General features: G+C 55.2%; 106 protein-coding genes and 2 pseudogenes (2 of these 108 running past the window's edge). 48 read left to right on the forward strand and 60 right to left on the reverse strand.

Features of this window, described 5'->3' with window-relative positions; all coding sequences use genetic code 11:
* The 5 genes from B0D71_RS13375 to B0D71_RS13395 form a co-directional block, all read right to left on the reverse strand.
* A protein-coding gene (locus B0D71_RS13375; RefSeq protein WP_069557621.1) for a JAB domain-containing protein crosses the window boundary here: on the reverse strand, positions 1-419 show its 5' portion. The gene continues 76 nt to the left of window position 1, outside the view; only the first 419 of its 495 coding nucleotides appear in the window; its start codon is at positions 417-419; the stop codon falls past the left edge of the window.
* A 66-nt stretch (positions 420-485) separates the two neighbouring features.
* Positions 486-743, reverse strand: coding sequence for a hypothetical protein (locus B0D71_RS13380; RefSeq protein ID WP_069557622.1), 258 nt, complete (start codon positions 741-743; stop codon positions 486-488).
* A gap of 67 nt (positions 744-810) precedes the next feature.
* Complete coding sequence (locus tag B0D71_RS13385; RefSeq protein WP_069557623.1) at positions 811-1,338, reverse strand: STY4534 family ICE replication protein; 528 nt, start codon at positions 1,336-1,338, stop codon at positions 811-813.
* A gap of 759 nt (positions 1,339-2,097) precedes the next feature.
* Positions 2,098-4,074: a DNA topoisomerase III gene (locus B0D71_RS13390; RefSeq protein WP_103395161.1), complete on the reverse strand. Its 1,977-nt coding sequence runs from the start codon at positions 4,072-4,074 to the stop codon at positions 2,098-2,100.
* Between the two features lie 109 nt (positions 4,075-4,183).
* Entirely contained in the window at positions 4,184-4,528 is a 345-nt protein-coding gene (locus B0D71_RS13395; protein ID WP_069557625.1) for a helix-turn-helix domain-containing protein, read from the reverse strand.
* 141 nt (positions 4,529-4,669) lie between these two features.
* On the opposite strand from B0D71_RS13395, the gene B0D71_RS13400 reads away from it, so the two are divergent.
* Positions 4,670-4,897, forward strand: a complete 228-nt coding sequence (locus B0D71_RS13400; protein ID WP_069557626.1) for a hypothetical protein — start codon at positions 4,670-4,672, stop codon at positions 4,895-4,897.
* A 93-nt stretch (positions 4,898-4,990) separates the two neighbouring features.
* On the opposite strand, the gene B0D71_RS13405 is transcribed toward B0D71_RS13400, so the two are convergent.
* From B0D71_RS13405 to B0D71_RS13445, 9 genes are all read right to left on the reverse strand, one after another.
* The gene (locus B0D71_RS13405) at positions 4,991-5,419 is read right to left on the reverse strand and encodes a single-stranded DNA-binding protein (RefSeq protein WP_069557627.1); all 429 of its coding nucleotides are present in this window, start codon (positions 5,417-5,419) and stop codon (positions 4,991-4,993) included.
* A 5-nt stretch (positions 5,420-5,424) separates the two neighbouring features.
* Complete coding sequence (locus tag B0D71_RS13410) at positions 5,425-5,925, reverse strand: DUF3158 family protein (RefSeq protein ID WP_103395162.1); 501 nt, start codon at positions 5,923-5,925, stop codon at positions 5,425-5,427.
* Entirely contained in the window at positions 5,922-6,671 is a 750-nt protein-coding gene (locus B0D71_RS13415) for a PFL_4669 family integrating conjugative element protein (protein WP_069557629.1), read from the reverse strand. Before B0D71_RS13415 ends, B0D71_RS13410 begins: the two co-directional genes overlap by 4 nt.
* Before the next feature lie 150 nt (positions 6,672-6,821).
* Positions 6,822-8,027, reverse strand: coding sequence for an STY4528 family pathogenicity island replication protein (locus B0D71_RS13420; RefSeq protein WP_103395163.1), 1,206 nt, complete (start codon positions 8,025-8,027; stop codon positions 6,822-6,824).
* On the reverse strand, positions 8,021-8,572 hold the full coding sequence (locus B0D71_RS13425; protein WP_103395164.1) for a DUF2857 domain-containing protein: 552 nt from the start codon (positions 8,570-8,572) through the stop codon (positions 8,021-8,023). Before B0D71_RS13425 ends, B0D71_RS13420 begins: the two co-directional genes overlap by 7 nt.
* Before the next feature lie 16 nt (positions 8,573-8,588).
* A complete protein-coding gene (locus tag B0D71_RS13430) occupies positions 8,589-10,127 on the reverse strand; it encodes a ParB family protein (protein ID WP_103395165.1) in 1,539 nt (512 codons plus the stop codon).
* Between the two features lie 14 nt (positions 10,128-10,141).
* Positions 10,142-11,020 carry a ParA family protein gene (locus B0D71_RS13435; protein WP_103395166.1) on the reverse strand — a complete coding sequence of 293 codons (879 nt, stop codon included), beginning with the start codon at positions 11,018-11,020 and terminating at the stop codon, positions 10,142-10,144.
* Between the two features lie 4 nt (positions 11,021-11,024).
* A complete protein-coding gene (locus tag B0D71_RS13440) occupies positions 11,025-11,195 on the reverse strand; it encodes an AlpA family phage regulatory protein (protein ID WP_177434459.1) in 171 nt (56 codons plus the stop codon).
* Between the two features lie 146 nt (positions 11,196-11,341).
* Positions 11,342-12,079 carry a hypothetical protein gene (locus B0D71_RS13445; RefSeq protein WP_103395168.1) on the reverse strand — a complete coding sequence of 246 codons (738 nt, stop codon included), beginning with the start codon at positions 12,077-12,079 and terminating at the stop codon, positions 11,342-11,344.
* Positions 12,080-12,791: 712 nt separating this feature from the next.
* On the opposite strand from B0D71_RS13445, the gene B0D71_RS13450 reads away from it, so the two are divergent.
* Both B0D71_RS13450 and B0D71_RS13455 read left to right on the forward strand, forming a co-directional pair.
* Positions 12,792-13,082, forward strand: coding sequence for an XRE family transcriptional regulator (locus B0D71_RS13450; protein WP_240635697.1), 291 nt, complete (start codon positions 12,792-12,794; stop codon positions 13,080-13,082).
* Between the two features lie 123 nt (positions 13,083-13,205).
* Positions 13,206-14,082: pseudogene (locus B0D71_RS13455) on the forward strand (efflux RND transporter permease subunit); the annotation flags it as partial.
* 169 nt (positions 14,083-14,251) lie between these two features.
* Here the strand turns inward: B0D71_RS13455 and B0D71_RS13460 are convergent.
* The 4 genes from B0D71_RS13460 to B0D71_RS13475 all read right to left on the reverse strand — a co-directional run bounded on the left by B0D71_RS13460 (position 14,252) and on the right by B0D71_RS13475 (position 18,411).
* Positions 14,252-15,295, reverse strand: a complete 1,044-nt coding sequence (locus B0D71_RS13460) for a flavin reductase family protein (protein ID WP_103395170.1) — start codon at positions 15,293-15,295, stop codon at positions 14,252-14,254.
* Positions 15,296-15,606: 311 nt separating this feature from the next.
* Positions 15,607-16,641 carry a 4-hydroxy-2-oxovalerate aldolase gene (gene dmpG / locus B0D71_RS13465; protein WP_103395171.1) on the reverse strand — a complete coding sequence of 345 codons (1,035 nt, stop codon included), beginning with the start codon at positions 16,639-16,641 and terminating at the stop codon, positions 15,607-15,609.
* Positions 16,642-16,663: 22 nt separating this feature from the next.
* The gene (locus tag B0D71_RS13470; protein WP_103395172.1) at positions 16,664-17,551 is read right to left on the reverse strand and encodes an acetaldehyde dehydrogenase (acetylating); all 888 of its coding nucleotides are present in this window, start codon (positions 17,549-17,551) and stop codon (positions 16,664-16,666) included.
* A gap of 32 nt (positions 17,552-17,583) precedes the next feature.
* Positions 17,584-18,411, reverse strand: a complete 828-nt coding sequence (locus tag B0D71_RS13475) for a fumarylacetoacetate hydrolase family protein (protein ID WP_103395173.1) — start codon at positions 18,409-18,411, stop codon at positions 17,584-17,586.
* Between the two features lie 223 nt (positions 18,412-18,634).
* On the opposite strand from B0D71_RS13475, the gene B0D71_RS13480 reads away from it, so the two are divergent.
* On the forward strand, positions 18,635-20,014 hold the full coding sequence (locus tag B0D71_RS13480; RefSeq protein WP_165798711.1) for an MFS transporter: 1,380 nt from the start codon (positions 18,635-18,637) through the stop codon (positions 20,012-20,014).
* A gap of 117 nt (positions 20,015-20,131) precedes the next feature.
* On the opposite strand, the gene B0D71_RS13485 is transcribed toward B0D71_RS13480, so the two are convergent.
* The 14 genes from B0D71_RS13485 to B0D71_RS13550 all read right to left on the reverse strand — a co-directional run bounded on the left by B0D71_RS13485 (position 20,132) and on the right by B0D71_RS13550 (position 33,810).
* On the reverse strand, positions 20,132-20,518 hold the full coding sequence (locus B0D71_RS13485) for a nuclear transport factor 2 family protein (protein ID WP_103395175.1): 387 nt from the start codon (positions 20,516-20,518) through the stop codon (positions 20,132-20,134).
* Positions 20,519-20,531: 13 nt separating this feature from the next.
* Positions 20,532-21,491: an SDR family oxidoreductase gene (locus B0D71_RS13490; protein ID WP_205885997.1), complete on the reverse strand. Its 960-nt coding sequence runs from the start codon at positions 21,489-21,491 to the stop codon at positions 20,532-20,534.
* 16 nt (positions 21,492-21,507) lie between these two features.
* The gene (locus tag B0D71_RS13495; RefSeq protein WP_165798712.1) at positions 21,508-22,719 is read right to left on the reverse strand and encodes an MFS transporter; all 1,212 of its coding nucleotides are present in this window, start codon (positions 22,717-22,719) and stop codon (positions 21,508-21,510) included.
* Between the two features lies 1 nt (position 22,720).
* Positions 22,721-23,530, reverse strand: coding sequence for an enoyl-CoA hydratase/isomerase family protein (locus B0D71_RS13500; RefSeq protein ID WP_103395178.1), 810 nt, complete (start codon positions 23,528-23,530; stop codon positions 22,721-22,723).
* A gap of 31 nt (positions 23,531-23,561) precedes the next feature.
* Positions 23,562-24,320: an enoyl-CoA hydratase/isomerase family protein gene (locus B0D71_RS13505; RefSeq protein WP_103395179.1), complete on the reverse strand. Its 759-nt coding sequence runs from the start codon at positions 24,318-24,320 to the stop codon at positions 23,562-23,564.
* Positions 24,317-25,489 (reverse strand): acetyl-CoA acetyltransferase, encoded by a 1,173-nt coding sequence (locus B0D71_RS13510; protein ID WP_103395180.1) that lies wholly within the window; start codon positions 25,487-25,489, stop codon positions 24,317-24,319. The genes B0D71_RS13505 and B0D71_RS13510 overlap by 4 nt, the downstream gene beginning before the upstream one ends.
* Positions 25,486-25,866, reverse strand: coding sequence for a Zn-ribbon domain-containing OB-fold protein (locus B0D71_RS13515; RefSeq protein ID WP_103395181.1), 381 nt, complete (start codon positions 25,864-25,866; stop codon positions 25,486-25,488). The genes B0D71_RS13510 and B0D71_RS13515 overlap by 4 nt, the downstream gene beginning before the upstream one ends.
* Positions 25,859-26,326, reverse strand: a complete 468-nt coding sequence (locus B0D71_RS13520; RefSeq protein WP_103395182.1) for a MaoC/PaaZ C-terminal domain-containing protein — start codon at positions 26,324-26,326, stop codon at positions 25,859-25,861. The genes B0D71_RS13515 and B0D71_RS13520 overlap by 8 nt, the downstream gene beginning before the upstream one ends.
* Positions 26,323-26,802: an FAS1-like dehydratase domain-containing protein gene (locus B0D71_RS13525; RefSeq protein WP_103395183.1), complete on the reverse strand. Its 480-nt coding sequence runs from the start codon at positions 26,800-26,802 to the stop codon at positions 26,323-26,325. Before B0D71_RS13525 ends, B0D71_RS13520 begins: the two co-directional genes overlap by 4 nt.
* Positions 26,803-26,815: 13 nt before the next feature.
* Entirely contained in the window at positions 26,816-28,933 is a 2,118-nt protein-coding gene (locus tag B0D71_RS13530) for an acetate--CoA ligase family protein (protein WP_103395184.1), read from the reverse strand.
* 39 nt (positions 28,934-28,972) lie between these two features.
* Complete coding sequence (locus tag B0D71_RS13535; protein ID WP_103395185.1) at positions 28,973-29,731, reverse strand: SDR family NAD(P)-dependent oxidoreductase; 759 nt, start codon at positions 29,729-29,731, stop codon at positions 28,973-28,975.
* Positions 29,732-29,750: 19 nt separating this feature from the next.
* Positions 29,751-30,881 carry an acyl-CoA dehydrogenase family protein gene (locus B0D71_RS13540; protein WP_103395186.1) on the reverse strand — a complete coding sequence of 377 codons (1,131 nt, stop codon included), beginning with the start codon at positions 30,879-30,881 and terminating at the stop codon, positions 29,751-29,753.
* The gene (locus tag B0D71_RS13545) at positions 30,882-31,910 is read right to left on the reverse strand and encodes an acyl-CoA dehydrogenase family protein (RefSeq protein WP_103395187.1); all 1,029 of its coding nucleotides are present in this window, start codon (positions 31,908-31,910) and stop codon (positions 30,882-30,884) included.
* Between the two features lie 142 nt (positions 31,911-32,052).
* Complete coding sequence (locus B0D71_RS13550; protein WP_103395188.1) at positions 32,053-33,810, reverse strand: FAD-binding protein; 1,758 nt, start codon at positions 33,808-33,810, stop codon at positions 32,053-32,055.
* 342 nt (positions 33,811-34,152) lie between these two features.
* On the opposite strand from B0D71_RS13550, the gene B0D71_RS13555 reads away from it, so the two are divergent.
* From B0D71_RS13555 to B0D71_RS13640, 18 genes are all read left to right on the forward strand, one after another.
* On the forward strand, positions 34,153-35,799 hold the full coding sequence (locus B0D71_RS13555; RefSeq protein ID WP_165798713.1) for a DUF1302 domain-containing protein: 1,647 nt from the start codon (positions 34,153-34,155) through the stop codon (positions 35,797-35,799).
* A gap of 81 nt (positions 35,800-35,880) precedes the next feature.
* A complete protein-coding gene (locus B0D71_RS13560; protein WP_103395190.1) occupies positions 35,881-37,230 on the forward strand; it encodes a DUF1329 domain-containing protein in 1,350 nt (449 codons plus the stop codon).
* Between the two features lie 199 nt (positions 37,231-37,429).
* Positions 37,430-38,650, forward strand: a complete 1,221-nt coding sequence (locus B0D71_RS13565; RefSeq protein ID WP_103395191.1) for a WD40/YVTN/BNR-like repeat-containing protein — start codon at positions 37,430-37,432, stop codon at positions 38,648-38,650.
* A gap of 58 nt (positions 38,651-38,708) precedes the next feature.
* Complete coding sequence (locus tag B0D71_RS13570) at positions 38,709-41,246, forward strand: efflux RND transporter permease subunit (RefSeq protein ID WP_103395192.1); 2,538 nt, start codon at positions 38,709-38,711, stop codon at positions 41,244-41,246.
* 102 nt (positions 41,247-41,348) lie between these two features.
* Positions 41,349-42,125 (forward strand): SDR family NAD(P)-dependent oxidoreductase, encoded by a 777-nt coding sequence (locus B0D71_RS13575; protein WP_103395193.1) that lies wholly within the window; start codon positions 41,349-41,351, stop codon positions 42,123-42,125.
* A 13-nt stretch (positions 42,126-42,138) separates the two neighbouring features.
* Entirely contained in the window at positions 42,139-43,374 is a 1,236-nt protein-coding gene (locus B0D71_RS13580) for an NADH:flavin oxidoreductase (RefSeq protein WP_103395268.1), read from the forward strand.
* Between the two features lie 63 nt (positions 43,375-43,437).
* Positions 43,438-44,682, forward strand: coding sequence for a helix-turn-helix transcriptional regulator (locus tag B0D71_RS13585; protein ID WP_103395194.1), 1,245 nt, complete (start codon positions 43,438-43,440; stop codon positions 44,680-44,682).
* A 400-nt stretch (positions 44,683-45,082) separates the two neighbouring features.
* Complete coding sequence (locus B0D71_RS13590; RefSeq protein ID WP_103395195.1) at positions 45,083-45,934, forward strand: alpha/beta fold hydrolase; 852 nt, start codon at positions 45,083-45,085, stop codon at positions 45,932-45,934.
* Between the two features lie 83 nt (positions 45,935-46,017).
* On the forward strand, positions 46,018-47,052 hold the full coding sequence (locus B0D71_RS13595; RefSeq protein ID WP_103395196.1) for a ferredoxin--NADP reductase: 1,035 nt from the start codon (positions 46,018-46,020) through the stop codon (positions 47,050-47,052).
* A 57-nt stretch (positions 47,053-47,109) separates the two neighbouring features.
* A complete protein-coding gene (locus tag B0D71_RS13600; RefSeq protein ID WP_103395197.1) occupies positions 47,110-47,997 on the forward strand; it encodes a VOC family protein in 888 nt (295 codons plus the stop codon).
* A gap of 82 nt (positions 47,998-48,079) precedes the next feature.
* Positions 48,080-49,282 carry a flavin-dependent monooxygenase gene (locus B0D71_RS13605; protein ID WP_103395198.1) on the forward strand — a complete coding sequence of 401 codons (1,203 nt, stop codon included), beginning with the start codon at positions 48,080-48,082 and terminating at the stop codon, positions 49,280-49,282.
* A 59-nt stretch (positions 49,283-49,341) separates the two neighbouring features.
* A complete protein-coding gene (locus tag B0D71_RS13610; RefSeq protein ID WP_103395199.1) occupies positions 49,342-49,893 on the forward strand; it encodes a hypothetical protein in 552 nt (183 codons plus the stop codon).
* A gap of 69 nt (positions 49,894-49,962) precedes the next feature.
* On the forward strand, positions 49,963-51,162 hold the full coding sequence (locus B0D71_RS13615) for a 3-ketosteroid-9-alpha-monooxygenase, oxygenase component (protein WP_103395200.1): 1,200 nt from the start codon (positions 49,963-49,965) through the stop codon (positions 51,160-51,162).
* A gap of 90 nt (positions 51,163-51,252) precedes the next feature.
* Positions 51,253-52,962 (forward strand): FAD-binding protein, encoded by a 1,710-nt coding sequence (locus B0D71_RS13620; protein WP_103395201.1) that lies wholly within the window; start codon positions 51,253-51,255, stop codon positions 52,960-52,962.
* A 141-nt stretch (positions 52,963-53,103) separates the two neighbouring features.
* Positions 53,104-53,853: an electron transfer flavoprotein subunit beta/FixA family protein gene (locus B0D71_RS13625; protein WP_103395202.1), complete on the forward strand. Its 750-nt coding sequence runs from the start codon at positions 53,104-53,106 to the stop codon at positions 53,851-53,853.
* Between the two features lie 2 nt (positions 53,854-53,855).
* The gene (locus tag B0D71_RS13630) at positions 53,856-54,800 is read left to right on the forward strand and encodes an electron transfer flavoprotein subunit alpha/FixB family protein (RefSeq protein ID WP_103395203.1); all 945 of its coding nucleotides are present in this window, start codon (positions 53,856-53,858) and stop codon (positions 54,798-54,800) included.
* Positions 54,801-55,350: 550 nt separating this feature from the next.
* Positions 55,351-55,716: a histone-like nucleoid-structuring protein, MvaT/MvaU family gene (locus tag B0D71_RS13635; RefSeq protein WP_103395204.1), complete on the forward strand. Its 366-nt coding sequence runs from the start codon at positions 55,351-55,353 to the stop codon at positions 55,714-55,716.
* A 110-nt stretch (positions 55,717-55,826) separates the two neighbouring features.
* Positions 55,827-56,762 (forward strand): transposase, encoded by a 936-nt coding sequence (locus B0D71_RS13640; protein ID WP_165798714.1) that lies wholly within the window; start codon positions 55,827-55,829, stop codon positions 56,760-56,762.
* A 421-nt stretch (positions 56,763-57,183) separates the two neighbouring features.
* On the opposite strand, the gene B0D71_RS13645 is transcribed toward B0D71_RS13640, so the two are convergent.
* From B0D71_RS13645 to glcD, 5 genes are read right to left on the reverse strand one after another with little or no spacing between them, the layout of a single operon-like run.
* A complete protein-coding gene (locus B0D71_RS13645) occupies positions 57,184-59,382 on the reverse strand; it encodes a malate synthase G (protein ID WP_420825133.1) in 2,199 nt (732 codons plus the stop codon).
* A gap of 22 nt (positions 59,383-59,404) precedes the next feature.
* Complete coding sequence (locus tag B0D71_RS13650) at positions 59,405-59,806, reverse strand: heme-binding protein (protein WP_103395206.1); 402 nt, start codon at positions 59,804-59,806, stop codon at positions 59,405-59,407.
* A 16-nt stretch (positions 59,807-59,822) separates the two neighbouring features.
* Positions 59,823-61,040: a glycolate oxidase subunit GlcF gene (glcF, locus tag B0D71_RS13655; protein ID WP_103395207.1), complete on the reverse strand. Its 1,218-nt coding sequence runs from the start codon at positions 61,038-61,040 to the stop codon at positions 59,823-59,825.
* Positions 61,041-61,043: 3 nt separating this feature from the next.
* Positions 61,044-62,108 (reverse strand): glycolate oxidase subunit GlcE, encoded by a 1,065-nt coding sequence (gene glcE / locus B0D71_RS13660; protein ID WP_103395208.1) that lies wholly within the window; start codon positions 62,106-62,108, stop codon positions 61,044-61,046.
* Positions 62,108-63,607: a glycolate oxidase subunit GlcD gene (gene glcD, locus B0D71_RS13665; RefSeq protein WP_103395209.1), complete on the reverse strand. Its 1,500-nt coding sequence runs from the start codon at positions 63,605-63,607 to the stop codon at positions 62,108-62,110. Before glcD ends, glcE begins: the two co-directional genes overlap by 1 nt.
* A gap of 234 nt (positions 63,608-63,841) precedes the next feature.
* Between glcD and glcC the strand changes: the two genes are divergently transcribed.
* Entirely contained in the window at positions 63,842-64,609 is a 768-nt protein-coding gene (gene glcC / locus B0D71_RS13670) for a transcriptional regulator GlcC (protein ID WP_103395270.1), read from the forward strand.
* 240 nt (positions 64,610-64,849) lie between these two features.
* Here glcC and B0D71_RS31230 read toward each other — a convergent pair whose 3' ends face one another.
* Positions 64,850-65,068 carry a hypothetical protein gene (locus B0D71_RS31230; protein ID WP_133160935.1) on the reverse strand — a complete coding sequence of 73 codons (219 nt, stop codon included), beginning with the start codon at positions 65,066-65,068 and terminating at the stop codon, positions 64,850-64,852.
* A 205-nt stretch (positions 65,069-65,273) separates the two neighbouring features.
* Here B0D71_RS31230 and B0D71_RS13675 point away from each other — a divergent pair, with 205 nt between their 5' ends.
* From B0D71_RS13675 to B0D71_RS13685, 3 genes are all read left to right on the forward strand, one after another.
* On the forward strand, positions 65,274-66,425 hold the full coding sequence (locus tag B0D71_RS13675; RefSeq protein ID WP_103395210.1) for an MFS transporter: 1,152 nt from the start codon (positions 65,274-65,276) through the stop codon (positions 66,423-66,425).
* 154 nt (positions 66,426-66,579) lie between these two features.
* Positions 66,580-66,849 carry a hypothetical protein gene (locus B0D71_RS13680; RefSeq protein WP_103395211.1) on the forward strand — a complete coding sequence of 90 codons (270 nt, stop codon included), beginning with the start codon at positions 66,580-66,582 and terminating at the stop codon, positions 66,847-66,849.
* Positions 66,850-66,898: 49 nt separating this feature from the next.
* Complete coding sequence (locus tag B0D71_RS13685) at positions 66,899-68,050, forward strand: MFS transporter (RefSeq protein WP_103395212.1); 1,152 nt, start codon at positions 66,899-66,901, stop codon at positions 68,048-68,050.
* Positions 68,051-68,667: 617 nt separating this feature from the next.
* Here the strand turns inward: B0D71_RS13685 and B0D71_RS32350 are convergent.
* Positions 68,668-69,159, reverse strand: coding sequence for an MFS transporter (locus B0D71_RS32350; protein ID WP_103395213.1), 492 nt, complete (start codon positions 69,157-69,159; stop codon positions 68,668-68,670).
* 768 nt (positions 69,160-69,927) lie between these two features.
* On the opposite strand from B0D71_RS32350, the gene B0D71_RS13695 reads away from it, so the two are divergent.
* The 4 genes from B0D71_RS13695 (at position 69,928) to B0D71_RS13710 (ending at position 74,852) form a co-directional block, all read left to right on the forward strand.
* A complete protein-coding gene (locus B0D71_RS13695) occupies positions 69,928-71,301 on the forward strand; it encodes a purine-cytosine permease family protein (protein WP_240635698.1) in 1,374 nt (457 codons plus the stop codon).
* Positions 71,302-71,519: 218 nt separating this feature from the next.
* A complete protein-coding gene (locus B0D71_RS13700; RefSeq protein ID WP_103395214.1) occupies positions 71,520-72,272 on the forward strand; it encodes an SDR family oxidoreductase in 753 nt (250 codons plus the stop codon).
* Between the two features lie 405 nt (positions 72,273-72,677).
* Positions 72,678-73,874 carry an MFS transporter gene (locus B0D71_RS13705; RefSeq protein ID WP_103395215.1) on the forward strand — a complete coding sequence of 399 codons (1,197 nt, stop codon included), beginning with the start codon at positions 72,678-72,680 and terminating at the stop codon, positions 73,872-73,874.
* A gap of 69 nt (positions 73,875-73,943) precedes the next feature.
* Complete coding sequence (locus B0D71_RS13710; RefSeq protein WP_103395271.1) at positions 73,944-74,852, forward strand: LysR family transcriptional regulator; 909 nt, start codon at positions 73,944-73,946, stop codon at positions 74,850-74,852.
* Between the two features lie 37 nt (positions 74,853-74,889).
* Here the strand turns inward: B0D71_RS13710 and B0D71_RS13715 are convergent, their stop codons facing one another.
* The 3 genes from B0D71_RS13715 to B0D71_RS13725 all read right to left on the reverse strand — a co-directional run bounded on the left by B0D71_RS13715 (position 74,890) and on the right by B0D71_RS13725 (position 78,347).
* Positions 74,890-75,831, reverse strand: a complete 942-nt coding sequence (locus B0D71_RS13715; RefSeq protein WP_103395216.1) for a cupin domain-containing protein — start codon at positions 75,829-75,831, stop codon at positions 74,890-74,892.
* Positions 75,832-76,205: 374 nt separating this feature from the next.
* A complete protein-coding gene (locus B0D71_RS13720) occupies positions 76,206-77,009 on the reverse strand; it encodes an alpha/beta fold hydrolase (protein WP_103395217.1) in 804 nt (267 codons plus the stop codon).
* A 309-nt stretch (positions 77,010-77,318) separates the two neighbouring features.
* A complete protein-coding gene (locus B0D71_RS13725) occupies positions 77,319-78,347 on the reverse strand; it encodes a LacI family DNA-binding transcriptional regulator (protein ID WP_103395218.1) in 1,029 nt (342 codons plus the stop codon).
* Between the two features lie 259 nt (positions 78,348-78,606).
* On the opposite strand from B0D71_RS13725, the gene treS reads away from it, so the two are divergent.
* From treS to B0D71_RS13760, 7 genes are all read left to right on the forward strand, one after another.
* Complete coding sequence (gene treS, locus B0D71_RS13730) at positions 78,607-80,673, forward strand: maltose alpha-D-glucosyltransferase (RefSeq protein WP_103395219.1); 2,067 nt, start codon at positions 78,607-78,609, stop codon at positions 80,671-80,673.
* 284 nt (positions 80,674-80,957) lie between these two features.
* Complete coding sequence (locus tag B0D71_RS13735; RefSeq protein WP_103395220.1) at positions 80,958-82,613, forward strand: choline dehydrogenase; 1,656 nt, start codon at positions 80,958-80,960, stop codon at positions 82,611-82,613.
* Positions 82,614-82,678: 65 nt separating this feature from the next.
* The gene (locus tag B0D71_RS13740; RefSeq protein ID WP_103395221.1) at positions 82,679-83,431 is read left to right on the forward strand and encodes an SDR family oxidoreductase; all 753 of its coding nucleotides are present in this window, start codon (positions 82,679-82,681) and stop codon (positions 83,429-83,431) included.
* A 10-nt stretch (positions 83,432-83,441) separates the two neighbouring features.
* On the forward strand, positions 83,442-84,008 hold the full coding sequence (locus B0D71_RS13745) for an NIPSNAP family protein (RefSeq protein ID WP_103395272.1): 567 nt from the start codon (positions 83,442-83,444) through the stop codon (positions 84,006-84,008).
* 92 nt (positions 84,009-84,100) lie between these two features.
* Positions 84,101-85,588: an aldehyde dehydrogenase family protein gene (locus B0D71_RS13750; protein WP_103395222.1), complete on the forward strand. Its 1,488-nt coding sequence runs from the start codon at positions 84,101-84,103 to the stop codon at positions 85,586-85,588.
* A gap of 82 nt (positions 85,589-85,670) precedes the next feature.
* The gene (locus B0D71_RS13755; RefSeq protein ID WP_103395223.1) at positions 85,671-86,705 is read left to right on the forward strand and encodes a proline racemase family protein; all 1,035 of its coding nucleotides are present in this window, start codon (positions 85,671-85,673) and stop codon (positions 86,703-86,705) included.
* Between the two features lie 161 nt (positions 86,706-86,866).
* Positions 86,867-88,150 carry an MFS transporter gene (locus B0D71_RS13760; protein ID WP_103395224.1) on the forward strand — a complete coding sequence of 428 codons (1,284 nt, stop codon included), beginning with the start codon at positions 86,867-86,869 and terminating at the stop codon, positions 88,148-88,150.
* Between the two features lie 187 nt (positions 88,151-88,337).
* On the opposite strand, the gene B0D71_RS32355 is transcribed toward B0D71_RS13760, so the two are convergent.
* The gene (locus tag B0D71_RS32355; protein WP_420825136.1) at positions 88,338-89,093 is read right to left on the reverse strand and encodes a methyl-accepting chemotaxis protein; all 756 of its coding nucleotides are present in this window, start codon (positions 89,091-89,093) and stop codon (positions 88,338-88,340) included.
* Between the two features lie 102 nt (positions 89,094-89,195).
* A pseudogene (locus tag B0D71_RS32360) lies at positions 89,196-90,473 on the reverse strand (methyl-accepting chemotaxis protein); the annotation flags it as partial.
* A gap of 428 nt (positions 90,474-90,901) precedes the next feature.
* Here B0D71_RS32360 and B0D71_RS13770 point away from each other — a divergent pair.
* The 8 genes from B0D71_RS13770 (at position 90,902) to B0D71_RS13805 (ending at position 98,846) form a co-directional block, all read left to right on the forward strand.
* The gene (locus tag B0D71_RS13770; protein WP_240635705.1) at positions 90,902-91,582 is read left to right on the forward strand and encodes a dienelactone hydrolase family protein; all 681 of its coding nucleotides are present in this window, start codon (positions 90,902-90,904) and stop codon (positions 91,580-91,582) included.
* 3 nt (positions 91,583-91,585) lie between these two features.
* Positions 91,586-92,464, forward strand: coding sequence for a DMT family transporter (locus B0D71_RS13775; RefSeq protein WP_103395226.1), 879 nt, complete (start codon positions 91,586-91,588; stop codon positions 92,462-92,464).
* A gap of 334 nt (positions 92,465-92,798) precedes the next feature.
* Entirely contained in the window at positions 92,799-93,320 is a 522-nt protein-coding gene (locus B0D71_RS13780; RefSeq protein ID WP_103395227.1) for a cupin domain-containing protein, read from the forward strand.
* Between the two features lie 10 nt (positions 93,321-93,330).
* Positions 93,331-94,098, forward strand: coding sequence for an alpha/beta fold hydrolase (locus tag B0D71_RS13785; RefSeq protein WP_103395228.1), 768 nt, complete (start codon positions 93,331-93,333; stop codon positions 94,096-94,098).
* A complete protein-coding gene (locus B0D71_RS13790; RefSeq protein WP_103395229.1) occupies positions 94,095-94,907 on the forward strand; it encodes an aspartate dehydrogenase in 813 nt (270 codons plus the stop codon). Before B0D71_RS13785 ends, B0D71_RS13790 begins: the two co-directional genes overlap by 4 nt.
* A 373-nt stretch (positions 94,908-95,280) precedes the next feature.
* Positions 95,281-96,858, forward strand: coding sequence for a phosphoenolpyruvate carboxykinase (locus B0D71_RS13795; protein WP_103395230.1), 1,578 nt, complete (start codon positions 95,281-95,283; stop codon positions 96,856-96,858).
* Positions 96,851-98,062, forward strand: coding sequence for an amino acid aminotransferase (locus B0D71_RS13800; protein WP_103395231.1), 1,212 nt, complete (start codon positions 96,851-96,853; stop codon positions 98,060-98,062). The genes B0D71_RS13795 and B0D71_RS13800 overlap by 8 nt, the downstream gene beginning before the upstream one ends.
* 208 nt (positions 98,063-98,270) lie before the next feature.
* Complete coding sequence (locus tag B0D71_RS13805) at positions 98,271-98,846, forward strand: DUF1349 domain-containing protein (protein ID WP_103395232.1); 576 nt, start codon at positions 98,271-98,273, stop codon at positions 98,844-98,846.
* Positions 98,847-98,891: 45 nt separating this feature from the next.
* Here the strand turns inward: B0D71_RS13805 and B0D71_RS13810 are convergent, their stop codons facing one another.
* The 6 genes from B0D71_RS13810 to B0D71_RS13835 form a co-directional block, all read right to left on the reverse strand.
* Positions 98,892-99,617: an amino acid ABC transporter ATP-binding protein gene (locus B0D71_RS13810; protein ID WP_103395233.1), complete on the reverse strand. Its 726-nt coding sequence runs from the start codon at positions 99,615-99,617 to the stop codon at positions 98,892-98,894.
* Positions 99,614-100,270, reverse strand: coding sequence for an amino acid ABC transporter permease (locus B0D71_RS13815; protein WP_103395234.1), 657 nt, complete (start codon positions 100,268-100,270; stop codon positions 99,614-99,616). Before B0D71_RS13815 ends, B0D71_RS13810 begins: the two co-directional genes overlap by 4 nt.
* On the reverse strand, positions 100,267-100,941 hold the full coding sequence (locus B0D71_RS13820; protein ID WP_103395235.1) for an amino acid ABC transporter permease: 675 nt from the start codon (positions 100,939-100,941) through the stop codon (positions 100,267-100,269). Before B0D71_RS13820 ends, B0D71_RS13815 begins: the two co-directional genes overlap by 4 nt.
* A gap of 55 nt (positions 100,942-100,996) precedes the next feature.
* A complete protein-coding gene (locus tag B0D71_RS13825; RefSeq protein WP_103395236.1) occupies positions 100,997-101,806 on the reverse strand; it encodes a transporter substrate-binding domain-containing protein in 810 nt (269 codons plus the stop codon).
* A gap of 757 nt (positions 101,807-102,563) precedes the next feature.
* The gene (locus B0D71_RS13830; RefSeq protein WP_103395237.1) at positions 102,564-103,361 is read right to left on the reverse strand and encodes an SIR2 family protein; all 798 of its coding nucleotides are present in this window, start codon (positions 103,359-103,361) and stop codon (positions 102,564-102,566) included.
* Entirely contained in the window at positions 103,358-103,918 is a 561-nt protein-coding gene (locus B0D71_RS13835) for a non-canonical purine NTP pyrophosphatase (protein ID WP_103395238.1), read from the reverse strand. Before B0D71_RS13835 ends, B0D71_RS13830 begins: the two co-directional genes overlap by 4 nt.
* Positions 103,919-104,272: 354 nt before the next feature.
* On the opposite strand from B0D71_RS13835, the gene B0D71_RS13840 reads away from it, so the two are divergent.
* Together B0D71_RS13840 and B0D71_RS13845 are read left to right on the forward strand one after the other, a co-directional pair.
* Positions 104,273-104,488: a hypothetical protein gene (locus B0D71_RS13840; protein WP_103395239.1), complete on the forward strand. Its 216-nt coding sequence runs from the start codon at positions 104,273-104,275 to the stop codon at positions 104,486-104,488.
* A gap of 219 nt (positions 104,489-104,707) precedes the next feature.
* Positions 104,708-105,349: a LysE family translocator gene (locus tag B0D71_RS13845; protein WP_103395240.1), complete on the forward strand. Its 642-nt coding sequence runs from the start codon at positions 104,708-104,710 to the stop codon at positions 105,347-105,349.
* Positions 105,350-105,416: 67 nt separating this feature from the next.
* On the opposite strand, the gene B0D71_RS13850 is transcribed toward B0D71_RS13845, so the two are convergent.
* From B0D71_RS13850 to B0D71_RS32365, 4 genes are all read right to left on the reverse strand, one after another.
* Entirely contained in the window at positions 105,417-105,626 is a 210-nt protein-coding gene (locus B0D71_RS13850; protein WP_103395274.1) for a hypothetical protein, read from the reverse strand.
* Positions 105,627-105,880: 254 nt separating this feature from the next.
* Positions 105,881-106,747, reverse strand: a complete 867-nt coding sequence (locus B0D71_RS13855) for a patatin-like phospholipase family protein (RefSeq protein WP_103395241.1) — start codon at positions 106,745-106,747, stop codon at positions 105,881-105,883.
* 384 nt (positions 106,748-107,131) lie between these two features.
* Positions 107,132-107,926, reverse strand: coding sequence for an NYN domain-containing protein (locus B0D71_RS13865; protein WP_103395243.1), 795 nt, complete (start codon positions 107,924-107,926; stop codon positions 107,132-107,134).
* 22 nt (positions 107,927-107,948) lie between these two features.
* Positions 107,949-108,116, reverse strand: coding sequence for a DUF7693 family protein (locus tag B0D71_RS32365; protein WP_420825134.1), 168 nt, complete (start codon positions 108,114-108,116; stop codon positions 107,949-107,951).
* Between the two features lie 216 nt (positions 108,117-108,332).
* Between B0D71_RS32365 and B0D71_RS13875 the strand changes: the two genes are divergently transcribed.
* Positions 108,333-108,626: a hypothetical protein gene (locus tag B0D71_RS13875; protein ID WP_103395244.1), complete on the forward strand. Its 294-nt coding sequence runs from the start codon at positions 108,333-108,335 to the stop codon at positions 108,624-108,626.
* On the opposite strand, the gene B0D71_RS13880 is transcribed toward B0D71_RS13875, so the two are convergent.
* The 6 genes from B0D71_RS13880 to B0D71_RS13905 all read right to left on the reverse strand — a co-directional run.
* Positions 108,627-110,042, reverse strand: coding sequence for a tyrosine-type recombinase/integrase (locus tag B0D71_RS13880; RefSeq protein ID WP_103395275.1), 1,416 nt, complete (start codon positions 110,040-110,042; stop codon positions 108,627-108,629). It abuts the gene before it with no gap.
* Positions 110,043-110,708: 666 nt separating this feature from the next.
* Entirely contained in the window at positions 110,709-111,932 is a 1,224-nt protein-coding gene (locus tag B0D71_RS13885) for a GTP-binding protein (RefSeq protein WP_103395245.1), read from the reverse strand.
* Positions 111,929-112,591, reverse strand: a complete 663-nt coding sequence (nthB, locus tag B0D71_RS13890; RefSeq protein WP_015095811.1) for a nitrile hydratase subunit beta — start codon at positions 112,589-112,591, stop codon at positions 111,929-111,931. The genes B0D71_RS13885 and nthB overlap by 4 nt, the downstream gene beginning before the upstream one ends.
* Positions 112,592-112,633: 42 nt before the next feature.
* The gene (gene nthA, locus B0D71_RS13895) at positions 112,634-113,233 is read right to left on the reverse strand and encodes a nitrile hydratase subunit alpha (RefSeq protein ID WP_007975717.1); all 600 of its coding nucleotides are present in this window, start codon (positions 113,231-113,233) and stop codon (positions 112,634-112,636) included.
* Between the two features lie 93 nt (positions 113,234-113,326).
* Entirely contained in the window at positions 113,327-114,841 is a 1,515-nt protein-coding gene (locus B0D71_RS13900) for an amidase (protein WP_103395246.1), read from the reverse strand.
* A 210-nt stretch (positions 114,842-115,051) separates the two neighbouring features.
* Positions 115,052-115,343: the 3' portion of a transporter gene (locus tag B0D71_RS13905; RefSeq protein ID WP_103395247.1), read on the reverse strand. 578 nt of this gene lie beyond the right edge of the window; the window shows 292 of its 870 coding nt (coding positions 579-870); the start codon falls outside the window, past its right edge; it ends in the stop codon at positions 115,052-115,054.

Genomic DNA, 115,343 nt, shown 5'->3' on the forward strand with positions numbered 1-115,343 from the left:
ACCAGGGCCAGGGCCTCGGTCAGGCGTTTGGTGAGTACCCGGTCGGCGGGGCTCGGTTCCGGGCAACCGGAAGGGTGGTTATGACAGAAGATCACGGCGGCGGCGTTGTGCTCCAGCGCCTTGATCACGACCTCGCGTGGATAGACGGAGGCGCCGTCGATGCTGCCGGTGAACAGTTCGTCAAAGCTGAGCACGCGATGGCGTGAGTCCAGGCAAAGCAGCGCGAACACCTCGTGTTGGTAAGGGGCGAGCCGCAGTTTCAGGTAGGCTGCAGCGTCGGAGGGGGTCAACAGCAGTTCGCCGCGCTGGAAGTAACGTTGATCCAGCAACTGCAGGGCTTCGGTGATCAGTGCATCCTCATGGGCGCGTTGGGCCAATGCCGGGTCGAGCGCGTCGACCAGGTTCAGGGCAATGTTCATGGGCAATTCCTCGTAGGAGATGGAGCGCCCCCTGGGGGAGTGCCCCAGGCTGGTGAAGTGCAGGATTCACAGACGCGTGAAGCGATGACGCGCACCGTGTAGCGGGCTTTGGCATCCCTCGCACGCTCGGGTGGAAAAGGACTCGATGCCGGCGCCGTTCTGCAGATCGAAATCGGCGCTCAGTGGCATCAGGGCCTGCAGTTCGGTGCGCAGGTGCGCGATGCGTTGCTCGATTTCAGCCTCGCTGTAGTACAGCGAAAGCGCGCTGAAATCGTCATGCGCGACCGCTTGCAGGCATTCCTCGCAGAGCCAGAAACTTTCCATGACGGCCTCCGACGTGAGTGGATAACAGGCGCTCGTGGGAGCGCCTGTTGGTGGCGGTCAATGTGCCTCAGGCAGACTGACGTGCTGCGGTGGAATTGCGCGCGGGGGCAGAGGCGGGTTGGTGCTGTTCGGCGACGGTGTCGGCTTGGTCCGATTCCGCTGCAGCGTCGATAGCGGCGGGGGAGTCGGTGCGAGCAGGTGCTCGGTAGCTGAACTGGCCATCGACCTTGATCCACTCGATGAAGATCAGCCGGCCTTTGAGGCTGGCACCGGGTTGGCCTTTACGCTCGCCTTTTTCGTAAAGAAAGGGGTCAACCCAAAGGTCGCCAATGCGAAACGCGATCAGGACCTTACGTTCAGCACGGACGTCTTCCAGGTGTTCACGAATCAGCCGTTCGGCTTCACCGCTGGAGACCTTGCAGTCGAAGCGCGTGTACTCGACGTCGTCCGAGGCACCGTGTAAGGCGGCAATGTCACAGGCCATGAACGGTTGCCCGCGACGTACAGGGACTTCGCGAACGCGGTTTAAGTAACCAATGCCTTGGGTGTGCAGGTTGAAGTAGGTGGTGGGAGCATTATTGCTTGCAGTGGTCATGGTGGATCTCCTGTTCAGCAGAAACGCGGATATCCACCGGCCCTGGCGGCTGGTGAGTTCCGCAAGGTGGAGGTGCAAAGAAAGCGTGATCGGTAGAAGGGCGCTCATCACCGAAAGTTCGGTGACCGTGCGAGCTGCCGAGCGCTGATCGCACTGGGGGAGAACCACCCGAAACGGGCGTAGCCTTAAAGGTTCCAGCTACCTGGACGCTGTCAACGACAGCGGTGTGCAGTTCATCTATAAAACGGCGCCAACGACTCGTCAACAGTCGATTGGGGGAGGCTTGGACGGGCGGAAGTGGGTGGCACTCAATGGATTCTGGGTGACGAAAAAATAGCCCGACGGTCATCAGGCTAGGAAGAGCTAGACCACCCTTGACCCGGTAACGTGACACCGGAGTCCATCGCAAAACCTCCGCTGTCGATCCACCTGGATCAACCGACCCTTGTCGTGGCCTGGGCCGAAATCAACTGGCGCGCATCCGCGCACAAAAGGTGCCCAGTGTTTCGCCGGCGGGCACCGGTGCTGAGCATCGTCGCCGAAGCGGATGACCCCTGAGACCTGACACAAGCCGCACGGGTCATCCACCTTGGGGACCTGAAACGCTGGGGAGAAATCCGAAGAAAAAGTGAAATGCGGCTCCGAACTCTTCGAGTCTGACCGAGCTGCCCGGAGCGAATCGGTCTGGGGTCGCCAAGCGGCGACGGACCTGATCACTACACCAGTGCTGCCGTACGCCGTCAAGTCACACATGCCCGCTCAGAAGGCGCCTGGCTGCTTGGTGCGCTTGGGTTTGGCGACCGGCTTGGTGCCCTTGCACTCCGGATAGCGGGTGCACGACCAGAAGCTGCCGGTGCGGCCTTTGCGCTGGCGCATGGCGCTGCGGCACACGGGGCAGCGCGGGCCTTTGGTAGCCGGTGGCTGCAAGGTGAGCGAGGCGTGGCCACGCACCAGCCGGGTCAGCCATTCCGCCTGCCTGGCGAGGAAGGTTTCGACGCTCAGCTGTCCCGTCTCAATACGATCAAGCGCCTGCTCCCAGAGTGCGGTCAACGCCGGATCGGCGACCTCCGCTGGCACGGCCTCGATCAAGGTGTGTGCTGCCGCCGAGGCGACCAGGCTGCGTTTTCTCTTGGTCAGGTACCCGTGATCGATCAGGCCCTGGATGATCGCCGCTCGGGTGGCCTCGGTCCCGAGGCCGCAGCTGTCCTTGAGTTTCTGTTTGAGTCGTGAGTCATCCACCTGGTTGGCGATGGTTTTCATGGCCTTGACCAGTGTGCCTTCTGTGTAGGGCTTGGGGGGCTGTGTGCGCTGCGCGTTGACCGTGGTGTCGGTCAATGCCACCGCTGCCGACTCGCGCAATGTGGGCAAGTGTTGGGTTTGCTCTACAGGTTCGTTGCCATCGGCCTCGTCGATCACCGCCTTCCAGCCGCGTGCCAGGATTTGCTTGCCGCGCGCCAGTAACTGATCTTCGTCACTGTGCAACACCACCTGGGTTTTCAGGTACTCATGGTCGGGCAGAAATTGTGCGAGGTAACGGGCGCGAATCAGTGTGTAAACCGCTCGCTCGCGCTCAGAGAGCTGAGTCAGATCTAGCGTCACAGCCGTGGGGATGATGCCGTGGTGGGCGGTGATCTTGCTGCTGTTCCAAGCCCGGGAGCGTCGGCTGGGGTCAGCCTCCGTCAGCCATTGTCCGAGTGATGGAGCGGCCGCCGCCAGGGCGTGGAGTACGCGCGGCACCTCATCCAGCATGCTTTCCGGCAGGTAGCCGCAGTCGGTGCGTGGGTAGGTCGTTGCCTTATGGGTTTCATACAGGGCTTGGGCCACCGCCAAGGTTTCCTGGGCTCCGAGGCCAAGCTTAGCCGAGCAGATCTCCTGCAGCGTGCCCAGATCGAACGACAGCGGCGGGCCTTCGCGCACGTGCTCGACCTCGATGCGGCGGATCTGGGCAGTCCCGAGTTGGCTCAAGCGCCGCGCCGCGCTCTGTGCGACCGCTTCGTGAATGCAGTGACCGGCTTCGTCACAGGCTGCGGTCGGTGGCTGCCAGCGCGCCTGAAAGAGCGTCCCGTCCGCCTCCAGCTGCGCATCGACGGTCCAGAACGACTGAGGCTCAAAGCCCGCTATCGCTCGATCGCGCTGGACCACCAGGCGTAGCGTCGGCGTTTGCACACGCCCCACCGGCAGCAGGCCGTCGAAGCCGGCGCGGCGCCCGAGCAGGGTGAAGAGCCGGCTCAGGTTGATACCCACCAGCCAGTCCGCGCGTGAGCGTGCCAAGGCGCAGTGGTACAGCGGCAAGGTCTGCTCACCTGGGCGCAGCTTGCCCAGTGCGCGGCGAATCGAGGCATCGTCGAGGGCGGAGAGCCACAGGCGCAGAGTCGGTCCCTGGTACTGGCAGCGCTCAAGGATTTCCCGGGCGATCATCTCGCCTTCACGGTCGGCGTCCGTGGCGATGACCACCTCGGAGCAGGAACGCAGCAGTTGCTGGATGACCTTCAGCTGGCTGGCGACCTTGGGTTTGACCACCAACTGCCAATGGGCGGGGATGATCGGCAGGTCCTCCAGCGACCAACGTTTGTAATTACCATAAGCCTCAGGTGGTGCTGTTTCTAGCAGATGGCCCACGCACCAGGTGACGGTGGCCCCCTGGCCTTGCAAACAGCCATCGCCACGCCGGGTGGCCTGCAGCACACGGGCGATGTCGCGGGCTTGAGATGGTTTTTCGCAAATAAACAGGCGCATACATCGGCCCTCTCGGTGAGGTACCGATAGGGTGGCGGTGTGGCGTGAGAGAACCAGCGAAAACCTGAATGCGCCGAGATCATATCGGCGGTTCAATGGCGGTGAAAGGTTACTTCCTTCGCGCGAGGTGAGCGGCCAGCGTTTGCAGAAACTCCAAGGCAAACTTTTTATCTGCTTCGCCAAGCTCGTTGATCAGGGACGCAATTCTCTGGCCTTGGTCCTGGGGGCGAGGACTGATGGCTAGCAGCAGCTCATCGGCGGGACAGCCGTACATATCGGCCAATTGCAGCAGCTTGTTGACGGTCAGTTCGACCACGCCGCGTTCAAAGCGCGATACGGCTTCGGCGCCGATTTCCAGACACTCGCCGACTTGCTCTTGGGTCAAACCACGTGCGCGGCGATATTTCGCCAACTGGCGACCGATGTGTTGTGGGCTAGGCTCTTTGACTGGCAACGGGGGCGCTCTCCAATTCGACCCGTATGGTTGACCAGCAACCCGAATATATGAACGCCTTGTAAGGTTGACTAGCAACCCTATGAGGCGTATCACTCAAATTGAGTGTGATAACCCACCTGTCAAAACGGAGGTTACGGCTTGGACGGATCTAACGAGCGTGAGGCAGATGCGTTAGCGCTCAAGGCCTACGAGTTGTTCATGGCAACCCACCTGGAACCGGACAATCCGAAGGCGCGCGCGAGGTTGATCGCATGGGTTCAGGAAAGCCAGGCGCACTGGCGGGCATTTCTTGCTCTGGACCAGTACCTGGCTGAGGTGACGCAGCTGCTGGATGCTGATCAGCGGGGAGAGCCCCGGCGGCATTGAACCACCTGCAGTATCCAGCGTTGCGCGCCGAGCGGGCAGCGAGTCCTCAGGGGTATCTCGCTGCAGGCCGTGATTCCTCTGAGGACCACCCGCTTAGCCGGTCTTGCGTGGGGTCTTCTTGCTAGCCCCCTTGCGTCCGGAGCCGCTGCTTTCATTGGCCTTTTCGCGCATGGACACCGAGGCCAGACGGTGGGGCAGGATGCCGATGCGTCGGGCCTCCACCTTGAACGTCACCCGCGCGTTGTCCTCGCTGTCCTCCCATTCATCCTTGACCGTCCGGCCCTCGACCAGGATGCGCATGCCTTTCTGGTACAGGGTGCTCCAGTGCTCGGCGTCCCGGTGCCAGAGCTCGACGGGGGCCCAGTAGCCGCCGCGATCCTCGTAGCCGCCTTCGCGCGGTACCGGATTGTCGAAATAGACATTCAGCCGCAACAGGCGTCGCGGTTCATCCGGGGGGTTGTTGAACTCCTGAAACTCCGGGGCGCTGCCGATGTTGCCTTCACCAACAAAAAACGTGCTCATGCTTGCTACTCCTCGGTGGGGGAACGGGATAGATCGAAGAGGGTCTCGGCGGCGTGCAGCTTGCTGACGCCGGTTTCGGCCTGGCGATACAGTGACTGCAGGCTACTCATCTGCAGGTTCAGGGTGACGCGGTTGACCTCCAGTTGGTACAGCGCCTCCCGCAGCGAAGGCGCCAGATGCGGAAGCGCCATCGCTTGCTGCCACACCTGTACCCCCATGCGCTGGAAGTCCGAGCTGCGCCAGCGCAGGAAATCGGTTCCGGAGGCGCTGTGCTGGACGACCAATCGCAGGTCCAGCAGCGAGAAGGGAGACTGCGCCATGATGGTCAGCATCACCCCCATCAGTCCGGCGACCCGGGCGCGCAGGCGCAGGATCGTCTCGGCGAACTGCTGCAGATCCCCCTTACCCTTAAAAGGCTTTAAAAGGCCTTTTAGGGAGGCACCTTGTTCGAACTCGCGATAGGCATCCGCTGACAAACGCCGGGCGATTGCCTCGGCCAAGGTCATGCTTCACCCCCTTCAGACGGAACGTCCTGTGCGGGCTGAGCCTCTGCCTGATCCGGCTCATCGCGAATCGAGGCCGTGGAGCCGCGCGCGATGGGTGGGGCAAATTGGGAGCGGCGGCTGCCCTCGAGAATGTTTCGCGGTGGCGTGCCGAACTTGTCAATGGCCTCGCGGGCGCGGGCGTTGTTCGCGGCCATGTCATCCCGGCTGACCCCGGCCAGGCGGTAACGCTGCGCTAAACCGAACAGGCTGCGCAGCAGATGGGCGCCACGATCGATCCAGACCTCCATGTCGCTGCGGCCGATCAAGGCGGTGTGATGGGCGAGCAGCACGCGGCGCACCAAGGTGTCGTAGTCGGTCAGCAGGTAGACCGCGAGAAAGCCGAGCTGGCTGCCGATGAACAGCGGCAGAGTGACTGGATGGATGTTGAGGTTGTCGCCGACATCGACTTGGGTGGGCAGGTCGCGTTCCACCTGGCTGATCTGGCTGGTCAATGTAAGCATTTCGGCCTTGGCCTGCAGCAGCTTGTCTTCCAGCTGGAGCATGAACCAGTCAGCGAATGGGTCGTCCTGGCTGCTCGCGTGCTTGAGCAGGTTGGTGACGCTGATGTAGCCGGCCATGCCCATGATGGGGTGCACACCTTCGCGGGCCATGCGGCCTTGCCACAACCGCGCGGCATGATGGGTGTGCAGCGTGAGGGTGATGCTGCTGCGCAGGGAGCCCAGGTTGAGCTGATAGTGATCGACCATCGCCAGTACCTCGCCGTCGGAATGACGCAGACAATGGGCTGTTCAGTGAGGCACGGCGCGGATCAACGCGAAGGTGGTTCACTCGCATTTACAGGCAGTGGATTTCCCTGGATTTGATGGCACCGGCATTGATTCCGCTGACGTCCAGTCTTAAGGCGCTGCGCCTATGCCGCGACAACGTTGCTTCAGTTCCTCCAGGCAGGCCAAGGCGAGTGGAGAGGCCGTGCGTTCGCCGCTACGCCGTGGACGCTCGCAGGGCGGTTCCACCTTCGGATCGCGGTGGGACGTGGTCACTGGTGTAGTCGTCTCGGCACGGGCCGCCCACAAGGTAAATTCCCCTTGGCATGCGCGCTTGATCAAGCCCATCAGGTAGGCAACCGGTTTGCGGATCTCGCCGCGGGCGCACCGCACCGACGCTTCGTTGATCACTGCTTGTTGCTGTTCAGGTTCGAGCTGGCGCATCGCCTGGATGGCCATGCGTCGCTCGGTTGGGCTTAATGGTAGGTCTTCTGGCCATCGGGCGTGGCCGAACTCCACCTGCGCCAGTACCGTACTTGTTTTGCTTTTCTCTTTTTGTACTGTACGGCCGGCGTCGGCATTCCGAATCACAGTCGAAATCGGCGCGTTGCTGCAGGGTTCGGAATCCGCTGGCGATGCGCCTGCAGTTTGAACCTGGTGGCTTTTTCCAGGTTCGGAATTTTCCGCACCTTCGCTGATTAGGGGTAGCGATTGCTGCTGAGCTGGCATAGCAGGTGAGGCGAGTTTCTCCTTATCGACCGCCGCCACTTGTGGGTCTGCGTAAATTTCCTCAATCACATGCTGCGCCACGTCACGCACGCCTTTCGTGGCGTGGGTGAGGTTCTGCTGGAGCAGCAATGTGTAGCCGCCGTCGAGCTCAAGCTGTTCGGCGGGAGTCAACGGGTCACCGTGCAGCACGTAAATGCAGCCCCGCAGGCAGCCTTGCGCATCGCGGGAGCGGTCGACCAAGCTGAGCCAGCGGGTAGTACGGAGTACGTTGAGCGCTCGGGCGATGGTTTCACGTGATGCCTGGGAACCGCAGGGGCTGGTGGCCAGGTAGGGCTGCAGGTCCTGGTAGCGAGGCGTTTTCACCCGGCGTTCGGTGATCAGCCAGCGCAACACCTGCCAGGTGTTGCGCTCCAGCGGCGTCAGCCGGCGATCAAGCAGCAACGCTTGGGGCAACGGATCATTGTCGCCATAGTAGATGGTCCGTAGCGGTGCCTCCGCAGTGGAGGCAGCCATTTGGGCCTGTGACGCCTGCCACTCCAAGCGTCGCCGGAGCGCGTCGTAGCACTGGCGCACCACATCCTGCCAGTCGACCTGGTAGAAGTTCAGCATGGCGCACCTCCGTACAGTTCAATCTGCTGCCAGATCAGGGTCAGGCTGATGTGTTGTTCCTCCGCCAGCATCATCATCGCGTCCAGTGGATCGTTGTCCGGATCGTCTCCCCGCAGTTGGCTCCAGCGGTTCCACACGGCATGTTCTTGCGCTTCGCTGAGCTGAACCGGCCGACCGCGGTGGGTCTCGATTTTAAGCACGCGACGACGCAGCGCGGTTTCCGAATGATCCAGGCCAAAGCAGCGGTACATGATGCTGGAACTCGCGCCCAACTTGAGCGCACGGTTGATCAGCCGCTCGTTTTGTTCGTCCCGTTCGGCCTGGGCGATGAGGCGTCGCAGCACCGTCGTGTCGACTTTGACCTCCACCCAGGCTATGGACGAGTGCGCCAGATGGGACAAGGTGGTGGGTGGCAGCGACTGCAGTACCTCGATGTCTTCATCGGCCAGCCCCAAGGCCCTGCACCGCTGCAGGCGTCCATGGCGCAGTTCATACAACACCTGGTTCAACATGGCATGGTTCAATAGGTTAAAAGTCGTGGTCATGAGGCAGTTCCTCACGTTAACGAGTGGGCGACAGCGTCATATCGATCAGCCGCCGGGTGTGGCGGATCAACATAAATAGTTGCTCCAGCTGGGCATCGGGGAGCCGCTCGAGGCCAACTGTCAGAGAGGGGCGTTCGGCAAATGGCAGGTCGTAGGCCCCGATCAGCAGCTGACCAAACAACGCGGCCGGCAACTGCTGACGTTGTTCCCAGGCCACGTCATCTTGCAAACGCAGCAGGGCTGAGAGCAGAAGCTGAATGCCGGTGTATCGCGGGCTGAGCCGCTCGCGGTGCTCGAGTGACAGGGTGAAGCCCAGGCCGTCAGCTTGCGGCCTGACCAATGCACTGGCGTCGGCATATTTGGCTAGATCGGTCGCCAGTGCAGCGCAGGTCTCGCGCAAGCCACGGATGCCATCCAGCACGGTGGTGTGTGGTGTAGCTGAGCTCACCGGTGACTGAACGTCATGAACACCGCCGGGCTGCTTCACAGCCGGCAGCTCGTCACTCAGCGCCTGTCGGATATGGGAAAGGCGGGGTTCTTTCGCCGAGGAAGGGTCACCGCCACTTCGCCGTTGCTCGGGACTAGACGACTCGATTGATGTTTCGGAGGCGTCCACGTTTTCTGGTGACGGGTGTGGAGGATCGTCTTCCACGCTTTGAGGCAGAGGGTGAGCGTTGTTTGCTGCGTGAGGCGGCACACGCTGTTCCTGGTGCATTTCCAGGGCCAGCAGGCGGGGTGTCTGGTTCAGGATCACTGCCATTTTGGCGATCAGCTCGTCCTGCAGCTCACTCGCATCCAGTTCGGATTTTTCACCGTCGAATGTCGACAACACCTCTAGCCACAGCAGAGCGAATTGTTGAGCATCACCAAAATACTGGTTCCAGGTCGACTCCGCTCGGCGCCGCAGTGTGATGAGCCGCTCGATGGCGGGCTTGCCGAGACCTGCATAGAGGACCTGTGGAATTGCAGGTAGCAGATGCTCGAGCGCATCGAACATTCGGCTGATATGAGATTGCGAGACAGGGTACCCACCTTGGTTCAAGCGTGCGGAGAGCTCACGTTGGCTCAGGGGGGCGCCAGGCTCTTGAAACATTTCCTCGAGCTTCGCCACAGCTAGTGCTCGCTCGATGAACGTGAGCTGGCCATGCAAATCGCTCTCGGCCAAGTGCCCAAGCAAGGCATGTGATTCGGATTGCCAGGGACGGAACAGGCAATGGATACGAAAGAAACGCTCTTCTCGGGTTTCCTGCCATAGCTCACCGAGGATGCTCAATCGGGTGTTGCCGCCGTTGCGGATGATGAAATGCTGCTCATTTGGGCGACGCGTTATGGAAGGCGGCTGGTCCAGGCCGCGTTCGCGTATCGAGGCTTTGAGCTCTGCATAAAGCGGGTTGCGGATGACACGCGGATTGAGCTCGTAGGGATGCAGTTGCTCGAGGCTGACGACCATCGGCGTGTCGCCGACAGGAGCGGCCGTGACCTCACGGTCCGGCTTCCGCGGGAAATGGACTTGCTGCAGTTGACGCGTGATTTCTTCGGAGGTCGGCGGCTTCATCACAGATCCTCGGATCAACTGCGACGGATAAGTCGGCTGTCAGTTGTTGACGTTAGGCTAGGCTCGCTCCTAGGCGATGAGCTCAGCTGGTCGGTCCACTCTGGAAACAACTCGACCGCCAAAGCGCGCATTACGTCAGCTGCGCAAGGGCTATTGCTACCGGATGGTGGGGCGAAGTCGACGCGGTGCACGGGGAGCCCCAGTGAGGCCGCATTGAGATAGGCCACTCGATCGGGAATCACCGTGGCGCAGACGCTGACATGAGGATCGGTATTGAAGGATGCTTTCAGGCTCTCCATGATCAAGCGGGTATCGCGGCGATTGGTATTGACCTGGTTCATCAACAGCTTCACTGACGGCAATGCTACCCCCAGGTAGCGGTACGGCTCCAATTCCTCAAACAGCCCAAGCGTGCCGCGCCTCAGCTCGCGCGCTGCAAGCATTTCCGGCGGGACTGGGCAAAGTGCACAATCGGAGGCGAGGATGGCCATCTCCACCACGACGCTGCGCGCGCCTTGGGTATCGACGATGAGCACATCGTAGCGATCCTGGAAGGCTGGCAGCAGGTTGCGCAGTCGAAGGCGGCCATCGTCCGCTTGCATCAGCAGGGCGTTAATATGCCCGGCACGGTCGTTGGACACGATCAATTCAAGGTGTTGAATGACGGTGGTAGTGATCACCTGCTCGGGAGCAGTGAGCCGTTGCGAGATAAGTTCGTAACTGCCGGCCTCTCGGGGCTTGCACAAGGCGAAGTAGCTGGACAGCGTCGGTTGGCTGTCCAGGTCCAGCAGCAACACCCGCAAGCCTGAGTCGGCGAGCAATCCACCAATATTGGCGGCGACGGTGGTCTTGCCGGCGCCACCCTTGGTCGAGATCAACGAAAGAACTTTCATGCCGCTAGGCTCCTGTCGACAAGCGATCCTGAACCCACTGCTCAATCTCTAGTGAGTCCCAACCGACGGCACGCGTGCCGATGCGGCGGCATTGCGGGAACAGTCCGGCTTTCATCAGGTTGTAGATGTGTGAGCGTTTGAATCCGGTTTTTTGTTCGACCTCATCACGACGCATGATGTGGCGATCGGCAGGGTTGATAGGTTGCACGGTGTCACTCCTTAGCGCCGGATGGCGCGTGGTGGGATGTGACACTCAGTGAAGGCCGGCAGAGGAGAGAAATCATTGCCAGGCAATGGCACCCATTGCCTGGCAATTCGCTCTTAGACCTGTAGGGCTTGGACCAAATGACGGCGACCTTCGGCAAATTTCCGATCAAGGGTGCGTTTGCTCAGACCAGGAAGACCAGGGAACTGCTCGGTAATGGCCTCGACAACTGCAGCCTGATTCTTGTAAATCGACCGCGGTTGGCCGCTTCTGGATTTGCCCAGCATGACCGCCAGTAGGGCGCCAATGATCGTGTAGTGCACGAATGCGGACGCTTCGGAGGGAACCTCAAATGCGCCAAGCTGCGCGGACAGCCCCTGGTGGTCGAGGGCGAGAGCCGCCGCCTCGTCGGCGATTGCCGTGTGCGCTTGGCGTAGTTTTTCAATTTCGCGGGCGCCGGCGTCTCGCTCCGCTTGCAAGGCCAGATGCGCAGTCAGGCTTACGCATTCGGAATGGTCGATATTCTGGGAAAATAGGAACGCTGGCTTTTCTTCTGGGTAATTGCGTGCAAACCAAACCCGGAGATCAGAATGGCGAATGGACCAATAGACACGTTCAGCCTTGTCATTAGAAGTGATTGGGCGTCCAAGGTAGGTCGCGGACAACTCGCCACAGAAGATAGCGTCGTAGATACATTCGGCGTAGGCGTGAAGAAAGGGCCATTGCGGGAAATGCTTGAGCAGACTACCGGGGTGAGAGAGATCTACCTGCAAAATTTCGCCTTGGTGGTCGGCGAGGTCGCACCAGAGGATCGCGGCATCGATAGGGTGGTAGGAGTTTCTGATCGAGACCATGGTAAACAGCCTCCTGCTGAATTTGTCATAAATTCGCTGGCGGGGGCTATAGCTCTAGGCCTCTGTCGAGCGAACCAGATTCCTAAAATCAATTTTGGATCCAATTATGGTGACAGCTCTACATGGGGATAGTTCGCTCACAATAGACGCGTTAGCGATAGTTTTTGGAGTAAGGCAGGAGGACAGCGCTAAACATTGAACACGCAGTTGCCTTAGAGGCATTGCAAACTCCGGCTTGAGCGCCTCGATCGCATTGCGACGCGGATGAGTCAAAATGACTGCGTAGCGACGATTTCGTACTGCACTACGGCCTGCGTTACTACAGCTGTACAACGTGGTTGTTCGGCTGGTGAAGTCAGCGATTTAACATGTGTGAGAAACCAAGATTCTCAAACCTTATCGGCGTTTGCGGGCAAAGCAAGCCAATAGGCGGTACGCCAAGCGCCCACAGGGCGATTTGCAGCTTCTTAATGTCAGCCACTTGAGCGTAGGCGATGAGCCTCACGATGCAGGTCAGTCATGTGGCCGCGGTCTGCGGGACTCAGCAGCAGCGGAGAGCAGGTGGTTGTTTCTCTCCTATACTGTCTAGAATTACTGACGTAAAGTGCGAGCATGCCAGTTAATGTCTAGGAAAGCAGACGCTATGCGACTTCGCGTCCAATCGGATCAAGTTCTTGGAGCCACAATAGGGGCACACCTTCAAACGCTCCGATTGAAGAGGAACATCAGCCTCGAAACGGTGGCGGAGAACGCGGGGATCAGCCGTCAGACCCTGCACCTGTTGCTCAATCAGGGTAAAGGCACCTTGATCAACCTAATCGCTGTTTTGCGGGCCCTTGGCGAGCTGGAGCGTCTGAGTTCGTTGTTGGAAGATGTGATGCCCAGCCCCCTACAAATCGTGCGCATGGAAGGCAAAAAGCGTCGACGTGCCTCCGGTCGACGCGGTGCCTCCGACGAAGCCGGGGCCGCTCGCTCCAGCAAAAAACCAAGCAGCGATTGGTGATGATAAAACCGGCATCACCAGTGCCTGCCGGCGAAGTCATATTGAACGACAGACCCAACACCAGGTCGGCTTCGGCAACACCAAGCAGAAGAGGGAGGCAAAAATTTGCCACGCGGTTTCGGCGACCAGTACAAGGCTCGTAGGGCCGGCGTCAGTACCCAGGATATCGCTCGGGCCCTGCAGATACGAAATGACGGCTTGTAAGCATCCTCCATGCAGGATGGAGAAACGGCGGTTGCGATTATTGTTCGTGAGCCGGCAACGTCCAATACGCCGATCAACGATCTTGAAAGCACTCTCATCTATCCTTCGGGCGGTGGCGCAGCTTTACCTCTTTCTGCAGTCGCAACGCTGAGACCGGAGGTGGAAGCATCCAGAATTCAGCGGCGCAATCTTGAGCGTGCAATCACTGTGACGGGGCATAACCTATCGTTGACCGCCAGTTCGATTGTGGAACGGTTAACGTCTCAAGTGGGGGGCGATTGAATTACCGAGTGGCTACAGAATTGAGTTAGGCGGTGAGATCGAGGATTCGGCTTCGGCCAATCAAGCCCTTCTTCAATATTTACCCCATGCGCTAGTGACGATGTTGCTGTTTGTCTGGCGGTTCAACTCGTTCCGAAAACTGCTGATTGTCATATCAAGCGTGACGTTTGTACTGATAGGTGTCGCTGTCGCCCTGATGCTTACAGGATATCCGTTCGGCTTCATGGCAACGTTTGGGCTGCTTTCGCTTGCGGGCATCATTGTCAACAACGCGGTACTCTTGCTTGAACGCATTGATGTCGAGCGAGCTGAGGGCTTATCCGTTCATGACGCCGTGGTGAGGGCCGCTGTTATGCGCCTAAGACCAATTGTGATGACTAAATTGACCTGCATCATTGGTCTTGTCCCGCTAATGCTGTTCGCCGGTCCGCTGTGGAAAGGAATGGCGATTACCATCATGGGTGGCCCGGCGCTGGGGACGCTGGTTACACTGGGTTTAATCCCTGTGCTGTAATGGCTGATTTTCGAAAAAGTACCACGGTTTGTGGAAGTCAAATCAAGTTAACGATTATGCGTTCGCGATGACAACCCTTGACGTGGTTGTCATCGCTACGACACGTTGAAGCACGTGGATTCGCCATCCCATTTGGTATCCAACCCACAGAACTTTTGCACGGTTAACTCTAGAACCACCGGTACGGAATCAAGGGGCTGTGTATTCGAACGAAACGGCTGAGCAGCGTACGTAACGCGATGGTTTCGGGCACCCCCAACTGACGCATCATCTCCTCTTCTACCAGAACGCTTTCCTTCAGCATCTGCTCGACCATTTTTTGGCCTTCCTGAGTCAGATAAATACGGGTGTGATCTCCGTTGAGGCCGGTGTCGGCTTCTTCCACAGTATCGTCCTCAATACGGATCAGGGCTCTGGCCGCCAGGTCATCAATCGATTCAGGGCCAACAGACCGACCGGAGTAGGCTGCCAATGTGCTCAGCTCGCGGTAGGTGCGGCCCTCGCGGGCACCCAGGGCGTTCACGATGAGGTGTTCGATATCGTTCAATTCCATCGAGCTCGCTTGCTCACGCATTTTTGCGTAGAAGTGCAGGTAGGCACTGGCTAGCAGATAGCCCAGCGAACTTGTTTCGCTGACATTACGAGGGTCCTCTCCTGGCGGCGGCTGGATGGTCTGCGCAGTGCTCGTTGCAATGGCATAGTTACCACTTTGAAACACGAGGGGTGGTGTGTCGCACTGTTCGAATTTTATAACTTCACCCAACAGGATTATGTGGTCACCGCCATCGAAGATATTGGCGGTACGGCACTCAAGCCTTGTCGTGCATCCTGAAAGCAAGGGGGCCGCGCCATGACCGTCCTCGCAAATGACCCCGTCGAATTTTTCTGCCCCACTGGTGCTTCGGGCAAATCTTGCGGACAGCTCACCTTGATCGTGCGCGAGAATATGTACAGCCCAATGACTTGCTTCTTCAAAGACAGGCAAGCTCTGCGATTTACGCGCCAGGCTCCACAGTACCATCGGGGGGTCCAGGGATACTGAGTTGAAACTGTTAGCCGTTACACCCACTGGAGAACCGTCCTTCCCCCGAGCCGTTACAATCGTCACCCCCGTGGTGAATGTCCCGAGAGCCTGGCGGAACGCCGTGATGTCCAGAGGGGGGGCGGTGCGCGACTGCTGGTTCGGTTCATTGCGCTTTGCATTTTCAATCATGTCGCTGTTCCTCTGGTGGTATAAGCAAATTCTGTAGGGTGAATTGTGTTACGCCTGAGGGGCGCTTGCATGATCTGAATGGACGATAACTGACGTCGAAGATGCATTAAGTTTCGTACTTTCAAGGTTTATCGGTTGTCGCGCAGCTATAGAAATGGTCACAAGTTAATTGACCGTTGCTTGCTTTAGGCCTGGCCGCATAAGTGGATGAATCCTTCCGAAAAAAAGTATCCCTTAGCGTGAAATAGAGGGTAAAAAAAGCCCCCAAATAGGAGGCAAGGTGAAGTGGATTACCCAAAACTGTCTGCTGCTCAGGCAGTGAGACCTCGCTCTCGCGCCATATCCAGGGCAAGGTCTTCAATCATGTCTTCTTGTCCGCCGACGGTTTTGCGGCGGCCCAGCTCGAGCAGAATTTCATGGGACGGTACGCCATACTTGCTCTCAGCCCGCTTTGCAAACAACAGGAATGAGGAGTAAACGCCTGCATACCCCAGCATGAGTGAGTCGCGGTCGACCCTCACAATGTGCTCCATCATTGGGAAGACTCGTTCTTCCGCAACATCGGCGAGTCTGAACACGTCGACGCCCGTAATGATGCCCATGCGATCGCACACGGCATTGAACACTTCTAAAGGCGTGTTACCGGCGCCAGCGCCGAGACCGGCAGCAGAGCCATCGATGCGGTTGGCGCCAGCTTCAATCGCTGCTAGCGAGTTGGCGATTGCCATGCCCAGGTTGTGATGGCCATGGAAGCCTAATTCAGTTTCCGGATTGAGCGCCTGGCGGACCGAGTCGATGCGAACTCGCACATCCTCGGGCAGCATGTAGCCGGCTGAGTCGGTAACGTATAGGCAATTGGCTCCGTAGCTCTCCATCAGTTTGGCCTGTTTGACCAGACTCTCAGCGTCGAGCATGTGCGCCATCATCAGGAAACCAACGGTATCCATGCCTAACTTTCGGCCATACTGAATGTGCTGTTCAGACACATCGGCTTCGCTGCAGTGGGTCGCGACACGAATCGTATGGACACCACAGTCGTACGCCATCTGCAGGTGATCGACGGTGCCGATGCCAGGTAGCAGTAAAGCTGAGACCTTGGCTTGCTTCATCTTTGGAATAACGGCTCGCAGGTATTGCTCGTCGCTGTGGGCGGGAAAGCCATAGTTGACGGAAGTGCCCCCTAGGCCGTCGCCATGGGTAACTTCGATCAGTTGAACGCCGGCAGCGTCCAGCCCCGTGGCGACATTGACCATTTCCTCCAGGGTGATCTGATGCCGCTTCGGATGCATGCCGTCGCGCAATGACATGTCGTGTAGTTTAATTTGTTTGCCGCGTAGGTCGGTCATGGCATTTTCTCCTCTGGAGTGTTTAAGACTTGAGCATGTCTTCGGCAAACATTTCCGCTGTGCGGGCCGCCGCTGCCGTCATGATGTCGAGATTGCCTGCGTACTTGGGTAGGTAGTCGCCAAGGCCTTCAACTTCCATGAAAATCGATACGCGGTTACCGTCAAACACAGGGCCATTCTTCAGGGTGTATCCGGGCACATACTTTTGTACTTCTTTGATCATGTCGTGCACCGACTTTGTAATCGCGTCACGATCTGGCTCGGTTTCGGTCAGGCAATGGATGGTGTCGCGCATGATCAGCGGCGGTTCTGCAGGGTTGATCACGATGATTGCCTTGCCTTCTTTTGCGCCACCGACCTTGACCACTGCACCTGCGGTCGTTCGTGTAAATTCGTCGATGTTCTTGCGTGTACCTGGGCCGACCGAACGTGAGGACACGGTCGCGACGATCTCACCGTAGGCCACTGGTTGTACCCGAGACACTGCGTTGACCATGGGAATGGTCGCCTGTCCACCACAGGTCACCATGTTGACGTTCATGACTTGTTTACCCAGGTGCTCGACCAGGTTGACTGCCGGTACGCAGTAGGGCCCGATGGCCGCTGGCGTGAGGTCAATCATCAGAACGCCCAACTCATTGAGCTTGCGCGAGTTCTCGGCGTGAACGTAGGCCGAGGTGGCATCGAAAGCAATTTGGATGTTGTCGGCTTTTACGTGTTGTAGCAGCCCATCAACGCCATCGGCGGTGGTTTTGAGCCCCATCTCTTGTGCGCGTTTCAAGCCATCGGAATTGGGGTCGATGCCCACCATCCAAACCGGTTCGAGTACTTCGCTGCGTTGGAGCTTGTAAAGCAGGTCGGTGCCGATGTTGCCCGGACCGATCAAGGCGCATCTGATTTTGCGTGTCATGGTCAGTTATCTCGCTTGAGTGAAGGGAAGGCTCATTCAATGAAACGAATCGAGGCAGTGCCGATGCCGCTGATACTCAGGTCAAAGCGATCACCAGCCTGAACCGGCACGAGTGGGACCAACGATCCGGAGAGGATGATTTCACCGGCGCGCAAAGGCATGCCGAATGCGCCAAGCGTATTGGCCAACCAAGCAACGGCCTCTGCCGGATGGCCCTGCACAGCCGAGCCCAGACCGCTGGAGTGCAGTTCACCATTACGGTTCATATCCAGGCGCACATTGGCGAGGTCGAGGTCGCTAGGATCGATCCGGTTTTGCCCCAGTACAAAGACACCGCAGGATGCGTTGTCCGCGATGGTGTCCTGGATGGCTATCTTCCAGTCCTTGATGCGTGAATCGACTATCTCGAAACACGCCACCACTGATTCAGTGGCGCGCAACACGTCCTGCTGGGTGATACCAGGGCCGAGAAGTTCATCTTTTAGGATGAAGGCAATCTCGCCTTCCGCGCGTGGCTGAATCAGGTTTGCCTGTTTAATGCTGATGCACGCGTCATCTGCAAACTGCATCCGATCGGTCAGGAAACCGAAATCGGGCTGATGAACACCGAGCATTTCCTGGACCGGCTTGCTGGTAACACCAATCTTTTTGCCGATGACGATCTCGCCGTTCGCCTGGCGCATCTTCAATATCTGAAGCGAGATGCCATAGGCTTCTTCAATGCTCAGCGAGGCGCTGCTGGTCAGGGGCGCGATCGTCGAGCCTTCGCGCAGAGCTTGGTACAGGCGCTCGGCAAGTGGATGCGGCTCAGTGGTGTCTTGAGGGTGGGCATTCTCTATAGGTTCAATTTCAGGTGGCATTCGACTGTCCTCTTGTCAGGCCTGGTCGAATCATGACGCAAGCGCATCAGGCCGCCCTGATCAGCTTGGATTACATTTTGAATTTTTTAGGCCTAAAACTCACTCTGTCGATGTGCAAGGCCGTGGTGATTTTTCCAAGGTTTCCCTGGTTTTAATCTGAATTGACGAGGCGCGGCAGGAGAGGGCGCGTTCAATATCAATTTAAATTAACGGGGAGATGCGGGTGAACAGCCTTTCTGAAACTGATTCACCACTTGAGCTATCGACGCAGCAGCGAGCCCGGGCCATGTTGGGCGTGTATGCCGTGCTGTTCTTGCTCGGACTGGAAACCACCATCGGTGGCAGCATCCTTCCACTGGCAGCGAATGAGCTGCATGGCCTTGAGCGTTTCCCGCTGACGGGCACTTTGCAGATGCTCGCGTCCGCGTGTGCTACGCCCATCACTGCACGGCTGGGTGATATGTATGGCCGCAAGCGACTGCTGCGGGGATCAATCGCATTGCTTTGCCTTGCCGGTATCGGCAGTGCCATGGCGTTGTCGATGGATCAATTGTTGGCGATGCGCGTGCTCAATGGCATCGCTCTTGGCATGATGGCAGCCACGGCCTTTGCTGTGCCGGCGGATGTCTTTCCAGATCCTGCGCAACGAGTCCGTTGGCAGAGCGTCAGCGGTATCATGTTCGCCTTGTCGAGCAGCATCGGGCCTTTACTCGGCGCCACGCTTAGTGATGCGTTCGGTTGGCGCTCGTCGCTGTTTGTGGTGCCCGTGGTAGGCATTCCGGTGCTGATGGTGCTGTGTTTTATTCCACCTAACAGAACAGTGCATATTCAGCCTCAGCGGTTTGATGTGCTCGGCGGCGGCTTGCTGTGTGTCTTCATCGTTTCTTCACTCATGGCTTTGCAAGAACGTTTGGGAGATGTCCGGTCCATAGCATCCTTTGTGGGGTGGTGGCTGCTGTGCGGTCTTGTACTGACGAGTCTTTGGCGACACCAGTTGCGGGTAGCGCAGCCAATTCTGGCGCTTGATATTTTGCTCAACAGAGGCGCCCGACAGATCATATTTTCGACGTTGCTCAGTGGGGCGGTGCTGTTCATTCTGTTCTTCTACAGTCCGACCCTGCTGCATACTGTCGGTGGGCTGAGCATGGTCGAAGCCGGCGTGGCGATGATTCCAATGCTGGTAGGCATGCCCGTTGGCAGCGTACTCAACGGCCTGCTATTCCGTCGCCAGCGTCGACCACAGCGGTTGATGGCATTGGGCGCATTGTTGCTGTTCTCAGGATGCGGGCTTCTATCACTATTGGCGCCGGGAAGTTCGTCGGGCTACATTTTTACCAGTTTTGGTTTATGTGGCCTGGGATTGGGTGTCATTAATCAAAATCAAATGCTGTTCATGCAGATGGCCGCGCCTGCGCAGCATGTTGGTAGTGCCACAGGCCTGATTTCAACGGCGCGCACTTACGGCGGGGCGCTTGGCAGTGCGCTACTGGGATTGGCGCTGGGGGTAAGCGCCATTGATCATGCACTGAGTGTGGGCCTGCTTTTTTCGGTGATAGCGTCGGCATTGCTGATCCCTCTCAGCCTGAGATTGCATCTGCATTGAGGCATCAACGCTGCGTTAGCATTACGCGTTACTGCAGTGAGCAATGCCGTTCGACGCATCGACGTTGTACGGCATTGAGAACCTACGACGTTCTGGGAATTTCCTACAGGGTCTGGATCAAGTGAGCTCGGGCATTTCGATGTCTCCTGGCCCAAAGTAGGCACGCATCGAGTTGATTAGGCCTTCTTCGGTAAAGGTCATGACGTCGATGACCTTAACTCGTCCTTCCCCTTGAGGGGTCGTCACTACGGCATCGAACGCCATGGCCGCAGCATCGCCGTGGGAGGCACGGATGGGGGCAGATAGCCTCAGGACTGAACCATAGGCCATAGAGGCACGGTAGAACGCCTCGATCTGCACCTTGCCGCTTTTGGCAGGCGTGCCGTAGGGGTCTTCGACGGTTGCGTCGTCGCTGTACAATGCGACAACGGCGTCCAGGTCGTTACGATTGAAGGCGTCGATGTAGGACTGCATGGCGTTCTTCATCTGTGCTTCGGTAGGCATATCAGCTTCCTTGTTAACCGGCTTCTGGGGCGGGTAATTTCTGCATGTTTGGGGTGAGTTGCTCGAAGTCCACTCCAGTCAGCAGGACCGAAGTCTCCCACAGCCACGTGCTCATTTCAGCGGCCAAGGCGCTGGCAGCGATTTTGGCCGGAGCGGGGGAACCTTTCATTTCGCCGAACCCGCGCGGGCCGTAAAACCCGCCGGGGTCAATGGGGGCCACGGTAGCGCCATACAAGAGGGGCAGGGTGCCCTGTTGGGCGTCCTGACCGAGCAGCGGCATGACGACGGAAAGGGCCAGATTCACCAAGCGATCCTTCCAGCGCAGAGTGCCCTGGCGGTTACGGTTGGCGCCGATGTTGGTACGAGCCACACCCGGGTGAGCGGCAACGCTGGTCAAGGTGACTCCCGCCTGATTGGCACGACGTTGCAATTCACGGGCAAACATCAGGTTAGCCAGTTTCGTCTGGCTGTAGGCGCGTTGCGCTTCGTAGTTGCGCTCTATTTGCAGGTCACTGCGGTCGAACCAACCTTGCTTGTGAACCAAGCTGGAGGTCGTGACGATGCGTGCAGAGGGGGTAGCGAGCAATAGCGGAAGCAAGCGACCGGTCAGGGCAAAGTGACCAAGGTGGCCAATGCCAAAGGTCAACTCAAAACCATCCACGGTAGTTCGTCGTGTACTTAGCGGATGGATACCCGCGTTGTTGAACAGTATGTTCAAGGGTTGGCGCTGTGCAAGCAACTGGTCGCTGAAATGCTCGATTGATCTTAGGTTACCCAGGTCTAGGACCTTGAAATCGACCTTGGCGCCTGCGCGCAGGTATCGGATACGTTTGACTGCGGCGGCGCCTCCCACTTCATCACGGTCGACCATCAGCACCTGCGCACCTGCCAATGCCAAGGCACGTGCTGCCTCGTAACCAATACCACTGGCCGCGCCTGTCACAAGTGCGCGTTTGCCGGCGAGGTTGGGCATCTTTGACTCCCCCCAATCATCCATTGGTACTCTCCTCATTTTTTTTGTGTGGCATGGCGAAGGACATCAGGCCGGCCAGTGCGAGTAACCCGGCGGTGCAGCCCAGTGCAAGTGCGTAGGAGCCGTGCTCGGCAATCAGGCCAATGAGGATTGGCCCAATGACCATCCCCAGGTCAGCGGACATTTGATAGCTGGCGATTACGGTACCTCCGCGACCATCAGCGACGTCACCGGCGATAGCCGCAGCCGATGTTGCGCAGAAGGCTGTGCCTAGCCCCATGAGCGCCATTCCCGTCAGATAAGTCGACAGCGACTCTCCGATCAGGATTGTCAGAAAGCTGCACAGGACCAGCGCCAAGCCCAGCATCAGAGTCGGTTTTCTGCCCCACGTATCGACAAGTTGCCCGGAATTGGGCAAGAGAATTGTCTGTGCCAGCGCGCCTATTGTCAGACCTATGCCAATCCATTTGGCTGGTTGTTGTAGTACCACCAGCAGAAACAGCGGAAGAATTGAGACCCTGACACCGTACACGGCGAAGCCGATGGCAAAGTTGCCGGCGATGGCGGCACGGTAGGTTGGCAAGCGCAGCGCTTGAGCAACACTGACAGGCCGCTTGCCGGTCGTCAGTTGCGCTGACCTTTGATGACGTAGGTGCCGAAGCAGAATCAGCGCAACGACACAGGCGGCGCCCGCGCCAGCACCATAAATAAAGAACGGCAGGCGTACCGACATGCCTACGAACAGGCTGCCAATCGCCGGCCCAGTAACAGTCCCGACGTAGTACGCGCCCATGAACAGCCCCGAAGCACGCCCCCGGTGACTTGCGTCAGTAGTACGCAACATCAGGCTCATCGCAGATATGCTATAGAGGATCGAGCCGACTCCGCAAAAGCCGCGAAACACCAGCAGTTCGCTGGCCGAGGTAGCCATCCCGGCACCGACACTACTCAGTGCCAGTACCGCCAATCCTCCGCAGAGTAGGCGGTACTCGCCCAGCCGATTCACGAGGCGTCCTCCTGGCCAGGCCATCAGCAGTCGGGCGAAGGGGAAGGACGCGATGATCATGCCGATCATTGTGCTGCCCACGCCGAGTGACTGGCCGAAGACGGGAATCGCAGGTGACTGTATGCCAAAGCCCACGGCGGAAATAAAACTGATGACACACAGGCAACGCACTTCCCCGGAAATGCCACTCAGCCAGCCCGAGCTTGTAGGGCTGCGACTCATATCAACGGCCATGAAAGGTGGCGGAGCGTTTCTCCACGAATGCGCTAGCCGCTTCGATGTGGTCGTTGCTGAGAAAGGTGGCCGCCTCTAGATGCAATCCAGTCTCCATAACGAGTTCGCTACGATGCTTGAGAATTTTGTTCAGGGTGCGTTTGGTGCCCTGCAGGGCAAGCGGTGGTAGCGCGGCCATGCGCTGGGCAATGGCGATGGCTTGCTCCTGAAGCTCAGCGCAAGGTACCGCACGTAACGCCAGTCCCAGGCGAGCAGCTTCGACACCGTTGAGGCGATCACCGGTCATCAAGTAGTACTTGGCGGCGCCTAAGGGCATTGCCAATGGCCAGATGAGCGCACCACCGTCTCCGGCGACCAGACCGATGGGGACGTGAGTGTCGGCGATCTGTGCGTCTTCGGCCATGATCACCACATCGCACATCAGTGCGAGTGTTGCGCCGAGCCCCATCGCGTAGCCGTGTACCGCTGCCACGATGGGTTGTGGAACCGCCACAAACAACTCAATCAGGCGCGCCGCGCTCTCGGTGACCAAGGCAATGTCTTCGTAGGGTGTGCGCTCTACCTTCGGAGCGTCAGCGAATGCTTTGACATCCCCCCCGACACAGAAGGCGCGACCGGCGCCACAGAGTACCACGGCTCGAACGCTGACGTCATGGCGCAGGTCTGCGAGTATCGTTTCCAGTCCTTCGTGCATGTCATCGCCAATCGCATTAAGGCGGTCGGGGCGGTTGAGGGTCAGGGTCAGTACCCCCTCTTGTTGTTCAGCGAGGATGCTGCGAAAACGTCCGTAATCGGGCATGAGAGACTCCTTGGAATGAGAGGAACCGGGGTTAACGACGTTTGAGTTTTTCCTGCATCGCGGCTCGGGCTTGAGCGCGTTCAGGGCAGAGCAGGGCCAGGTTCTGCATCGTGACTTCGGCCTCCAGTTGCTCTGCGAGGCTGTGCTGTGTGGCTTGCGCCAAGAGTCGTTTGGTCAGGCCGACGGCGCGTCCGGGTTTGGCTGACAGTTCGGCGGCCATGTACAGGGCGCGGGCCAGCAGTTGGTCAGGTTCCAGGATTTCGCATACCAGCCCCCAGGCCAGTGCTTCATCCACGTTGAGTCGGTGATTACTACTCAGCCAGGAGAACGCTTTGGTATAGCCGAGCAGGCGGGTGATATACCAACTGCCGCCCGCATCGGGCACCAGACCGATGTCGACGAACGCCGGAACGAATTTGGCGTTTGTTGAGGCTATACGGATATCGGCGGCACAGGCCAACGAAAGTCCCGCACCTGCGGCTGCACCGTTGATAGCGGCAATCACAGGCTTGTCTAGCGCCGCCATGGCTAACGTGTGGGCGTTGAAGGTATGCCTTAGCGTGTTATGCCCCGCATCCTCGGTTTTATGTACGGCATTGAGATCGGCGCCGGCGCAGAAGCCGCGGCCATTACCGGTGAGTACGACCGCACGAATGTCCGGGTAACTTGCTTCGTGCCAGGCGTCGGAGAGCTCGCGGTGCAGCTCGCTGTTGAAGGCATTCAAAGAGTCAGGGCGATTGAGCGTGATCAAAAGAACCGGGCCATGCCGCTCGCGCAGAACCACATTCATAACGTGGCCTGCGTGCCGAGGATGGCGGTGACCTGGCTGGAGAATTGACCACCATTGCCGTGCGCGAGTGCGAGTTCAACGTTGTTTTGTTGCCTTAGCCCGGCTTCTCCGCGCACCTGGCGCACCGCTTCGATGATCGCAAAAATCCCGTACATGCCCGGGTGGCAATAGGACAGGCCACCCCCGTTGGTATTGACTGCCAGTTCACCGCCAGGAGCGATCCGACCATTGCTGACGAACGCACCACCTTCGCCCTTGGCGCAAAAGCCCAGGTCCTCAAGAAACATGATGGTATTGATTGTGAAGGCATCGTAGAGCTGCAGTACGTCTACATCGCGGGGTCTGACACCGGCCATCGCATAAGCGCGAGCAGAGGATTGGGTGGCTATCGTTGTGGTCAAGTCCGGCATCTGCGAGATGGCTCGATGCGAATGGGCTTCGCCGGCACCGAGCAAATACACCGGCGGCTTGGATAGATCACGCGCGCGATCGGCACGTGTCATCACCACGGCACCGCCTCCGTCGGTCACCAAGCAGCAATCTCGCACGCTCAAGGGGCTGCAAACCTGCTTGCTGTTTAGTACATCTTCAATGCTTAGCGCGCCCTTGTCATGACAGAAGGCGACTGGGTTGAGCAATGCCCAGGCACGCGCAGCGACGGCAACTTCTGCCAATTGCTCGCGTGTTGTGCCGTATTGGTGCATATGGCGCGCAGTGGCCAGCGCGTAGCCGGATACCGGATGACGAGGCTTGTAAGGGGCTTCGTAGTTTGGCCTTTCTATCAGTCCACCGGGGGAGAGTTTGCGATGACCGTCCGCGCGCGGTGTACTGCCGTAAACGATCAGTGCGGTGTCACATAACCCCGCTTGTAGTGCGACGGAGGCGTGCAGCAAGTAAGACACGAACGAGCTGCCGCCGATATTGCCGCTGTCGCTATAACGGGGGCGGATTCCCAGGTATTCGCCCAAGTCAAGGTTGGACATGAACCGTCCGGTTACACAGCCGAAAAGTCCGTCGACGTCTTGCATGCCAAGACCAGCGTCTGCCAGGGCGCGGACGGCGGCTTGTCCGGCGAGCTCGATCGAGTAGCGTTCTGGCCCGACATCACCCAGGTCGGACTCGGCGATTCCAACGACTGCGGCAGCGCCGCGAAGATGATGCGCACTCATGCGACGACTCCTTCGATCAGTTCGAACACCACGCGAGGTTCTTGCCCTGCCAGTTGCTCAACCCGTCCCTTGACTCGTGCACCGATGGCGGGTGCTTCGCAGTCTACGACTGTACTCATCATGCGAAACCCCTCATCCAGGTCGACCAGCACGATGTTGTAGTTATGCTCTTTGTCGTAGATGACACTGGACGAATAGAGCGTGCCCAGTCGTTGGCTGTCGCGCAGTACCAATTGCACCGAGCCACATGCAGGACAGCAGGGGCGCAGGTAGAACACTGCCCGTTGGCAGCCTTTACAGTGTTGATAAACCAAGGCGCCGCGAGCCAAACCTTCCAGGTAACGTTGGTATGGTGCTCTCTCGTGAATATCAGTCATGGGTGATCTTCCAGGTATCCCGGTAGGTCGCCAATGCCTTGGCAGCTAGCACATCCTGGCGTTGCCCATTGGCGGCTTCGCGCTGTACCAGCAACTCGCAGTTCACTTGCGTGCCACCTGTGGCTATCTGCTCAATGGCGATGACACGTCCGCTGAGGATCAGGGTGTCGCCAGGCCACACCTGGGATACATAGCGCACCGAGTACTTGCTCAAGGCGGCCAGGCTCAGCCACGACGCCGTGTAAGCTGAGAGAATGCCGGCAGTGAGCAAACCATGAGCAAACACGCTGGTATAACCAGCTTTTTGCGCGAATTTTTCGTCATGGTGGATAGGGTTGAAGTCACCGCCTGCGCCGGCGTAGCGGACGATGTCGGTACGCGTGATCGGGCCGACGCGGCGTTCGGGGGCCGCGTCACCGAGTTGAAAACGTGGGGAAACACGATTGGCGATGCTGTTCATGTGGGCAAGACCTCGTATTCATTCAATGTAGGAACAGGTGGCATCTCGATAATGGTGCTGCGCGCGATCAGTGCAAGTTGCTCGTGCTGGTCAAAAAAACTCATCTCCCGCACGATCAACGTCATCAAGCCTTTTTTGCCCTGTTTCTGGCTGACGTCGGCGATGACAGTACGAACGACGAACTCCTCTCCAGCCAGCATCGGGCGCAAGTATTCCCACTCGTTGCCGCCCGCCAAGACACGTGAAAGGTCGAGGTTCAGGGGATTGCCTTCTGCTTCGGGTTGCCAGTGCAGACTCACCGTGCTGAATGTGGGCGGTGCCGGTCGTTCGGAGAACCCCTGTTGCAGGGCTGCATTGGGATCGAAATAACAGGCATCTGTGCAGTGCGTAGCCTTTGCAAATTCAACGAGTTTGCCTTCTTCGACCTTGAAGCGAAAAGGCGGAAACTGGTAGCCGATAAGCGATTGGTCTGCCATCGCGTGTACTCCGTCAGTGGTCTGTTGATGACGTGCTGGCTAGCACTACCAGTGCGTCAGCGGCAAATGCGAGGCCGGCATCGACCCTGATCGGGTTGACGTCGACTTCCACGACTTCCTCCAGTTCAAGGGCCAGGTTGCCAACGCCGATCATGATTGCCGCGACCTGGTCCTGCTCCTGATCTGACAGGCCGCGACGGCCCTGAATCAACCGCCCTTGCAGGAGTTGAGCGAGCGCCGAGCGTGCCGTTTCCCTGTCGAAAGGGGGACGCAGCAACGCTGTTTCCGCCAGTTGCTCCACCAACACCCCCCCCAAGCCAACAGCCACCATTGGCCCGAACACCGGGTCGCGCTGCAGGCCGCACGTTAGCTCCATGCGCGCAGGTACCATTTGTTGTACCAACACGCCGTCCAGAGTGGCGTGCGGAGCGCGCTGCCCGACCTCGGCAAGCATCTCCCGGTAACCCTCGCGCACGACAGCATCACCCTGCAGTCCCAGTCGGATGGCGCCCACATCGGATTTGTGAGGAAGCTGATAAGACATAACCTTGAGTACTACTTTTCCTCCAATTCGCTGAGCAGCGGCCACCGCTTCGTCTTCGCTGTGCACCCATTCTTCACGGGTTAGCGGGATACCGTATTCAGCGAACAGCCGTTTACCCTGAGCCTCCATCAGCACATGTTCACCGGTAGGCAGTTGCAGATGACGGCGTGCACGCTCCGCGCGAGTAGAGTCCAGTTGCAGAGTGCTTGGGGCACTCAACGGCAGGCGCGTAGAGTGGCGATAGAGCGCTGCCAGTGACTTCGCGACACGTTGTGGGTCGGTGTAGGTTGGGACACCTGCCTGCTTCAGCTGCTCTACCAGATCAGTGGAGAGCACTGCCAACGGCTTGTCGATACGTTGGTAGAACGCTGCCAATTCCTCTGCTGCGCCGGTTGCACGCGCCCAGGTGACGGAGGTGATCATATCGACCGAGGGGCTGTCGGCGATCAGGTTCTGCAGCATGCCGATGGCGTCAGGGCGTACGGCGGCGGTGGTGTCAACGGGATTTGCCACGCTGCCGAAGAATGGCGTGTGCAGGACGTTGAGCATGTTGGCTTGCTCGTTTTCGGGAAAGGTCGGTACGGCCAGCCCGCTCATTCCGGCTTCATCCGCTAACAGCACTCCGGCGCCTCCGGACGTTGTCATGATGGCCAGGCGATTACCCCTGGCACGGCGACCGTCCTGGAAAATCATCCCAAGATCGAGCATCTCTTCCATGCTGCTGGCGACGATCACACCGTATTGCCGACAGACAGCGTCAAACACATCGACGGCACCGACCACTGACGCGGTGTGGCTCATTGCGGCCTTGGCGGCAGCTTCCGAACGGCCTGCTTTTAGAATCACCATGGGTTTGTCGAGCGCGTGAGCGCGACGGGCCGCTGCGATGAATACGTGCGGGTCTCGCAGTGTTTCACTGAAGGCCAGCAGAACGCGAACCTCCGGGCGCTCCACCAGATAGCGCAACACCCCAGCAATGTTGACATCCAGTTCGTTGCCTGTGCTGACGAACCAACCCAGGCGCAACCCAGTCAGCAAACCTTTGGTAGTCAAGTAGGAACCGAAGCCGCCGCTCTGAGACACTAGGGCCACACCGCCACCCGGCGGGAGGGGTTCATCGGGCGTCAGCGCAAAGTTTGCCATCACACCGCCGCCAATATTTAGGTAACCGATGCAATTCGGACCGATCACTCGGATACCCGCCGCCTTGGCCATATCAGCCACACGTTGCTGTAAGGCAATGCCTTCGGCGCCGGCCTCAGCAAAACCTGAGGAGAGCAAGACGACACCACCGACGCCTTTGCTTGCTGCCTGCTCCATGATCCCTTCAACGGCATGACTGGCAACTGCGATGACAACGAGGTCGACCGTTTGTGGCATATCGTGAAGGCTGGCGTAAGCCCGGGAACCCTGCACATCGGCATCCTTGGGATGGATCGGATACAGCGTACCGGTGAAACTTCGTTTGAGATTGGCGAAAACCAGCCCACCAATGCTGTTCAAATTGTTGGAAGCACCCACCATGGCGATCGATCGAGGAGACAGTAAGCGATCGAGATCTGGTGTAGTCGTGTCGAGACTGGTCATTTTTATTATCCTGTTTTTTCGAGTCAAACCGGCTGGTGCTCAACGCACCATCATTGAGCCGCCATCCACCGACAGCACTTGGCCGGTGATGTACGAAGACTCGTCACTAACCAGATAGAGGAAGGCCGGGGCGATCTCGGCCGGTTCAGCCGAGCGGCGTAGCGGGTGCTGTTTGAGTGCGGCTTCGCGGGCATCGGCGAACTTCGGATCAGTCATGACTGCCTTGGTCATTTCTGTGGCCGCCGCGGGAGCGATGGCATTGACCAGGATGTTGTGCTTGCCCAGTTCGCGAGCAGCCGTGCGCATCATGCCAAGCATTGCGGACTTGGCCGCGGCATAGTTGATTTGGCCGATCGAGCCGTTCTGGGCGGTGGAAGAGCTAGCGAAGACGATGCGACCCCACTGGCGCTCGATCATGTCGTGGACGACTGCTTGCAGCCAGTAAAACGAGCCGTGAAGGTGCACGTCGATAACCTGGTTCCATTCGCTGTCGGTCATCTTGTGCAACATCGCCGGCCGGGTAATGCCGGCGTTGTTTACCAGAATATCGATGGGGCCGAGACTGGACTTGATCTTGGCAGCTGCGGCATCGACTTCGCTCCGCCGCGCGATATCACAGCTGACGAATAGGGCAGTGCCACCCTCGGCGTTGATTTGCGCTGCGGCTTCCTCGCCTGCGGCGACATTGATATCGACAATGGCGACCTTGGCGCCTTCTTTGGCGTAGAGGTTAGCGATGCTCCGGCCAATGCCCTGTGAGGCACCAGTGACGACGGCGACACGATTTTTCAAGCGCATGATGTTGCTCCGTGGTGGGTCAACGTGGCATGTCGAGCATGCGGGCGAGGATGTTTTTTTGTATTTGCGAGGAGCCGCCGTAGACACTGACCGGGCGCGAGGTGAAGTACTCGGCCAGCCAACGCGGGGCATTGCCGGTCAACGCGTCTGCACCGAGAACATCAAGCGCAACATGCATCGTGTACTGCGCAGCTTTGGACCACAGCAGCTTGCCGACCGAACCTTCTGGGCCCGGGTCGCGGCCGGCCAGGCGGGACGACAATTGCTGGGCAACGTTGAGGCTGAGCGCCTCGATGTCGACATGAGCGCGGGCCAGTTTCATCCGTGTATTCAAATCGTTGAGCAATCCTTTTTGATGAGCGATCTGTTCGAGTTCGCGCAACTGGCGACGTAGTACTGAAATGGAACCTGTGTCGGATGCACCGCGCTCGTACGACACAGTGGTCATCGCGATTCGCCAGCCTGCACCGGGTTCTCCAATACGCTGCGTCACCGGGATGTGCACGTCGTCGAAGAACACCTCAGCTGTTTCCGGTTCGCCGCTGTGCAAAACGATCGGATTAACGGTGATGCCGGGGGCATCGAGTGGGGTGAGCAGGCAGGAAATTCCTTTGTGTTTGGCCGCGCCACTGTCAGTCCGGGCCAGCAGTAGACACCAGTCGGCTTGCAGCGCGCCGCTGGTCCACATTTTCTGACCATTGACAACGTAGTGATCACCCTGCAGATCAGCGCGAGTACGAAGCGAGGCCAGGTCGGAGCCAGCACCTGGTTCGCTGAACCCTTGGCACCATTGCACTTCACCGCTCAATAGAGTGGGCAGGAAAAGTAATTTCTGCTCTTCAGTGCCGTAGGTGAAAATCGCTCGTCCCAGGTAGTTCACCATGCCTGGCAGTCGTGGCGCCTCGGCACGTCCAGCCTCATCATTGAGAATGGCGTCGAAGCTAGGCGAGAGTCCTTGTCCGCCATACTCCTTGGGCCAGTTCAGCCCCATGTAGCCATCGGCATAGAGCGCTTTGTGCCAGCTCTTGGCCAACGCCCGCAGACCTTCACCATCAGTGATGTCGCGCCAGTTGGCAGGAATATTGTGTTTGAACCATTCGCGCAGCTCGAGGCGGAACTTGGCTTCTTCCGGCGTATCTCGGTAATCCATTTACTGTGCTCCCAGGCGTGCGTCGGCAATCCGTTGCAGTTGATAGGTTTCATCGCCAAACAGGCGGGCGTTGACCATGGCGCGACGGGTGTAGACGTGAGCGATGTGTTCCCAGGTCTGGCCGATACCGCCGTAGACCTGCATGACGGCTTCGGTCACAGGCAGTGCGACCGAGGCCGCATAGGCCTTTGCGGTGCGTGCAGCGAGCAACGCTTCGTCCGCGTCCAATTGATCCACACCCCAGGCGGCGTAGCAGTTAATGCTATGGGCTGCCTGTGCCTGAACCAGCATCTCTGCGCACAAGTGCTGGATTGCCTGAAAACTGCCGATCAGCGCGCCGTACTGAACGCGTTCCCGGGTGTACGCCACCGCACCTGCCTGTGCAGCCGTGATGGCACCCACGATGTCGGCGGACACTGTCACCAGAGTCAGGGCGAGCCAACGCTTGATTTTTTCCGCACTTAGAGGTTCGCCGATGGTTTCTGCGGGTGTGGTATTCGCACGGCGATGGAGCAGGCCTCGAGTGAGATCAGCGACTTCCCGAGCAGGCTCAAACCCCTGAGCGAGGCTGATCCGTACCACTTGGTTCTGGATCAGGCCGAGGGCGTAATGTGCGCCATCGGTGTCCCAGGCGATGCAGTCTGCGTCATCGGGCGCGGCGAGGTTTTCGAATGATCGATCAAGCAGCAGGCCGTAGCGGGTTTCTCCTGCAACCAACTCTTCGATCAGTTCATCAGGAGCATTCGCCAAGGCGAGCAACTCGCCGGCCAGTACCGCCGAGATGAAGGGCTGTGGCGTGAGAGTTTCACCCAAGGCTTGGGCGGCGATCATCACTTCCACACCTGATGCAAGGGGAACTCCATTGTCACGCATGCGCAGACCAAGCAGGCCGACATCTGTCAGCATCTGCCAGCCATGTGCCCGGTCGTTCGTGTTCAGGTCGTGAGGGTTGGTGATACCGATGGATTCCGCCAGGCGCTTGGCCGTGCTTTCAAACATTTGTTGTTCTTCGTTGAATAATGCGAGCACAGGTAGGCTCCTCCAATGGTTAGGTGTTGGAACGACTGCTGGGACGCAGGTTTTCACTTAGCGGGCCCGGCCCGGTGCTGCAGCCAATTATCTTGACCGCAGGCTCGATCGGCATGCCGCAAACTGATTACAAAATCAGTTTTCAGGCATGAATAGTCGGGGAGGCCGCAAGCACTGTTTTGTGTTGGGCGCTCTGAGCGATGTGGTTGGCAGCGCGGTAGCCAAAGGTCAGGGCAGGGCCGAGTGTTCCACCTGCTCCTGGGTATGAGTCGGCAGTCACCGCGCCTGACGCGTTGCCGATCGCATAAAGCCCGGGAATAGGATTCCCCGCCAGATCCAAGACGTTGGCATCGCTATCGACCTTCAGACCGCCTTTGGTGCCAAGATCGCCCAAGTCGACCCTGATGGCGTAGTAGGGTGGCCGGTCGAGTGCGCCCAGGCTGGGGTTGGGCTTGTGGCGAGGGTCGCAGTAGAATCGGTCGAAACTGTAATGTCCGCGATTGAAGTCCAGGTCGATGCCCGTTTTGGCGTATTCGTTGAAGACCTGGATAGTGTCGTTGAGCGTGCCAGGTGAAACGCCAATCTTGTTGGCCAATGTACTGATCGAGTCCGCGCGATAAAGTACGGTATCCCACCACTCTGGGGGCAGGCTGGAGTCCGGCATGATCGAACCGGGCATGATGCGTCCGAGTATGTTCTTCTTGCGATAACTGGCGTCAAAGATAAACCAGCAGGGCGCATTGGCTCCGGTGACGGAGTTATCCTTGAGCATCTCGTGGCCGAAATCGTTGTAGGACATCGCTTCGTTGGAAAATCGTTTGCCGAGTCTGTTGACGCACAGGCTATGGGCGTAACTGCGCTCGATAAAAAGAGCGCTGCGCATGTTCACGTTGGGTGTGTCTGCAGCAGGAATACGCACCGTAGGCGCCCACCAGGCTTCATGCATAAACTCGGTATCAGCACCAATGCTCTCGCCTGCGAGCAGCGCATCACCGGTGTTGTTGTGCATGGGGGTGACGCTCCACTCCGCCTGAGTCGGTAGCGGCAGGTGGGTGGATCGAAGAGTCTGGTTCTGCTCAAAGCCACCGGAGCCGACGATGACTGCATGGTTGGCATGGATGGAGAACTCGTTGCTGTCCCGGCTCACAATCGCGCCGGTGACCATGCCATTCTCAACAATAAAACGTTCCAGACGCGTATTCAGCAGGATCGGAACTTTACGCTCCTTGAGGCCTATACGCAGGCCGGCAACCAGTGCGTTACCCATGGTCACGCGACGATCACGACGAGTCTTGACGCGCCAGGCCAGGTCCGACCAGTAGTTCCAAATCAGTGAAAAAATCTTGCGCTTCCAGCCCTTGGCTCGAGCGCCGAGCAGTTGTCCGTCGTAATAATCCAGCGCAATGCGACCAAACAATTTGGCGCCCATGTCGGCTTCGCGCAATGCGAAGAAATCTTCGCCAAGAATGCCCGCATCCACCGGCTCCACAAACATGGTGCGCCCCGTGTCCAGAGCACCGGGAAGTTGCTGGCAGTAATCGGAGTAATTTTGAACCGCATTGTATTTGACGCCCACTTGATTGCGCATGTACTCGACCATTTCCGGGGCCGAATCAAGGTAAGCGCGCAGCTTGTCTTCCGAAACAAGACCGTGGGTGCAAGCTTTGAAATAGGTCAACGCATTGTCGAAATTGTCCTGGTTGCGGATGTCCCTGTTGTTGGGGATCCAGATGCCTCCGCCAGACAATGCCGAGGTGCCTCCATAGCGATCACTCTTTTCGATAACGATGACATGCAGGCCCAAGTCATGAGCTCGGTTCGCCGCGAGCAATGCACCGGCACCAGAGCCAACAACCAGCACAGCGCATTTCTTGTTTTCGATAGACACTTTCATGGACATGCGAGCTCCGTAATCAAGCACAGCCGTTGAGGCCGTGATTTTTTTGTTTTCGGAAATGAAAAGCCAAGCAGGTCTGCTCTGTCAGGCTCTCTTGTCGCATAGCTTCACCGCGAACGAGCGAGTCCAGCATGCTCAGAATTGATTAGGCGGCTGCCAGTCTTGGTGGCGGGATAGACGATTGTGCGAGTGCTTCAGGTTGGCTAATCAATATAGGGCATGCTGGCGCTGTGCTTTGCGCTGAAACTAGCCGTGACGTCGAGGAGTGGGGGTCGGCCAGCCCTAGCCTGTCACCAAGACAAGCTGAACAACAACAAAACCAGACTTGGACTTGCGGAGCGCAACATGCACAAGAAAAAGAGTACTGCAGCCAATAGCGGTTACAGGTTTCTGGCGCCGGTGTTGCTGGCCGGTGCGATTGTTAGTCCTTTGGCTCATGCCATTTCTATCAATACCGGCAACCCTGATTTGCAGATCAACTGGACCACCGACTTCCGTCTAGGAATGGGCTGGCGTACCGAGGGGATTGCCTCGGCTATTGGTAATGATCCTACGAACCATCAGTCTGACTATTCAGCTGAGCGCGGCGATATGTGGAAACGTCGTCTTGATGTCTTGACCGAAATGGACCTGGTCTACAAGGATGACTACGGTGCGCGGATCAGTGCCACAGGATGGTATGACAATGCCTATGACGATCATGATCTGAAAAGTAATCCCGATTTGCGGGGCATATCTGCCTACCCCGACGGCAAGTTATCGCGAACAGCGCAGCGCTACTACAACGGGCCGTCCGGTGAGATTCTCGACGCATTTGTCTTTGGCACGTTCAACTTGGGCGATACCCCGGTTTCGGCCAAGCTTGGGCAACACTCGCTCATCTGGGGCGTTTCTCAAATCGACTCAACCGATGCGATTTCCTGGAATCAGCAGCCGAGCAACTTGCAAAAAGGCGCGGAAACGCCAGGTGCGTCGCCGAAAGAGTTGGCCATGCCTCTGCCGCAAATTTCCTTCCAGAGCCAACTGAACGAGATGTTTTCCGTGGCGGGCTATTACCACTTCGACTGGAAGCCTAACCGGCCGAGTGAAGGCGGAACTTTTCTCGGGGGGCCGGACTTTCTCTACGCTGGTGACGGGCGCATTTTCGTAGGTTCTGCGCCAGGGTTGGGTAACTTCTATATCAATCAAGGAGAGGTTATCGAACCGAGGGACAAGCAGAAGGGCAACTTTGGCTTGCAGCTCAATATAACGCCGCAGTGGTATTCCGGGACCATAGGTCTGGTGTATCGGCGTCTGGACGAAATGCAGCCTTGGCCCGTCAATTTCGAGGCCGATCCTAGTGATCCAATTACGGGATTGCGTTTCCACCAGGTCTATAACCGCGGCGTCGATCTGTTCGGTGCATTTACGAACTTCAACTGGAAAGATGTCAGTTGGGGAGCTGAGATTTCTTATCGCCGCGGTACGGCGTTGGACAGTACAGGCGGCCCGCTTCTCAATGGCAACCTCGATGGAGCGACCGGTAATACCTGGCACGGTTTGTTGAATGCCCAGGCTTCTATGCCGAAATTGCCGCTGTATGACACTGGGGTTGTGATTGCTGAGCTGGGTTATACCTACCTGGACAAGGTCACCCACAACGAGCAGGTCTACAGCAATTGTGAAGACGCAACGGATGGCCCAGGTTGTGGAACTCGTAACTCCAGCAGTTTCTCGCTGGTGGTCTTGCCAACTTGGCTCCAGGTACTGCCCGGAGTTGATTTGACCGGAAACCTGACCGTCGCCGGTTACGGGATTCACGGTAATTCGCCTGTCTTGATGGGCTCGGCAGAACGCGCGTTCGCCTGGGCGACAGGCGTCACGGCCGACATCGACATGAAGTACAAGGTCGGGTTGCTCTACTCAGATGCCGTCGACGTTGAAGACCGCGTTGGTGCGATGGGCAGCACGGATCGTGGACGCGTCACCCTGACTTTCCAAACCAGTCTTTAAGGGCTCCTTCAGGTCCCGCTTTTGCGGGGTCGTAGAGGGGGTGCACTTGCCTGCCAGCAGTGCTCCAAACGGAGAAAGAAGATGAAAAAGACTCAACTTGCAGTGATTTTCACCCTTACCTTTTCGATATCGGCATCAGTTCTTGCAGCGGTTTCAGTCGATGAGGCTGCACAGCTTGGAGGTGAAAAATTGACCGAGTTCGGTGCTCAAAAGGCCGGTAATGCCGATGGCAGTATTCCCGCCTGGAAGCCGGGCTGGAAGGGCCCGGCCATGCCGGAAAATGGCGGGATTTACCCTGATCCGTTCCCGGACGAAAAGCCGATGTTCACCATTACAGCAGCGAATGTCGAGCAGTATGGCGACAAGGTCAGTACGGGCACTCGAGAGTTGTTAAAACGCTGGCCTGACTACAAAGTTGAAGTTTATCAAAGCCATCGTGTTGTGGATTTTCCGGACTGGCTAAAGGCGGACACCATCAAGAATGCTACTCGAGCCAAGAGTACATTCGATGGGGAGGATCTAGAGGGAGCAATGGGTGGCTACCCGTTTCCGATTCCTAAAACGGGCAGTGAAGTCATCTGGAATCACAACTTGCGTTATTACGGTCCTGCGTACCGTTCGCGATTTGCGGGTTACATGATCGACTCCGCCGGTAACCGCATCATGACCCATGACCTTGATAACTACACTGACTCGCCTTACCACGACAATCCGGACGAGGAGCAGCAGTTTTACCAGCGTCGTCTAGCCGCCTATGTTGGGCCAGCACGAAACGTAGGAGATAAGTCGCTTACCTACATGGTGATGCATGCAAAAAAAGATGGTAACAGCAAACAGTGGGTCTATACGCAAGGGCAGCGCCGGGTTCGCCAGGCCCCAGAGTTCGGCTACGACAGCCCGATGACAATCGCGGGCGGTGCATACTTCAACGACGAGTTGGGTATGTGGGAAGGGCAGTTGGACCGTTACAACTTCAAACTGGTCGGCAAAAAAGAGTTCTATATTCCTTACAACAATTACAAATTTCTGATGCATACGTCGGCTGATGACGCGTTTGGCAAACAGTTTGCTAACCCGGACAAAATGCGTTGGGAATTGCACCGCACTTGGGTGGTGGAGGCGACTTTGAAAACCGGCATGCGCCACGCGCAAAGCAAGAAGGTGTTCTATGTCGATGAAGACAGCTGGTCTATCGTGCTCTATGAGGGATATGACCAAGCCGGTAAATTGATGCGTACCGCACAGGGCCTCTTCACCTATGACTGGAATACAAAGTCTGTCCCTAATACGCCGATGATCATTTATGACCTGGTGAAGGGGCAGTACTGCAGCTCCATGCACATGACTGATGGCACTGGCTATGTGCGAGTTGCTCGCTGGCCTAACGGTAAGCTCTCTCCGGACTCTATGGCTGGTAGTGGCATTCGCTAAATAAGTTCACCCCTTCAGACAAGCCGCAAACCCAACGGTGCATGCATCGTTGGTTTGCGGCTATCCAAAATGACGCAGGACAGAACCTGCGCCCGCTTTTTCTGTTGGCAAACAAGGCCGTCTGCACCGCCCATGATAGGCAAGCGTGCTGCTTGAGAAGCTCATGGGCTGTTCGTAGCGTTTCTAATCAAGATGAGGCATGCCAACGATTCGCGAGCAGCGGAAACTGGTTTGGCGTCCAGTGCATGTTCCCAATCATGACCAGGACCGCAATTGCAACTCTCTGAACAAGAACAACAGCAGACTCGATCTTGCGGAGAAAGAAAGTGACAAGGGAGCCCTCATGCCTAGCCTGATATTAATGAAAAAGTCGTGTGCATTACTGCTCGGGGCGGCGTTACTCACGTCACCTTTTGTAGTCAATGCCGGTTCCTTTATTGATCCGCTTGATCAGCCCGTCGCCGGTGTGCGCCAAGCCGACAAGAAGCCCATGCGCGATATCGCAAAAGCAGGCAAGCGCCTGGTCGCGGTTGGGGATAACGGGATCATCATTTTCTCTGATGACCAAGGTTTGAATTGGACCCAAGCGAGTGTCCCCGTCGGCGTTGATTTGAACGCCGTGTTTTTTGCTGACGATCAACGTGGTTGGGCTGTCGGTCACGGCGCCGTTATTTTGCGCAGCACAGACGCGGGGGCTAGTTGGACAAAGCAGCTCGACGGGCGCGGCCTGGAAGCGATCATTGTCGAGTACTTCAAGGGGAATTCCGGGCTCGATGAGCAAAGCGCCTCGAGTTATCTGTCTGCCATTCTCAATATGACCCGGCCCGGACCTGCTCAATTTTTCATGGGCGTCTGGTTCGATTCCGCGGGCAACGGCTTCGCTGTCGGCCCCTTTGGTTTGATCATGGCCAGTCGCGACGGCGGGGAAACCTGGCAGCCTTGGAATACGCAAATCGACAATAACGACTTGCTTCACCTGACGTCGATTCGTGAGGTGGATGGGGCTCTGTTTATTACCGGCGAGCGTGGCCGGGTATGGCGCCAGGATTCACGAACAAAACGCTTTGTGGCGAGCGAGACGGGTTATGAAGGAACTCTTTTTGGACTGACCGGCGGCAGCGGAAACCTGCTGGCATACGGATTGCGAGGTCATGTGTTTCGCAGCGTGAATGGCGGGCATTCCTGGAGCGCGGTGACGAGTGACTTCAAAGGTAGTGTCACCGCTGGTGCTGCACTGGAGCGTGGCGGCTTTGTACTGGTGAGCCAGTCGGCCCAGGCCGCTATAAGCAGTAATGGCGGCGCAACATTCAGGCCGCTTGCCGTCAAGAGTGCGACTTTGTTCACCGGTGTGATTGGGCTGACGGCCAATCGACTGGCGCTGGTTGGTCTGAACGGCGTGACGATTATGGATACCCCATAGCGCATTGGTTGTACTGGTGGGTTGAGCACTACTGAGCCTGGGTGAGAGGAATAATAAGATGGCCACCTCCGTGGAAAACAACGCAACACCTGTTCTCGAAGATCGGCAGCAATTCGACGTCCGTTCTGGAAGTTTTATCGAACGTCTGATTTTCAACAACAGACTTCTCTTTATTCTGTTGTGTACCGTTTTGACAGTGTTGCTGGGATACAAGGCGACGCAACTACAAGTGAACGCAAGCTTTGAACGAATGATGCCGAGCTCTCATGAGTTCATCCGCAACTACCTGAACAACAAAACAGATCTCGCGGCATTGGGTAACTCTGTGCGGGTAATGGTTGAAAACCCGCGCGGCACTATCTATGACCCAGCCTATCTGCAGGCGTTGCAGGAGATCAACGACAAAATCAATCTGGCGCCTGGCGTTGATCGGGCATGGATGCGCTCATTGTGGATGCCTTCTGTACGGTGGAGTGAAATCAACGAAGTCGGCATGGAAGGTGGGCCGGTCATGCCCAATGGCTACGATGGTTCCCCGGCCAAATTGCAAGAGCTGCAGCTGAATGTTCTGCGTGCAAATCTCGTCGGTGACCTTGTCTCTTTGGATATGCGCTCTTCGGTAATCCTGGTGCCACTGCTGGATAAGGATCCGGCGACTGGCGCCCCTTTGGTTTACCAACAATTCGCAGACTTTCTGGAAAAAGATATTCGTGGTCAGTACGAAGTACCCGGACCGGACGGCCAGTTGAAAGTACGCGTACACATCATTGGGTTCGCGAAGCTGATCGGTGATTTGATTTCCGGCTTGACACAGGTCATGGGTTTTTTCGCCATCTCAGCCCTCATCGCCGCCGTGATTATCTTCGGTTACACGCGTTGTATCCGCAGCACCTTGTTACTGTTGGTGGCTTCATTAAGTAGCGTGGTCTGGTTGCTCGGTTTGATGCAACTGCTGGGTTACGATATCGATCCGTACTCCATTCTGGTGCCGTTCCTCATCTTCGCGATTGGCATGTCCCATGGCGCGCAAAAGATGAATGGAATCATGCAGGATATCGGCCGCGGCACTCACAAATATGTGGCTGCGCGCTATACCTTTCGCCGGTTGTTCGTCGCCGGGCTCTCGGCACTGTTGGCGAATGTTTTTGGCTTTGCCGTACTGATGGTGATTGATATTCCGGTGATTCGCGACTTGGCGATTACTACCAGCATCGGTGTTTGCGTACTTATCTTCACACAGCTGATTATGGTGCCGGTGATGTTGTCCTATTTAGGGGTCAGCCGATCGGCTGCACGTCGAAGTGTGCGCAACGAATCCGAGCTTGCGGCGGGGAGCAAAAGCAACCCGTTCTACAAGGCTGTTGGCACGTTCCTTATTAAGTGCACCAGCCCGTCCTATGCTCGGGTGCTGGTGGTGTTGGCATTGGCGGTCGGCGTTGGCGCATTTATGGTGCGTAGTGGCTTGCAGATCGGAGATCTGGATGCCGGCGCGCCGGAGCTGCGCCCGGGATCGCGCTACAACCAGGACGTGGTGTTTTTCAATCAGAGCTTTGGTCGCTCCACCGATCAGTTCGCCGTGATCGTCAAGACCAAGCCGGGTGCCTGTTCCACTTTCGAAACCCTGACCGAGATTGATCGCTTAACACAGATGCTCCGGGATGTACCAGGAGTGCAAACGGTCGCGAGCCTGTCCAGTTCGGTACGATTTATCAACTCAAGTTACGGTGAGGCGAATCCCAAGTGGATGAGTATCCCACGTCAAGATGAAGTCTCTGCACAGGCTTCTCAGTACGCCGCCTTGCAATCGCCTGAACTCAGCAATTTCAGCTGCTCCGTTTCTCCGGTAATCGCATACCTTGCAGACCATCGTGCCGGCACGTTAAACGGTGTTGTCAGCGCCGTTCAGGCGTTTGCTGCGCAACATAATACCGAAGACCGACAGTTCCTCCTGGCGGCAGGCCCAGCGGGGATTGAGGCAGCTACAAACCTAGTGGTTGCCGACGCAAACCTGACGGTCCTGCTGTTGCTCTATGCATCGGTCGTAGTGTTGTGCCTGATCTCATTCCGTAGCTGGCGTGCTGTGTTAGTGGCTCTGATCCCGTTGGTTATAACCTCGCTGTTGTGCGAGGCACTGATGGTGTTCATGGGCATTGGTGTCAAAGTCGCCACGCTGCCAGTCATTGCGTTGGGCGTTGGTGCAGGCGTCGACTACGCGTTGTACTTACTCAGTGTCCAGTTAACACTGCAACGTCGCGGTGCCAGCCTGGAAGAGGCTTACAGCGGTGCGTTGATGTTTACCGGCAAAGTGGTTGCCTTGGTCGGCCTGACACTGGCCACCGGCGTGTTGACATGGGTATTTTCACCCATCAAGTTCCAGGCCGACATGGGGATCCTGCTGACCTTCATGTTCCTCTGGAACATGCTCGGCTCGCTTGTGTTAATCCCGGCACTGTCCCACTTCTTGCTGCGTGGAGAAACACGCGTCCGGACACCTGTGCAAGAGCAGGCTGTGGCCGATTACAGCGATGAACAGACCGCAAGCTCAAACAGGGCTGCCAAGCGCACTGATGCACCGGCCTCAGCAACTAACATTTAGCGATTAGGCGACTGGAGCGTGGCGAGTGCACCTGCGTTCCTTTGCACCCTGGGCACTGAATTACCTGATAACGACTTAACTCAAATAATAAGGACTTCAATCATGACTTTTGCATCTCGCTTTCAGAACAAAAAAATCATTGTCACAGGTGGGGCATCCGGCATTGGACGAGCAGCGGTCATTCGCCTGGTCTGTGAAGGCGGCACCGTGCTTGCAGTCGACCGTAATGCTGAAGGGCTCGCAGAGACTCTGGACGAGGCTAATGCCCTGGCTGGTTATGGTGGTGTAGCGTTATCGGCACAGGTTTCGGTGACCGATGAGCAAGAGGTTCGTGAGGCAGTTCAGGGTTTTGTACGAGAGCAGGGGCGGTTGGATGCATTGGTCAATATGGCTGGCATCCTGCGCTCCACCCATACCACCGACACCTCCTTTGAAGCGTTTATGCAGATTGTCCAAATCAACCTGGGCGGTACGTTCCTGTGCTGCCGAGAAGCTCTGCCTTATCTGTTGCAGAGCAGGGGCAACATCGTCAACGCCGCTTCTACATCGGCATTCTTCGGGCATGCGTATATGGCGGCCTATTCGGCAAGCAAGGGCGGTGTGGCCGCGCTGACACAGGCACTTTCGCGCGAGTACATCAACCGTGGTGTACGAGTGAACGCCATTGCCCCAGGAGGAATTGGAACGCCGATGGTCGCCGCCCAGGCCAATGGTTTTCCCGAGGGAACGGATTTCACTTTGTACGGGCACCTTACCCGTCCTGACCGGCAGTTGGGCGAGCCTCAAGAAGTCGCAGCGGTGATCGCGATGTTGGCATCTGAGGATGGTGCGTTCGTAAATGGCGCGATACTGCGAATTGATGGTGGCACCCACGGCTGAGGGAGCGTTCAGTATGACGATTTCCGATATCGGGAAGACCTCTCCATTCTCACCACTTAAGGTTGGCCCGATTACTTTGCGTAATCGATTTATCAAGGCCGGGGCCAACGAGGGAATGACACCGGACGGAGTGCCGACCAAGGCACTGGTCAAGCACCACAGAGAGGTTGCTGCTGGAGGCGTGGGCATGACAACCGTCGCTTATGGGGCGGTGTCGCCAGAGGGGCGAACATTCCGGCATCAGTTTCATATGTCTCGAGAGGTGTTACCGCATCTGCGGGTGTTGACCGACGCCGTGCATGCCGAGGGCGCCGCTGCTTGTCTGCAGATCACCCATGGTGGCTCTTTCACCATGCTGCGCGCTGAGAGCGGCTATCCGCGGACAGCGTCATCAGGTTTCAATGCCTTTGGCTTTCTGAATGGCATTTGGTTCCAGCGCGCTATGCGCGAATCGGATATGAACAAGGTCGCTGCGGAGTTTGCACAAGCGGCGCTCCTGGCCAGGGAGGCAGGATTCGATGCGGTTGAAATTCACATGGGCCACGGCTACCTGCTGAACCAGTTCTTGTCGCCATTGAGCAATCGCCGCCGTGATCAATACGGTGGCAGTACGGAGAGTCGCAGCCGTTTTCCTGCCCTGGTACTTCATCGAGTCAAAGATGCAGTAGGTGGTCGGATGGCGGTGGGGTGCAAGCTCAATCAGACCGATGCTGCGCGCGGCGGCATCGATGCCGGGCAAGCCGCAGTTACAGCGAAGATTCTGGAGTATGAGGGGGCGGACATCCTCACCTTGAGCGGCGGGCACAACATGTATAGCCCGTGGGCTCTGTTTGGCAGCCCCATGCCAATTGACGATATGAAAATTCATGCCAAGGGGATGGCACGTTTAGGGCCCTGGGCTTTGAGTTTTAAACAACCCAAGGACCTGAAATTTCGTGAACTTTACTTCCTGGAGCATGCGCGCCAAGTGCGTCGAGCGGTACGCATGCCTCTGGCCCTGGTCGGCGGCGTAAAGTCATTGGCGACGGCGCAACAGGTTATCGATGAGGGTTTTGAAGGCATAGCGCTGGCAAGAGCCCTTATTTACGATCCGTCGTTCGTCAACAAGCTGGCAAGTGGGATGCTCACCCAGTCAGGCTGTAACAGCTGCAACCGATGCGTAATGGGGATCTATGACCCCAACGGAGTGCGTTGCGTGTTCAATGGACCTAATGATCCGCTGCTCAGCAAGGCGTTCGCGGCAGATTGACCAACTGATGAGATAGGCGTAATTAAACACCTGCTGATAATGAGAAGAATAAGAGGTGATTTCATGCATGCAATGAAGAAGTCGTGCGCGGGAAACTTACTGAAATCTGGTTTGGCCGCTGTTCTGAACACACAACCTGCTACTGTTTCGCGGCCTGGTCTACCGGAACTTTTCGCGCGAGACAAAGCCCAGGAGGCCGCTTTGGGGTGTGTTGACCAGAACAGAGTGACGCTTTCGATCTATCAGAGTCTGCTCTCCAGTGAGCCATGGCGGGACACCTCTTGTCACCTGGCCGCGTACATGCGCGCATCAGCAATCATCGTTATTCGACCATCGACCAGTACGGACTTGGGATTCCTGGTCTGTCACCCGCGTAATCCCGAAATCGAGCATGCGTACCGGGCGCATTATTGGACCCTGGATCCGTTTCTTGAATTACCCATTGATCAGGTCCTGACAATCGATGAGTACCTGGGGGCGAGCACTTGGCTGAACTCTGAATTCTACAAACGCTTTATCGGGGAAGGCGGTGTTCGTCATGGGCTAGGCGTCAATATAGTGTCCAAGAATGGTACGGTCTGTCGCCTCCGCTTGTATCGCTTGCCCGATCAGCCGGCATTCACCGAGGAAGACAAATTGCGCTTGCGTGCACTGATTCCGCATTTCGCGCAAGCGCTCAGTCTGGCGGCTCATCTGGAGCGTCATGAGACTCAAAGCGAGCTTTATGAAGGGGCGCTCAATCGGCTTCACATCGGTGCGATTGTTCTGGATGAGCGCCAGCATCTGCTGCGTTGTAATCAGGTTGCCCAAACCATGCTTGATGAGGAGGATGGCCTCAAGTTAGTCGCTGGTGGACTGGAAGCGCACTACAAGACGGAGCGAAGCATTCTGCACGATCTGATTTCTTCAGCGGGTACAACCGCTCAAGTGATGTCTATCTCCCGCCCCTCCGGTAAACGCAAATTCGGGTTAGTAGCCAGAAGTATTCCACTGCGTGCGGAGTCCGAGGGAAAATGCCGTCCCGCCTGGGTGATATTCATTTGTGATCCGGATGCCCAGACAACCGCGCCTCGAGAGATCCTGCGCCAAGTGTTCGACTTCACCCCGGCAGAGGCAACGTTGACAATGGAGTTGGCGAAGGGACTTGCACTTGATGAGGCCGCCGAGTTGCTGGGGATACGCCTCAATACCGCCCGCACTCATTTACGCTCAATCTTTGCCAAGGCCGGTGTCACTCGACAAGCAGAGTTGGTCAGGATCGTGCTGAACGGTGTCATTGGTCTTTCCAGTCTGAGCCCCGTCGACTGACGTGCTCCCCGTTGTTAGATGATGCGCAAAAGTTCTTCTTCCGCTCGAATGCGTCCCGGCATCTGGTCGGGAACTGAGCCAACAGACGGGGATGTGCAATAGGGCCACCAGCCAGCACGCTGGTTGCCCTAGGCCTAGCTCTTGCCCGCTATTCGATCTCAATGCACCTGGCGCACGCTTGTCCTGCGTTCTCTTCTATTTGCCGAAGACCACTGTTGATCGGGCTGAAGCAGCACCTAGTGGTTCACCTGCAGGTGGATGCGGCTGCCAGCGGTATTTCCCCATGATCGCGCGTTCGTCCTTTTGTCTGCATTCAAGTTGAACGCCTAATCTATGTTGAGCATGCAGGGCCAATAACGAAGCCTCATATTCAGGACATAACAACACGTGGAGAACGGTTATGTCCTCGCAACCTGCTGTCTCGTCTTCGCCGATCCCGGTTGGCCAGTTTCTTGATGTCCAAGATACTTACCGTCTGCACTACCACGAAGTAGGCAAGCCTCGCGCTGATCGGCCCACTTTGGTTTTTCTACATGGTAGTGGGCCGGGTGCCAGCGGCTATAGCAATTTCCATCTGAACTTTCCGTTCTTTGCCGAACAGGGCTTTCACGTCCTGATTCCCGACTTCCTGGGCTATGGACTGTCCGACAAACCAGACGATATCGAATACACCTCCAGCCTGCATGTCGAGGTACTGCGCGAGCTACTGCAGAAAAAAAATGTGGTACGTGCCGTGCTGGTCGGCAACTCCTTGGGGGGCGCAGTCGCCTTCCAGTATGGACTCACTTACGCCGATCAGGTCGCCAAACTGGTGGTCATGGGCCCAGGTGGTGTGGAGGAACCCGCGCTATGGGCGGGGCAGATGAGTGGACTGCGTTGCATGGGCGCATTTGTCCAGGCGCGTAAGACCGATAGGGACTCTTTTCGTGAGCTGCTACATCACATCGTGGCCTCGCCAGCGACGATCACTGACGAAGTGATCGATTCACGTCTTCCTGTCTGGCTGGAGCAGCCCCCAGCCGTTTTCAGCACCATCAAGGTCGAAGTATTCGCTGATCGACTATCGGAACTGAATATGCCGGTGCTGTGCCTGTGGGGACAGAAGGACAACTTCTTGCCGGTTCGCCACGCGCTGATCGTAGCGGCGTTGGTAAACGAGGCACGGGTGGTGATTTCAACTCGCTCCGGGCACTGGTTCATGCTTGAAGAGCCTGACTACTTCAATCACGAAGTGCTGAATTTTCTCGGTTGAGCAGGGGGTGCTCGTGGCACGGGTGAATCACCAGCGAGTACCAGGTGGAGTGTGACTCCTTTGTTTTCGCAAGAGTTATGGCTATGTCGAAATCCCTTTATCACCTGCTGCGGGTTGCAGACGTCATCCAGGAAACGCACGACAGCAAGTCGATTGTGTTTGCCGATCCAGGAGACAGCAAAGCTTTCGCTTACAAGCCCGGTCAGTTTCTGACTTTACGTATACCTACTCAGGACAAACCAGTCGCGCGTTGTTACTCCCTAGCGAGTTCGCCTGTGGCTGATGGTGCGCTCAAGGTGACAGTCAAGCGTGTGCAGGATGGGTTGGGCTCCAACTGGGTGTGCGACAACGTGCGTGTAGGCGATGAGCTGGAAGTCTTGGCGCCGGCGGGGGTGTTTTGCCCATCTTCATTGGACGTGGATTTCCTCCTGTTCGCGGGTGGCAGCGGCATTACGCCGGTGATGTCGATTCTCAAGTCGAGCCTGCGGCAAGGCAGTGGTCGTGTGTTCCTGTTTTATGCGAATCGCGACGAGCAGTCGGTGATTTTCCGCGACGAACTGTTGCAACTGGCACAGGCCTTTCCGCGACGATTGACGGTCATGCATTGGCTGGAGTCAGTGCAAGGGCGTCCCACTCTTGAACAACTGGGCAGTCTTTGTTCTGCGCATATTGATTCACATGCTTTTGTGTGTGGCCCCGGCCCTTTCATGGGCGCAGTGGAACAGGCGCTTATCGATTTGAAAGTCGACCGTACGCGCATTCATGTCGAGCGTTTCGTGTCCTTGAACAACGATCCAGGTGTGCTAGCAGATGTTCCAGTCAATGCTAACTATGACGCACCTGGCATTGAACTCAACGCTCAGCTCGACGGGGTCACTCACACACTGTCTTGGGCGCCGGGCATTGATTTGTTGGACGCCATGCTAGGCGCGGGGGTGATGGCGCCTTTTTCCTGCCGCGAAGGCCGTTGCAGCGCCTGCATGTGTCGAGTCAGCGAGGGCGAAGTGAGCATGCGGCACAACGAAGTTCTGGGTCGAGAAGATCTAGCGCAAGGATGGGTGCTTGCCTGTCAGGCGCGTGCAGTCAGTGACAAAGTTTCGATCAGTTTTGACGGCTGATGGCGGCCCTCGCGTTAGCAACTATCAGGACAACAAAAAGCCCGAAGGGGGATGGAGATGAGCATCAATCAACTGGCATACGTGGTAGTCGAATCCACCGATGTCGAAAAATGGCGATTCTTCGGTACGCAGATCATCGGCCTGGCCGAACTGCCGGCAGAGGACGGCGCAATCTATCTGAAGGCGGATGGCCGCCATTATCGAATTCTGGTGGTTCCCGGTGCCCGCGACGGGCTTTATGCCTCGGGCTGGGAAACGACCTCTGAGGAACAGTTCCTCGCCGTAAAAGAAACGGTTGCCAGGGCCGGTGTCGAGATCATTGAGTCAACTCCACTTGATCGTGGGTTACGCAAAGTCACCGGCCTCTTTTCCTTCGTCGACCCGTCTGGAAACCGACAGGAAGTGATATGGGGCCCGATCTCCGACTTCGCGCCGTTCGTGTCGCCTGTCGGCGTGGAGCGCTTTGTCACCGGCAACATGGGGATGGGGCATGTGGTACTTCCGTCGATGAACTTCGATGCCTCATTGAGCTTCTGGCGAGATGTGTGTGGCTTTGGGCTCTCCGACATCCTGCATGCGCAGTTGTCTCCCGAGCATCGTGCACGCATTCATTTCATGCACTGCAACCCTCGCCAGCACAGCCTCGCCTTGGCGGAAATACCTCAACCGAGTGGCTGTGTCCACATCATGTTGGAGGTGCCCGGCCTGGACGACGTGGGACGTGCGCTTGACCGTGTCTCCGCGCATAACGTACCGCTCGCGAGCACCCTTGGCCGTCATGTCAATGACGATATGGTCTCGTTCTATGTGTGGACACCCGGTGGCTTTGCTCTTGAGTTCGGCTGCGGTGGTGTGGTCAAGGATTGGGAAGGAGACCACTCGGTTTTCGAAACTACCCGGGGCAGCCATTGGGGGCATCAATGGGCGCCGCCGCCTGGGCGGTAGCTCGCTCCCGGAATCCTGAAGGGCGGGGCGCTTGTTGGTGACCTGCAGAAAATTGGTTTCACTACTTCGGAAGACAAGAACCATGCAAACAGTCGAAATGAAACAGCCAGCAATGGACATCCCGAGCGGCGAAGAGTTGATCAGCCGCGCACGCGCCCTGATCCCAATACTGCGTCAACGCGCTGTGTTGGGTGACGAGCGCAGAAGTTTACCGCAAGAAACCATCAATGATCTTCAGGCGGCGGGCCTGTTCCGCATCCTGCAGCCCAAGCGCTATGGTGGGTACGAGCTGAGTCCCAAGGTGTTCTACGACGTGGTCATGGCGCTCGCCGAGGGTGATATGTCAGTTGGTTGGGTCTATTCGGTGGTGGCTGTGCATGCCTGGCAGATGGCGCTGTTCGATGATCGGGCCGCTCAGGAAGTGTGGAGCAAGGACTCCTCGACCCTGATTTCGTCTTCTTACATGCCGACCGGTCGTGCCACTCCTGTCGAGGGTGGTTTCCTGTTCAGCGGGCGTTGGGGCTACTCCAGCGGCTGCGATCATTGCGAGTGGGTGTTTCTTGGTGGTTTGGTGCAGCAGCCTGAAGGTCAGCCGATTGATGCGCGGACCTGGCTGATTCCGCGCAAAGACTACGAAATCGTCGACACCTGGCATACCGCGGGCCTGAAAGGCACCGGCAGCAAGGACATTGTCATCAACGAGGTTTTCGTCCCGGAGCATCGCACCCACAAGATGTACGACGGTTTCACCTGTAACAGCCCAGGTAACCAGTGGAATACCGCGGCGCTCTACCGGATGCCTTTCGGGCAGGTGTTCAGTCGGGCGGTTTCCACTGCGGCGATTGGTGCGTTGCGCGGCATGCTCGACTGCTTCCTGGAGACCGCCAAAGTCCGGGTCAATGTCATGGGCGCCAAAACCAACGAAGACCCGTCCGTTCAACTGATCATTGCAGAAACGGCCAATGCGATCGATGAGTTGTCCCTTGTGCTCAAGCGCAACTTCGATGCGCTGGAGGGTTATGCCGAACGTGGGGAGGCTCCGCCTATCGAAGAGCGTGTGAAGTATCGCTTCCAGGCGAGTTTTGCGCCGGAGCGGATTTCGCTTCTGGCCTCCCGTCTGTTCAAGGCCGCCGGTGGCGCAGCGGTATTCACGACCAATCCCTATGGTCGTTTCCTGGCGGATATCAATGTCGGGCGCCAGCATGCCGCAAACCAGTTCCAGATGTTCGGTGCCAACTGGGCGAAGGTGCAGATGGGGCAGCAGAGCCTGGACTTCTTCCTGTAATGCTTCGGGTCGTCGGCGACACGCCGACGGCCTCATAGTGACTTGTACTGGAGGCGTGTATGTCCGTTCCTTATCCCGCGAAGGGTGCTCAGAAGCTCAAGGTTATTCGTACCGTTGAGGGGCAGGTGTCGGGGTGCTTGGAGTGCTCGGTCTTTTTGGACTTTGGTGCGCAAAAGCAGCTCGTTCTGGAGGAAACCTTGGTGGGCGTACCGGTCGGCTATGTCCTCAATCCGCAAGACGGGATTTTCTTCGCCGACGAAGTGCAGCGTGCAATGCGTTTGGGTATCGCCCAATGGCTCTCGCAAGAACTGAGTCTTGACCGAGTATCTGGCCGCAAGCTCAGCAGCGATGGTGTTAATTGGCACGTCTCATTCCGCCTGTCTGCCTGTGACGGTAACGATTGTGAGCTGCATGTCTGTGTCGACGCCGCCACGGCGCTCGATCTGGTTGAGCGAGCGGCATTGCAGTGGGTGGAAGGCTGGATTGCGCTACAGCTGCGACGACCGCTCGACGCTGAGCTGGTTGAGATCCTGGCGCAAATCAATCTGCTTGATGCCCCGCATTTGCGCAGCGGCCTCGCCCTGACAAATCCAGACGTCTGTACTACCTGAAACAACATGACAGTGGGCGATGCGCATTGTCAGTGGCCTGAAAAAAACAAAAATAGAATGGAGGTTTGTATGAGTAATCTGGTCAATAGCCCGGCTGAGAAAGCGCACATCATTGTCAGCGACCTGAGTGAGCGTTTTGCTCGCGGTTGGCACTGCCTGGGACTGAGCGATCAGTTCAGAGACGGCAAGCCGCACACCCTCGAAGCTTTCGGTACCCAACTGGTCGTCTTTGAGGGTGAGCACAGCAAGAAACTCAACGTACTTAATGCGTTTTGCCCGCACCTGGGCGGAAACCTGGGGGAGGGTACCGTCAAGGGCGATAACATAGCCTGCCCATTCCACGACTGGCGTTGGGCGGGTGACGGCAAATGTGCGGCGATTCCGTATGCCAAGCGAGTTCCGCCTCGCGCTCGCACGCAGAGCTTCATTACCTGTGAAGAGAACAAGCAACTGTTTGTTTGGCACGACCCCGAAGGAAACCCGCCGCCAACGGATGTGATCATTCCTCGTTTGGAGGGCGCGTTTAGTGATGGCTGGACTGACTGGTCATGGACAACTGAAGCAGTCAATACCAACAGCCGAGAGCTGGTCGACAACCTGGTAGACGTTGCGCACTTTTTCTATATACATGGGTACGGTAAAGGTGGCGGCAGTACCTATTTCAAGAACGTCTTTGAAGGTAACTTTGCGACGCAGTACCTGGAAACCGGTCCGCAAACCGAACATTCCAGCTATCAGAAGGATGCGACCTACACCGGCGATATTGGCGACCTGGCCTGTATGTCGCGCGGTGAGACGACCTACCATGGGCCGTCTTACCTTGTGTCACGGCTGATGGTGAATTTCACTGGCGATGATCCTGTCGAGACCTATGAAATCCTTGCTCACTATCCGGTGAATGCAAACAAGTTCGTCCTTCACATGGGCTTTATCACCCGTAAGCGTGCTGATCTTGATGCCGAAAAAAATGCAGCGCGCGCGGCGATGGTGAACGAGATCCTGCGCATAGGCACTCTGCAGGACGTGGCCATCTGGAAGACCAAGGCGCGCATCGACAACCCACTGCTGTGCGACAGTGATGGTCCGCTCTATCAACTGCGCCGTTGGTACCAGCAGTTCTTTGTCGACGTGGCGGAAATCAAGCCCGAGATGATCAACCGCTTCGAAGCTGAAACCGATACTCGCCATGCGTTGCCAGTGTGGGACCAACAAGCGGCAGAGAAGATCGCTCAAGAGGCTCGCGAGGCTGCTGAAAACGCAAACGCGTGATTCGAGTTGAGTACTGCGTCGCTCAACGATGACGCAGTACCTCCTGTACGCATATGAGTCATCTGCAATTCAGCTTCACGGAGGTTCAGTATGTCACTTGAGTTTGGGCCCGATTCGCCGCAATGGTTTAGCAAGGTCGAGTCGCCAGAGCGAGTCGAGAACTCCGAGGATGTGGAGTGGGATTTCACCACGGATTTTGCGGTGGTTGGTTATGGTGGGGCTGGTGTGAGTGCGGCACTCCAGGCTGCAGAAATGGGCTTGCAGGTTCTCGCGGTGGACGCGTTTGGCGGGGGGGGAGCGACGGCGATGAATGGCGGTATCTTCTACGCCGGTGGCGGCACCTCCATCCAGCGTCAGGCGGGGGTGGAGGATACCGCAGAGGAGATGTACAAATATCTACGCATAGAAACCCAGGACGTGGTGAGCCCGCAGACACTCAATCGGTTCTGCGCGGGTAGCTCAGCAGATCTGGATTGGCTGGTCGGTCATGGGGTTCGTTTCGATAGCACCTACTATCCGAAAAAAACCTTTTATCCACCCGCCGGCAGTTTTTTATATCACTCAGACAGCGCGTTGGCGGCCACACACGCGGCCATCGCCAAGCCGGCACCCCGAGGGCACAAGTATTGGCATGAGCCGTCCAATCAGTCGGTTGGATTCGGCATACATTTGACTGAGCCATTGCAGGCCCGGGCGGCTGCGTTGGGCGTCGAATTTTGGCCACGCACTGAAGCACGCCGACTGATCGTGTCGGTCGACGGTGACGTATTGGGCGTCTCAGTGATCCGAATAGCACCCGAATCACCGCACTTTGTGGCTTATGCCGAAGCCCAGGAGAAAGCCCGGAAGATCCTCCAGAAACTGCCAACATCAATGCCAGGGTTCGCGCGGCTTGAACGTAAGGCTCAACAGTTTTGGCGCAAGGCTGATGAGCTGCAACGCGAGCATGGAAAACATTTTCGCATCCGCGCGTATCGAGGCGTTTGCCTGAGCGCAGGGGGGTTCATCTGGAACCGCCAGATGGTCGAAAGTCATGCGCCCAAGTACGTTACCAGTATGGCCATGGGGTCCCCAGGTGGTGATAACGGCAGTGGCATCCGATTGGGGCAGAGCGTAGGGGGGGCAGCGGCACTGATGGAGCGGATGAGCAGTTGGCGATTTATCAATCCGCCCTCGCAGTGGCCCAAAGGCATCCTGATCAACTCCAGGGGGCAGCGCTATGTCAATGAAGAGCTGTATGGCGCAGCCATTGGTTTGGCCATGAATGAACATCAGTCCGGTGAGGGCTACATCCTCCTTGATCGCGCACTATATCGCGGCTCCTGGCGTGAGGTAGTGCTCGACAACCTGTTCCCTTTCATGCGCATTCCGCTGGTGCTCGCGTTGCTCTTCCAGGTCCGCAAGGGCCGCACATTGGGGGCGTTGGCGAAAAAATTGAAAATTCCCGAGGCTGCCCTGACTGAAACTGTCGCCCGCTACAACCGAGGGGCGGATGGACTGGAGGCCGATGAGTTCGGCAAGAGTCGCTCAGAGTGTAACGCCCTGCGAGAGGGACCTTTTTATGCCGTGGACGTTTCTCCTTCCAGCAAGATGTTTCCCTGCCCCGCCATGTCGGTAGGAGGGCTGCGGGTGAACGAGCAAAGCGGACAGGTTTTACGTGCCGATGGTTCCCCGATTGTTGGACTCTATGCGGCTGGTAGAACCGCGATTGGCTTGCCGTCAAATTTGTATGTCAGTGGGCTTTCTGCGGCTGATTGTGTGTTCTCCGGGCGTCGGGCCGCGCTGCACGCCAGTTGCTAGTTTCGAGTGTCTCGACGGTATCGCGCCGGGGGTGGCCCGAAAATATGTTTCTCCGCTGGTTTCAGCCTGACCAATGTCGTAAGTGGATTCCAACAACTCAGCCCTTCAAGGGCTGTCCAGTCAGTCAGCTATGAGGAAACGATGAAAGTACTGGTTTCTGTAAAACGCGTTGTGGATTACAACGTCAAGGTCCGCGTCAAGGCGGACAATTCCGGCGTCGATCTTGCCAACGTCAAGATGTCGATGAACCCGTTCTGCGAGATCGCCGTGGAAGAAGCCGTACGCCTGAAAGAGAAGGGTGTTGCGACTGAAATCGTCGTCGTCTCCGTAGGCCCGTCCACCGCTCAAGAGCAACTGCGCACTGCGCTGGCTCTGGGTGCCGACCGCGCCATCCTCGTCGAGTCCGCCGAAGACCTGACTTCCCTGGCTGTTGCCAAACTGTTGAAAGCTGTTGTCGACAAGGAACAGCCTCAGCTGGTGATCCTTGGCAAACAGGCCATCGACAGCGACAACAACCAGACTGGCCAGATGCTCGCTGCATTGAGCGGTTACGGTCAGGGCACGTTCGCTTCGAAAGTCGAAGTCAGCGGCGACAGCGTAGCTGTAACCCGTGAAGTCGACGGCGGCGCGCAGACGGTTTCCCTGAAACTGCCGGCCATCGTCACCACCGACCTGCGTTTGAACGAGCCGCGCTACGCGTCTCTGCCAAACATCATGAAAGCCAAGAAGAAGCCTCTCGAAGTGCTGACTCCGGATGCTTTGGGCGTTTCCACCGCCTCCACCAACAAAACCTTGAAAGTCGAAGCGCCGGCTGCACGCAGCGCGGGTATCAAGGTCAAGTCGGTGGCTGAACTGGTCGAGAAACTGAAAAACGAAGCGAAGGTAATCTAATCATGACTATCTTGGTAATCGCTGAACACGACGGCAAAGCAGTGGCCCCGGCCACCCTGAACACCGTGGCTGCTGCCGCCAAAATCGGTAGCGACATCCACGTTCTGGTCGCTGGCCAGGGTGTGGGTGCCGTGGCTGAAGCCGCTGCGAAAATCGCTGGCGTGAGCAAAGTATTGGTAGCTGACAACGCTGCCTACGCGCACCAGCTGCCGGAAAACGTCGCTCCGCAGGTAGCAGCTCTTGCCCAAGAAGCAGGGGCTGCGGGCTACAGCCACATCCTGGCTGCCGCTACTTCCAACGGCAAAAACATCCTGCCGCGCGTTGCCGCTGCACTGGACGTTGACCAGATCTCCGAGATCATCTCGGTCGAAAGCGCTGACACCTTCAAGCGTCCGATCTATGCCGGTAACGCCATCGCTACCGTACAATCGTCGGCTGCCGTGAAAGTGATCACCGTGCGAGCGACCGGTTTCGATCCGGTGGCAGCTGAAGGCGGTTCTGCCGCGGTTGAAGCGGTCTCTGCTGCTCACGACGCGGGCACCTCCAGCTTCGTCGGTGAAGAACTGGCCAAGTCCGATCGTCCGGAACTGACCGCTGCCAAAATCGTCGTTTCCGGCGGTCGCGGCATGCAGAACGGTGACAACTTCAAACACCTGTACGCCTTGGCCGACAAGCTGGGCGCTGCCGTCGGAGCATCGCGCGCCGCGGTCGACGCAGGTTTTGTTCCGAACGACATGCAGGTCGGTCAGACCGGTAAGATCGTTGCGCCACAGCTGTACATCGCCGTCGGTATCTCTGGCGCGATCCAGCACCTGGCCGGCATGAAAGACTCCAAGGTGATCGTTGCGATCAACAAGGACGAAGAAGCGCCGATCTTCCAGGTGGCCGATTACGGTCTGGTGGATGATCTGTTCGAAGCCGTGCCAGAGTTTGAAAAGATGTTGTAAACGGTGCTATAGGCGACGAGGTGACTATGATGATCGAATCTCCGTTCAAGCCCCGTCGAGACCTTCTGCTGAGGGAGTCCTTATATACAAGCTAGCGGATGAAGGATTCGTCGTTTCGCTTTATAACGACAATCGATTTCTTTTTCGTGCTGCCACCATTGGACACTTCGATGAGCTTTCGTCACTTCGTTCCATTAATCCTGCCACTTGCAAGCATTACCCATTTGTAATTCATGACATAGACATAGTGGTTTGTCCCTGATGTAAATTTTTCGATGTGTCGCGCGGGATCAAGGGCCTCAGCCCAAGATGAAAAATACTTTTCGTACCTGCGTAAGATTCTCCCAAGTGATTTGAAATCCCTTACCGATGACGAAGGAATCGCCAGGGCCATAAGAAACTCCGGCGATGCGTCGGACGATGATGGTTGCCAGTGCCCTGGGAGCTGCTACGTAGCGACTACCAGGGTTTTGTAAGATACTAAGCTTTATCGAGGAAAGAGCAGTTTAGTTCGGTGCTCTTCGTATCTATCCAAACATAGAGGCTCTACATGTCAAAACTCGCCGAATTCCGCCAACTCGAAAAGCACCTGGCCGAACAACTCCAAGCCCTCGAGGCGCTGAAAGGCGACGCGGGCCTCAAAAAAGAAATCGAATTCGAATCGAAGCTGCGCGCTTTGCTGGCAGAGTACGGCTATAGCCTGCCGAATGTGATCAACCTGCTTGATCCGCAAGCGAGCCGTCGTGCTCCAGCCGTCGATTCCAAAACCGGTACGCGTAAGCCACGCCAAGTGAAGATTTACAAAAATCCGCACACTGGCGAGCTCATCGAAACCAAAGGTGGGAATCACAAAGGCCTGAAAGAATGGAAAGCAGAACACGGCTCCTCGACCGTTGAGTCCTGGCTGACCAAGTGAATTTGGTTTGAGTACAAAAAAGGCCTGCGACAGACTGTGTGAAAACCTAGCAATCTGCGCACGGCTCAAAGAAAATGCTCCGTATCGAAAGATACGGAGCATTTTTCGTTATGGCTTACATCCAAGGAGAGTCCCGCAGCCAGACCAGTCTGTTTCCGGTCTCGCTGGAAGAACTGATCCCCGAGGATCACCTCGTTCGGGTTATTGACCTGTACGTCGCCAAGTTGGATCTGGTGCAACTGGGCTTTGATAAAGCGCTGCCCAAAAGCACAGGTCGCCCCTCTTATGATCCTGCCGATCAGCTTAAACTCTACCTCTACGGCTATTTTCAGCGGATCCGCTCATCGCGGCGGCTCGAAGCCGAGTGCCAGCGCAACATCGAAGTGATGTGGTTGATCAACCGACTCAAGCCCGACTTCAAGACCATTGCCGACTTTCGCAAAAACAACAAACCGGCCTTTGTGGCGACGTGCCGGGCCTTCGTCCGGTTTTGCCGCACCGCCGGGCTGATCGCAGGAGACTTGGTGGCCATCGATGGCAGCAAGTTTCAGGCGATCGCTTCCTCGCGGCGCCATATGAACCTCAATCCAGGCAGTCAGGAAGAGCCACTCTTTGAGCGAAAAGACTTTGCCTACGACCCCCAACAAGATCGCTACCAGTGCCCGGCGGGCAAGTGGTTAACGCTCAAGCAACGCAACAAGGGTGATCGGATCTATCAGGCAAATGTCAGCGACTGCGCTGCCTGCCCGCTCAAATCCCAATGCACTGGCGCCCAACGCCGCTATGTCTCACGCCACGCCCATGAGGAAGCCTTTGAGCGAATGGAGCAACGAATGCTGGCCCGTCCGCAGATGATGGCCAGCCGAAGATCTATCGTTGAGCACCCCTTCGGCAACCTGAAGCAATGGGTGTTTGGCAACGCTCGCTTCCTGCTGCGCCAACTGGAGGGAGCGAGAGCGGAAATGGCCCTGGCAGTGAATGCCTACAACCTAAAACGTGCGATTAGTTTGCTCGGGGCCCGCCAATTGATGACGCTAATGGGCTGAAAGGCCTTTTTTTCGTCTGTCGCTCGCACAAAAACAAACGCCCCGAACAAGTCGGGGCGTTTGTTGGGCTGGCCTTCAGTGCGTTTTCACACAGTCTGAGAAGGGCCTTTTTTTGAAGGAGGTCAGGGTATCTGGTTTGGTGTGAATCAGTGCCTTCAATCAGCGGGCCTGCCACTCCGAGGCCGCCAACCATTAACATCGTTCGGACATCCTTGCGCGCTGTAAAGGGCACACCGTCGGCAACGAATAACGGGCTGCCGAGCACAGCAGCAAGCGAATGGCTACAACGTGGCTAAATTACTCTATGACCAACTTGATTTACTGGTCAACAATTGAGCCTGATGGTTACCTCATCAGAGACTGAAGTCTGTACTCGCACAACAAAAAAGAGGCATTCGCCTCTTTTTTGTTGTGCGTCGATTTAAGCCCTCAGTTGCTTGAATTTGAGCCGGAATTTATGCAGTAGAGGTTCGGTATAGCCGTTGGGTTGGGTTTGCCCTTTGAACACCAGATCACGAGCCGCTTGAAACGCTAAGGACTTATCGAAATTTGGAGCCATCGGAGTGTAGTGTGGATCCCCCACATTTTGCTCATCGACGACGTGGGCCATCCGTTGCAAGATTTCCAAAGTCTGTTCCTCAGTGATCACTCCATGCCGCAACCAATTAGCCATGTGTTGACTGGAAATGCGCAGGGTTGCGCGATCTTCCATCAAGCCCACGTTATGAATATCGGGAACCTTTGAACATCCAATGCCTTGTTCTACCCAACGCACCACGTAACCCAACAAACCTTGTGCATTGTTTTCGACTTCCTGGTGTATCTCATCGGTCGACCATGATTTGTCGGTGGCGACGGGTACGCTGAGCAATCCGTCTAAAAGGGTCTGTCTGACTTCACTGAAGTCTGTGCCTTCAAGAGACTCTTGGACAGCTCTCACATTGATCTGATGGTAGTGAAGTGCGTGAATTGTGGCAGCGGTAGGAGACGGCACCCAAGCTGTGTTCGCACCAGCTTTCGGGTGATCGATTTTCTGTTTCAACATGTCAGCCATCCGATCCGGCATGGCCCACATACCTTTACCAATCTGAGCTCGGCCGCGCAGGTTGCAGTCAAGACCAACCAGTACGTTATTGAGTTCGTAAGCTTCGATCCATGGGGTATTTTTCATGTCACCTTTGCGCAGCATTGCACCCGCTTCCATAGATGTGTGCATCTCGTCGCCGGTACGATCCAGAAAGCCGGTATTGATAAACGCTACCCGCGAGGATGCTGCTGCAATGCAGGCTTTGAGGTTAACGCTGGTACGCCGTTCTTCATCCATGATGCCAATTTTTAGCGTATGGCGTGGGAGCTTTAGCAGATCCTCTATTCGGCAAAACAATTGGTCAGCGAAAGCCACTTCGGCTGGGCCGTGCATTTTTGGTTTAACGATGTAGACGCTGCCAGCTCTCGAGTTGCCCCTACGCTGCAAATCATGGAGGGCAATCAAGCTGGTGATAACGCCATCCAGAATTCCCTCTGGAATTTCCAGTCCGCCATTATCAAGAATGGCAGGGCACGTCATCAGATGCCCGACGTTGCGGATGAACAGCAACGAACGTCCAGGTAGTTTCAAGGGGGTGCCATCTGCCGCAATGTACTCCCGATCTGGATTCAAGCGTCGTGTGATGGTCACACCATTTTTTTCTAGATTTTCCGAGAGATCCCCCTTCATCAAACCTAGCCAGTTGCTGTAAACCTGCACCTTATCCTCGGCGTCGACTGCGGCCACTGAGTCTTCACAATCGATGATGGTGGAGAGTGCTGCCTCGATCAGTAGATCTTTAACACCAGCATCATCGCCTTGGCCGATGATGCTTTGCCTGTCGATTTGTAACTCAACATGCAGATCGTTGTTTTTGAGCAATATGGCTATTGGGGACGCGGGCTGGCCCTGATAACCAATATACTGTGTAATGTTCGAGAAGCTCGTGTGGGTACCATCTTTCAAGGTGGCTCGCAGTGTCCCGCCTTCAATCTGATATTGAGTTACCCCGCTATGAGAGCCGTCGCGCAAAGGAAATGCCTTATCAAGAAATGCACGCGCAAAAGCAATGACCTTGGCTCCCCGCACTGGATTGTAAGTCCCGTTCGGTATAGCACCATCTTCTTGAGGGATTACGTCTGTACCGTAGAGTGCGTCGTAGAGTGAACCCCAGCGTGCATTGGCGGCATTTAGGGCATAGCGGGCATTGACGGCCGGGACGACGAGTTGTGGCCCGGCTTGCACACTGACTTCTGTGTCAACGTTGCTAGTGGTGACCTTCACCTCGCCAGGTTGTGGTTGCAGATACCCGATACCAGTTAAGAATTTTTGGTATGCAGGCATGTCTGCCACTGGCCCTGGATTGGTTCGGTGCCAAGTATCCAGCTCGAGTTGCAAACGATCACGCTCAGCCAATAACGCCCTGTTCATGGGGGCGAGCTCATGCACTAAGTTGGCAAAGCCACTCCAAAACTCTTGAGGGGAGAGTCCAGTACCTGGCAGTACCTGCGAATCCACAAAGCTTTGCAGGACAGGGGCGACCTTAAGGCCTTGGCAGTTCACAAAGTCGATCACTTTTTGCGTCTCCATCATTCGAGTATTTAAGGTGTTGTATTCAGCTCAAGCACTGCGCACCGGCCTTTGCTACTTGAGCATCTTGCTCGGCTTTTACCCCGGATACCCCGACAGCTCCGACAACCTGGCCATCGACCATAATCGGCACTCCACCTTCGAGGGAGGTAAGCAATGGCGCTGACAAAAAGGCTTGTCGCCCACCGTTGACCATCTCTTCATAGCCTTTGGATTCGCGTCGCCCCAGTGCCGCTGTTCGCGCTTTTTCGGTCGCTATGTACGCGCTGATCGGGGCGCACCCGTCGAAGCGTTCGAGAGCCAAGGGGTGGCCCCCGTCATCGACTATTGCGATGGTCACTGCCCATTTGTTGTTTTGTGCTTCGGCGCCTGCAGCGCTGAGGATTTGGCCGATTTCGACCTGACTCAATACGGCTTTGCTTTTCATAGAAAATCTCCAGGGCTCAGGGCAACGAGGATTCGACCAGTTCGATCCAGTGCCGGACAGGGGTACGTCCCGCGCCATCTAGGTGGGTCTGACAGCCAATGTTTGCGGTGACAATGACTTCGGGATTTCCGCTTTCCAATGCGTTGAGTTTGTTGTCACGCAACTGCCGGGAAAGTTCGGGTTGGGTCAGTGAGTAGGTGCCCGCTGAGCCGCAGCACAAGTGGCTGTCGGGAACGGTCGTAAGGTTGAATCCAAGGCGTCCCAGTAGTGCTTCAACCGCGCCACCGAGCTTTTGTGCGTGCTGCAAGGTGCATGGACAATGGAATGCTAGGCGTTGAGCGCTTTTTATTCCGAGCTGCTCCAGTGGCTCGTCGCGCAACACCTCAACCAAGTCCTTGGCCAGTGAGCTAACTATTTTGGCCTTGTAGGCATACGCTGGATCGGTACTGAGAAGGTGGGCATATTCTTTGATGAACGCGCCGCATCCGCTTGCAGTTTGCACAATCGCCTCAGCACCACTTTCAATGCTTGGCCACCAAGCATCAATATTTCGACGGGCACGATTGAGCCCGGATGCTTGTGCGTCTAAGTGATAGTCCACGGCTCCGCAGCAAACAGCCTGTTGGATTGAAGTGACGCTAATGCCTAGCTGATCAAGCACCCGGACGGCTGCGGCATTTGTGTTGGGCGAAAGGCTTGATTGAACACAACCTTCGAGGATTAGCATCTGTCTGTCATGAATAGCAGTCGGACGTTGTTTGGCTGGACTGGCGTTTCTAGGTAATTTTGTTTCTAAATTGCTCGGCAACAATGCTCGGAACATCTGACCGCTGCTAACAAGCCCTTTGAATAGACCAGGGTTGGGAGCAAGGGTGCGCAAACCCTTACGCAGTAGTCGCTGACTCAGGGGTCTCTGCACTGCCGCATCAACTACTGCGCGGCCAATGTCCAGCAGGTTGTGGTAGTCGACCCCCGAAGGGCAGGTGGTTTCACAGTTCCGGCAAGATAAGCAGCGATCCAGGTGTTGCTGGGTCTTTTGCGTGACATCGTTGCCTTCCAGTACCTGTTTGATCAAATAGATACGGCCCCGTGGCCCATCCAGTTCATCGCCGAGCAACTGGTAGGTTGGGCAGGTGGCGTTACAAAAACCGCAGTGCACACAACTACGCAGGATGCGCTCAGCTTCAGCGGCGCGAGGTAGCAGGCTTGCGAATTCACTCAGAGTGGTCTGCATGGATCAAAGCTCCTCGTACAGGCGTCCGGGATTGAAGATGCCCTTTGGATCGAGTTGTTTCTTCAGGTTCCTGTGGACGCGCGACAGGGCATTTGGTAACGGCTGGAATGGGCTCTCAGCCAAACCATGGCTGTAGCAGGTGACATGCCCGCCAACTTCATCGACCACCTGGCGAATGAATGAATCTGGAGCATCGGATTTGAGCCAACGCTGGCTTCCGCCCCAATCGATCAGTTGCCTGCCGGGCAGTGATACCTTTGGTACGTTGTTAGGCAAAGATAGGCGCCAAAGCGGCTCATCCTGGCCGAAGAATTCCAGACGATGTTCGTTGAGATCAGCCCAGTAGGAAGCATCCAGCCGTTCGCCACCGAGGCGATCTTGGGCCGCCGCTACCGAACCTTCACCGCCTTCTAGGCGCAAATGAAGACGCTCACCGTCATGGCATGCAGCACTGATCGGCAACGGTTGCTGGCCCCATTCCGCCAGGCGGAGCAAGGCGCGGTCGATGTCCATCTCCAGGCTGATGCTCAGGGATCTGCGGGGTTTTGGCAGCACTTTGAGCGAGACTTCGGTAATCAGCCCTAGGCAGCCGTAACTGCCGGCCATCAGGCGCGACAGGTCGTAGCCAGCAACGTTCTTCATCACCTCGCCACCGAAGCGCAGGTGCTTGCCATAGCCGGTGATCAACCGGGTTCCCAGGACGAAGTCACGTACTGATCCTGACCATGGGCGACGAGGCCCCGAAATGCCAGCGGCAATCATACCGCCGACAGTAGCGCCGTCTCCGAAACCGGGCGGCTCACAGGGCAGCATCTGTTGTGAGGCGTCAAGCACTTGCGCCAGCTCGGCCAACGGTGTGCCACAACGCACCGTGACCACCAGTTCGGTCGGATCGTAGCTGACGATGCCGCGGTGCGAGCGCGTATCGATTAATTCTCCTACTGTCGTGCGCCCAAGAAACGCTTTGCTGTTTGAGCCCTGGATACGCAACGGCGTAGCGTTTTGCAGCGCCCGATTGACCTGTTCTAGTAGGGCGTCACTGTTATCAGTATCGTGTGCACTGCGCATCAGAAACGCTCCAGTTCAGGGAAAGGCATCTGACCCATATGGACGTGCATGGCACCAAATTCGGCGCACCGGTGCAGCGTTGGAATGTTCTTGCCGGGATTGAGCAGACCACCAGGGTCGAAGGCCGCCTTGACCGCATGGAACAGAGTCAGTTCGTCGCTGTTGAACTGCGCGCACATCTGGTTGATCTTCTCGCGGCCGACACCATGTTCCCCGGTGATGCTGCCTCCGACCTTTACGCATAACTCAAGAATTTTTCCGCCCAATGCTTCGGCGCGATCCAGTTCGCCGGGTTGATTGGCATCAAATAGAATCAGCGGATGCATATTGCCGTCACCGGCGTGGAACACGTTGGCCACGCGCAGGTCGTACTCGGCCGACAGTTGCGCGATGGCCTGCAGCACGCCGGGTAGTTCGCGCCGCGGAATGGTGCCATCCATGCAGTAATAGTCCGGGGACAAGCGACCTACCGCGGGGAAGGCGTTCTTGCGCCCGGCCCAGAAACGCACGCGTTCGGCCTCATCCTTGGCTAGACGCACTTCAGTGGCACCGGCCATTACCAGCACCTGGCGTACACGGTCACAGTCGTCATGGACATCGGCTTCAACGCCGTCAAGCTCGCACAGCAGTATGGCTTCGGCCTCCACCGGGTAGCCGGCGTGAATGAAGTCTTCGGCTGCGCGAATGGCCAGGTTATCCATCATCTCCAGGCCACCGGGGATGATGCCGGCGGCTATGATGTCGCCGACCGCGCGGCCGGCCTTTTCCACGGAGTCGAACGCTGCCAGCAGTACTTTGGCGGTCTGCGGTTTGGGCAGCAACTTGACTGTCACTTCGGTGATCACCCCGAGCATGCCTTCAGAGCCGGTGAAAAGGGCCAGCAGATCAAGGCCCGGCGAATCGAGTGCGTTGGAACCTAGGGTTAGGGATTCGCCGTCTACGGTAAGGATGTCGACCTTGAGGACGTTATGCACGGTCAGGCCGTACTTCAGGCAATGCACGCCTCCGGCGTTTTCGGCGACGTTGCCGCCGATGGAGCAGGCGATTTGCGAGGAGGGATCTGGCGCGTAATACAGGCCGAAGGGTGCCGCTGCCTGGGAAATCGCCAGATTGCGCACACCGGGCTGAACCCGTGCGGTACGGGCGGCTGGGTCGATGCCCAGGATGTTGTTGAAACGCGCCATCACCAGCAGCACGCCTTTTTCCAAGGGCAAGGCTCCGCCAGATAAACCGGTTCCTGCGCCACGGACGACTACTGGAACTTGCCTGTCGTGGCACACCCGCAGCACGCCTTGAACCTGGGCTAGTTCCCGTGGCAACACTACCAGCATTGGTGTAGTGCGGTAGGCCGAGAGGCCGTCGCATTCGTATGGCTTGAGCTCTTCCTGCTGATGCAGGATTTCCAGCTCGGGCATTTGCGTTTGCAGGGATACCAATAGCGCGTTTTTGTCGACGTCAGGCAGGACGCCGTCAAAGCGTTCATCGTAAAGAATATTCATATTCGGGTGACGACCCTCGTTTGTTTTTATTAGAGGTCTGTTTCCGGACACTGCTGGCTTGCATCATTGGCCTGAGGCGTTTTACTGTCTATGCGTTGTTTTGCTGGTCGAACCAGTTTTTGAAAGTAGATACTTCCGGAACTGGATAAAAATGTATTAAAAACAAGAAAGTATGATTGTTATGTTCTTTGTCTGATTTTGATTTTTAACTGGTAGTACCAGTTGGGGGCGTGGATGGGCAGCACAGATATAACCCGAAACCCTCAGGTCGCGGACGTAGTCTGCGAACGGATAGAGCGCCTGATCGTGGACGGTGTATTCAAGACAGGGCAGTTACTACCATCGGAGCGCCGCCTGGTAGAAAAGCTCGGAGTCTCTCGAACTGCGCTTCGGGAGGGGTTAAAGCTGCTGCGTGCTCGCGGAATTATCGACACAGAGCATGGCAAAGGATCTTTCGTGGCTGATCTTTCGAGTCATAGTGCTGGGTCACCGTTAATGCATCTTTTTGCATCACAACCACGGACGCTTTACGATTTGTTCGAGGTGCGTAGCCTGCTTGAAGGAGAGTCTGCACGCTTAGCGGCTTTGCGCGGTACGGAAGCAGATTTTGTGCTCATTACTCGCAGCTATCAGGCGTTAGTTGATGCCCACTCCCGTAGTCTAGATGCCAGAGAACATGCCAAGCTTGATCATGCATTTCATTTAGCAATTTGCGAGGCCTCCCATAACCCTGTGCTGGTGCAAACGTTGCGCTCGTTAACAGATCTGCTGCTCACCACGGTGTTTGCATCGGTGAACAATCTCTACCATAGAGAACCGCAAAAACGTCAAATCGACCGTCAACATGCAAAGCTTTACAACGCAGTGACCGGCCGTATGCCAGATCAAGCGCGTAAGGCTGCCATCAAACACATCCAGAGTATCTGTGAGAATCTCAAAGAGATTGAAGTCGAGGAGCAGCGCCTGGTACGTGCGACGTTGCGTCTTGAGGGCTGGGCGTGACATCACTGATGTGGCTGAGCGGCTTGGTGGAGTTGACTCCGAGTCGGATTAGAGTAGTGCTCAGTCGTACCAGTAGGGGAGCCGGTTTCAGTTATTTGACTGTTGGGCTCTTACAGAGATAAAGCTCATCACCCGCAGTACCCAGCCATCTCAGTGTGCGGTGTGTGCCCGAAGGTAACGTCTGTTCGAGCGCACTCCCATATCTTGCTTCTGCCCTACACCTTTCCAATCTGCTGACGTTCAGCGCAACCGACTGAAAATACGAGACACGATACGCGCCAATGAGGTGCAGGCTATCGACATGATGCCTGCAGTTTCTTTATCTAATTCGCGCTGATTTTTTTGCGTTGCACCCACTGGTTTTGGGCTGATGCCAGCCATGCCACAGCCGAATCCGTCAGGCATTTCGTTCTGGATACGATATTTCCTGATGCCGGCGATTGAGTTAAGTGAGTGCATAAAAACCTCGAATGCGGGAGAATATGAAAAGGATTACAGAGATCGAAATGCAAAACCTTTGCCAAGACTTCACTTGGCGATTTTCCAGCCCTAGCATCGGCAGATCCCATCTCGTTCAATCGACAGATTGAGGGGCGCTGTCCTTCGCCTGGTGTTCTCCCACCGCATGAGCCCAATCCCTGGGCCCAGTGATTCAGGTTTGCAAATGTTATCTAGCGTCACCATAAACCAGTCCGCCTCAGAAAAAACTGCTCAGTTTTCGACCCGTCTCGCATTTTTCATTTCCGGATTCTGTATGGCGTCTTGGGCGCCTCTAGTCCCATTGGTCAAAGCCCGCACTGGAATCGATGAAGGTGTCTTAGGACTTCTTTTGTTGTGTCTCGGGGGCGGGTCAATCACTGCAATGTCAATCTCTGGCTATCTGGTGGGACGCTATGGGTGCCGGCGTGTCATCGTGGTTGCGGCGTTACTCATGTGCCTCTCTCTCCCGCTGCTGGCGTGTCTTTCCAGCATTCCTACATTGGTCATCGCGATCATAGCTTTTGGTGTTGGCATGGGTGCAATTGGCTGTGCGATGAACATACAAGCAGTAATCGTAAATGACGCAAGCCAACGCCCAATAATGTCCAGCTTTCATGGGCTCTTTAGCCTGGGGGGGATTCTCGGCGCAGTGGGGATGACTGCGATGCTTGGGGTGGGTCTTTCCCCTGTAGGTGCCTCGCTGTGTGTGGTTGCGGTTACCCTGGTTTCGATCATCAACGCAGCTCCACATTTATTGCCATTTGGAGGAGGGGGCGGAGCGCCCGTTTTCGTGCTCCCCAAAGGGAAGGTGCTCATCCTGGGCGTGATGTGTTTTATCGTTTTTATGGCAGAGGGGGCCATGCTTGATTGGAGTGGTGTGTTTCTGGTCTCGCTTCGCGGTATGGACGCGGCGTATGGCGGGCTAGGATATGCAGCTTTTGCAGCCACCATGACCATTGCGAGGCTGACGGGTGATTCAGTCATTAGCCGCTTTGGAGCCATACGAGTATTAGCCGTAGGAAGCGTATGTGCTTCATTGGGAATTGCGTTTTCGCTCTGTAGTTCTAGTTGGCCGTTGGCGCTGCTGGGTTATGCGCTGGTGGGGGCGGGATGCGCAAATATCGTTCCTGTCTTATTTACGGCGGTTGCTCGTCAAACCGATATGCCGCAAGCCTCCGCTGTTCCTGCAATGACTACATTGGGCTATGCAGGCGTATTGATGGGGCCAGCGTTCATTGGATTTGTTGCCCATGCCAGTAGCCTAGTCGTCGCCTTGGCAGTGGTGGCAGGAGCTCTTCTCATCGTAGCTGTCTGCTCGAGATCAATTCGGATCTAACTCAGAGCTTCGACCAGTGCTTGCCTGTTAGCTCTGTAAAGGTTTACATTTGGTTCTCCTTCGGTGTCCTTGCAGCGCTCGCTGGTCGATAAGGTCTGTACCCGAAATTTGTCAGGCCTCCGCACCATTCGCTTAGCGCGATAGGAGTAAATAAATGACAACAAACGAACAAGACTCGATTGAATACGGTGACATTCTGGTTCCGGGAGCCGATGTCGGAAAATATTACTGGCCGTGGCTCATTCAGCCAATTGGACTGGAGATTTTCTTCAAGGGCAGTGGAATGGAGAAGTATCCAGGTCATCCTGCCCCAGAGCACTTTCCACGACCGAAAGATGTCCTTGATATCGAAAAAAAACACGGCATTCTGGCTGCCTCTCAAAGATTCTTAGAGGCCCCTTGTCTTAATTATCTTGAGCTCTAAAGGAACTATATTCCTTCAGATACACTTGTTTAAAGTTTAAGGGTTTTTGATGGCTAGCTATATCGGGATAGAGCAAGTTGATTTTGTGGGAAAAAAATTTGGAGCTCGTTCTGCATTTTTCATTTCCGGATTTGGTATGGGCTGTTGGGCACCACTGGTTCCCTATGCTCAACAGCGAACACAAGTAGACGATGGGCTTCTTGGAACGCTACTACTTTGTTTAGGGGCCGGTTCATTTTTAATGATGCCAGCAACTGGCGTCATAACTGGAAGATATGGCTGTCGTATAGCGATGTTCATTGCAGCGGCGTTGATTTGCTTATCGCTGCCAATTTTGGCGACTTCGAACTCATTCCTAGTGCTTATGATCGCGTTATTTGTGTTTGGTGCCGGGGTTGGGATGGGCGATGTCACCATGAACATTCAGGGGGCGTTGGTAGAGCAAGAAATTGGGCGACCATGCATGTCTGGATTTCATGCATTGTTTAGCGTGGGAGCGCTGACCTCAGCCGTATTGGTGACTGCGATGCTGTGGATTGGACTTACGCCATTAATCTCGATCTATTGCAGCATCTTTTTTATAGCTTTGGTTCTGTTCGCAGGGTCGAAGCACTTTCTCAGTTACGGCAAGCATGAAGAGTCATCGGGATTTTCGTGGCCGAGCATGAGGATTTTAGCGATCGCCCTCTGCTGCTTTATTTGCTTTTTATCAGAGGGATCCATGCTCGATTGGAGTGCGGTTTTTCTGACGAGTTTTCGTGCGCTTGAGGCCGCTCAAGCTGGAGTTGGCTATGCGGCATTTGGAGTGGCAATGACCGTAGGAAGGTTCTATGGCGATTGGTATGTAGGGCGTTTTGGCGCGCGTGCTGTGCTTCTGTTCAGCGGAGTCGTGGCAGCAGCTGGTTTCGGTCTCACTATTGGTGTGAATCAATGGGGTGCTGCATTGGCCGGTTTTGCACTGATCGGAATCGGCGCGGCAAATGCTGTGCCTATCCTCACCACATTAGCGAGCGTCGACAAATCAATGCCATCTAATATTTCTGTGGCAATTGTGACATCAATCGGTTATCTCGGCATTCTTGCTGGCCCGGCAGGGGTCGGGTTTGTTTCCGATGCCTGGGGACTGTCGACAGCGTTTTTTATGGTGGCGATTCTTATGCTGGGAGTCGGTATCCTGGCGCCGCGCCTCTATCAAAAATGATCTAGCGGCTAGTTGTGTTGCAACCGCATAAAAAGCCTCGCGCACGCAGCATGAAGTTCGGTCAGAGTGCAAGCAGTATTCATATGTGTTGTTCGATGCAACATGCTGACCGAGTTTGTCAAAGTCCTTGAGTGTGTATCCCTTTAACGGGGCAATTTTTTGATTGCCGACGTAAAGCATCATTGCTGTTATTGCGGTTGCTAGCGTAGCCTCTAAGATAACGGCTCCGTTGAAGTTGTAATAATCCACAACCATTCCGCCAGTAAACGCACCGACTGCGATGGAGATCTGCCCCAATGAGACCGAGACGGAAGCGATGCTTTCTTTATGGCTGGGGGCGGCACTGAATACATACAGCTGTGTCGTGAGAGGCAGGGCACCGAAGCATATCCCCCACCCAATGATCCCAAGCCACCCTGTGACTAGCGATTCACTAACCAATAGTGATAACAGGGAAAGCGACATACCTGTTGCGGCAACCATGATTGCGCATGTCAAGTTTCGATCGAAGTACCATCCTCCAAGCCAGCTTCCTGCAAAGCCCGCAACTCCGTAGCTCAGTAAGTATAGGCTCAGTAGCGTTCCGCTCACTCCGAATGATTGATCGAGAAGCGGCGCTATGAATGTGTAAGCGCAAAGTGGCCAATCAGCATCAAAATGATGGATGAGAGACCAACACGTATTTTCTTGAGCCGGAGCAATTCCGGGATGTTATTCAACCTGGTACTGGGCAGGGAAGGAAGAGGAGGGAGAGACCACATCAGACCGAATAGGGCGGCGAGTCCTATAACACCCCAAGCGCTAAACGTCATGAGCCATCCCAGCCACTCACCCAGCAGAGTACTGGCTGGCACACCGGCGACGGTACCCATCGAAACTCCAGAGTAAATGATAGAGGTTGCACGCAATGCTTGATCCGGCGGACGTAAACGGGATCCTACTGATGTCGCGATCGTCCAAAAGCCTCCAAGACTGACGCCCAGCAATACTCGTGCGGCGAAGACAGGGAATATACTGGTCGATATCGCCACGACGAAATTGGACAGCGAGAGTGCTAGAAGCAGCCCGCAAAGAATGAGGCGGCGATTGACCTTTCCTAATAATGCAATGCTAAAGGTGCTGCAATAGCAGCCATGACATCTGGAAAGGTGATCAGTAGGCCTGCCTCTCCTTCGGTAATTTGAAGGTCTTGTGCAATCTGTGAAAGCAAGCCTATGGGGCGCATACTGAGCTTACAAGCACGAATGCCTCAAGCGAAACTGCAACGACGGATGGCTACGATCCTTCTGAAGGCACGGTTTTTGTGGCATTGAGCGAAGGAGATGGCATCTGGCTACTCATTGGTAAACGTTTACATGATCTGTGATATAGCACAGATTAGGTTGTCGTCGGTAAGCGCTGTATTTCTACTAAAATGCCCGGAAATACTGATCATCTATGGAAATCATTCAAGCGCTCTCGATTCGGACAGGAAGAAAGTTTTCGCACCAAATTGAAGCTCTTCATGTGAGAGCTTAGGAAACACCGGTGTTACCAAAGCAGACATGGTGTATCGGATTTCCCCTAGTGTTTTCGGGCGCTTACCACGGCGATAGAGGTCTGAATGGCCCAGCCTCGGCCTTTCCAGCGACGTTATGAAATGTTGGCATGAACGCTGCTTTGTAATCCTTTACAGAGGGCCTGAATGTCAGCACGTGACCAGGGGAGGTTCGAGGTTACCGACGCAGTCGCGTCGGAAGCGTGCTGAGCGGATGGCCTTTTTTTGCAGTTGCTTTGTAATCCATTACATTGTGATTGCTCCATTGATCGTTCTCGGTAACGAGAGCCCCACCACAGCCGCTTAGCCAATGCGCGGATGTGTGCCCAAAGAGAGGCCAATGATGGACGTCGAAAAAAGAAGCATTGAATTTGTACCCCTTTCAGAACGCTACGGTCATCCGCGGCGACTCTTCACCATCTGGTTCAGCGCCAACATGCAGGTAACAACGCTTGTTGTAGGTACCTTGGGTATCGTCGCTGGTTTGAGTCTGGCCTGGACGTGTATCGCGCTAATTTTGGGCTGTGCCATCGGAACGGTTTTCATGGCTGCCCACTCGACCCAAGGGCCACACTTGGGCATCCCTCAAATGATTCAAAGTCGTGCGCAGTTCGGCGTCTTAGGGGCCGGATTTCCCCTTCTGATTAACTATGTTTCCTTCATCTTGTTCACAGCCGCCAATGGGGTGGTGATGAGGGATGCGATCAAATCCTTCATGGATGTAGGTGATAACACCGCCATCGTTCTGTTTGGACTGGTGTCCTTCATCATCGGATTCATCGGCTATGAACTGATTCACCGTCTTGGTGCGATCATGTCGGCTCTTTCCGGGATCATCTTTTTGGTGGTCGCAGTGCTCGCACTCCAGAATCCGTTGCCGGTAGGTGCCATGGATCTAAACCAAGGCTTTACTCTGGCTGCGTTTGCACTGACTGTGACTCAAGCCGCATCCTGGACGCTTGGTTTCGGCCCATACGTTGCGGATTACTCTCGATACCTGCCTGCGAATATTTCAAGCAAGCAAACCTTCTGGTTTAGCTATGTGGGCAACCTTCTGGGAGCTGGTTTGGTGATGTTGTTGGGTGCTGTCTTGGCCACGATGTTCACTGACGTTACCTCCAACCCAGGTAACGCGATCGCCAGCTTCTTCGGCCCATGGGGCAAGGTAGCAATGGTGGTCGTCGTGTTAGGTGTTCTGGAGATCAACTCGCTTAACCTCTATAGCGCTTACATGTCCGCGATGACCATTTTCTCAGGTTTGCGCGGTATGACGCGGATCAGCCGTAAAACTAAATTCATCGCAATGGGCTTCTCGGCGGTGGCTGCAACCGCTATCGCGATAGCTACCCAATACGACTTCAACGCCTATTTTGCCGACATCCTTATCGCACAGATCTATTTCCTGGTGCCTTGGAGCTCGATCAATCTGGCTGACTTTTATCTGGTCAAAAAGGGCAAGTACATCGTGGAAGACATGTACAACGTCGACGGCTCCTACGGTAAATACAACGTGTCCACCATGGTGATTTTCTTGATTGGCGTGGCTTCGACAGTGCCGTTTATGGATATGTCGTTCTACCACAGCTATTTCGCGAAAATGATTGGGGCAGACGTTTCCTGGGTGCCAGCTCTGATTGTTCCAGCGGTGCTTTACGTTGGTTACGCTCGTTACAAAGCCAATCGTCCGTCTGCAGCGGTTCGCCAACCGGCCTAACGCCTTCCGATGAATCGTCACTAACAGGTGTCGCGAAGTAGAATATTTTTTGGTATCGTCTGGCTTGCTTTGTAATCGTTTACGAGTCTGTCAGAGTTATCAGCCTTCTTTGCGTCACCGGCAGGGCTGAAGCATTGAGTTGATGAGTCGATCAGAGCCCGATGAGGGTTTCCAGCTCAAGTATTCAGGCATATCGAGATTAATTTGAGGAGCGTGTGATGAAATTGAAAGACAAGGTAGCCCTGATTACTGGCGCAGGTGCTGGCATCGGTGAAGCAACTGCTCGACTGTTTGCGAGTGAGGGTGCAAAGGTAGTGGTCGCGGATCGCAACATTGAGCTTGCGCTTGCGGTGGCGGAGTCAATCGGCCCGCGAGCTTTTGCTGTGCAGGCTGATGTGGCAATTGCTGCGGAAGTGAAGGCGATGGTTGAAAAATGCGTATCGCATTTTGGTGGGCTGGATATTCTGGTTAACAACGCAGGTTTCGGAACGCTGGGTACAGTCGTTACCTTAGAAGAAGACACTTGGGATCAGGTTATCGACGTCAACCTCAAAGGCGTGTTCTTGTGCTCTAAGTTCGCCATTCCAGAGATCGTACGCCGCGGTGGTGGGGCAGTAGTTAACTTGGCATCGACCATTTCTGTAGTCGGTATCAAAGATCGCGCTGCATATGTGGCTGCAAAGGGTGGTGTTGCGGCGCTAACCCGAGCCATGGCACTTGACCATGCGTTGGAAGGTGTACGTGTGAACAGCGTGGCGCCTGGTGTTATCGCTTCAAGCTACTACGACAAGATCTTTGAAAGCGTCCCAGATCCAGTTGAGTTCAAGAAAGGTCTCGAAGCGCGTTCCCCCCTCAACAAGATGGGTGAGCCGATCGATATCGCGAATATGATCCTGTTCCTTTCGTCTGATGACTCAAGCTTCGCGACAGGCGCGATGTTCACCGTTGACGGTGGCTACACCGCCTGGTGATTTTCTGCGAGCCACTACAGTGGTGGCTCGCGTCTCCAAACAATGCCTATGATTAGGGCATTTTCAATTTCAAACTAGGTTCTGCTTGCGATCCGATATGTAATCGATTACATATAAACCTAGTGTTCAACCCCTCTAGTAAAAACAATTCTCAGGGGAGAAAGCTGTGCCTGCTATTTTCGAAAGTCCTACCCCAGCTCTCATCGAGCGCCTCTTGATACCACCCTTTTTGACCAATGGTTAGATCTCTTGGAACAGAACGTGCTGTGTTATCGCATCTCTCGCTGAGCGCGCCGCTCAAAGCCGAGATTGATGCCATTTTTCGCACCTGAATGACTGTCATAGTCATCGGTAAGGCAATGCTCTTTCTAGTCATTGTCGTGTATGGATACCTAAGAGGTAACGATGCTGAATTCCAAGGTTTTAGGACGGGCAAGGGTAGCCACGTCTGTAATGTTCTTTGTCAACGGTACGGTGCTGGCGATCTGGGCGACAAACATTCCAGGGATGAAACAGGCGTTAGCCCTCACAGATTCGGAGCTAGGCTTTGCTTTGAGCGCATTTGCAGCGGGAACCATGCTGACGATGTACTTAGCTGGGGTTCTAGTGACGCGCTTGGGTAGTCGCAAAACTCTTCTAATGGGCGGCCTTCTAGTGGCGTTGTCGCTCCCGCTTTGTGCTATGGCAGAGTCGGCAGTCGCTCTGGCAGCAACAATCTTTTTACTAGGCGTAACCAATAGCATTCTTGATGTTTCGATGAACACGCATGGGGCGGTGATCGAGGCGCAAAAAGGGCGCCCATTGATGTCTTCCTTTCATGCCGTATTCAGCATTGGTGGCTTGGCTGGAGCATCTACAGTCGCAACGTTATTGTCGGATAAGCTCGGTGTGATTCAGTGCCTTTCCATCGCCGGAGCGTTGATGGCAGTAGCGACATTGGTTGTTGCACGATCGCTTGGAAATCTCCAGCCAGAGGTGACGGTTGGTGAGAGGGCGGCGGTGCAAAAAAGCTTTACCTGGCCAAACCGACTGTTGCTATGCATTGCTGGTTTGACGTTTCTGGCATTGTTCATCGAGCGCACTGTCATTGATTGGAGCTCGCTCTACCTGACCGATGTGAGCCATAGCAGCACGAATATCGCTGCTTTCGCCTTTGGTGCTTTCAGTCTGGCAATGGCCATTGGGCGTCTGTCGGGTGATTTCATGATCCGCCGATTTGGCATTAATTGGGTACTTACAGCGTCTGGGGCAGTAGGGGCTTTGGGTTTGGTGCTTGCCATACTCATACCTCAACCTGGGACTTCAATCGTTGGCTTTATCCTGGTGGGGATTGGACTGTCGAATATGACACCCCTGCTTTATAGCCAGGCGAGCCGCGCATATCCTGGAGCACCAGGGTTGGGTTTAGCCATGAACGGCACTTTGGGATACGCTGGTTTCCTGCTGGCCCCACCCGTAATTGGCTTTATGTCGGACTCGGTGGGCCTAAAAATGGCGATGATAGTTCCTGTGATTGCGTTCATGATGCTGATGAGCAGTCATCTGCGAAAGACCAGAATTGATCGTCGCGGCGCACAGACTCGGTTGCTGCGTTCGGCTTGATTTTATTCGGTAGGTCAGCCTCATGCCTCGTTAGTCGAAGGCATCATTTCCGATTTTTAGGGGATGGTTTTGGATTATCTCGCGGCACTAACGGCCTTTGTTGAAGCAGCCAATGGCAACAATTTTTCTCGAGCTGCGGAGCGGCTCGGGATAAAGGCCTCCACGGTCTCGCGCTATATCAAGGATCTCGAGCAGGATCTCGGCATCGCCTTGTTCAATCGATCTACTCGCACTCTTCATTTGACCGAGGGTGGTCAGACGTTCCTTCATCACGCACGACGGGTGCTTACAGAGCTGGATAATGCCAAGGCGGCAACTTCAGCCCTTAATCAGCACCCGAGGGGCGTACTTAAACTCAATGTGCCGCCTGCGTTTGCCAGACACCATTTGCTTCCAGTCCTGGGCAGTTTTCTTGAAAAATTTCCTGAGATCAAAGTCGACCTGACGCTGGAAGACGCGCACGTGAATTTGATCAACGCGGGCGTCGATCTTGCTATCAGAATCGGTGTCCTTCCCGACTCTAATCTCAAGGCACGGAGGATCGCGGAGGAGCAGATGGTGTTGTGCGTGAGCCCTTCATTTTCTGAGAGCCATGAGTCTCCAGTTACTCCTAATCATCTAGATGCGTATCCGCTGATTTGCGCGATGGCATCTTCTTTCGATGTTGCATTCGTGTGCGGGAATGAAACAGTCGACGTTATGCTGACGACAGAGTTGCGAATCAACGATCTGGATGCGCAATTGATAGCTGTGAAGGGTGGGTTAGGGGTGGCATTACTACCCAGTTGGCTTGTGGCTGAAAGCCTGAAAGAAGGTGAGCTAATCCAATGGATGCCCGAATGGAACTGCCAGCTCGCTCCGACTCCTGCTTCACTGTGGTTTATTTATCCACCTAAGCGAATAGTCTCTTCGAAAGTCCGTTGCTTTATCGACTTTATGGTCGAGCGCATCGGTGATCCGCCCTATTGGCAACAATAGGCCCCGGCTCAGAAAAGATTCAAACCGGGGCTTTTTGTTAGCTGAATCGGATGTCCAGGGAGCGCAAGTGCGTCTGCAGTCCGGCGTCCTGGATCGGGATCAGATATGCCTCGGTATCCGACTCATTGAAGTGGGCGTGCCAGTAGCCAGGCGGTGTAACAAACGCTAGTCCAGGTGTCCAGTCGACTCGTGTCGGGTTGCGAATTTGACCGTTACTATCCAGTTCAGTGCCTACCAGGGTGTAGCAACCCTCTGGGCAATCAATGATGAAATCCAGAGCGATCGATTGGTGCCGATGAGGTTTCTGGATCGAGCCCGCCGGCAGGATTCCGTACATTGCCCACAGTACGTGAGTCACAGTACGAGTCTGGGGGAAATTGCGATTACCCAGCAGAATACTGATTCGGCTTCGATCCTGAGCGCGGGGATCAGCGGCCGCTTCACGCAGTTTTGCGTTTGCCACGTCCGCAGGATAAAGCGTCGCATTGAAGCGATCTTCAGTAACCTTAACGCCCAGATAGCGAAGCAGCGGCTCATCATGCACATAGTAAAAGCGAGCGTCCGACGATGCCTTGAGCTCGGTGTGGTGCATTCCGGGCAACGCGATAAAGCATCCTTTTGTCCAGTCGAAGGTTTGATCTCCATAACTCAGACTTCCGTTGCCATCTATCACGTACAACACTTGTGACGTCGCATTGGGAGCCAGGGTCAACGTATCGTTGGCGTTGAGCCTGATAAAGTTTGCGCACAGGCCAGGGCCAGTGGCTGGGCCTTCGCACCCCAAAGACTCACTGAGGTCGAGAGGTAGCAGTCGCGACGGGCCAGAGTCGTATAGCGATGATGGAAAGCAGTGGTAAGGAATTCGGCTGATCAGATTTGCGCTGATTGGGTTTGCCGCTTTGCTGTACTCAAAATATTCGGCTTCAAGTTCGTGAGCAGCTAGCTCGACGCTTTGGGCAGGTTTAATTGCAGTGTTCATTTCGCTTCACTCGTAATTAGAAAGTGATCATTACGCCGGTGTTCCAGCGCATCACGGTGAGATCACTATACGAACGTCGCTAGGAGCCATTAAGCGCCGCAGCGGAACAGGTGTTGTGCGAAAAAAGGCGTTGTCATTGCGCCTAGCCTGTCTTTTCGAAGGGGAAAGTGGTGTTAGGGGCAGCAAGAGATAGGCATGTCGCAGCTGCTTCTTGTAAATCGTCAACTTCAATTCGGCATTTACTTGGTGGTGATCAAGTCAAAGAGCGCCCACGCAAATCGACCGTCGTGATTCGGTTCGATAAGCATTGGGTAGCAGGAGGTCAGGCGGGACGAGAGATGCCCGCCCTGAAGGTCAGTATATGGGCAAAAAGTCTACGAAACAGCCGGGTGTGCGGGCACTCGAGTATTTTGGGATGTGGCTTGGAAAAGCCAGTTTTCTATCTCGGTGACCATATATCTGATTACCTGCCGATGGGAAGAGTCGTTGGGGATATCGTGGTAGCCGCCTGGTATTTCAATAGCCGTCGCGTTAGGCATCGTTTTGGCCCACGCTCGCGCTAATGCCGGCGGAGCAATTACATCGTGCTGACCATTGATTAGTAGAACTGGAACCCTTAACTGAGCCAAACCTGATTTCAGAGTTTTGGTCATCGCGGAAATAGCCTCCCACATCGAGGGTTCTGCCGGGCCAGTGTCAAACTTGTACGGGTCATGTTGGAGCGCATCTAAGTAACCAGGATCTTGCGACATGATCAGTTCGATCTTATCGTCGATAACAGGTGGGCCTTCGAACGGAGTTCCTGTCAGCACAATGCCGATGGGCTCGGGCTCCAGCTCAAGTGCAATACTTGCCGCGGTGATGCCGCCCAAGGAGTGTCCACAAATTACTAGCGGCAATCTTGGGTACAAATGTCGAACAAGCCTTGTGAGGCTATTTGCGTTTGCGGACAACTGATCAATGGAGTCGAAGCGGCCAGATACGCCACCTGTTAACCCATGTCCTACATGATCAAGTGCCCAGACATCAAAGCCTGAGTGTACCAGTGCTGCGGCGAATCGGTGGTAGTGACCGCTGTGTTCGCCAAAACCATGCAACAACAAAACAGCAGCGCGTGGTGTCTCACAGTCCCAATGTCGATAGTAAAAGCTACCGTCTGCATCGTGGTGAAATGGCATATGTTCAGACCTTCTTGTTCTGCGCTTGGCGCAAGTCTTCAAACCAGGTTGGTCATGTCAGCCACTCAACTGGGATAGGAGGGCTAGGGCATGAGATCGTTTATAGATCAATGTAAACGATTTCATTGTTTTTTAGCAGCTTGTTAAACAGCCCGTCAAGCGCCGATTTGCACAATCAGTTTTGACGCAAAGAAGGATTGAAGCGGTCGAGGGAGGGCGGGCGGGGCAAATGACCTATGGGCTAGGCCATCGAATCCGCCGGCCAGGTTTGGCCGGCAGCGGAAAGAAGTTTTGGACTGATAAATTATACTAGATTGAGTGGCTGGACTGACGGATCATCAGTTGTGTCCCGAGTAGTAACGGTTTGATTTCAGTACCGTTTTTTAGATTTGCGATCAGTGCTTCTGCACTACGCAGCCCCATTTCTCCAGCGGGTATTGCAAGGGTCGTTAGCGGCGGCTCCAAATACTCGGCGAATTCAAGATTGTCATAGCCCACGACCGACATTTCCCTAGGCACGTCTATACCCAGTTTTTTGCAGGCTGATAGCACCCCAAAAGCGATGACATCACTGTTGCAAATGATGGCAGTGACCTCCGGACATTCCAGGCGGATTCGGCGAAGCGTCTTCTCTCCGAACTCAATGGTGTACCCTCCGGCACTTTCATAGGTGAAGTGAGTGCACTTGGATTTGTGTTCCTTGAGTGCATCCAGAAATGCACTATGACGTGCTTGCTGGCGATCATTGCCTTGCATGGGGCCCGTTAGCATTGCCATATTTCGGTGCCCAAGTCCCAGCAAGTACTCGGTCAATTGCTTTGTTGCCTGATAATTGTCAAAGCCAATGAATGGGAAAGACCTGTCCTCAAAATAGGAATATGTGCATACCACAGGCATGCGGTATTCCTTGAGGTAACGAGTCAGGTCAGGATCAGCAACATCGCCAACAATCAAAAGCGCCTCAGCTCCACGTTCCACTAGAAGCCTTACGCTCTCGTAAATCGAGTTTGAATCAAACCCGCAGCTCAGCACGTACACGACATACCCATACTCGGCGAGTTTGTCCTGGAAGCTTTTGACCATCGTTGCGTAGATCGAGTGATCGAGTGTAGGGATGATTGCCCCAATAACATTCGTTTTTTGTAGTCTCAGAGCTTTGGCGGCAGAGTTGGGTGTGTAACCCATTTTACTCGCCGTCTGTAGGACTTTTTCCCGAACATCGTCTCGAACGTGATGGGGTAGGTTGAAGCTACGGGACACGGTAGCCACCGAAACACCTGCAGCTTTTGCCACATCAGTGACGTTCACACGTCCTGATGGTTTTCGCTTAATACTCACACATATTCCTCATGATGGCGCATGCAGTTGAAGACGCGGAGTTTAGGACGGTACTGATATCGTTTTCCGCTCAACACTGCTACTCGCTCCCTGGCGCTTTTCCAAGCTATATGGTTCGATTTTGCGACATCCAGCCTTTTCCCGCATCAAAAAAATGCGAACGATTACATTCGATCCTCACTCTCAATTGCTAGGTGCTGTTTTACGCTAGGAGCATGGCTCCGTCACCGAGTAAATCGAAAAAACGGGAGATTGATGAATGACACAGCACGACGAAAATTACACCGTGTGGTTGGTGAGTCAATCCATGCTTCAGGCCGCCAAAGACAGGGCCAGGCTGTATTCCGGGCAAGGTCGGCTATGGGCACACCCATATGCCGAGGGACGCCCTAGAGACGCAAGTGCTATCGCCTCTGTTTGGCTTACTGTTTATCCCGAGTCGATCATCGTTCCTGAGGGGGGGACGGTGCTGGGTGCGCTTGGTAATGATCAGCTCTGGCGGAGTCTCTCCGAAATTGGCGTTCAAGGTATCCATACCGGCCCTCTCAAGCGTGCAGGAGGCATTAATGGTCGTCAGTTGACTCCCAGTGTCGATGGCAATTTCGACCGAATCAGCTTTGAGATAGATCCTCGGTATGGCAGTGAGGAGCAGCTCATACAAGTCAGTCGCGTAGCTGCTGCTCACAATGCAGTGACCATCGATGACTCGATCCCTTCGCACACCGGCAAGGGGGCTGACTTTCGGCTAGCTGAAATGGCTTACGGAGACTACCCGGGTATTTACCATATGGTGGAAATTCGGGAAGAGGACTGGGGGCTATTGCCCGAAGTGCCCGAGGGGCGGGATGCTGTGAACCTTACTCCCGCACTCTGTGATGAGCTCAAAGAGCGGCACTACATTGTCGGTCAACTGCAGAGGGTTATTTTCTTTGAGCCTGGAGTCAAAGAGACGGATTGGAGCGCGACTTCGCCGGTTAAAGGCGTCGATGGCAAGGTTCGGCGTTGGGTCTACCTACATTATTTCAAGGAGGGTCAGCCGTCATTGAACTGGTTAGATCCGTCGTTCTCAGCTCAGCAATTGATCATTGGCGATGCCCTCCATGCGATCGACGTATTGGGTGCTAGAGGGCTTCGTCTAGATGCAAATGGCTTTCTAGGTGTTGAGCGTCGAACGAACGATACGGCTTGGTCGGAAAGTCACCCTTTATCGGTTACTGGCAATCAGTTGCTTGGCGGTATGATTCGTAAGGCTGGCGGCTTTAGTTTTCAAGAGCTGAACCTGACCTTGGATGACATTGCTAGCATGTCCAAAGGCGGTGCCGATTTGTCGTATGACTTCATCACTAGACCGGCATATCAACATGCTTTGCTGACTGGCAATACAGAGTTTCTGCGTTTGATGCTGCATCAGATGCACGATTATAAGATTGACCCTGCATCGCTCATTCACGCGCTCCAAAATCACGACGAGCTAACCCTTGAGCTTGTGCATTTTTGGACGCTTCATGCCCATGATATGTACCTCTACAAAGGGCAGACCTTTCCTGGAAGCATCCTGCGTGAGCACATTCGGGAAGAAATGTACGAGCGCCTCGCCGGCGAGCATGCCCCCTACAATCTGAAGTTCGTCACAAACGGTGTTTCATGCACAACGGCAAGCATTATTACCGCTGCGTTAGGCATCCGTGATCTCAGCTTGATCACTGAGATCGAAATCAGCCTGATCCAAAAAATTCACCTCCTGTTAGTGATGTACAACGCAATGCAGCCTGGCATTGTTGCCGTGTCTGGATGGGATTTGGTGGGAGCCTTGCCGCTCGAAGCGGAACAGGTGCTGCATATGATGCAAGACGGTGACACACGCTGGATTCATCGAGGTGGCTATGATCTGGTCGACCTGAATCCAGATGCTGAATTGTCTGGAGAGGGGATGCCGCGTGCGCGATCTCTCTATGGCAACCTTATTGATCAGCTTCAACGTCCGGAATCGTTCGCATCCATGGTTAAAAAGATATTGGCGATTAGGCAAGCCTACTCAATCGCAAGTAGCCGCCAGATCCTTATTCCGGACGTGGCAAATCCTTCACTCTTGCTGATGGTGCATGAACTGCCAGCAGGGAAGGGCATTCAGGTTACGGCATTGAATTTCGGCCCAGAACCTATCACCGAAGATGTCCATTTGCACGGTATCAGCCCTGGAGTGGTGGTCGACATGATCAATGAGCGGGTGGAGGGCGATCTGACAGAGGCCGGAAAAATGATAATCAATCTAGACGGCTACGAAGGGCTCTCGCTGCGTATCGTGCACAGCACTCCGTCAATGTAATCCTTTTCAGAAAACGTTACCAAATTTCGCACAGATCGGGTGCGGTAACACTTCAGGGGCAGCATTTTGGTGCGGCTTGTGGAGTGCTGAATGCTCTACAAGGCGTCTGAGGCAAAAATTTTCTGCTGTTCTCCAACTAGGCATGCCATTTGCTTCATAGAACCCTACAGACGCAGAAAAACTGTAATGTTCTTCCCGAGAAGATTATTTTTGTTATTCTGTGCTTCAGTTTGTAAACGATTACAGCGGTGATGACCGCGGTTAACCGACCTCCAGGTGAAAAAATGCGTGATATCAATGGGCGTAACATCTCCAATGTCTATGACTACATCGTCATCGGCTCCGGATCCGCTGGCAGTGTTATAGCGGGCCGCCTTTCGGAGGATCAGGGGCGATCCGTTTTGATGCTGGAGGCTGGGCCGTCAGATAAGAGCATCTTCATCCAAATGCCTGCTGCCTTGGGCTTTCCTTTGATGAATGATCGCTTCAATTGGTACATCCACTCAGAGCCAGAAAAGGAGTTGGATGGCCGCACCATCTACGAGGCTCGTGGACGGGTATTGGGTGGTTCGTCTTCCATCAACGGGATGAACTGGGTTCGTGGTAATCCATGGGACTACGACAACTGGGCGGCAATGGGTCTGAAAGGTTGGAGCTACGACGAGTGTCTGCCGTACTTCCGCAAGGCGGAAACGTTCGACCAGGGCGGCAATGACTATCGTGGCGATTCTGGCCCGATGCACATCCAAACGTGCGCAGCGAACAACCCTCTATACAAGGCATTTATTGAGGCTGGGGTGCAGGCAGGCTACCCCTACATGCAGGATCACAACGCGTACCGTCAGGAAGGTGTTCACATCACTCAGCGGAACGTGCACAAGGGTATTCGTTGGAGCACTTCGCAAGCGTACATTCACCCGAATAAACATCGCGAAAACCTGCATGTCTGTGACAAGGCCCAGGTCACCCGAATCGAGTTTGCAGGCAAACGCGCGGTCAGAGTTCACTTCCAGCGCGATGGGAAGCCCGAAGTCCTAAGCGTCAACAAAGAAGTTATCTTGTGCGCTGGAGCTATTCACTCGCCACACCTCCTGATGCTGTCCGGTATCGGTAATGCTGAACATCTGGCCGAGTTCGGTATCAAATGTGTTGCGGATCTGCCGGGCGTGGGCGAGGGCATGAAAGACCACATTGCCGCTCCTGTTCAGTACCGCGCCACTCAAAATGTTTCCATCGCCAAGCAACTCACTCCTATCGGAAAGTTCAAGCTGGGAGCCATGTGGACGCTGTTCAAAAAAGGTCTCGGTGCCACCAACTTCTTCGAGGTCGGTGCCTTCATTCGCACCAACGACGATATCAAGGTGCCCAATGTGCAGTTTGAATTCATCCCAATGCTGGGTGAGTTCCAGCACGGCAGCGTCAAGCTGGAGAATGGCTTCCAATACTTTTTTAGCCTGATGCGCCCAACCAGTACAGGCCGTGTATGGCTGGGGTCGGCGGATCCGCTTGCAGCGCCGAAATTCAATTTCAATTTCCTTTCGACTCAAGAGGATCGTGACGACGCTGTTGCCGCGGTCAAGGCGATTCGACATGTCGTATCTCAGCCTGCATGGGATCCGTACCGCGGGGAAGAAGTGACGCCTGGCCCATCCGTACAGACTGACGAAGAAATCCTACAGGCATTACGTGGTCTTGCCGGCACTAACTATCACCCGTCGTGTACCTGCCGTATGGGAACAGACGAGATGAGCGTTGTTGATGCTCGTGCACGAGTGCATGGCATCGAAAACCTTCGGGTCGTTGACGCTTCGATCATGCCGGAGATTGTGAGCGGTAACCTCAATGCTCCAGTGATCATGATGGCGGAAAAGATTGCTGACGATATTCGTGGAGTCGCTCCCCTTACCAAAGCAAAAGCCAAGTATTACTCGCCGGCGTGAGATGGCAGGGCTTTGCCGCGAAATCTAACCAATGATGCTTTATCGATACTTGAAGGAATCGGACAATGAAATTGCAAGACAAAGTTGCACTCATCACGGGTGCTGGTGCAGGAATTGGTGAGGCTACTGCCAAATTGTTTGTGAGTGAGGGGGCGAAGGTTATCGTCGCCGATCGCAACATCGAGCAAGCTTTGGCCGTGGCAGAGGCGCTGGGTAGCCAAGCATTTGCTGTACAGGCGGATGTTTCTGACGCTGCTCAAGTTAAGACAATGGTTGAAAAAGCAGTCGCTCATTTCGGTGGTATCGACATCCTCGTGAACAATGCTGGCTTCGGCACCTTGGGCACGGTCGTCACCGTTGACGAAGACACTTGGGATCAGGTTATCGACGTCAATCTCAAGGGTGTGTTCCTGTGCTCAAAATACGTCATCCCTGAAATTATTCGACGAGGTGGCGGAGCAGTTGTAAACCTAGCGTCCACGATTTCTGTAGTTGGTATCAAGGATCGAGCGGCTTACGTCGCTGCGAAGGGTGGCGTAGCCGCTTTAACGCGTGCAATGGCACTGGATCACGCTCTCGAAGGCGTTCGCGTTAATAGCGTGGCTCCAGGTGTGATTGCGTCCAGTTATTACGACAAGATGTTTGAAACCGTTGAGGATCCAGTAGCGTTCAAAAAGGGCCTGGCGGCGCGTTCCCCGTTGAACAAAATGGGTGAGCCAATTGATATCGCAAACGTGATTCTGTTCCTGGCTTCCCAGGATTCGAATTTTGCGACTGGCGCCATGTTCACTGTGGATGGTGGCTACACCGCCTGGTGAGGACATGTCGATGATTGACGAACTGCGCGAATATCAATTCACCACACAAGCTTGGGAAAAGTATTGGGGTCTTTTCGAGAGCCTTTGCTTGCCTATACGCGGTGATGAATATGGCAAGTTACAGGGGATGTGGCAGGAGCGGGTAGGGGACAAGGTCACCTTTCGCCATATCTGGCGTTACGACTCTCTGGATGAGCGTGCTCGTTTGAGGGGGGAGCTAATCAAAGTCGACGCCTGGCGGGAGTCTTTTCTTCCTCAGGCTGCCCCACAGGTAAGCAAGCAGTTCTTGCAGGTTCTCACACCTAAGCTTGAGACAAATCTCGACAGCCTAGCCCCCGTGCGTTACCTGCATGTCTATCGCTGCCCAACTGGTAAGGCCGGAGCTGTGATTCAGCAAATTAGCACCGCTATCGCTCAGGAGCGTGTTCAGGTGTGCGGTCTTTGGGCAACTGAGTTTTCTGATCCCAATCAAGTGGTTGTCATGGGGCCAAACGCCGAAGCGCCTCCGGTCGACATCCAATCTTCCTTGGTCATCGAAACTCGTACTCTCAAGCCATTGGGGATTCAGGCCGCTTGATGCCAGCCTGACTGCCGCTTGCCCCAAAAGGCTTTATTTTTTTTTGAATAGCTTGTAAACGTATACAAAGCTCAAATTTAGAGGAACCACTAATGACTCTCAGAAAGTACACCCACTGGATCAATGGCGCTGAATGCGCTCCCAATGGGCATGAATACATCGAGCGTGTATCGCCTGCTCACGGCGGTCTGATCGCAAGCTTTGCTAGCGGCAACGAAAAAGATGTCGATGTCGCAGTTGAGCATGCATTCAAGCTGCATCAGTCCGGCACTTGGTCGTCAGTACCAGGTTCTGAGCGTGCAAAACTGCTTAACAAATTGGCTGATCTGATCGAGCGTGATGCCGATCGTTTGGCGTTGATCGAAGCTGAAGAGGTGGGTAAACCAATTTCCTATGCAAAGGGAGAAGTCTTGTGGTCGGTTGAATTGACCCGCTTCGCTGCATCCCTCGCATGGCAGATCAAAGGCGAGGCCTATAACCATTTGGGTGATGACAAACTGGGCTTGGTAACCCGTGAAGCTCGTGGCGTGGTTGGCTTGATCGTGCCTTGGAACTTCCCTATGGTTTGCCTTTTCCAGAAGCTTCCTTACGCCCTCGCTGCGGGTTGCCCAGTAGTTATCAAGCCGTCCGAGCTGACCTCCGGTACTGCTCTGGAAGTTGCTAAATTGGCAGCTGAAGCAGGCTTCCCAGCAGGTCTGATCAACATTGTGACTGGACGCGGTTCTATTGTTGGCGAACGTATGACTCGTCATCCGAACGTTTCCATGATTTCGTTCACCGGCTCGACTCGTGTAGGTAAGCAACTAGCTGCAACCGCTGCCTCCGACCTTACCCGTGTTGCGCTGGAGCTGGGCGGCAAGGCTGCGAACGTCGTCTTTGCGGATGCTGATCTTGACGCTGCTTTGGATGGCGTTCTTTTTGGTGTGATTCTCAACCAGGGCGAGGAGTGCGTTGCCGGCACCCGTCTTTTGATTGAAGAGTCGGTGGCACAAGATTTCGTTGCCAAGCTGGTTGAGCGAGCCAACAAAGTCGTTGTGGGTATGCCGTTGGATGAAAGTACCCAGATTGGCGCGCTCATCCACGCCCAGCACCTGGAAAGCGTTTTGAACTACATTGAGATTGGCAAGCAAGAAGGAGCCAATCTGGTTTGCGGTGGTAATCGTCTGACAGATCGCGGTTTAGATGCTGGGTACTTCGTAGGCCCAACTATTTTTACTGGCGTTGAGCGTCATCACCGTATTTTTCGTGAGGAAATCTTCGGCCCTGTATTGACGGTGACTACCTTCAAAACTCTGGAGGAGGCGGTCGAGTTGGCCAACGACACAGAGTACGGTCTGGGTAATGGCATTTGGACGAAAGACATCGACAAAGCTTTGAAGGTCTCTCAAAAACTGCAGAGCGGTACAGTTTTCGTGAATACGTACCTGGAAACCTCACCACAGCTGCCTTTCGGTGGTTACAAGCAGAGTGGCTATGGGCGTGAGAATGGCGTTGATGGACTCAACGAATTCCTTGAAGTGAAGTCGACCTTTATCAAGATGGGAGTTCGCTCGCCGCTGCTGCCTAATACCGTCGGCTGAGTCAGTTTGTCAGTAGCACGTGATGAGCGTGCTGCTGACCACATCGGCTAGATCGCTTCTCACTAACTCAGAAAAGTGACTTATGAAATTCAAGCGAATGATCAATGTTGTCGGTGCTCACGTTGCTGGAGAGCGCAATGATGTGATTACCGGCGGTGTCTTGGACGTACCTGGTGAGACCATGTTCGACAAGATGAAGTATCTGGAAACGCAGGGTGATGATTTGCGTAAATTCCTGCTTCAGGAGCCACGAGGGACGGTGACCCAATGCATTAACTTGGTACTGCCTTCGTCGCATCCGGAGGCTGACGCTGGCTTCGTAATTATGGAGTCAGAGTTCTACCCTCCAATGTCGGGCAGCAACACGATCTGTACTGTGACGGCTCTGTTGGAAACCGGCATGATCCCAATGGTTGAGCCTATTACTCGCTTGACCTTGGAAGCACCAGGTGGCCTCGTTCGTGTTGAAGCTCGCTGCCAAGACGGTAAATGCTTGAGTGTTAAGTTTTCCAACGTCCCTTGTTTTGTGTTTGCTCTGGACAAGCACATTGAGGTACCTGGCTTGGGTACTATCAAAGTCGACGTAGCTTATGGCGGGATGATTTACGTCCTGGCAGATGCCCAATCGCTTGGGTTTGACATTACACCTGACGAAGCGGCGACACTGGTTAGCGTTGGCGAGACCATCAAGGCGGCTGCTGCAGAGCAAATTCCAGCGGTTCATCCTGAACAGCCAGAGATCCATACCATCAATCAAACGCTCTTTGCGGGGCCGATGCGTGATGACCCTCAGGGTAAGCGTTCGCGAAACGGGGTGATTGTTTCACCAGGTCGCCTTGATCGCTCCCCATGTGGTACTGGTACGAGTGCGCGTCTAGCTGTCATGCATGCGCGAGGGCAAATCAAGCCTGGTGAAAAGTTAATTCACGAATCCATCCTGAGCACTGAGTTTGTTGGAGAGATCGTTGAGACGCTAACCATTGGCGGTCGTCCGGGGATTCGACCGACTATTAGTGGTCAAGCGTTCCTTACCGGCTTCCACCAGTATGTTCTTGATCCAAACGATCCATTTCCGACTGGGTACACCCTAAGCGATACCTGGCGCAAAAATAACTAATTCGCCCCTGGTGCCCGGTCGCAATGACCGGGCGTCAACCATCTCGTACTTCCTGCCAGATTTTTCAACACAGGTGATGTCCTTACTCCAATGATGCAGCAGACCAATGTCTGTCGTGCGAGGCATCTGTACGTCTGTGTTGCTTGAAAAGGATTTTAGTCATGAATGTCCAAAGCGACCTTGCAGTAACTACACGCCAAACTCCATCGCTACGCGGTATGCAGATCACCACCATGACGATGCTGATTTTCGCGGGCCTCATCAACAATCTCGATCGTAGTGCTCTTTCGATCGCGAACCCATTGATCAGTCAGGAGCTTCAAATCAGTGCTGCCGGCATGGGCGTATTGATGTCAGCGTTCTCGCTGGTCTACGCGTTTTCCCAGCTACCGATAGGCATCATTCTAGACCGACTGGGCGCGCGCCTTGTTCTTGGGTGCGGACTGATCATATGGTCTTCGGCGCAAGTGTTTTGTGGATTGGCAAACAGTTTCAGTCACCTCTTCATTGGCCGTGCGTTGCTCGGAGCAGGTGAGTCCCCCCACTATCCCGCGAGCGCAAAAGCGGTCAGTGAATGGTTCACCGCGGAAAAGCGTGGTGGGCCAACAAGTCTCTTTTTGATCGCGGGAACGATTGCACCAGCCATGGCACCACCGCTACTGACGCTCTTGATGCTCAGTCGTGGGTGGCGTTGGATGTTCGTCGTGCTTGGTGTAATAGGCATTCTTTTAGGTCTTGCTTGGCTCGCTTTTTATCGGAATCGTGCTGACTTTGATCAAGCGGTGGCAAAAACCGATGCGCCGGTAATCGTGAAGGAAAAAATCTCGTTACGAGAGTGGGGTAGCCTTTTTCGCCAGCGGAATACCTGGGCGATGATCTTCGGATCAGCTGGAGTCATCTACATGATCTGGTTGTACATGTCCTGGCTGCCAGTCTATTTGCAGAATGAACGTCACGTGAGTATCGCCCTGACAGGATGGTTGGCAGCTATTCCTTATGCGTTAGGCACTTTAGGCCAACTCAGCTGCGGGGTGCTTATCGATTGGCTCGTACGTCGAGGATGGTCAATTTCGGCAAGTCGCAAGCTGCCGATTTGCGGTGGTCTGTTCGGCGCTGGCATCGCGACTCTGTGTGCTGTGTTCGCTCCGACAACGACTGGAGCGTTAATTGCTATTTCTGCTTCCATGTTCTTCATCTATTTCGCAAACGTTGGCACCTGGGCTTTGGTCGGTGTAATGGTCGATACGCGCTTTGTTGCGACAATGGGCAGCTTGCTTACTTTTGGTGGTTATCTTGGTGGATCCGCGGCGCCAGTGATCACTGGCATCTTGGTCGATCAAACACATTCCTTTTCCATAGCCCTGAGCATCAGCGCTCTTTTGGCGTTCGCCGCGGCGCTGATCTATTTGTTCGGAATTAGGCTAAATCCCACCATTAAGAAATAGGTTTTCCATGGGGGGTTCAAAGGAGAGTGTGGAGCGTTTTGCGTCTGAGCACCTCGGCTAACAAGCTCAAGGTGGACTGCTGTATCGAAGAAGCTATAGCACCGTTGAAGAGAATTCATACCGGAGCAGATGGATGAGGCGCGCAAGCATTGGTAGTCATACCTTGCGGCGCCTCGCGCTCACCACATCAAACTTTAAAATTGCCCATTAGCGTCTGCTGCTGATTCGCCAGCTCATTCAGTGACTGGCTAACACTTGCAGACTCACGTGCCTGCGCTGCAAGTAACTCGGTCACGTCTCGGATTGCGGACACGTTCCGGTTGACCTCTTCAGAGACAGCGCTTTGTTCTTCGGCCGCGCTCGCGATCTGTATGGTCATATCGTTTATCACTTCAATACTTTGGCTTACTCGTGCGAGCGCTATCACAGCTTTTAGCGCATGCTCAGCACTTGAGTCGGCTTGGCGGTGCTGTGACTCCATCGCATTGACTACACCTCGTGTGCCGTTCTGTAGATTTTCTATGACACCCTGAATTTCACTCACTGAGTCTTGTGTTCGCTTGGCCAAGTGACGAACTTCGTCAGCCACTACCGCGAAGCCACGACCGGTTTCGCCTGCGCGTGCCGCTTCGATCGCAGCATTGAGTGCCAGTAAATTCGTCTGCTCTGCGATGGAGCGAATAACGTCAAGGACACTGCCAATTTTCTCGCTGTTGTCGGAGAGTTGATGAACCTCTTTCATCGCATTCCCCATATTTTTTGCCAGCGATTGGATTGAACCTGTTGTGGCTTCAATAATTTCTTTGCATGACTGAGTAGCACCGTCGCCATCGCGCGCGGCCCCGGCAGCCATTGAGGCATTCTTTGCGACATCTTGCGAAGTGGCGCTCATCTCGTGAGCCGCGGTGGCGACTTGTTCGACCTCTCGAAGCTGTTGCTGCATACCAGTACTGGTTTCATTTGCTACTGCTGCGGCTAGGGTGGCGGTACTACGGGTTTCTCCCGCGGCTTTACTCACTTGGGCAATGATGGGTTGAAGCTTGTCTAGAAAGGCGTTGAACCAGCCAACCAACTCTCCCATTTCGTCGCGTCGCTCAAAATCAAGGCGACGCGTGAGGTCACCCTCACCATTTGCGATGTTTTCAAGCATGGCAGAAACTCGAATAATCGGTTTGCTGATGCTCGCGGCGAGCAACCACATCAGAGTGAGACCTGCTATTGCGACCGAGCTTCCAATGATGATTTGTTTGCCAATGCCTTCAGCATTAAATTGCTGAAGCGTTTGCTGTAGCTCCTGCGCCGGTGCCATTAGAGTCGCTTCCGGGACACTGATGATGACTTGCCAGGGTGATGCGCCCTGTACAGGTGAAAAAGGGACAGCGATCATCAATTCACCATCACTGGTAGTTTCTGTCACCGACGAACCATCTTTACGAGCCTGCTCTATTGTGGTCGTTGTTCGTACAGGTTCGACTGTCTTCAGGGCTTTACCTAAAGCATCTGCGGCATTGCTTTTTCCTGCAATGATCCCTGAGGCGCTGACAAAGGTCACTTGGGATTGACCCTCATAGAGGCTCGAACTGGCTTGGATTGCCAGGCTTTGAAGGCTCTCTAGTGTTAGGTCAATACTGATGACCCCTATAACCTGCCCCTTATCAATTATCGGCATGGCGATGCTCGACATCAGCGTCGGCACGCCATTGAGAGGGTAGGTGTAGGGTTCAATTACACACGTTTTTTGCGTCTTTTTCGGGCAGTTAAACCAGAGTTTTGTCGCATCACCGTCATCGATAAGGTCAGCTTCTGGGATCGTGAAGTTTTCCTTTGACGAAGCATATGCCGCAAATCGGCCGACTTCGTTCCCCGCATGATCTGGGGCGTTGATCGCAGCAGAGTCAGTGTTATCCAGCTTGTCCTTATCAAAAGCCACAGCGATGCCGAGGATTTCCGGAGTAGCGTTTACCTGTGCTTGCATCAACTGAAATAGGTGAGTGCGCAGCACATTGCCAGGTAGGCCATCCTTCATTGCTTGGTCGCGCATTACGACGATTTGACTTGCGACTGTTCGAGTAAAGACGTTTCCGCTCACGAACCGCTCTTGGATGACATCGGCCTGTTGTTTTGCTGCGGCGTTCAGGTATCGAAGGGCGCCATCCTTCAGTGAGCGCGTTCCTGATTCATCAACCAAATATGACGTTTGCCGTATGTGATCAATGGAAAAAAATACCAAACCAATGATCACACCAAGGAGGCAGAGACCGGAAACCAAGATGATTTTTGTTTTTATTGCTAGGTGAGAGAAGTGCATGAAAGCGCCTCGCATAAGGGAGTAATCTCTTAATCGGCAAGGTAAACGATTACATTAGGGTGTGGTCTTGATTTTACGAGGCGATGTATGGCTTAAAAATTCCAGTTCAGATGGTTGACATGAAAACTCGTAAACGATTACATTTGGTTTGTCAGCGAGATCTTCCAGATTTTACCGAGGGCTGGAAGGGTCAAGGCAATTTGCTTCACGGCAAATTTTTCGGCTCTGAATGTAATTTTTACAGTCAGGTGCCAGCTCAAGGCACGGTTTGGTCACCCGCTTTGGTGCAAGGTTGTAATCCTTCGTTAGGGTTTTGTTTCATGTTTTGACCCGCTGATTTCAGCGGGTATTTTTTCTTTGTTGGTGCTCTTCCTCACCCGCTTTCACACCGGCGGGTTTTTTTTACGTTAAGAAAAGGGTCAGTCATGGGGCGTTGGGTTGCGATGTCGGAGGGCGGGGGAAGTGATTTTTCGGGTTACCTCTGTGTACCTCCCTCTGGCAGAGGCCCAGGCCTTCTGCTAATCCAGGAAATCTGGGGGGTAAATGCCCATATTCGTGCGATGGCAGATGCCTATGCTGCCGAAGGTTTTGTGGTGCTCGCCCCAGATGTCTTTTGGCGTCAACAAGCCCGTATTGACCTGACCTATGACGATGCAGGTATTGAGCTGGCCTATAAACACTACAACGCGCTGGATATGTATCAGGCGTGCGATGACCTTGGTCGAGCTGTCGAATATCTGAAAGGTTGTGAGTTCGTCGAGGGTAGGCTCGGTGTGCTGGGCTATTGCTTGGGTGGCACCTTGGCCTACTCCCTGGCAGCTAACGAACACTTGAGTGCCGGTGTCAGTTATTACGGCAGCGGGATTGGTGGGATGCTAAACAAAACTCCGCGGATGGCTTTTCCTTTCCTTTTTCATTTCGCCGGAGACGACCACCTCATCGCGATGGAAGAAGTCACCAGGCTTAAACCTCTTCTCAGTGCTACCGGTGATGCCACTTTTCGAATTTATGAGGGGCAACGCCATGGCTTTAATTGTGTGGAGCGAAATAGCTATTCGATGAAAGCAGCGTTGTTGGCTAAGGCCGACACGCTCCGGTTTCTTGCTCAACACCTGGTGCGCTGAGTCATGCGTGCCAGCTTAGCGCTTGATGCAAATTCTACAGCGTCCCGACAGAGCGCCGCGCTTCTGGTATGCATGGCAGCACTCTTTCTCGCCATCCATGACGCAATGGCCAGGCACCTGATCGCCACGCTCCCTGTAGTGATGCTGATATGGGGTCGTTATTTTTTACAGGCGGTCTTGATGTCCGCTTGGGGATGGGCTCGATCAGGCCCTGCAGTATTCAGCACGCGGCACCGAGGATTGCATTTTTTAAGAGCTCAGTGCCTTGTGGCGTTGAGTGTTTGCTTTATTGTCGGATTGAAGTACGTACCTCTCGCAGAGGCTACGGCGTTGAATTTTTTATCGCCTCTGTTCGTGCTTGTGATTAGCAGGCTTGTATTGCGTGAGTCAGTCGTGTTTTCTCAGTGGGCAGCTGTTGCTGCGGGCCTGGTTGGCGTGCTGATGATCGTAAGGCCAGGAGGGGAGCTATTCGTCCCTGCGGCGTTACTGCCTTGCTCTGCAGCTTTCTTCTTGAGCATCTATCAGTTGGTGACACGAGCGGCATCAAGGTTTGATTCGCCGGCGACATCCACTATATGGCTCGGCATTTTTGCTTTCTTGATCGCAAGCTTAGCTCTTCCACTTTTTTGGGTGACCCCGACGCTCGATGATTTGTCCTGGATGCTTCCTATGGGGTTGGCGGGCACAATTGCCCATTGGCTATTGGCTTCTGCATATCAATCTGCGAGTCCCTCATTTCTTGCGCCGTTCAGCTATATCCAAATCGTTTTCTCGGTTTTTTTGGGCTTCGTTCTGTACTCGACCTTTCCTTCGTTTGCGGCGCTAGGTGGGGTTTTATTGATCTCGATCAGCGGATTGATTGCAATCAAACGTTATAAATAACGGGCTTTCGAGAGACACGAAGGCGAATCCACAGTCCTCGGTAGATAAGGTGCGCTGGTTGTTCTGACCAATGGCGTGAAAATCGCTTGCGAATTGGCTAGTAAACGATTACAAATAAAGCACCTTCATATGTTGTGGTTATCCGTATGAGCTCGAGGTTAGGGAATCGCAATGCTTAGTAGGTTCCATGGATCGCTGGTTTATTCGGGGAATGCCTTGTCGTAAGGCGGCTGATAGCGGATGTACGTAGTTTTTTGTTTTGAAATGTAAACGATTACGAGCCTTGAAAGCCAAGTATTGGCAGGCTCGCCCAACAAGCTTGACGGAGGTTTTTGTGACTAATACAGCAATCGATTCGAACGAACCCGCAGAAGCTAAAGGGACTCTGGTCTACGTCACTCGTGAGACCGAAGTCAGCTACTGGCAGCCGAAGCCTGCAAACGGCTATGTCTCTGTGGCGGTATCACCTCAGTTGTTCAAGATGAACCGTAACTTCTCCGTGGGTACGCAAATGCTGCCTCCTGGCGGTCGTGTTCGTGAACATGCGCATGCGGCTAACGAAGAAGTCTTGCACTTCGTATCTGGCACCGGCACCGCAGTTGTCGATGGCAAGGTGTACAAGCTTGAACCAGGCGTGACCCTGTTCTTGGGTGAACACAACTCTCACACGTTCAGCAATGACGGCGAAGTAGATCTGCACTGGGTATGGTTCATGAATCCAAGTGGCTTGGAGACTTTCTTCCGTGATGTTGGTCGCCCTCGTCAGCACGGTGAGCCTGCTCCGGAGCCATTTGAGCGGCCAGCAAATATCGAGCAGATCGAGTCCAGCGGTATTTTTGCCTACACCAAAAACTGAGATTGATGACATGGCAGAAAAGATCTACGCCCAGGAGAGGGGGTCGGGTATCCCTGTAGTTTTGATCTCAGGATTGGGTGGGCTGGCCGAGTTTTGGCAGCCGGTTGTCGATCAACTCAAAGATGACTACCGGGTGATTACGTTCGATCACCCCGGAGTAGGTCGAAGCGAAATTGAAGGGTCGCCAAACATTCTGGGCATCAGGGACGCCTTGCGCAGATTGTTAGATGAAAAGGGCGTTGAGTCGGCTCATATAGTGGGGCACTCGACCGGATCATTAGTCGCACAAAGCATGGCGCTGGATCACCCCGAGCGGGTAAAGAGCATCGTACTGAGTTGTGGCTGGGCTATGCCTGACAAGCGCTTCAAGGACTTTTTTGCCTATCGTCAGTATCTGCTAACCAAGCTGGGTGGCGTGGCTTACAACGCGCTCACGCGCTTGGTTGCTTATCCATCGCAATGGTATGGCGACAATTTCGCAATCGATGATCCGCTCGATTTTGAAGAGGTTTCATCGGTAGATATCGAGATGACTTATGCACGAATGGAGATGCTTCTGAACTTCAGTCGTCGCGATGAGTTGTCGTCTCTCAATCTGCCTGTGTGGGTCATTGGCGCTCAAGATGACTACATCATTCCTTTTCATCATTCACAGGAGCTGGCCAGCCTCATTCCTGGTTCCAGCCTTGTTGAGCTGAGTGGTGGTCATTTTCCACCGGTTACACGCACCAAATATTACACCGCACTGCTTCGTCAATTCTGGGAGTCCATAGCATGAGCACTAATAAAATCAGCCGCGTCGGGATCATCGGACTTGGGGCAATTGGTAAACGCGTCCTGAATGCCTTGCAAACCCAGCACCTTCCACAGGCGTCCTACGCTGCAATTGATCATGCCCCTCATACTGACGACTTCGTCAAAGAGCATAAGCTGGAGCTTTTCACTGAAGCCCAGCAACTGATCGATTGGAAGCCAGACCTGATTATCGAATGTGCAGGTCACGGTGCGGTCGTTCATGCAGTCCCTGTGTTCCTTAGTGCAGGTATTGACGTCGTAATTGCTTCTATCGGCGCACTCGCTGACAAGTCGTTGGCTGCAGATCTTGAGCAAGCAGCGGAATCAGGTGGTGCACGATTGATCCTCGTCTCTGGCGCGATCGGTGGCTTGGATGCCATGCGCTCTGCTCGAGCTGCTGGCCTGGACGAAGTGTTGTACGTAGGTCGAAAACCACCGCAAGCGTGGGCTGGAACACCTGCCGAAGAAGAGTTCGACCTTGATCAAATCAAGGTGCCAACGACGATCTTCCGTGGTACTGCTGCCCAGGCATCCATTCGTTTTCCAAAAAATGCGAACGTGACGGCTGCTGTTGCTTTGTCTGGTGTTGGTTTCGACGACACACAGGTTGAGTTGATCGCTGATCCGACTGTTGGAAAGAACGTGCACGAGGTTAATGCCAAGGGAGCATTTGGTGAGTTGTCGATTCGACTGATCAATAACCCGCTGCCTGACAATGTGAAGACATCCTGGTTGGCGGCATTGAGTATTGAGGAAGCCGTCAGTAAGCAGCTTCTGACCACCGTATTCTAGTATTTGATTGAAAATGTAATCGAATACATAAAGGTGATGTTCTTGTGACTTCATTTGAGTCGCGGATAAGAATTTCTTGTTTCTGTCACGGGTCTCAAGAACAAAGCCTTTATGGCGAAGGAAAAGTCGGCGCTTGCGCCGCTTTTTCGTCATGGTTTTTAAATAGCCAGAGGTGGTCGATGTGTTTCTATCGATACCTTATCTGACGATCTCAGCCTGAGTCATTGCTCCTCAGCCTCCTATGGTTTTGCGCTGATTCCATAGCCTATCTCAGCGCAAGGTATGGGCAGTCAAAGCATGGACTGAGGGCATCAAAGAATTTTGATTTGTTCCTGAGTTTCGTGCGTGATCGAAGCCCGGGTTGGAGACTGTTTTGACAAATTTTTCGCCTGCCACTTATACCGACCTCAGTGTCGAATGTTTGATAAATGAAGCGATTCTTCGCAAAGAGGGCGAATTGTCCGATACCGGCGCACTGGTTGTTCGTACCGGTCACCGTACCGGCCGTTCGCCAGTCGATCGTTTCATCGTTGAAGAGCCAAGCACCCAGGCCGCCATCGCCTGGGGCCCGATCAACCGCAAGTTCCCGGCCGACAAGTTCGACGCCCTGTGGGCTCGCGTTGAGGCATTCAACAACGCGCAAGAGCATTTCGTTTCCCACGTGCATGTAGGTGCGGCTTCCGAGCACTACCTGGCCGTGAAGATGACCACCCAGACTGCCTGGCAGAACCTGTTCGGCCGTTGCCTGTTCATCAACCCGGCTCAGTACAACCCGGCGGGTCGTGACGAGTGGCAAGTGCTCAACGTTGCCAACTTCGAGTGCGTGCCAGAGCGTGACGGCACCAACTCCGACGGCTGCGTGATCCTCAACTTCGCCCAGAAGAAAGTGCTGATCGCCGGCATGCGTTACGCCGGTGAAATGAAGAAAGCCATGTTCTCGGTGCAGAACTTCCTGCTGCCGGCCGCCGACGTGCTGCCAATGCACTGCGCGGCCAACATCGGCGAAGAGGGCGACGTGACCCTGTTCTTCGGTCTGTCGGGTACCGGCAAGACCACCCTGTCCGCTGACGAAAGCCGTTACCTGATCGGTGACGACGAGCACGGCTGGGGCGAGGGCGTGGTGTTCAACATCGAAGGCGGTTGCTATGCCAAGTGCATCGACCTGTCCGAGAAGAACGAGCCGGTTATCTGGAAAGCCATCAAGCACGGCGCAGTGCTGGAAAACGTCGTTATCGATGACGCCAAGCACGCCGACTACACCGATGTCAGCCTGACCCAGAACAGCCGCGCCGCCTACCCGCTGGAGCACGTTGCCAAGCGCTCCGAGAAGAACCTCGGTGGCGAACCGAACGCTGTGATCTTCCTGACCTGCGACCTGACCGGCGTGCTGCCGCCAGTGTCGATCCTCAACGAAGAGCAAGCGGCCTACCACTTCTTGTCCGGTTACACCGCTCTGGTGGGCTCGACTGAAATGGGTTCGGGCAGCGGCATCAAGTCGACTTTCTCCACCTGCTTCGGCGCACCGTTCTTCCCACGTCCGGCTGGCGAATACGCAGAGCTGCTGATCAAGCGCATTCGCGGCTTCGGCTCCAAGGTCTACCTGGTCAACACTGGCTGGACTGGCGGCGGCTACGGCGTCGGCAAGCGCTTCAGCATCCCGACCACCCGTGCGGTGATCGCAGCGATCCAGAGCGGCGCGCTGATCGGTACCGAGACCGAGCACCTGGACACCATTAACCTCGACGTGCCACTGGCCGTGCCAGGCGTTGAGACTGGCCTGCTGAACCCACGTAACACCTGGGCCGACGTAGCCGCCTACGACAAAGCCGCCAAAGCACTGGCCGGCCTGTTCATCGAGAACTTCAAGAAGTTTGATGTCAGCGAGTCAATCAGAACGGCAGGCCCGGCCTGCGTTAAACCGCAATATTCTGGGAGTTGCGACTATGTTTAACCATGTTCAAGCCTATGCCGGTGACCCTATTTTGTCCTTGATCGAAGCCTTTGAAAAAGATCCGCGGGCAGACAAGGTCAACCTGAGTATTGGCCTTTATTACGATAATCACGGTGAGATACCTTTACCATCTGCTGCGCGTGAAGCAGAGATGAATCTCTTCGAGACTGGGCAGCATGCATCTCTGTACCTGCCTATGGAAGGTCTCGCCGAATACCGTGAGGGTGTGCAGGGCTTGCTGTTTGGTATGGGGCATCCCGCGGTCAAATCGAATAGGGTTGCAACGGTACAAACGATTGGGGGCTCCGGCGCGCTCAAGATTGGCGCTGACTTCCTCAATCGCTATTACCCCAATTCACAAGTTTGGGTCAGTGATCCGACCTGGCAAAACCATCATTCAATATTTGCTGGCGCTGGCTTTAGGGTGAATACCTATCCCTACTTTGACGCTGCTTCAGGGACGGTAGATTTCGCAGCGATGGTTCAAGCTCTGGAACGTCTTCCAGCGCAAAGTATTCTCGTGCTTCATCCTTGCTGTCACAACCCAACGGGTGCTGACCTGACCCCTGATCAATGGGATTTGGTGACGTCGATCGTAAAAGCAAGAGAGTTAATTCCTTTTCTGGATATTGCCTACCAAGGGTTTGGCGTTGGTATGGACGAGGATGCGTATGCCATTAGATCAATGGCTCAAGCAGGTGTCAGCTGCTTGGTCAGCAACTCTTTCTCGAAAATCTTTTCCCTATATGGCGAGCGAGTAGGGGGGCTTTCAGTGGTGTGCCAGGATGAGCCTACAGCTGACAAGGTTCTGGGACAGCTTAAGGCAACGATTCGGCAAAACTATTCGAGCCCACCTCGACATGGGGCGCAGATCGTCTCAGCAGTCTTGGCTCAGCCGGAACTCAAAGCGTCCTGGATTGCGGAGGTGGAGACTATGCGTCTGCGCATCGTCGAAATGCGCAAAGCGTTAGTGGCGAGATTGAGTACTGCTTTACCTGATCGAGATTTCAGTTTTTTTCTGACTCAGCAGGGTATGTTTAGCTATACCGGCTTCAACGCCGATCAGGTGATGCGCCTGAAGGTCGAGCGCCGTGTTTACCTTATCGGTAGTGGTCGGATCTGTATGTCTGGATTGAATCCTCAAAATATTGATCAGGTTGCTGAGGCAATGGCCAGGACATATGGCATTCGAGAATGCGCTTGATTGTGTAGATCTGAGGTTGAGTATGACCGAGCCCGTTTTTACACGGGCTCGGTCAATTCTATTGCTGTAAAAGGCTCCTCCATCGTCATCCAGTTACCGTCGAGTCTTGGATCGTGTACCAAGGCCTTACCATTTACCTAGTCAGGTGTGCTTCTATCGGAAGCAATTTACCTTGGAGGCTTGCGCCTCAGCATTGGAAGGGCAGGCAATGTTTGATTCGTGCCAGTGGCTTAACGAGCCCAAGATCTGGTCAACCGATGGACGTGAGTTGTCCGTCACGACGGATGCCAATACCGATTTTTGGCGAGGTACCTACTATGGGTTTTTTCGTCATAGCGGCCATTTCTTTGGAGCCAAGGTTATCGGCGATTTCACAGCGCAGATCCGTGTAAAAGGCGATTTCAAAGAGCTATATGACCAAGCTGGGTTGATGGTACTCATCGATGACCAGCGCTGGATCAAAGCGGGCGTGGAGGTGAACGACGAAGCAGTCGTGAGCAGCAGCGTATTGACTAATGGCCTATCAGATTGGGCTGTTAGCTCGGCATTGACACGTGGTAATGAGTTTTGGCTCCGCATCACGGTAGCCCAGGGTTCTGTTCGCGTTCAGATTTCTGAGGATTATATTGTTTGGCCGCTAGTGCGGCTCGCGGCGTTCCCGGTTGCAGAGCACTATCTGGTAGGCCCCATGTGCTGCACACCTGAGCGAAGGGGACTGCGCTTGAGCTTCAGTGAGTTCATTGTCGGGCCTGCATTGAAAAAAGAGTTACATGATCTCAGCTGAGAGATGCGGCGACGCCATGAAGGTTGCGTCGCCGTCGCTCCCTAGTCAGTGAATCTGATGGGAAAGGAATTGCTGCGTCCGTTCATTTTTGGGTGAATCGATCACCTGCCTTGGTGGGCCAATTTCTGCGATCTTTCCGGCGTCGAAGAATGCGACCCGGCTGGAGACCTCTCGCGCGAAAGCGATTTCATGAGTGACCAGCACCATCGTCATCCCTTCCGTCGAGAGCATCAACAGCGTATCCAGAACCTCACGTACCAGTTGAGGATCAAGCGCTGCAGTGACTTCATCAAAAAGCATGTAGCGGGGTTGCATCGCTAGCGCTCGAGCAATTGCCAAGCGCTGTTGTTGTCCTCCAGAAAGCTGAGTGGGGGACATCGACGCCTTGTCGCCCAAACCTACTTTTTCGAGCTGCGCGTACGCCACTTCCTCTGCGCTTTTTCGTTTCATCTTGCGCACAACTTTGAGAGCCAAGGCGGCATTGTCGAGCACCGAAAGGTGAGGGAAGACATTGTATTGCTGGAACACTATTCCCACGTTTGCTCGCAGCGCATTGAGATCGGTGGCTCGCGAAAAAACATTAACACCATCGACGCAAATATTGCCGTCACTGATGCTTTCCAATCCATTTATGCACTGAAGCAACGTTGATTTTCCAGATCCGCTCGGGCCGATAATGGACACGACTTCACCCTTTTCAACGCTCATGTCGACACCCTTCAAAATGTTCAGGTTGCCGTAGGATTTGTGGACGTTCTTGATTTCGATCATTGACCCAGTCCTTTTTCAACTTTGGCGCCCAGGCGAGCGATGGGGTAGCACAGCAGGAAGTAAAAAATACCGACGATGAGTAAGACCAGTAGGGGCTCCTGGGTTCGGGTGACGATGATTTGTGATCCGCGAAGAAGCTCGATGTAGCCAATAACGGCTGCCAATGAAGTGTCTTTGAGCACGCCCAAAACAATACCGATCCAAGATGCAAATGTGCGTCGAAGCATGATCGGTACCGTCACATTGGCGAACGCTTGGAGATAGCTCATGCCGAGTGAGCGTGCTGCCTTCTGCAGGTTTTGAGGTACTGATTCAAATCCTCCTTTGTAGATCTCCGAGCAGAACGAAGCCATATACAGAGTCAGCACGACAGCACTGCAGTAGAAGGGGCTTAGGGGATAACGAAAGGCGGCAAGAGCCGCGTTCAATACGATCAATTGGATGAGTAGGGGAACGGAGCGAGATACATCCACCAACACGACGATCAGGCTATTTCCGACTCTGGATACCGATCTGAGCCAGCCCATCAAAAATCCCAGTACGGAGCCTAGGACGATTGCCCATAGTGCTAACCAGAGCGTGTGTCCGGCACCCTGGAGAAGGAAGATAAGGTCGTTTGGCTGAAGGCCAGAAAATAGCGGCACACTGTTCATGCTTGAACCCTCCTTTTTCCGCCATACAGTCGTGCCGCACCGTAAAGCGCCAAGGTCACGAGTTTGGCCAAGGCGTAGTAAACGATTGCCGTTGCGATGAAAAATTCAAATGAACGGAAAGTTAGAGACTGGGCTGTATAGGTTGCGCCTGTCAGTTCCTGAAGACCCACCACCATACCCAACGAGGTATTGAGAAGGCTCCAGATCAACTGATTGCCTGCGCCAGGAAGAATCAAGGGCACCAATTGTGGAAGGATAATTCGGCTGAATGTTTGCCAGCGGTTCATCCCCAATGCGGCACCCGCCCGATATTGCCGCGGATCCACGCCGTCGATTCCTCCGCGAATAACCTCGGCCAGGTAGCCCGCGGTGTTGAACGTAATGGCTCCTAGCACTGCGTAGAAGGAGTTCACATCCACACCAATGGCACCCAGCCCGAAATACGCCATGTAGATCTGGAACAAGCACGGCGTGTTTCGCGCGATCTCAATCCAGGTGACACACACTGCTTTCGCGGATTTGTTACTCGAAGACTTGCCCCATGCCAGCACAAACGCAATCAAAGCCCCCAGTGCAAATGATAGGAGCGTCAATTGCACAGTCATGATCAGACCGGGTAGTAAGTCAGGAAAAGCCCGCCACACCGGTGTCCATTGGAAGTGATAATTCATAGCGTCGCTCCTCGTTCATTAAGGTGCGAGCTTGCGGCTCGCACCCTCTACGTGCTTAAAGCTTGTCTAAGGCAGGAGCGTCTGCCTGGTACCACTTTTTGTAGAGCTCGGTATATCGGCCGGTGACTTGCTGCTGATGCAGGAAAAGGTTTGTGAAGCGAAGGAAGTCGGTGCTATCGCGGGTCACCATCATTCCGACGGTGTCTTTGGGGAAAGGGGCATCGCAGCAAGTATGAAAGGCTTGGAACTGAGGCAGCTTAGTCAACTCAATCGCGGCTTGGACGTTGACGATGAATGCGTCAACTTTTCCTTGGGCCAAGGCCAGGTTCCGGTCGCTATCATTACTGACGGTTAGATACTTGCCCTCTGCATCATTCCATTGCTTAAAGTAAGCTTGGAACAGAGCATCTTCAGCAGCGCCGCGCACACCAGCGACCTTTTTTCCTTTCAGGTCATCAAAGGATTTGATGTTGGAGTCTTTGCGTGAGACTACGACGAAACTATAGGAGGAGTAGGGAGTCGTGAAGGCAACCGTTTTCGCACGTTCGAGTGTGATGGTTGCGCTCGCAATCGAGATGTCTACCTGGCTCGACAGCAGCGCTGGAATCCGCTGCGGAGATGACGTTTCAACAATCATCGGTTTGACACCAAGAGCCTTGGCCAGATCCAGGCAGTACTCAACGTCATAACCAGCTGGGTTGTTTGCAGAATCCCTGAAGCCATTAGGTGGATAATCCAGCATGACCCCACATTTGAGCTCTCCTGAAGAGATCACATCGTCTAGCTTGTCGGCCATTACAGGTGTCGCAACGGTCATGATGGCGACCATGGCGGCGGTGATGCTCAATTTCTGACTTGCTTTCATGACTTAGTCCCCGCGTTAGTGTTACCGCTTGTAAACCATTACATTGTAGATAGCAGAACGTGTGCCAGATCTGCTGAAGCAGTGACGCCAGACGGTCAGTTACGATGTTTAGTCATGATTTTGTAATCATTATCTCATTGTTTTTAAAAGGATTTAGCGCAATCAGGTTTTCTTTTAGTTTTTTGCGAGAGGGCTAACCGCAGCCGCCCGTCGTAAATTTGCGCGCTATATTGGTGCATGATTGTGTAAACGATTACTAAGGTGGGCGCTTGAATGGTCAATTCGTAACACCGTCATGTGCGCTGCGCGATGAGAGGAACAGGACATCACTCATGGCAGCTCCAAGAGATTTGGATGCGCAAGATCTAGGGAACACTACACACCCTGGATCGTCCGGAGAGGTGGGGGGCACAATAGAAATGCTTTTGTACCTTTTGATCCCGGGCGTTCACGGCTATAGGCAATCGACATCGGTCGTTAGAAAGAACCACGTGCGACCCAGCTGACGACATTTTCCAGCGAATGCCCAGCGCGCGCTCAGGTCAGAAGCTGTGCCCCAATATCTGTTTCTGAGTGATCAAAAAACACCGGAGCTAAGCGCGCCTATTATGTATGGCGCACCACTTGGTAATTCCCCGGCCCATTCAAATTTCCAAGAGCGCGGTCTGAGTAATAGCGAATCGTCACATTCCCCCCTACGAAAATTTAATTGGGAACGCTCAAGAACTGCCTGAAAACTTGTGCTGTGCTCAATTTTTTACCGCTGAACCAACTCTGCAAGAAACTCCGTCAAAGCTGTTTGCCTGTCATCCTCTTCTGATACCAGCATCTCTATCCCCCAGTGTCCGAGCACCTCTTCTGCCACTGGATTAGGTCGGTTGGTGAACAGATATGACTTCGGTCGCGCCGGAGCGCGAGCATGATTGCCCCACATTTTGGTCAAGCGGTAAAAGAGCAATCGAATGTTGAGGTCGGAAATGCTGTACCCGATGAACAGCACCGAGTTGCCCAACACATCGTGGCGCAGCTTGATGTCGAGCGGTGACTCAAAGTCGAGCCTTTCGTAGTAGCTGGTTTCATCGAGTACGATTGAGGCGTCGTCATCAAAGTCGCCGTGGAATTTAACGATTTCGCGACAACCTTCTTGCGCCGTGACCAAGTCCGCCACGCTTGCCACCTTGGTATAAGGAATGCCGTAATAATCGTGAGCAAGCTCAAGCCACCGGTCGTAATTCGTCGTGTAGATCTTCGAGAAATTCCCTTGGGCGATGAGTCGGTGAATTTCTGAGCCTCCGATATCAATGCCCTCTTTATGCCACTCCCTGTCCATCCAACTTCGAAGCGGCCCTAAGGTGCCTTTTTTTCTGCGATAGAACTCAGCTAGGGCGAGATGGTTGCCATACGATGCAAATATCTCCGGGTCATATCCCAGCTCATTGGCAAGCCTGGAAGTGAGCTGGCTCCATGAAGGAAGCCCGAGATTCGCGGAAACCCCAGCACCTGCGAACAGGACGAGCTTGCCGGTCTGATATGCGTGCCGCAGTTGAGCTTTCATGCCATTCCCTTTTCTGACTTAAGGAACTCTGCGAAGGCATCCAATGCTTTGCGCCTCATCGAGATTTCGTTTTTACGCTCGCCCATTTCAGCAAATGTCTCGGTATGCCCATTTGGAATGAACACGCAATCCCACTGAAAATCTCTTGGCCCTGCTGGCGCTGCAGGCACCGTCCCCTGAACCTCACCTGAGAACATGTGAATTTGTCGACCATCACAATACCCAAGAACAGTTTTCGCGGTTACTGAGGCATCACCCAATCCTCGCACCAGGGCCGTGAATTTGTCAGCTTCGAGCTTGTCCCAAAAAATCTGGGTAAGGCCTGCAGGAAGGCCGTTCATTCCCGCGAGGTACAGTCCTGTGTGCTCGACAAACAGAGGTCTTCCAATTATTGAAAACGCCTTTGAAAGCTTGTCACGAACAAGGCGCTCGACGTCCTCCGTCTGAAGCTCCTCAATTTTCTCTTTGACTGCGAGCACCTCAACGCCGGCAGGCTCAAGAATTTTTCGTACCTCTTCGAGCTTGTGCTGGTTGCCTGACAAAAATCTTATCTTCATGACTAACCTCTGATGAGGGGATAGCGTTCATGCAACTGCGTGTTGCTGAACGATTTGCAACTCCTCAGCCTAATGCGGACATGTGATCTTCATTCAATCTACGCTCGATTGTTGCTAGCTGATTTGAGCAGATAACAAACGGTAGTCCATGCTTGCCGAAATCGCTCCTTCGGGCCCGGGCCCGGCCGAACCCAGCATTCCGAGGTGCGCATTCTGAGTGTCCAGATCTTGGAAGACCGCCGATTGCGGCTTCTGTGTCAGCTCTTCTTTCGGCAACCGTAGCCGTGCCTTTGAAACGCAGACGAAACATTTCGGCCATATGATTCGCGTCACTGAAAATTGAAGGGGCAAGGGATGAATCGACCGTCAAGAAGCATGCGCAAGTTGCTCGACTCAGTCGCCACCAACAATGAGGTCGCTGCGCTTGACGTGATGCGCGCAGCTGAGCCGCTTCAAGACGAGGTATTACGTCAGCGATTGCATAACTTGATTCACAGGCTCAATCAGGACGCCAATGACTTGCGAATGGCGCGTGATGATATCCAAGGTGGTGCCATCAAACTCGCCTGACCGGCCTCAAGCAATCTGACTGCAGTAATCGTGACGCTGCTCAGAAGGCATACCTCGGCAACTGCGGTGGGTAGTCGTTGCAGTGCTGTTCAGGCAGATCTAAGTGCCGATAATGTCGGTCGTAAATTAATGGCGAAGTCTGGTCTAGCCGAGTGACTTGTTGCTTGCAGGCTCATCACCTCCTGTAACATGCAACAAAACCCACTACGAGCTTTGAAAATGGAGTTTCACTCGATTCTTGCTTTTACCTTGGTCGCTGCGATTGCCATTGCGAGTCCAGGGCCTGCGACCCTGATGGCGATCAACAACAGTCTGGCCCATGGACAGCGCAGCGCAGTGTGGTCGTCTTTTGGTAATGCTAGTGGTCTGTTTTGCCTGTCGGCCGCTGCTATGCTGGGCTTGGGGGCGTTGCTTGCCAGTTCCGAATGGCTGTTCAATGCGGTGAAGATCATCGGTGCCGGCTACCTGTTCTACCTGGGGCTAAGGCAGTTGTTCACAAAGAGCCCGATGCTCGCGGACGGTATGCAGGATGGCTCGAAGAAGAGCAGGCCTACTCGCTTAAAGTTGTACAAATCGGCTTTCCTGACGGCAGTGACCAACCCTAAGGCGACGATGTTCTTCACTGCGCTGTTCCCGCAATTCATCGACCAGAGCGCGACGTTGCTGCCACAATTCCTGATCCTCACCTCGATCTTCATGGCGTTGTCGGTTGCGTCGCTGAGCCTGTATGCCGCGCTCGCCTCCCGAGCCAAGGGCGTGCTGACGCGGCCTGACTTGTCCCGGTGGGTCAGTCGGGTGGTAGGGTCGACGTTCATCTGCTTCGGGGCCGCCATCCTGACCATGCGTCGACAGGCTGCATAAGAGGAGGGCAGCTAGTCGCTCCTTCGGGCCAACAAGGCCCGGCTAGCCAACCTAACTCGAGAACTACTCACTCTGGCGTCATGAGCACCGCAAGCGTCATATTGATGGACTCTTCGTTCTTGCTGATGGTGTCCAAAGCACCGCGCACGTTGCTGGCGACCTCTGCTGATCCGCGCTGCTCGACCCATAGCGTCAGCTCCATAATGGCAGCCTCAAGTGCGAGTTGGTTTTGATAGATTTTGGACAGTAGGGAAGGGAGCAGGTCAGCGTTCGACATTGTGATTCCTCCGTGGAAGAGGTCAGCGTAGCAGGAGGAAAAATGAGGTGGGACGCTTTCAGAAGGGCGGAACACAATCTTGAGTCCGCGTGACCCCACTAGCTGGAAACTGATCGCGGCTTTCCCGGTGATGTAGTGCTCACGGGACACTCGGCATAGGTCAACATCGAAGTGGGGCATGCTCAACCTCTCCAGGTACTCTCGCAACATTGCACGGAGTGTTGAGGGCCTCTGTTATAGGTAATCCACATCACTCAATGCTCATGGGCATGTGAATGGATGGTCAGGGCACCAGGTACCTTGGTGCGTTCGAGCCCCCCACGCTCGAGCCACCGGAGGGTCTGCGTATAGGCGCGCTGCAGCAAAGACTCGGTCTGGTCAAAGTTGAACACCGAGACATCCACAGGGCACAAGGGCGGGACGATGTGCAGGCTGGTGAGAGTGCGGAAGTGTTCGATGTCGCTCACCAGTTGGCGCATGCTCATCAGATTGACGGTGTGCAGGGCTAAGGCGACCAGGCCTCGAGGCGGTTGTGTTAGGGCGCAACTCACGCCGGTGGGGAGTACCACGATGTTGGTGGCTCCCAAGGCTAAGGCAGTTGAGATAGGTGTATTGCTTGCCACGCCACCGTCAATCAGGAATTGATCGGCAATCTTTACGCAGGGGAACACCAGCGGGATGGCAGCACTAGCCAGTAATGCCTGTCGGAGTTCGCCACTGGACAGAACGGTCTCGGCACCGCTCAGCAGGTCAGTGGTGACGATGTGCAGGGGCAACGCCGCATCCTCAATGCGGTGTATAGGCAGTGCCTGATCCAACAGTTGGTTCAAAGACGCCGGCTGCAACAGAAAACTACGCCGTTTGATCAGTCCTCTACAGGTATCGAGCCAGGACAGGGGAAAGATGTCTGTTTTACGTAGGCCCCGCCAGAAATTGGCGAGCGCCTCGACGCCTTCGGAATCGGGTCTTGCGGCAAAATAGGCACCGTTGATGGCACCCACCGAAGCGCCCACCACCATGTCGAATGGAATGTTGGCCTCGACCAAGGCCCGCAACATACCCACTTGGACAGCACCCAAGCTGCCGCCGCCAGCGAATACGATTGCGGTTTTGGTCGCCATGGTCGAAGTCTCTGTGCAGAAATGTATCGAATCAGTGTAGCTGGCGGGTCGGCGTTACTTCCGGGTGCTCGCCAGATGATCGAGACGTCGCAAGCTTGGAGTTCCGGACGATGCTGAATCCCAATGGAAACGGGATCAATGCGTAACGGAGCGCGGTTCTACTGCGAGACTGCGTCCATAGGAATGAACGTCTATGACAACGAAGAGAAACTACGTCTCAAGAACACCTATCAGGCTCAAGAGGAAGCCGAGTTTGAGAGTCAGCGACTTAACCTGGAGCGCCTTCAAAACCTACTTTTTGAACGGGAATCCACGACTGCGCTATCTAACAATTCTTAAGTCGGTGCACACCTATCCCATCCAAGGTTTCACATGCCGAAACTGTCATTTGCTTGGCTGCTTGTGACGAGCGTACATCACTGCCGTGCCACCTGATGTGTCTCTGGCTTGCAGCTCAAACGCTTGCGGGTAGCCTTTGATGAGGTCGCTTAGTTTTTTGTAGCCATGAGTGCGTGGGTCAAACTCCGGACGTAGTTTCGTAATGTTCGCGCCCAACGCGCCTAAATGTGCCCAGCCATCCTCGTCAGCAATGTCGTCCATGATCTTGGCGATGAAGCCCACCGGTGCTTTAGGCTTTTTGGAAGGCTCAGCAACTGCTGGTTTTGCCACATCAGGGGCCGCAGCGGAAGCGGTACTAGGCTCACCGTTGGTGGGCGCAACGACATCCTCACGGAGTAACTCGATGTAAATGAATTTGTCGCATGCGGCCACGAACGGCTTGGGTGTTTTCTCTTCGCCGAACCCGTAAACGGTTAAACCCTCTTCACGTAATCGAGAAGCCAATCGAGTGAAATCGCTGTCGCTCGATACTAGGCAAAATCCGTCGAAACGGCGGGTGTATAGCAAGTCCATGGCATCGATGATAAGCGAGCTGTCGGTGGCGTTTTTGCCTTTGGTATAGGCGAATTGCTGGATGGGCTGAATCGAGTGATCGAGCAGCACTTTCTTCCAACCTCCGAGATGTGGGCCAGTCCAGTCGCCGTAGATGCGTTTGACACTGGCGACACCGTACTTAGCAATTTCTTCAAACAGTCCTTCGACGATTGCTGCTGGGGCATTGTCGGCGTCGATCAACACTGCGAGGCGCTTCTGAGCGTTATTGGAGGTATGCGTGGCCATGGTTCATCCTTGAGTGAAAGTGTCACCATACCTGCAAACGAGGGACTAATCTTGGTTTCGGTCGCTCGTATTCCCACCCACTAAGAAGTACGCCCGGATCAACGCTGTAGCGCTGCCAGATTGAAAGTGTTCCAACTCGTCCCTTGGGTGAACTGTAATCCTCGCAGAAATCCAAGCTGTCGCAAGTCATTGAAAAGCGTGAGCACCCAGTCGTTGATTTCAACCGGCATGAGGCCGTTATAGATTCCGTTTCAGGACTGATTTCGGGCGATCGTCATTCGTGTACCAAGCGCGACCTCCTTCAGCATCTTGTAGAACAAACTTTTTATCTTTGGGGTCAGCTACGCTAAAGACCTGTGACCTCATTCGCCTTAAATAATTACAACTTGGACGTAGGAGAATGGATATGGAAAATTTGGTGATTCTCATCGTACTGCCATTGGTTACCTTCATCGCGGCTTGGGCGATCGCCAGTTGGCGTGCCCAGCGCAACCACCAGCAGCTACGGACTGATCTGGAAGTGACACAGGCCGATTTGACGCGTGTCCAGGCAGATTTATCGGAACAGCAGGCCACACTTGGCACCTTGTCTAGAGAGAAAGCAGCACTGGATATTGCTTATGGACGGTTGACTCCCCAAGTAGACGCCAGAAATGTATCTGTTCAAGATATTATTTTTCTGAGCTCCACTGAATGCTAATTAATTGGGGAACAGAGGCAGTTGATCGCTAGAAGTAGTTGCGAAAATTTTTTCAAGACGTACCCCTAGCAATCTCCAAGCCTCGGTTTTTTCCTTGGCATAATCATGATGAAGATAATGTCGACGAACCTTTGATCCACCAAGTACATGATTTTGGCAGCGATCAATTATCTCTATTGTTATACCGAGCTCTTGCATCATAGTTGCGCCTGTTCGGCGCAAATCGTGAGGGGTCCATTCACCTTTGCTTCCCTTGTTGAGCACCAATGAGTCATCGTGGTGGCGGCCAATAAGTGGTTTACTGCGTTTTTTGAATCGGCACTGCCGGTCACCGATTAACTTGCTAACTGTCTTCGTATCGACATGGCTTTTCTCGACTTTGCTGGGGAAGCAGTACGGCGTATGTCCGCTTTCCCTTTGCAATAGCTTGAATTGTGTCAGCACGAAAGAGGACATAAACACGTGGTGATCCTGACGTCTGCCCATATGTCCTTTGGTGGATTCGGCTGGAATGAGCCAGGTCCCTTTTTCCAGATCCACGTATCTCCATTCAGACTTGAGCAGTTCTCCGATGCGGCAGAGGGTACCCAGACAGATCCAGACTGCGCATTGCACGCGTGGGTTTACTGGGCGGATACCAGAGTATTTCTGGCCGGCGGGTAGGGCGTCATAGTCGTGTGCCAGACGCGCGAAGATGTCGCGCAACTCGCGAATTTCATCAGGAGAAAGTACGCGGTCGCGTTGTTCTTGGTAGTCGTGATCGAGCAGTTTGTTGGCGTCTATCAAGTAGGCCGGATTTCCATCGACCATTAGGGTGCGCCACGGCTTGCGTTTCTCAGCCCAGCGCAGCATCTGGCCGATGTCCTTACTGCGAATCACAACGGCGCGGTTCAGGCCGCGGGCTTTGACCGAGCGTAGGACAGTGAGCAGATCTTTCTCGGTGAGGTTGCGCAGCGGCTTATCGCCAATGACTGGTAACACGTCTTTGGTGAAGCTGCGGCGCAGTTCAGCGTTTCCGTCCTGGCGGGATACGCCGTCGCGAATCCACTCCTCGAAGAGATCAGTGACTGTCTTGTTCTCTCCCGCCTGACGTTCGGCCTCGGCAATGGTGGCGACAATGGCAGCCTGGGCTTCGATTCTGGCGGCCTTGCGGGCGGTGATGGGGTCTATGCCTTTAGTGATGCTCACTCTCATTTCGTCACGCTCGGCACGAATTTGCGCCAGCGATTTCTTCGGCCAACTGCCCAAACGGTGATCACGTTTGGTTCCGTGCAGTTTGAACTCGTAGCGAAATAGGAGAGTAATGCCGCGTACACCGGCGCGAACCTTGGCAGTCAGGCCACCGTCTTCGCGTAGCGTCCTCCCGTCATCCGCGGAGGTGAGCGCCTCCAGTTGCTTCGCCGTTAGTTTTGCCACTGTCGACCTCATGTCTGATTCCAGCGTCTTGAAATTTTGCCCCACTTTTGCCCCACCGAATCACTTGGCTGTCGATGGATATTAGTGGATCGTTATAGACGTTAATATAGCCTGAATCCCCGTAAATTCTAGGTTAAAGCGTTCCATGAGAGTGTACGTTCGTCCATGGAATTCCAGGTCTTAAGTGTATGGGGTGCTAGGGGTCGAGTGTTCGAATCACTCCGTCCCGACCATATAATTCAAGGGGTTGCGAGATTTTATCTCGCGACCATTTTTATTTTTAAGTGTTTTTACCCCCACAAAAAGACGACTCTGGGTGGAATCTTCAGCTGATACCCAATTCGGAATTTATCCCAGGCAGGGCTTTGGCCTCAGCGTACTGAGTGAATTGATGACGGCTTTGGGGGGCATTGCTTTCGTTCATTGCCGACGCTATTGGTCGATAGTTGTTGGTCGCGATGACGATGGTGGATGTTTCACTGAGTGGACGTTTGATCCAGCGATCTCGGGTCGATCCAGCCTGTCGGCGATTGAGGCCAGTGTCCAATGGGTTGTTGTGCTGATGAACAACATACAGTACCTCTCAGTCCGTGAAGTTGAGGTTACAGGTCATAACGAGGCTAGTGCGGCCTCGCTATCGTTGTGCATTGATAGGCGGGTTGCCGATCAGGGTGACAATGCCTTGAGGTCGAAGGATGTTGCGCCTGGCAAGGTTGGCCATTTGTGTGGACCTTCCATGATCTCTTGCGGGGTCAGCAGACAGGCGTCCAATTGCCGCTTCAAAATATCCAGGTCGATACCCTGGCCGATGAAGACTATTTCCTGTCGGCAATCCCCGGTGATCTCGTCCCATTTGGCCATTATCCCTTCGCGGCGATAGTCATCCTGAGGCCATTGCGATTGCGCAATGAATGTCCACCAGCGCCCGACATAGTCCCAACGAAACTGCCCGCCACTTTGCACCAGCATGCCAATGTCCAGATGCCGACTGGCAACCCAGAAGTAGCCTTTGCAACGCAGTAGGCGCCCGTTTTGCCACGGCCGCTGCAGGAAATCCAGCAGACGTTGCGGATGGAATGGCGCACGCTCCTGATACACCCACGAAGCAATCCCATAGGTGTCCGACTCGGGAGGACGCTCGTCACTCGACTCCAGGCTTTTCATCCAGCCGGGCGACTGCACCAGACTCGGCAAATCGAAGCGGCCGGTGTCGAGGATCTTCGACAGATCGACGGCACCGTACGCCATGGGCAGGATTTCGGCCTGCGGATTGAGACCCGCGAGAACGGCGCTCAGTTCCAGAAAGCCTTTCTCGCCTATCAGGTCCAGCCGGCTGACGAGGATGACGTTGGCGTACTCCACCTGTTCGATCAGCAGGTCGGACAAGTGGCGTAATGGCGTGCCCATTTCGTCCTCGTCGCCGACCGTATCCCGCGAGGCCAGCAGCGCCTGAAAGTTGCTGCCGTCGACAACGGTGACCAAGGTGTCGAGCCGCGCCAGTTCGCTCAGGCTGAAGCCTTGCGAATCGAGGAAGGCGAAAGTCTCGGCGACCGGCATCGGTTCGGAGATCCCGGTGGACTCGATCAGCAGGTAATCGAAGCGCTGCTGACGCGCCAGCAGGCTGATCTGCTCAAGCAGATCAGCGCGTAGCGTGCAGCAGATGCAGCCGTTGCTCATCTCGACCAGTTCATCGCTGCCGCGGTGCAGCGACACGTTGCGTGCCACGTCCTCGGCGTCGATGTTGACTTCGCTCATGTCGTTGACGATGACCGCCACCCGCATGCCTGCGCGGTTGCGCAGGATGTGGTTGAGCAGGGTCGTCTTGCCCGAGCCGAGGAAGCCCGAAAGGACCGTCACCGGCAACCGGCACGACAGGGCCCCGTCAATCATGCGGCCACCGTTTTCGCGTCGACGGCCTTGTCCAGGTAGCTTTCGAACAGGTCGACGACCACGAAGCCATCGTCCGCGGCATCACCCCACAGATCCTTTACCTGGAATTCAACGTGATAGGTCGGCTGGTGCGCCGCGCTCAAATCACCGTGACCGATGGCATCCGGGAACGGCCATTTTTCCGAGGTGCGGTGTCGGACGATACCTTCCTTGCCGCGTACATAGGCCGGCATGCGTATGTGGCCGGCCACGTATTCGTCGCGAACCACTACCCGATCGCCAACTTCAAATGGCGGGCGGCCGGTAATGGCGGGGCGGCCCTTGTCGTGGGAAGGGTTGGCCAATTTGAAGGGTGAACCCAGCGCCTGATCGAGTTCGTCCTGGGTAATAACGCCGGTTTCGACCAGCAAGGTGGCCGTGGCAATGACGTAGCGTTCGTAATATTGCGTGCCAACGTGCTGGCGGACATCAAGTCGTTCGACGGCGTGACGGATTTCGTCGACGCTGAATTTTTTCAACTGGTCGGCGCCGATAAACATCAGGCTATAAGCCAGGTGCTCCCATTCCTGTTTGAATACTTGCTTGTAATCCTGACTATTGATGACATGGGGAACCTTGCCAAAGCCTTGAAAACCGCCGAGATCGTGAAAGCCATCCATAATGAAAACCTCCGAAAATTAGAAGATGAAGAGTCTTTTGGGTCAACGTACGCGGGGCAGGGCAACCCCGATCAGCACATCCTTGGTCACCAGTTTCTGAAGCTCTTCTTCACTCATGTGCTCGGAGCCTTCGGGCCTCAAGGGCAGGACCAGGTAGCGGCTTTCTGCGCTGGTATCCCAGACTTTGACGACCACATCGCTTGGTAACTCTGTGCCCATCTCACGCAGCACGGTGCGTCCTTCACGAACCAGACGTGCACGGAACTCAAAACCCTTGTACCACTCCGGCGGCAACCCCAGGACCGGCCAGTTGGTGCAGGAGCACAGGCTGCAGACGATGACGTTTTTCAGCTGGGGCAAGTCCTCCAGGGCCACGATGTATTCGCCTTGCGGACCGGTGAAACCGAACTGCGCACACGCTGCGGTGCCGTCTTTGAGCAACAGCTCCCGGAACTGCGGATCGACCCACGCCTTGGCGACTACACGGGCGCCGTTTTCCGGGCTCCATTGATGCACCATCAATTCGGTTAGTTGCTCGATATAGCCCTCTGGAATCAGTTCCTTGTCTTTCATAACCTTGAACAACGCCCAGGCCCGCTCGCTGGGCGTCGAAGTGGATGCTGGGGATACAGTGGCGCTCATGGTGTAACTCCTCATCGGTTTAACACGGTCAAAAAAAGTGAAGAACTGCTCCCCGGTTTTTTATTGATGTCCGGGAGATTGGGTGAGGTGGGCTTACAACGTCTTCCAGTCGACAGCGGCCTCGAACGCTGCGGCCGCTTGGTAAATCGTGCCTTCGGCATAGTGCTTGCCAACGAACATCAGCCCCACCGGCAGGCCGTCCACCAGACCACACGGGATCGACATGGCCGGATGCCCGGTAATGTCCTGCGGCGCGGTGTTGCCGATCATTTCCAGCGCACGGGCCACGTATTCGGTGATCGAACAATCGGATTCGGGGTGAGGCTGGGCGATGATCGGCACGGTCGGCATGACCAGCAGGTCATAGGTCTCCAGTGCCTTGTCGTAACCGGCCCGGGCAAAGCGTGCGATGTTCTGTGCCTTGGCGTAGAAACGACCGTTGTAGCGTTCCAGGCCGTACTGGCCGACGAACATGCACAGCTTGAGCGACGCGGACAATGCGTCCGCTTGTTCGCGCCAGCCGGCCTGTTTATCCAGCAGGCCGACGTCGTAGAGGCCCTTCCAGTTAAAGCCTGCACCATTGCCATGCATCATCTGCATGGTCAGGCCTTCGCAGCCGATGGGGTGCCACAGCGAACCCGCCAGGTTGTGCTCGGGGACGGAGACTTCCTCCACGCGAGCGCCCAAGACCTCAAGTCGGGCGATGGCGCTGCGTACCTTGTCGGCAACACGTTGGTCCTGGTTGGCCAGCTGGAAACCTTCCAGCAGGATGCCGATCCGCAGCCCGCTCACACCTCGCTCCAGATAGTCGCAGTAGGCGTCGACCTGAGGAGCGGCCTGGCGAGGGTCGAGTCCGTCGGCACCGGCCATGACTTCCAGCATCAGTGCGTTGTCACGCACGTTGCGGGTGATGGGACCGGCATGGTCGATGGTGGCTTCGATTGCCATGATGCCGGTGTAAGGCACCAAACCGTGGGTCGGCTTCATGCCATAGGTGCCGCAGAACGCAGAAGGGATGCGGATCGAGCCGCCCTGATCACCGCCAACCGCCAGATCTACCTCGCCGGCTGCTACCAACGCAGCGCTGCCGGAGGAGGAGCCGCCAGCGGCGAAACCATGCCGATACGGGTTATGTACGGGCGCCGGATCAGACGTGTGGCTGCCACCGGAGAGGCAGTAGTGTTCACAGGTCGCCTTGCCCAGAATGGTGACCCCGGCGTCCAGCAAACGGGTCACCACGGTAGCGTCGAACTGCGGTACGAAGCCTTCCAGTGGGGCAGCGCCGTTCATCATCGGGACGCCAGCCAGGGAGATGTTGTCCTTGAGCGCAACAGTCTTGCCGGCAAGCTTGCCCTCACGGGCGCCATTCACCTCAGTCCTGTAATACCAGGCGTTGAGCAGGTTTTGCGGGTTCGACGGGCGATAGCCCGAACTGCGGTCGTAGCGCACCGGTGGGGTGAAATCCGGCAACTCGTCGATCAGGTCATAGGCATCGAAACTTGGCTGCATAAGTGCCAGGTATTCCGCTGCCTGCTCGTGGGTCAGCTGCATATTCAGCCGGCCAGCGATGTCCTGCAGTTGGTCGAGGGTAGGGCGAACAATGGCCATGATTTTCCTATTCTTTTTGTCTGTGATCGACGACGGGGCAGCCAGTACGGGAGCGTTCGACGTTGTTCGCAAACACCACGCGCCGGGTACCTGGAGCGACATCAATCGATGTGGGTAACAGGGTTCAAGTTAGGCATCCCTCTCGGCATTTGCTTGGTTGAGAAGGACAGCCACTTGGTTGAAAAGGACAACCTGCTGAGCGTGGCGCGCTCAGAACACCTTCAAGACGCGCAGGTTCAGGCGTGCCCCTTCCTTGAGGCCTTGTTCGACCTCGATGTCGGTGCCGATCTGGGCCTGAATCTGCAGCGTGGGCTCGATGAAGTGCGTGACGGTGAAGCGCCCATAGGAGGTGGAGACCCCGTCGTGCTGATCAACCCCGTTGACGGTGGTCGCCGAGCCAGTGACGTAGCCGCCGCCAACGGCGAAGGTGGTGCTCGGCGTCCAGTTGTAGCGCATGGCGGCCTGGTACTCGTAACGGGTGTTTTCTTCCAGCTTCGCCCCG

This window comes from Pseudomonas laurylsulfativorans, assembly GCF_002906155.1.
GTDB lineage: Bacteria > Pseudomonadota > Gammaproteobacteria > Pseudomonadales > Pseudomonadaceae > Aquipseudomonas > Aquipseudomonas laurylsulfativorans.

What these genes read in the sequence shown, in the direction of transcription:
- B0D71_RS13380 (WP_069557622.1), bottom strand. Translation starts at nt 743, where the DNA reads ATGGAAAGTTTCTGGCTCTGCGAGGAATGCCTGCAAGCGGTCGCGCAT.
- B0D71_RS13385 (WP_069557623.1), bottom strand. Translation starts at nt 1,338, where the DNA reads ATGACCACTGCAAGCAATAATGCTCCCACCACCTACTTCAACCTGCAC.
- B0D71_RS13390 (WP_103395161.1), bottom strand. Translation starts at nt 4,074, where the DNA reads ATGCGCCTGTTTATTTGCGAAAAACCATCTCAAGCCCGCGACATCGCC.
- B0D71_RS13405 (WP_069557627.1), bottom strand. Translation starts at nt 5,419, where the DNA reads ATGAGCACGTTTTTTGTTGGTGAAGGCAACATCGGCAGCGCCCCGGAG.
- B0D71_RS13410 (WP_103395162.1), bottom strand. Translation starts at nt 5,925, where the DNA reads ATGACCTTGGCCGAGGCAATCGCCCGGCGTTTGTCAGCGGATGCCTAT.
- B0D71_RS13415 (WP_069557629.1), bottom strand. Translation starts at nt 6,671, where the DNA reads ATGGTCGATCACTATCAGCTCAACCTGGGCTCCCTGCGCAGCAGCATC.
- B0D71_RS13420 (WP_103395163.1), bottom strand. Translation starts at nt 8,027, where the DNA reads ATGCTGAACTTCTACCAGGTCGACTGGCAGGATGTGGTGCGCCAGTGC.
- B0D71_RS13425 (WP_103395164.1), bottom strand. Translation starts at nt 8,572, where the DNA reads ATGACCACGACTTTTAACCTATTGAACCATGCCATGTTGAACCAGGTG.
- B0D71_RS13430 (WP_103395165.1), bottom strand. Translation starts at nt 10,127, where the DNA reads ATGAAGCCGCCGACCTCCGAAGAAATCACGCGTCAACTGCAGCAAGTC.
- B0D71_RS13435 (WP_103395166.1), bottom strand. Translation starts at nt 11,020, where the DNA reads ATGAAAGTTCTTTCGTTGATCTCGACCAAGGGTGGCGCCGGCAAGACC.
- B0D71_RS13440 (WP_177434459.1), bottom strand. Translation starts at nt 11,195, where the DNA reads ATGCGTCGTGATGAGGTCGAACAAAAAACCGGATTCAAACGCTCACAC.
- B0D71_RS13445 (WP_103395168.1), bottom strand. Translation starts at nt 12,079, where the DNA reads ATGGTCTCGATCAGAAACTCCTACCACCCTATCGATGCCGCGATCCTC.
- B0D71_RS13460 (WP_103395170.1), bottom strand. Translation starts at nt 15,295, where the DNA reads ATGATTGAAAATGCAAAGCGCAATGAACCGAACCAGCAGTCGCGCACC.
- dmpG (WP_103395171.1), bottom strand. Translation starts at nt 16,641, where the DNA reads ATGACCGACCTACGCGGCAAACAAATTAAACTACACGACATGTCATTG.
- B0D71_RS13470 (WP_103395172.1), bottom strand. Translation starts at nt 17,551, where the DNA reads ATGACACGCAAAATCAGATGCGCCTTGATCGGTCCGGGCAACATCGGC.
- B0D71_RS13475 (WP_103395173.1), bottom strand. Translation starts at nt 18,411, where the DNA reads ATGCCACCTGAAATTGAACCTATAGAGAATGCCCACCCTCAAGACACC.
- B0D71_RS13485 (WP_103395175.1), bottom strand. Translation starts at nt 20,518, where the DNA reads ATGCCTACCGAAGCACAGATGAAGAACGCCATGCAGTCCTACATCGAC.
- B0D71_RS13490 (WP_205885997.1), bottom strand. Translation starts at nt 21,491, where the DNA reads ATGCCCAACCTCGCCGGCAAACGCGCACTTGTGACAGGCGCGGCCAGT.
- B0D71_RS13495 (WP_165798712.1), bottom strand. Translation starts at nt 22,719, where the DNA reads ATGAGTCGCAGCCCTACAAGCTCGGGCTGGCTGAGTGGCATTTCCGGG.
- B0D71_RS13500 (WP_103395178.1), bottom strand. Translation starts at nt 23,530, where the DNA reads ATGCCCGATTACGGACGTTTTCGCAGCATCCTCGCTGAACAACAAGAG.
- B0D71_RS13505 (WP_103395179.1), bottom strand. Translation starts at nt 24,320, where the DNA reads ATGAATGTGGTTCTGCGCGAGCGGCATGGCCCGGTTCTTTTGATCACG.
- B0D71_RS13510 (WP_103395180.1), bottom strand. Translation starts at nt 25,489, where the DNA reads ATGAGTGCGCATCATCTTCGCGGCGCTGCCGCAGTCGTTGGAATCGCC.
- B0D71_RS13515 (WP_103395181.1), bottom strand. Translation starts at nt 25,866, where the DNA reads ATGACTGATATTCACGAGAGAGCACCATACCAACGTTACCTGGAAGGT.
- B0D71_RS13520 (WP_103395182.1), bottom strand. Translation starts at nt 26,326, where the DNA reads ATGAACAGCATCGCCAATCGTGTTTCCCCACGTTTTCAACTCGGTGAC.
- B0D71_RS13525 (WP_103395183.1), bottom strand. Translation starts at nt 26,802, where the DNA reads ATGGCAGACCAATCGCTTATCGGCTACCAGTTTCCGCCTTTTCGCTTC.
- B0D71_RS13530 (WP_103395184.1), bottom strand. Translation starts at nt 28,933, where the DNA reads ATGACCAGTCTCGACACGACTACACCAGATCTCGATCGCTTACTGTCT.
- B0D71_RS13535 (WP_103395185.1), bottom strand. Translation starts at nt 29,731, where the DNA reads ATGCGCTTGAAAAATCGTGTCGCCGTCGTCACTGGTGCCTCACAGGGC.
- B0D71_RS13540 (WP_103395186.1), bottom strand. Translation starts at nt 30,881, where the DNA reads ATGGATTACCGAGATACGCCGGAAGAAGCCAAGTTCCGCCTCGAGCTG.
- B0D71_RS13550 (WP_103395188.1), bottom strand. Translation starts at nt 33,810, where the DNA reads ATGTCCATGAAAGTGTCTATCGAAAACAAGAAATGCGCTGTGCTGGTT.
- B0D71_RS13555 (WP_165798713.1), top strand. Translation starts at nt 34,153, where the DNA reads ATGCACAAGAAAAAGAGTACTGCAGCCAATAGCGGTTACAGGTTTCTG.
- B0D71_RS13560 (WP_103395190.1), top strand. Translation starts at nt 35,881, where the DNA reads ATGAAAAAGACTCAACTTGCAGTGATTTTCACCCTTACCTTTTCGATA.
- B0D71_RS13565 (WP_103395191.1), top strand. Translation starts at nt 37,430, where the DNA reads ATGCCAACGATTCGCGAGCAGCGGAAACTGGTTTGGCGTCCAGTGCAT.
- B0D71_RS13570 (WP_103395192.1), top strand. Translation starts at nt 38,709, where the DNA reads ATGGCCACCTCCGTGGAAAACAACGCAACACCTGTTCTCGAAGATCGG.
- B0D71_RS13575 (WP_103395193.1), top strand. Translation starts at nt 41,349, where the DNA reads ATGACTTTTGCATCTCGCTTTCAGAACAAAAAAATCATTGTCACAGGT.
- B0D71_RS13580 (WP_103395268.1), top strand. Translation starts at nt 42,139, where the DNA reads ATGACGATTTCCGATATCGGGAAGACCTCTCCATTCTCACCACTTAAG.
- B0D71_RS13585 (WP_103395194.1), top strand. Translation starts at nt 43,438, where the DNA reads ATGCATGCAATGAAGAAGTCGTGCGCGGGAAACTTACTGAAATCTGGT.
- B0D71_RS13590 (WP_103395195.1), top strand. Translation starts at nt 45,083, where the DNA reads ATGTCCTCGCAACCTGCTGTCTCGTCTTCGCCGATCCCGGTTGGCCAG.
- B0D71_RS13595 (WP_103395196.1), top strand. Translation starts at nt 46,018, where the DNA reads ATGTCGAAATCCCTTTATCACCTGCTGCGGGTTGCAGACGTCATCCAG.
- B0D71_RS13600 (WP_103395197.1), top strand. Translation starts at nt 47,110, where the DNA reads ATGAGCATCAATCAACTGGCATACGTGGTAGTCGAATCCACCGATGTC.
- B0D71_RS13605 (WP_103395198.1), top strand. Translation starts at nt 48,080, where the DNA reads ATGCAAACAGTCGAAATGAAACAGCCAGCAATGGACATCCCGAGCGGC.
- B0D71_RS13610 (WP_103395199.1), top strand. Translation starts at nt 49,342, where the DNA reads ATGTCCGTTCCTTATCCCGCGAAGGGTGCTCAGAAGCTCAAGGTTATT.
- B0D71_RS13615 (WP_103395200.1), top strand. Translation starts at nt 49,963, where the DNA reads ATGAGTAATCTGGTCAATAGCCCGGCTGAGAAAGCGCACATCATTGTC.
- B0D71_RS13620 (WP_103395201.1), top strand. Translation starts at nt 51,253, where the DNA reads ATGTCACTTGAGTTTGGGCCCGATTCGCCGCAATGGTTTAGCAAGGTC.
- B0D71_RS13625 (WP_103395202.1), top strand. Translation starts at nt 53,104, where the DNA reads ATGAAAGTACTGGTTTCTGTAAAACGCGTTGTGGATTACAACGTCAAG.
- B0D71_RS13630 (WP_103395203.1), top strand. Translation starts at nt 53,856, where the DNA reads ATGACTATCTTGGTAATCGCTGAACACGACGGCAAAGCAGTGGCCCCG.
- B0D71_RS13635 (WP_103395204.1), top strand. Translation starts at nt 55,351, where the DNA reads ATGTCAAAACTCGCCGAATTCCGCCAACTCGAAAAGCACCTGGCCGAA.
- B0D71_RS13640 (WP_165798714.1), top strand. Translation starts at nt 55,827, where the DNA reads ATGGCTTACATCCAAGGAGAGTCCCGCAGCCAGACCAGTCTGTTTCCG.
- B0D71_RS13645 (WP_420825133.1), bottom strand. Translation starts at nt 59,382, where the DNA reads ATGATGGAGACGCAAAAAGTGATCGACTTTGTGAACTGCCAAGGCCTT.
- B0D71_RS13650 (WP_103395206.1), bottom strand. Translation starts at nt 59,806, where the DNA reads ATGAAAAGCAAAGCCGTATTGAGTCAGGTCGAAATCGGCCAAATCCTC.
- glcF (WP_103395207.1), bottom strand. Translation starts at nt 61,040, where the DNA reads ATGCAGACCACTCTGAGTGAATTCGCAAGCCTGCTACCTCGCGCCGCT.
- glcE (WP_103395208.1), bottom strand. Translation starts at nt 62,108, where the DNA reads ATGCGCAGTGCACACGATACTGATAACAGTGACGCCCTACTAGAACAG.
- glcD (WP_103395209.1), bottom strand. Translation starts at nt 63,607, where the DNA reads ATGAATATTCTTTACGATGAACGCTTTGACGGCGTCCTGCCTGACGTC.
- glcC (WP_103395270.1), top strand. Translation starts at nt 63,842, where the DNA reads ATGGGCAGCACAGATATAACCCGAAACCCTCAGGTCGCGGACGTAGTC.
- B0D71_RS31230 (WP_133160935.1), bottom strand. Translation starts at nt 65,068, where the DNA reads ATGCACTCACTTAACTCAATCGCCGGCATCAGGAAATATCGTATCCAG.
- B0D71_RS13675 (WP_103395210.1), top strand. Translation starts at nt 65,274, where the DNA reads ATGTTATCTAGCGTCACCATAAACCAGTCCGCCTCAGAAAAAACTGCT.
- B0D71_RS13680 (WP_103395211.1), top strand. Translation starts at nt 66,580, where the DNA reads ATGACAACAAACGAACAAGACTCGATTGAATACGGTGACATTCTGGTT.
- B0D71_RS13685 (WP_103395212.1), top strand. Translation starts at nt 66,899, where the DNA reads ATGGCTAGCTATATCGGGATAGAGCAAGTTGATTTTGTGGGAAAAAAA.
- B0D71_RS13695 (WP_240635698.1), top strand. Translation starts at nt 69,928, where the DNA reads ATGATGGACGTCGAAAAAAGAAGCATTGAATTTGTACCCCTTTCAGAA.
- B0D71_RS13700 (WP_103395214.1), top strand. Translation starts at nt 71,520, where the DNA reads ATGAAATTGAAAGACAAGGTAGCCCTGATTACTGGCGCAGGTGCTGGC.
- B0D71_RS13705 (WP_103395215.1), top strand. Translation starts at nt 72,678, where the DNA reads ATGCTGAATTCCAAGGTTTTAGGACGGGCAAGGGTAGCCACGTCTGTA.
- B0D71_RS13715 (WP_103395216.1), bottom strand. Translation starts at nt 75,831, where the DNA reads ATGAACACTGCAATTAAACCTGCCCAAAGCGTCGAGCTAGCTGCTCAC.
- B0D71_RS13720 (WP_103395217.1), bottom strand. Translation starts at nt 77,009, where the DNA reads ATGCCATTTCACCACGATGCAGACGGTAGCTTTTACTATCGACATTGG.
- treS (WP_103395219.1), top strand. Translation starts at nt 78,607, where the DNA reads ATGACACAGCACGACGAAAATTACACCGTGTGGTTGGTGAGTCAATCC.
- B0D71_RS13735 (WP_103395220.1), top strand. Translation starts at nt 80,958, where the DNA reads ATGCGTGATATCAATGGGCGTAACATCTCCAATGTCTATGACTACATC.
- B0D71_RS13740 (WP_103395221.1), top strand. Translation starts at nt 82,679, where the DNA reads ATGAAATTGCAAGACAAAGTTGCACTCATCACGGGTGCTGGTGCAGGA.
- B0D71_RS13745 (WP_103395272.1), top strand. Translation starts at nt 83,442, where the DNA reads ATGATTGACGAACTGCGCGAATATCAATTCACCACACAAGCTTGGGAA.
- B0D71_RS13750 (WP_103395222.1), top strand. Translation starts at nt 84,101, where the DNA reads ATGACTCTCAGAAAGTACACCCACTGGATCAATGGCGCTGAATGCGCT.
- B0D71_RS13755 (WP_103395223.1), top strand. Translation starts at nt 85,671, where the DNA reads ATGAAATTCAAGCGAATGATCAATGTTGTCGGTGCTCACGTTGCTGGA.
- B0D71_RS13760 (WP_103395224.1), top strand. Translation starts at nt 86,867, where the DNA reads ATGAATGTCCAAAGCGACCTTGCAGTAACTACACGCCAAACTCCATCG.
- B0D71_RS32355 (WP_420825136.1), bottom strand. Translation starts at nt 89,093, where the DNA reads ATGCAGCAACAGCTTCGAGAGGTCGAACAAGTCGCCACCGCGGCTCAC.
- B0D71_RS13770 (WP_240635705.1), top strand. Translation starts at nt 90,902, where the DNA reads ATGTCGGAGGGCGGGGGAAGTGATTTTTCGGGTTACCTCTGTGTACCT.
- B0D71_RS13775 (WP_103395226.1), top strand. Translation starts at nt 91,586, where the DNA reads ATGCGTGCCAGCTTAGCGCTTGATGCAAATTCTACAGCGTCCCGACAG.
- B0D71_RS13785 (WP_103395228.1), top strand. Translation starts at nt 93,331, where the DNA reads ATGGCAGAAAAGATCTACGCCCAGGAGAGGGGGTCGGGTATCCCTGTA.
- B0D71_RS13790 (WP_103395229.1), top strand. Translation starts at nt 94,095, where the DNA reads ATGAGCACTAATAAAATCAGCCGCGTCGGGATCATCGGACTTGGGGCA.
- B0D71_RS13800 (WP_103395231.1), top strand. Translation starts at nt 96,851, where the DNA reads ATGTTTAACCATGTTCAAGCCTATGCCGGTGACCCTATTTTGTCCTTG.
- B0D71_RS13805 (WP_103395232.1), top strand. Translation starts at nt 98,271, where the DNA reads ATGTTTGATTCGTGCCAGTGGCTTAACGAGCCCAAGATCTGGTCAACC.
- B0D71_RS13810 (WP_103395233.1), bottom strand. Translation starts at nt 99,617, where the DNA reads ATGATCGAAATCAAGAACGTCCACAAATCCTACGGCAACCTGAACATT.
- B0D71_RS13815 (WP_103395234.1), bottom strand. Translation starts at nt 100,270, where the DNA reads ATGAACAGTGTGCCGCTATTTTCTGGCCTTCAGCCAAACGACCTTATC.
- B0D71_RS13820 (WP_103395235.1), bottom strand. Translation starts at nt 100,941, where the DNA reads ATGAATTATCACTTCCAATGGACACCGGTGTGGCGGGCTTTTCCTGAC.
- B0D71_RS13825 (WP_103395236.1), bottom strand. Translation starts at nt 101,806, where the DNA reads ATGAAAGCAAGTCAGAAATTGAGCATCACCGCCGCCATGGTCGCCATC.
- B0D71_RS13830 (WP_103395237.1), bottom strand. Translation starts at nt 103,361, where the DNA reads ATGAAAGCTCAACTGCGGCACGCATATCAGACCGGCAAGCTCGTCCTG.
- B0D71_RS13835 (WP_103395238.1), bottom strand. Translation starts at nt 103,918, where the DNA reads ATGAAGATAAGATTTTTGTCAGGCAACCAGCACAAGCTCGAAGAGGTA.
- B0D71_RS13840 (WP_103395239.1), top strand. Translation starts at nt 104,273, where the DNA reads ATGAATCGACCGTCAAGAAGCATGCGCAAGTTGCTCGACTCAGTCGCC.
- B0D71_RS13845 (WP_103395240.1), top strand. Translation starts at nt 104,708, where the DNA reads ATGGAGTTTCACTCGATTCTTGCTTTTACCTTGGTCGCTGCGATTGCC.
- B0D71_RS13850 (WP_103395274.1), bottom strand. Translation starts at nt 105,626, where the DNA reads ATGTCGAACGCTGACCTGCTCCCTTCCCTACTGTCCAAAATCTATCAA.
- B0D71_RS13855 (WP_103395241.1), bottom strand. Translation starts at nt 106,747, where the DNA reads ATGGCGACCAAAACCGCAATCGTATTCGCTGGCGGCGGCAGCTTGGGT.
- B0D71_RS13865 (WP_103395243.1), bottom strand. Translation starts at nt 107,926, where the DNA reads ATGGCCACGCATACCTCCAATAACGCTCAGAAGCGCCTCGCAGTGTTG.
- B0D71_RS32365 (WP_420825134.1), bottom strand. Translation starts at nt 108,116, where the DNA reads ATGACTTGCGACAGCTTGGATTTCTGCGAGGATTACAGTTCACCCAAG.
- B0D71_RS13875 (WP_103395244.1), top strand. Translation starts at nt 108,333, where the DNA reads ATGGAAAATTTGGTGATTCTCATCGTACTGCCATTGGTTACCTTCATC.
- B0D71_RS13885 (WP_103395245.1), bottom strand. Translation starts at nt 111,932, where the DNA reads ATGATTGACGGGGCCCTGTCGTGCCGGTTGCCGGTGACGGTCCTTTCG.
- nthB (WP_015095811.1), bottom strand. Translation starts at nt 112,591, where the DNA reads ATGGATGGCTTTCACGATCTCGGCGGTTTTCAAGGCTTTGGCAAGGTT.
- nthA (WP_007975717.1), bottom strand. Translation starts at nt 113,233, where the DNA reads ATGAGCGCCACTGTATCCCCAGCATCCACTTCGACGCCCAGCGAGCGG.
- B0D71_RS13900 (WP_103395246.1), bottom strand. Translation starts at nt 114,841, where the DNA reads ATGGCCATTGTTCGCCCTACCCTCGACCAACTGCAGGACATCGCTGGC.